The organism is Granulicatella sp. HMSC30F09, from assembly GCF_001806915.1.
Lineage (GTDB): Bacteria > Bacillota > Bacilli > Lactobacillales > Aerococcaceae > Granulicatella > Granulicatella adiacens.
Genome location: NZ_KV786436.1, coordinates 1 through 113,149, shown reverse-complemented (window position 1 = coordinate 113,149; position 113,149 = coordinate 1). Strand labels below are relative to the sequence as shown.

General features: G+C 38.2%; 133 protein-coding genes, 4 pseudogenes and 1 other annotated feature (1 of these 138 cut by a window edge). Of the genes and pseudogenes, 124 read left to right on the top strand and 13 right to left on the bottom strand.

Annotation, left to right across the window (positions count from 1 at the left end):
* The 13 genes and pseudogenes from HMPREF3103_RS08900 to HMPREF3103_RS08845 form a co-directional block, all read left to right on the top strand.
* On the top strand, positions 1 to 1,203 hold the 3' portion of the coding sequence (locus HMPREF3103_RS08900) for a PTS ascorbate transporter subunit IIC (protein WP_070439392.1). Its footprint begins 141 nt before the window's first position; 1,203 of the gene's 1,344 nt are visible here — the last part of the coding sequence; its start codon lies off the left edge, out of view; its stop codon occupies positions 1,201 to 1,203.
* 2 nt (positions 1,204 to 1,205) lie between these two features.
* Positions 1,206 to 2,063 carry a transketolase gene (locus HMPREF3103_RS08895; RefSeq protein WP_070439389.1) on the top strand — a complete coding sequence of 286 codons (858 nt, stop codon included), beginning with the start codon at positions 1,206 to 1,208 and terminating at the stop codon, positions 2,061 to 2,063.
* Positions 2,060 to 2,989 carry a transketolase family protein gene (locus tag HMPREF3103_RS08890; protein WP_070439385.1) on the top strand — a complete coding sequence of 310 codons (930 nt, stop codon included), beginning with the start codon at positions 2,060 to 2,062 and terminating at the stop codon, positions 2,987 to 2,989. The genes HMPREF3103_RS08895 and HMPREF3103_RS08890 overlap by 4 nt, the downstream gene beginning before the upstream one ends.
* Before the next feature lie 174 nt (positions 2,990 to 3,163).
* Positions 3,164 to 3,436, top strand: a complete 273-nt coding sequence (locus tag HMPREF3103_RS08885) for a hypothetical protein (RefSeq protein WP_070439382.1) — start codon at positions 3,164 to 3,166, stop codon at positions 3,434 to 3,436.
* Complete coding sequence (locus HMPREF3103_RS08880) at positions 3,372 to 3,668, top strand: helix-turn-helix transcriptional regulator (RefSeq protein WP_083278788.1); 297 nt, start codon at positions 3,372 to 3,374, stop codon at positions 3,666 to 3,668. The genes HMPREF3103_RS08885 and HMPREF3103_RS08880 overlap by 65 nt, the downstream gene beginning before the upstream one ends.
* Before the next feature lie 95 nt (positions 3,669 to 3,763).
* Complete coding sequence (locus tag HMPREF3103_RS08875) at positions 3,764 to 4,783, top strand: YdcF family protein (protein WP_070439515.1); 1,020 nt, start codon at positions 3,764 to 3,766, stop codon at positions 4,781 to 4,783.
* 111 nt (positions 4,784 to 4,894) lie between these two features.
* Positions 4,895 to 6,262, top strand: a complete 1,368-nt coding sequence (gene rlmD, locus HMPREF3103_RS08870; RefSeq protein WP_070439371.1) for a 23S rRNA (uracil(1939)-C(5))-methyltransferase RlmD — start codon at positions 4,895 to 4,897, stop codon at positions 6,260 to 6,262.
* A 45-nt stretch (positions 6,263 to 6,307) separates the two neighbouring features.
* On the top strand, positions 6,308 to 6,688 hold the full coding sequence (locus HMPREF3103_RS08865; RefSeq protein WP_070439369.1) for a VOC family protein: 381 nt from the start codon (positions 6,308 to 6,310) through the stop codon (positions 6,686 to 6,688).
* Positions 6,689 to 6,822: 134 nt separating this feature from the next.
* On the top strand, positions 6,823 to 7,347 hold the full coding sequence (locus tag HMPREF3103_RS08860) for an RDD family protein (RefSeq protein WP_083278786.1): 525 nt from the start codon (positions 6,823 to 6,825) through the stop codon (positions 7,345 to 7,347).
* Between the two features lie 214 nt (positions 7,348 to 7,561).
* Positions 7,562 to 7,990: an aminoglycoside 6'-N-acetyltransferase gene (aac(6'), locus tag HMPREF3103_RS08855; protein ID WP_070439363.1), complete on the top strand. Its 429-nt coding sequence runs from the start codon at positions 7,562 to 7,564 to the stop codon at positions 7,988 to 7,990.
* Positions 7,991 to 8,058: 68 nt separating this feature from the next.
* Positions 8,059 to 8,163 (top strand): annotated as a pseudogene (locus tag HMPREF3103_RS09670) (peptidase S51); the annotation flags it as partial.
* A gap of 265 nt (positions 8,164 to 8,428) precedes the next feature.
* Complete coding sequence (locus HMPREF3103_RS08850) at positions 8,429 to 9,481, top strand: alpha/beta fold hydrolase (protein ID WP_070439507.1); 1,053 nt, start codon at positions 8,429 to 8,431, stop codon at positions 9,479 to 9,481.
* A gap of 7 nt (positions 9,482 to 9,488) precedes the next feature.
* Positions 9,489 to 9,929, top strand: coding sequence for a helix-turn-helix domain-containing protein (locus HMPREF3103_RS08845; protein ID WP_083278785.1), 441 nt, complete (start codon positions 9,489 to 9,491; stop codon positions 9,927 to 9,929).
* 51 nt (positions 9,930 to 9,980) lie between these two features.
* On the opposite strand, the gene HMPREF3103_RS08840 is transcribed toward HMPREF3103_RS08845, so the two are convergent.
* Positions 9,981 to 10,145, bottom strand: coding sequence for an integrase (locus HMPREF3103_RS08840; RefSeq protein WP_070439360.1), 165 nt, complete (start codon positions 10,143 to 10,145; stop codon positions 9,981 to 9,983).
* A gap of 42 nt (positions 10,146 to 10,187) precedes the next feature.
* Between HMPREF3103_RS08840 and HMPREF3103_RS08835 the strand changes: the two genes are divergently transcribed.
* Both HMPREF3103_RS08835 and HMPREF3103_RS08830 read left to right on the top strand, forming a co-directional pair.
* Positions 10,188 to 10,433 carry a dienelactone hydrolase family protein gene (locus HMPREF3103_RS08835; RefSeq protein ID WP_168132864.1) on the top strand — a complete coding sequence of 82 codons (246 nt, stop codon included), beginning with the start codon at positions 10,188 to 10,190 and terminating at the stop codon, positions 10,431 to 10,433.
* Between the two features lie 256 nt (positions 10,434 to 10,689).
* Positions 10,690 to 11,232, top strand: coding sequence for a GNAT family N-acetyltransferase (locus HMPREF3103_RS08830; protein WP_210387113.1), 543 nt, complete (start codon positions 10,690 to 10,692; stop codon positions 11,230 to 11,232).
* Between the two features lie 258 nt (positions 11,233 to 11,490).
* Here the strand turns inward: HMPREF3103_RS08830 and HMPREF3103_RS08825 are convergent, their stop codons facing one another.
* A complete protein-coding gene (locus tag HMPREF3103_RS08825; protein WP_070439354.1) occupies positions 11,491 to 12,009 on the bottom strand; it encodes a DUF4865 family protein in 519 nt (172 codons plus the stop codon).
* A gap of 108 nt (positions 12,010 to 12,117) precedes the next feature.
* Between HMPREF3103_RS08825 and HMPREF3103_RS08820 the strand changes: the two genes are divergently transcribed.
* The 14 genes from HMPREF3103_RS08820 to HMPREF3103_RS08755 all read left to right on the top strand — a co-directional run bounded on the left by HMPREF3103_RS08820 (position 12,118) and on the right by HMPREF3103_RS08755 (position 22,740).
* Positions 12,118 to 12,855: a LysR family transcriptional regulator gene (locus HMPREF3103_RS08820; protein WP_070439351.1), complete on the top strand. Its 738-nt coding sequence runs from the start codon at positions 12,118 to 12,120 to the stop codon at positions 12,853 to 12,855.
* A gap of 275 nt (positions 12,856 to 13,130) precedes the next feature.
* Positions 13,131 to 13,955 carry an ADP-ribosylglycohydrolase family protein gene (locus tag HMPREF3103_RS08815; RefSeq protein ID WP_070439349.1) on the top strand — a complete coding sequence of 275 codons (825 nt, stop codon included), beginning with the start codon at positions 13,131 to 13,133 and terminating at the stop codon, positions 13,953 to 13,955.
* 85 nt (positions 13,956 to 14,040) lie between these two features.
* Positions 14,041 to 14,658, top strand: coding sequence for an SAP domain-containing protein (locus HMPREF3103_RS08810; RefSeq protein WP_070439346.1), 618 nt, complete (start codon positions 14,041 to 14,043; stop codon positions 14,656 to 14,658).
* A 181-nt stretch (positions 14,659 to 14,839) separates the two neighbouring features.
* Positions 14,840 to 15,406, top strand: a complete 567-nt coding sequence (locus HMPREF3103_RS08805; RefSeq protein ID WP_070439343.1) for a hypothetical protein — start codon at positions 14,840 to 14,842, stop codon at positions 15,404 to 15,406.
* 58 nt (positions 15,407 to 15,464) lie between these two features.
* The gene (locus HMPREF3103_RS08800) at positions 15,465 to 15,989 is read left to right on the top strand and encodes a cysteine hydrolase family protein (protein WP_070439340.1); all 525 of its coding nucleotides are present in this window, start codon (positions 15,465 to 15,467) and stop codon (positions 15,987 to 15,989) included.
* A 173-nt stretch (positions 15,990 to 16,162) separates the two neighbouring features.
* Positions 16,163 to 16,366 (top strand): helix-turn-helix transcriptional regulator, encoded by a 204-nt coding sequence (locus HMPREF3103_RS08795; protein WP_070439337.1) that lies wholly within the window; start codon positions 16,163 to 16,165, stop codon positions 16,364 to 16,366.
* Positions 16,363 to 16,557 carry a hypothetical protein gene (locus HMPREF3103_RS09665; protein WP_246826972.1) on the top strand — a complete coding sequence of 65 codons (195 nt, stop codon included), beginning with the start codon at positions 16,363 to 16,365 and terminating at the stop codon, positions 16,555 to 16,557. The genes HMPREF3103_RS08795 and HMPREF3103_RS09665 overlap by 4 nt, the downstream gene beginning before the upstream one ends.
* Positions 16,558 to 16,897: 340 nt before the next feature.
* Positions 16,898 to 17,659: a hypothetical protein gene (locus HMPREF3103_RS08785; RefSeq protein ID WP_070439334.1), complete on the top strand. Its 762-nt coding sequence runs from the start codon at positions 16,898 to 16,900 to the stop codon at positions 17,657 to 17,659.
* Between the two features lie 66 nt (positions 17,660 to 17,725).
* Positions 17,726 to 18,289: a hypothetical protein gene (locus HMPREF3103_RS08780; RefSeq protein WP_070439331.1), complete on the top strand. Its 564-nt coding sequence runs from the start codon at positions 17,726 to 17,728 to the stop codon at positions 18,287 to 18,289.
* Positions 18,290 to 18,833: 544 nt separating this feature from the next.
* Positions 18,834 to 19,325, top strand: coding sequence for a helix-turn-helix transcriptional regulator (locus HMPREF3103_RS08775; RefSeq protein WP_070439328.1), 492 nt, complete (start codon positions 18,834 to 18,836; stop codon positions 19,323 to 19,325).
* Positions 19,326 to 19,421: 96 nt separating this feature from the next.
* Complete coding sequence (locus HMPREF3103_RS09660; RefSeq protein WP_083278783.1) at positions 19,422 to 20,600, top strand: hypothetical protein; 1,179 nt, start codon at positions 19,422 to 19,424, stop codon at positions 20,598 to 20,600.
* On the top strand, positions 20,600 to 22,054 hold the full coding sequence (locus HMPREF3103_RS09655) for a hypothetical protein (protein ID WP_070439324.1): 1,455 nt from the start codon (positions 20,600 to 20,602) through the stop codon (positions 22,052 to 22,054). The genes HMPREF3103_RS09660 and HMPREF3103_RS09655 overlap by 1 nt, the downstream gene beginning before the upstream one ends.
* Positions 22,055 to 22,074: 20 nt before the next feature.
* Positions 22,075 to 22,326 carry a hypothetical protein gene (locus HMPREF3103_RS08760; RefSeq protein ID WP_070439321.1) on the top strand — a complete coding sequence of 84 codons (252 nt, stop codon included), beginning with the start codon at positions 22,075 to 22,077 and terminating at the stop codon, positions 22,324 to 22,326.
* A 15-nt stretch (positions 22,327 to 22,341) separates the two neighbouring features.
* Positions 22,342 to 22,740: a hypothetical protein gene (locus HMPREF3103_RS08755; protein WP_070439318.1), complete on the top strand. Its 399-nt coding sequence runs from the start codon at positions 22,342 to 22,344 to the stop codon at positions 22,738 to 22,740.
* Positions 22,741 to 22,804: 64 nt separating this feature from the next.
* On the opposite strand, the gene HMPREF3103_RS08750 is transcribed toward HMPREF3103_RS08755, so the two are convergent.
* From HMPREF3103_RS08750 to HMPREF3103_RS08740, 3 genes are read right to left on the bottom strand one after another with little or no spacing between them, the layout of a single operon-like run.
* Entirely contained in the window at positions 22,805 to 23,197 is a 393-nt protein-coding gene (locus tag HMPREF3103_RS08750; RefSeq protein ID WP_070439315.1) for a hypothetical protein, read from the bottom strand.
* Complete coding sequence (locus HMPREF3103_RS08745; protein WP_070439312.1) at positions 23,178 to 24,140, bottom strand: phosphodiester glycosidase family protein; 963 nt, start codon at positions 24,138 to 24,140, stop codon at positions 23,178 to 23,180. The genes HMPREF3103_RS08750 and HMPREF3103_RS08745 overlap by 20 nt, the downstream gene beginning before the upstream one ends.
* Positions 24,130 to 25,170 (bottom strand): bifunctional glycosyltransferase family 2/GtrA family protein, encoded by a 1,041-nt coding sequence (locus tag HMPREF3103_RS08740; RefSeq protein ID WP_070439309.1) that lies wholly within the window; start codon positions 25,168 to 25,170, stop codon positions 24,130 to 24,132. The genes HMPREF3103_RS08745 and HMPREF3103_RS08740 overlap by 11 nt, the downstream gene beginning before the upstream one ends.
* Before the next feature lie 153 nt (positions 25,171 to 25,323).
* Here HMPREF3103_RS08740 and HMPREF3103_RS08735 point away from each other — a divergent pair, with 153 nt between their 5' ends.
* From HMPREF3103_RS08735 to HMPREF3103_RS08675, 13 genes and pseudogenes are all read left to right on the top strand, one after another.
* Positions 25,324 to 26,208, top strand: coding sequence for a hypothetical protein (locus HMPREF3103_RS08735; RefSeq protein WP_070439306.1), 885 nt, complete (start codon positions 25,324 to 25,326; stop codon positions 26,206 to 26,208).
* Positions 26,209 to 26,218: 10 nt separating this feature from the next.
* A complete protein-coding gene (locus tag HMPREF3103_RS08730; RefSeq protein ID WP_070439302.1) occupies positions 26,219 to 26,653 on the top strand; it encodes a GNAT family N-acetyltransferase in 435 nt (144 codons plus the stop codon).
* A gap of 48 nt (positions 26,654 to 26,701) precedes the next feature.
* Positions 26,702 to 27,490 (top strand): hypothetical protein, encoded by a 789-nt coding sequence (locus tag HMPREF3103_RS08725; RefSeq protein ID WP_070439299.1) that lies wholly within the window; start codon positions 26,702 to 26,704, stop codon positions 27,488 to 27,490.
* 184 nt (positions 27,491 to 27,674) lie between these two features.
* Positions 27,675 to 29,009 (top strand): Nramp family divalent metal transporter, encoded by a 1,335-nt coding sequence (locus HMPREF3103_RS08720; RefSeq protein ID WP_070439296.1) that lies wholly within the window; start codon positions 27,675 to 27,677, stop codon positions 29,007 to 29,009.
* A gap of 353 nt (positions 29,010 to 29,362) precedes the next feature.
* On the top strand, positions 29,363 to 30,178 hold the full coding sequence (locus tag HMPREF3103_RS08715) for a C39 family peptidase (protein ID WP_070439293.1): 816 nt from the start codon (positions 29,363 to 29,365) through the stop codon (positions 30,176 to 30,178).
* Between the two features lie 51 nt (positions 30,179 to 30,229).
* A complete protein-coding gene (locus tag HMPREF3103_RS08710) occupies positions 30,230 to 31,135 on the top strand; it encodes a DUF4300 family protein (RefSeq protein ID WP_070439290.1) in 906 nt (301 codons plus the stop codon).
* A gap of 59 nt (positions 31,136 to 31,194) precedes the next feature.
* Positions 31,195 to 31,514 (top strand): annotated as a pseudogene (locus HMPREF3103_RS08705) (TfoX/Sxy family protein).
* A 200-nt stretch (positions 31,515 to 31,714) separates the two neighbouring features.
* On the top strand, positions 31,715 to 32,254 hold the full coding sequence (locus tag HMPREF3103_RS08700; protein WP_070439287.1) for a putative immunity protein: 540 nt from the start codon (positions 31,715 to 31,717) through the stop codon (positions 32,252 to 32,254).
* A 2-nt stretch (positions 32,255 to 32,256) separates the two neighbouring features.
* On the top strand, positions 32,257 to 32,727 hold the full coding sequence (locus tag HMPREF3103_RS08695) for a GNAT family N-acetyltransferase (RefSeq protein ID WP_070439284.1): 471 nt from the start codon (positions 32,257 to 32,259) through the stop codon (positions 32,725 to 32,727).
* 43 nt (positions 32,728 to 32,770) lie between these two features.
* Complete coding sequence (locus tag HMPREF3103_RS08690) at positions 32,771 to 33,805, top strand: S66 family peptidase (RefSeq protein WP_070439281.1); 1,035 nt, start codon at positions 32,771 to 32,773, stop codon at positions 33,803 to 33,805.
* A 223-nt stretch (positions 33,806 to 34,028) separates the two neighbouring features.
* Positions 34,029 to 34,598 (top strand): DNA-3-methyladenine glycosylase I, encoded by a 570-nt coding sequence (locus HMPREF3103_RS08685; RefSeq protein ID WP_070439278.1) that lies wholly within the window; start codon positions 34,029 to 34,031, stop codon positions 34,596 to 34,598.
* Positions 34,599 to 34,633: 35 nt separating this feature from the next.
* Positions 34,634 to 34,918, top strand: a complete 285-nt coding sequence (locus tag HMPREF3103_RS08680) for a rhodanese-like domain-containing protein (protein WP_070439275.1) — start codon at positions 34,634 to 34,636, stop codon at positions 34,916 to 34,918.
* A complete protein-coding gene (locus HMPREF3103_RS08675; protein ID WP_070439272.1) occupies positions 34,906 to 35,463 on the top strand; it encodes a GNAT family N-acetyltransferase in 558 nt (185 codons plus the stop codon). The genes HMPREF3103_RS08680 and HMPREF3103_RS08675 overlap by 13 nt, the downstream gene beginning before the upstream one ends.
* Before the next feature lie 56 nt (positions 35,464 to 35,519).
* Here the strand turns inward: HMPREF3103_RS08675 and HMPREF3103_RS08670 are convergent, their stop codons facing one another.
* The 3 genes from HMPREF3103_RS08670 to HMPREF3103_RS08660 all read right to left on the bottom strand — a co-directional run bounded on the left by HMPREF3103_RS08670 (position 35,520) and on the right by HMPREF3103_RS08660 (position 37,648).
* On the bottom strand, positions 35,520 to 36,176 hold the full coding sequence (locus HMPREF3103_RS08670; RefSeq protein ID WP_049554942.1) for a hypothetical protein: 657 nt from the start codon (positions 36,174 to 36,176) through the stop codon (positions 35,520 to 35,522).
* A gap of 36 nt (positions 36,177 to 36,212) precedes the next feature.
* Positions 36,213 to 36,842, bottom strand: a complete 630-nt coding sequence (locus HMPREF3103_RS08665; RefSeq protein ID WP_049554941.1) for a hypothetical protein — start codon at positions 36,840 to 36,842, stop codon at positions 36,213 to 36,215.
* A gap of 152 nt (positions 36,843 to 36,994) precedes the next feature.
* Positions 36,995 to 37,648 carry a hypothetical protein gene (locus HMPREF3103_RS08660; RefSeq protein WP_049554940.1) on the bottom strand — a complete coding sequence of 218 codons (654 nt, stop codon included), beginning with the start codon at positions 37,646 to 37,648 and terminating at the stop codon, positions 36,995 to 36,997.
* Positions 37,649 to 37,854: 206 nt separating this feature from the next.
* Between HMPREF3103_RS08660 and HMPREF3103_RS08655 the strand changes: the two genes are divergently transcribed.
* From HMPREF3103_RS08655 to HMPREF3103_RS08630, 8 genes and pseudogenes are all read left to right on the top strand, one after another.
* Positions 37,855 to 40,080: an McrB family protein gene (locus tag HMPREF3103_RS08655; RefSeq protein ID WP_053091347.1), complete on the top strand. Its 2,226-nt coding sequence runs from the start codon at positions 37,855 to 37,857 to the stop codon at positions 40,078 to 40,080.
* A 12-nt stretch (positions 40,081 to 40,092) separates the two neighbouring features.
* The gene (locus HMPREF3103_RS08650) at positions 40,093 to 41,394 is read left to right on the top strand and encodes an McrC family protein (RefSeq protein WP_049554939.1); all 1,302 of its coding nucleotides are present in this window, start codon (positions 40,093 to 40,095) and stop codon (positions 41,392 to 41,394) included.
* A 91-nt stretch (positions 41,395 to 41,485) separates the two neighbouring features.
* Positions 41,486 to 41,641: a hypothetical protein gene (locus HMPREF3103_RS08645; RefSeq protein WP_246826971.1), complete on the top strand. Its 156-nt coding sequence runs from the start codon at positions 41,486 to 41,488 to the stop codon at positions 41,639 to 41,641.
* A 28-nt stretch (positions 41,642 to 41,669) separates the two neighbouring features.
* Positions 41,670 to 42,194, top strand: a complete 525-nt coding sequence (locus tag HMPREF3103_RS08640; RefSeq protein WP_049554982.1) for an NUDIX domain-containing protein — start codon at positions 41,670 to 41,672, stop codon at positions 42,192 to 42,194.
* 221 nt (positions 42,195 to 42,415) lie between these two features.
* Positions 42,416 to 42,523: pseudogene (locus tag HMPREF3103_RS09705) on the top strand (YSIRK-type signal peptide-containing protein); the annotation flags it as partial.
* Between the two features lie 261 nt (positions 42,524 to 42,784).
* Positions 42,785 to 46,909: pseudogene (locus tag HMPREF3103_RS08635) on the top strand (beta-N-acetylglucosaminidase domain-containing protein); the annotation flags it as partial.
* 57 nt (positions 46,910 to 46,966) lie between these two features.
* Positions 46,967 to 47,569, top strand: a complete 603-nt coding sequence (locus HMPREF3103_RS09645; protein ID WP_246826976.1) for an LPXTG cell wall anchor domain-containing protein — start codon at positions 46,967 to 46,969, stop codon at positions 47,567 to 47,569.
* A 204-nt stretch (positions 47,570 to 47,773) separates the two neighbouring features.
* Complete coding sequence (locus tag HMPREF3103_RS08630; RefSeq protein WP_070439266.1) at positions 47,774 to 48,787, top strand: DNA/RNA non-specific endonuclease; 1,014 nt, start codon at positions 47,774 to 47,776, stop codon at positions 48,785 to 48,787.
* A gap of 41 nt (positions 48,788 to 48,828) precedes the next feature.
* On the opposite strand, the gene HMPREF3103_RS08625 is transcribed toward HMPREF3103_RS08630, so the two are convergent.
* Both HMPREF3103_RS08625 and HMPREF3103_RS08620 read right to left on the bottom strand, forming a co-directional pair.
* Entirely contained in the window at positions 48,829 to 49,347 is a 519-nt protein-coding gene (locus tag HMPREF3103_RS08625) for a transcription repressor NadR (protein ID WP_049554935.1), read from the bottom strand.
* A 12-nt stretch (positions 49,348 to 49,359) separates the two neighbouring features.
* A complete protein-coding gene (locus tag HMPREF3103_RS08620; protein WP_005607549.1) occupies positions 49,360 to 49,881 on the bottom strand; it encodes a hypothetical protein in 522 nt (173 codons plus the stop codon).
* 274 nt (positions 49,882 to 50,155) lie between these two features.
* Here HMPREF3103_RS08620 and glmU point away from each other — a divergent pair, with 274 nt between their 5' ends.
* The 21 genes from glmU to HMPREF3103_RS08510 all read left to right on the top strand — a co-directional run bounded on the left by glmU (position 50,156) and on the right by HMPREF3103_RS08510 (position 68,430).
* Positions 50,156 to 51,535 (top strand): bifunctional UDP-N-acetylglucosamine diphosphorylase/glucosamine-1-phosphate N-acetyltransferase GlmU, encoded by a 1,380-nt coding sequence (gene glmU / locus HMPREF3103_RS08615; protein WP_070439263.1) that lies wholly within the window; start codon positions 50,156 to 50,158, stop codon positions 51,533 to 51,535.
* 89 nt (positions 51,536 to 51,624) lie between these two features.
* Positions 51,625 to 52,605 carry a ribose-phosphate diphosphokinase gene (locus HMPREF3103_RS08610; RefSeq protein WP_168132866.1) on the top strand — a complete coding sequence of 327 codons (981 nt, stop codon included), beginning with the start codon at positions 51,625 to 51,627 and terminating at the stop codon, positions 52,603 to 52,605.
* 78 nt (positions 52,606 to 52,683) lie between these two features.
* The gene (locus HMPREF3103_RS08605) at positions 52,684 to 53,154 is read left to right on the top strand and encodes a hypothetical protein (protein ID WP_070439257.1); all 471 of its coding nucleotides are present in this window, start codon (positions 52,684 to 52,686) and stop codon (positions 53,152 to 53,154) included.
* A 17-nt stretch (positions 53,155 to 53,171) separates the two neighbouring features.
* Positions 53,172 to 53,492, top strand: a complete 321-nt coding sequence (locus HMPREF3103_RS08600) for a hypothetical protein (protein WP_070439254.1) — start codon at positions 53,172 to 53,174, stop codon at positions 53,490 to 53,492.
* Positions 53,493 to 53,505: 13 nt separating this feature from the next.
* Entirely contained in the window at positions 53,506 to 53,796 is a 291-nt protein-coding gene (locus tag HMPREF3103_RS08595; RefSeq protein ID WP_005607532.1) for a hypothetical protein, read from the top strand.
* A 54-nt stretch (positions 53,797 to 53,850) separates the two neighbouring features.
* Complete coding sequence (locus HMPREF3103_RS08590) at positions 53,851 to 54,129, top strand: hypothetical protein (protein WP_070439251.1); 279 nt, start codon at positions 53,851 to 53,853, stop codon at positions 54,127 to 54,129.
* 16 nt (positions 54,130 to 54,145) lie between these two features.
* Entirely contained in the window at positions 54,146 to 54,457 is a 312-nt protein-coding gene (locus tag HMPREF3103_RS08585) for a hypothetical protein (RefSeq protein ID WP_070439248.1), read from the top strand.
* Between the two features lie 15 nt (positions 54,458 to 54,472).
* Positions 54,473 to 54,751: a hypothetical protein gene (locus HMPREF3103_RS08580; RefSeq protein ID WP_070439244.1), complete on the top strand. Its 279-nt coding sequence runs from the start codon at positions 54,473 to 54,475 to the stop codon at positions 54,749 to 54,751.
* A 69-nt stretch (positions 54,752 to 54,820) separates the two neighbouring features.
* On the top strand, positions 54,821 to 55,096 hold the full coding sequence (locus HMPREF3103_RS08575) for a hypothetical protein (RefSeq protein ID WP_070439241.1): 276 nt from the start codon (positions 54,821 to 54,823) through the stop codon (positions 55,094 to 55,096).
* Between the two features lie 230 nt (positions 55,097 to 55,326).
* A complete protein-coding gene (dusB, locus tag HMPREF3103_RS08565; protein ID WP_070439235.1) occupies positions 55,327 to 56,343 on the top strand; it encodes a tRNA dihydrouridine synthase DusB in 1,017 nt (338 codons plus the stop codon).
* A 94-nt stretch (positions 56,344 to 56,437) separates the two neighbouring features.
* Positions 56,438 to 57,943, top strand: a complete 1,506-nt coding sequence (gene lysS, locus HMPREF3103_RS08560) for a lysine--tRNA ligase (protein WP_070439232.1) — start codon at positions 56,438 to 56,440, stop codon at positions 57,941 to 57,943.
* Between the two features lie 325 nt (positions 57,944 to 58,268).
* Positions 58,269 to 58,640 (top strand): CidA/LrgA family protein, encoded by a 372-nt coding sequence (locus HMPREF3103_RS08555; RefSeq protein ID WP_049554924.1) that lies wholly within the window; start codon positions 58,269 to 58,271, stop codon positions 58,638 to 58,640.
* Positions 58,618 to 59,313, top strand: coding sequence for an LrgB family protein (locus tag HMPREF3103_RS08550; RefSeq protein WP_239652339.1), 696 nt, complete (start codon positions 58,618 to 58,620; stop codon positions 59,311 to 59,313). The genes HMPREF3103_RS08555 and HMPREF3103_RS08550 overlap by 23 nt, the downstream gene beginning before the upstream one ends.
* 189 nt (positions 59,314 to 59,502) lie before the next feature.
* The gene (locus tag HMPREF3103_RS08545) at positions 59,503 to 60,504 is read left to right on the top strand and encodes a LacI family DNA-binding transcriptional regulator (RefSeq protein ID WP_070439229.1); all 1,002 of its coding nucleotides are present in this window, start codon (positions 59,503 to 59,505) and stop codon (positions 60,502 to 60,504) included.
* A 123-nt stretch (positions 60,505 to 60,627) separates the two neighbouring features.
* Complete coding sequence (locus HMPREF3103_RS08540; RefSeq protein ID WP_049554922.1) at positions 60,628 to 62,304, top strand: extracellular solute-binding protein; 1,677 nt, start codon at positions 60,628 to 60,630, stop codon at positions 62,302 to 62,304.
* Between the two features lie 228 nt (positions 62,305 to 62,532).
* Positions 62,533 to 63,465, top strand: coding sequence for an ABC transporter permease (locus HMPREF3103_RS08535; protein ID WP_371327443.1), 933 nt, complete (start codon positions 62,533 to 62,535; stop codon positions 63,463 to 63,465).
* Positions 63,466 to 63,476: 11 nt separating this feature from the next.
* Positions 63,477 to 64,364, top strand: coding sequence for a carbohydrate ABC transporter permease (locus HMPREF3103_RS08530; RefSeq protein WP_049554920.1), 888 nt, complete (start codon positions 63,477 to 63,479; stop codon positions 64,362 to 64,364).
* 7 nt (positions 64,365 to 64,371) lie between these two features.
* On the top strand, positions 64,372 to 64,995 hold the full coding sequence (locus HMPREF3103_RS08525) for a DUF624 domain-containing protein (RefSeq protein ID WP_049554919.1): 624 nt from the start codon (positions 64,372 to 64,374) through the stop codon (positions 64,993 to 64,995).
* A gap of 147 nt (positions 64,996 to 65,142) precedes the next feature.
* Entirely contained in the window at positions 65,143 to 66,771 is a 1,629-nt protein-coding gene (locus HMPREF3103_RS08520) for a glycoside hydrolase family 13 protein (protein WP_070439226.1), read from the top strand.
* Between the two features lie 201 nt (positions 66,772 to 66,972).
* Positions 66,973 to 67,740, top strand: a complete 768-nt coding sequence (locus HMPREF3103_RS08515) for a hypothetical protein (protein ID WP_049554917.1) — start codon at positions 66,973 to 66,975, stop codon at positions 67,738 to 67,740.
* A gap of 123 nt (positions 67,741 to 67,863) precedes the next feature.
* Positions 67,864 to 68,430 carry a hypothetical protein gene (locus HMPREF3103_RS08510; protein WP_070439223.1) on the top strand — a complete coding sequence of 189 codons (567 nt, stop codon included), beginning with the start codon at positions 67,864 to 67,866 and terminating at the stop codon, positions 68,428 to 68,430.
* Positions 68,431 to 68,478: 48 nt separating this feature from the next.
* Here HMPREF3103_RS08510 and tehB read toward each other — a convergent pair whose 3' ends face one another.
* Positions 68,479 to 69,345, bottom strand: a complete 867-nt coding sequence (gene tehB, locus HMPREF3103_RS08505; protein WP_070439220.1) for an SAM-dependent methyltransferase TehB — start codon at positions 69,343 to 69,345, stop codon at positions 68,479 to 68,481.
* A gap of 156 nt (positions 69,346 to 69,501) precedes the next feature.
* Positions 69,502 to 69,745, top strand: a binding site (T-box leader).
* Positions 69,746 to 69,800: 55 nt separating this feature from the next.
* On the opposite strand from tehB, the gene HMPREF3103_RS08500 reads away from it, so the two are divergent.
* The 8 genes from HMPREF3103_RS08500 (at position 69,801) to dltC (ending at position 78,623) form a co-directional block, all read left to right on the top strand.
* Positions 69,801 to 70,847, top strand: a complete 1,047-nt coding sequence (locus tag HMPREF3103_RS08500; RefSeq protein WP_070439217.1) for a methionine ABC transporter ATP-binding protein — start codon at positions 69,801 to 69,803, stop codon at positions 70,845 to 70,847.
* Position 70,848: 1 nt separating this feature from the next.
* A complete protein-coding gene (locus tag HMPREF3103_RS08495; protein WP_049554583.1) occupies positions 70,849 to 71,544 on the top strand; it encodes a methionine ABC transporter permease in 696 nt (231 codons plus the stop codon).
* A gap of 306 nt (positions 71,545 to 71,850) precedes the next feature.
* Entirely contained in the window at positions 71,851 to 72,714 is an 864-nt protein-coding gene (locus tag HMPREF3103_RS08485; protein WP_070439211.1) for a MetQ/NlpA family ABC transporter substrate-binding protein, read from the top strand.
* A gap of 481 nt (positions 72,715 to 73,195) precedes the next feature.
* A complete protein-coding gene (locus HMPREF3103_RS08480) occupies positions 73,196 to 74,362 on the top strand; it encodes a M20 metallopeptidase family protein (protein ID WP_070439208.1) in 1,167 nt (388 codons plus the stop codon).
* A gap of 150 nt (positions 74,363 to 74,512) precedes the next feature.
* On the top strand, positions 74,513 to 75,478 hold the full coding sequence (locus HMPREF3103_RS08475) for an LPXTG cell wall anchor domain-containing protein (protein ID WP_070439205.1): 966 nt from the start codon (positions 74,513 to 74,515) through the stop codon (positions 75,476 to 75,478).
* 263 nt (positions 75,479 to 75,741) lie between these two features.
* Positions 75,742 to 77,220: a D-alanine--poly(phosphoribitol) ligase subunit DltA gene (dltA, locus tag HMPREF3103_RS08470; RefSeq protein ID WP_070439202.1), complete on the top strand. Its 1,479-nt coding sequence runs from the start codon at positions 75,742 to 75,744 to the stop codon at positions 77,218 to 77,220.
* A 3-nt stretch (positions 77,221 to 77,223) separates the two neighbouring features.
* A complete protein-coding gene (gene dltB / locus HMPREF3103_RS08465) occupies positions 77,224 to 78,375 on the top strand; it encodes a D-alanyl-lipoteichoic acid biosynthesis protein DltB (protein ID WP_070439199.1) in 1,152 nt (383 codons plus the stop codon).
* 17 nt (positions 78,376 to 78,392) lie between these two features.
* Positions 78,393 to 78,623, top strand: a complete 231-nt coding sequence (gene dltC, locus HMPREF3103_RS08460; RefSeq protein WP_005607505.1) for a D-alanine--poly(phosphoribitol) ligase subunit DltC — start codon at positions 78,393 to 78,395, stop codon at positions 78,621 to 78,623.
* Between the two features lie 53 nt (positions 78,624 to 78,676).
* On the opposite strand, the gene HMPREF3103_RS08455 is transcribed toward dltC, so the two are convergent.
* The gene (locus tag HMPREF3103_RS08455; RefSeq protein ID WP_070439196.1) at positions 78,677 to 79,924 is read right to left on the bottom strand and encodes a CapA family protein; all 1,248 of its coding nucleotides are present in this window, start codon (positions 79,922 to 79,924) and stop codon (positions 78,677 to 78,679) included.
* A gap of 201 nt (positions 79,925 to 80,125) precedes the next feature.
* Here HMPREF3103_RS08455 and HMPREF3103_RS08450 point away from each other — a divergent pair, with 201 nt between their 5' ends.
* From HMPREF3103_RS08450 to HMPREF3103_RS08255, 40 genes are all read left to right on the top strand, one after another.
* Positions 80,126 to 81,031 carry a hypothetical protein gene (locus tag HMPREF3103_RS08450; protein WP_070439193.1) on the top strand — a complete coding sequence of 302 codons (906 nt, stop codon included), beginning with the start codon at positions 80,126 to 80,128 and terminating at the stop codon, positions 81,029 to 81,031.
* Between the two features lie 101 nt (positions 81,032 to 81,132).
* The gene (gene fba, locus HMPREF3103_RS08445; protein WP_070439190.1) at positions 81,133 to 81,990 is read left to right on the top strand and encodes a class II fructose-1,6-bisphosphate aldolase; all 858 of its coding nucleotides are present in this window, start codon (positions 81,133 to 81,135) and stop codon (positions 81,988 to 81,990) included.
* A 303-nt stretch (positions 81,991 to 82,293) separates the two neighbouring features.
* Positions 82,294 to 82,710: a 30S ribosomal protein S12 gene (gene rpsL / locus HMPREF3103_RS08440; RefSeq protein WP_049555349.1), complete on the top strand. Its 417-nt coding sequence runs from the start codon at positions 82,294 to 82,296 to the stop codon at positions 82,708 to 82,710.
* A 36-nt stretch (positions 82,711 to 82,746) separates the two neighbouring features.
* Entirely contained in the window at positions 82,747 to 83,217 is a 471-nt protein-coding gene (rpsG, locus tag HMPREF3103_RS08435) for a 30S ribosomal protein S7 (RefSeq protein ID WP_005607491.1), read from the top strand.
* A gap of 71 nt (positions 83,218 to 83,288) precedes the next feature.
* Positions 83,289 to 85,376: an elongation factor G gene (fusA, locus tag HMPREF3103_RS08430; RefSeq protein WP_070439188.1), complete on the top strand. Its 2,088-nt coding sequence runs from the start codon at positions 83,289 to 83,291 to the stop codon at positions 85,374 to 85,376.
* A 155-nt stretch (positions 85,377 to 85,531) separates the two neighbouring features.
* Positions 85,532 to 86,719 carry an elongation factor Tu gene (gene tuf, locus HMPREF3103_RS08425; protein WP_005607487.1) on the top strand — a complete coding sequence of 396 codons (1,188 nt, stop codon included), beginning with the start codon at positions 85,532 to 85,534 and terminating at the stop codon, positions 86,717 to 86,719.
* 419 nt (positions 86,720 to 87,138) lie between these two features.
* Positions 87,139 to 87,447 (top strand): 30S ribosomal protein S10, encoded by a 309-nt coding sequence (gene rpsJ / locus HMPREF3103_RS08420; RefSeq protein WP_039849279.1) that lies wholly within the window; start codon positions 87,139 to 87,141, stop codon positions 87,445 to 87,447.
* A gap of 25 nt (positions 87,448 to 87,472) precedes the next feature.
* Entirely contained in the window at positions 87,473 to 88,105 is a 633-nt protein-coding gene (rplC, locus tag HMPREF3103_RS08415; RefSeq protein ID WP_005607483.1) for a 50S ribosomal protein L3, read from the top strand.
* 25 nt (positions 88,106 to 88,130) lie between these two features.
* Positions 88,131 to 88,754, top strand: a complete 624-nt coding sequence (rplD, locus tag HMPREF3103_RS08410) for a 50S ribosomal protein L4 (RefSeq protein ID WP_005607481.1) — start codon at positions 88,131 to 88,133, stop codon at positions 88,752 to 88,754.
* The gene (rplW, locus tag HMPREF3103_RS08405; RefSeq protein ID WP_005607479.1) at positions 88,754 to 89,044 is read left to right on the top strand and encodes a 50S ribosomal protein L23; all 291 of its coding nucleotides are present in this window, start codon (positions 88,754 to 88,756) and stop codon (positions 89,042 to 89,044) included. The genes rplD and rplW overlap by 1 nt, the downstream gene beginning before the upstream one ends.
* 43 nt (positions 89,045 to 89,087) lie before the next feature.
* Entirely contained in the window at positions 89,088 to 89,918 is an 831-nt protein-coding gene (gene rplB / locus HMPREF3103_RS08400) for a 50S ribosomal protein L2 (protein ID WP_039849227.1), read from the top strand.
* 57 nt (positions 89,919 to 89,975) lie between these two features.
* Entirely contained in the window at positions 89,976 to 90,257 is a 282-nt protein-coding gene (gene rpsS, locus HMPREF3103_RS08395) for a 30S ribosomal protein S19 (protein WP_005607475.1), read from the top strand.
* 19 nt (positions 90,258 to 90,276) lie between these two features.
* Positions 90,277 to 90,633 (top strand): 50S ribosomal protein L22, encoded by a 357-nt coding sequence (rplV, locus tag HMPREF3103_RS08390; RefSeq protein ID WP_005607473.1) that lies wholly within the window; start codon positions 90,277 to 90,279, stop codon positions 90,631 to 90,633.
* Between the two features lie 3 nt (positions 90,634 to 90,636).
* Positions 90,637 to 91,299, top strand: a complete 663-nt coding sequence (gene rpsC / locus HMPREF3103_RS08385) for a 30S ribosomal protein S3 (RefSeq protein ID WP_005607471.1) — start codon at positions 90,637 to 90,639, stop codon at positions 91,297 to 91,299.
* Between the two features lie 2 nt (positions 91,300 to 91,301).
* The gene (rplP, locus tag HMPREF3103_RS08380) at positions 91,302 to 91,736 is read left to right on the top strand and encodes a 50S ribosomal protein L16 (RefSeq protein ID WP_005607470.1); all 435 of its coding nucleotides are present in this window, start codon (positions 91,302 to 91,304) and stop codon (positions 91,734 to 91,736) included.
* Positions 91,726 to 91,932, top strand: coding sequence for a 50S ribosomal protein L29 (gene rpmC / locus HMPREF3103_RS08375; protein WP_005607469.1), 207 nt, complete (start codon positions 91,726 to 91,728; stop codon positions 91,930 to 91,932). The genes rplP and rpmC overlap by 11 nt, the downstream gene beginning before the upstream one ends.
* A gap of 24 nt (positions 91,933 to 91,956) precedes the next feature.
* Positions 91,957 to 92,223: a 30S ribosomal protein S17 gene (rpsQ, locus tag HMPREF3103_RS08370; RefSeq protein WP_039849226.1), complete on the top strand. Its 267-nt coding sequence runs from the start codon at positions 91,957 to 91,959 to the stop codon at positions 92,221 to 92,223.
* Between the two features lie 37 nt (positions 92,224 to 92,260).
* On the top strand, positions 92,261 to 92,629 hold the full coding sequence (gene rplN, locus HMPREF3103_RS08365) for a 50S ribosomal protein L14 (protein WP_005607465.1): 369 nt from the start codon (positions 92,261 to 92,263) through the stop codon (positions 92,627 to 92,629).
* 30 nt (positions 92,630 to 92,659) lie between these two features.
* The gene (rplX, locus tag HMPREF3103_RS08360; RefSeq protein ID WP_048710358.1) at positions 92,660 to 92,962 is read left to right on the top strand and encodes a 50S ribosomal protein L24; all 303 of its coding nucleotides are present in this window, start codon (positions 92,660 to 92,662) and stop codon (positions 92,960 to 92,962) included.
* A gap of 32 nt (positions 92,963 to 92,994) precedes the next feature.
* The gene (rplE, locus tag HMPREF3103_RS08355; RefSeq protein ID WP_048710355.1) at positions 92,995 to 93,534 is read left to right on the top strand and encodes a 50S ribosomal protein L5; all 540 of its coding nucleotides are present in this window, start codon (positions 92,995 to 92,997) and stop codon (positions 93,532 to 93,534) included.
* Positions 93,535 to 93,561: 27 nt separating this feature from the next.
* Positions 93,562 to 93,747, top strand: a complete 186-nt coding sequence (locus HMPREF3103_RS08350; RefSeq protein ID WP_005607459.1) for a type Z 30S ribosomal protein S14 — start codon at positions 93,562 to 93,564, stop codon at positions 93,745 to 93,747.
* 32 nt (positions 93,748 to 93,779) lie between these two features.
* Positions 93,780 to 94,178: a 30S ribosomal protein S8 gene (gene rpsH, locus HMPREF3103_RS08345; protein ID WP_005607457.1), complete on the top strand. Its 399-nt coding sequence runs from the start codon at positions 93,780 to 93,782 to the stop codon at positions 94,176 to 94,178.
* A gap of 26 nt (positions 94,179 to 94,204) precedes the next feature.
* Complete coding sequence (gene rplF, locus HMPREF3103_RS08340; protein WP_070439185.1) at positions 94,205 to 94,741, top strand: 50S ribosomal protein L6; 537 nt, start codon at positions 94,205 to 94,207, stop codon at positions 94,739 to 94,741.
* Between the two features lie 66 nt (positions 94,742 to 94,807).
* On the top strand, positions 94,808 to 95,164 hold the full coding sequence (rplR, locus tag HMPREF3103_RS08335) for a 50S ribosomal protein L18 (protein ID WP_039849225.1): 357 nt from the start codon (positions 94,808 to 94,810) through the stop codon (positions 95,162 to 95,164).
* Between the two features lie 21 nt (positions 95,165 to 95,185).
* Complete coding sequence (gene rpsE, locus HMPREF3103_RS08330) at positions 95,186 to 95,686, top strand: 30S ribosomal protein S5 (RefSeq protein ID WP_005607452.1); 501 nt, start codon at positions 95,186 to 95,188, stop codon at positions 95,684 to 95,686.
* Positions 95,687 to 95,699: 13 nt separating this feature from the next.
* Entirely contained in the window at positions 95,700 to 95,879 is a 180-nt protein-coding gene (gene rpmD, locus HMPREF3103_RS08325) for a 50S ribosomal protein L30 (RefSeq protein WP_005607451.1), read from the top strand.
* 31 nt (positions 95,880 to 95,910) lie between these two features.
* Entirely contained in the window at positions 95,911 to 96,351 is a 441-nt protein-coding gene (rplO, locus tag HMPREF3103_RS08320) for a 50S ribosomal protein L15 (protein ID WP_039849224.1), read from the top strand.
* Positions 96,351 to 97,649, top strand: coding sequence for a preprotein translocase subunit SecY (gene secY / locus HMPREF3103_RS08315; RefSeq protein WP_005607449.1), 1,299 nt, complete (start codon positions 96,351 to 96,353; stop codon positions 97,647 to 97,649). Before rplO ends, secY begins: the two co-directional genes overlap by 1 nt.
* A gap of 67 nt (positions 97,650 to 97,716) precedes the next feature.
* Positions 97,717 to 98,370, top strand: coding sequence for an adenylate kinase (locus HMPREF3103_RS08310; RefSeq protein WP_049555344.1), 654 nt, complete (start codon positions 97,717 to 97,719; stop codon positions 98,368 to 98,370).
* Positions 98,371 to 98,487: 117 nt separating this feature from the next.
* On the top strand, positions 98,488 to 98,706 hold the full coding sequence (gene infA / locus HMPREF3103_RS08305; RefSeq protein ID WP_005607446.1) for a translation initiation factor IF-1: 219 nt from the start codon (positions 98,488 to 98,490) through the stop codon (positions 98,704 to 98,706).
* Between the two features lie 35 nt (positions 98,707 to 98,741).
* Positions 98,742 to 98,855 carry a 50S ribosomal protein L36 gene (gene rpmJ, locus HMPREF3103_RS08300; protein ID WP_005607444.1) on the top strand — a complete coding sequence of 38 codons (114 nt, stop codon included), beginning with the start codon at positions 98,742 to 98,744 and terminating at the stop codon, positions 98,853 to 98,855.
* A 23-nt stretch (positions 98,856 to 98,878) separates the two neighbouring features.
* Complete coding sequence (gene rpsM, locus HMPREF3103_RS08295; RefSeq protein ID WP_049555343.1) at positions 98,879 to 99,244, top strand: 30S ribosomal protein S13; 366 nt, start codon at positions 98,879 to 98,881, stop codon at positions 99,242 to 99,244.
* 27 nt (positions 99,245 to 99,271) lie between these two features.
* Positions 99,272 to 99,658 carry a 30S ribosomal protein S11 gene (rpsK, locus tag HMPREF3103_RS08290; RefSeq protein WP_005607440.1) on the top strand — a complete coding sequence of 129 codons (387 nt, stop codon included), beginning with the start codon at positions 99,272 to 99,274 and terminating at the stop codon, positions 99,656 to 99,658.
* Positions 99,659 to 99,727: 69 nt separating this feature from the next.
* A complete protein-coding gene (locus HMPREF3103_RS08285) occupies positions 99,728 to 100,675 on the top strand; it encodes a DNA-directed RNA polymerase subunit alpha (protein ID WP_005607438.1) in 948 nt (315 codons plus the stop codon).
* Positions 100,676 to 100,707: 32 nt separating this feature from the next.
* Positions 100,708 to 101,088, top strand: coding sequence for a 50S ribosomal protein L17 (rplQ, locus tag HMPREF3103_RS08280; RefSeq protein ID WP_005607436.1), 381 nt, complete (start codon positions 100,708 to 100,710; stop codon positions 101,086 to 101,088).
* 241 nt (positions 101,089 to 101,329) lie between these two features.
* Entirely contained in the window at positions 101,330 to 102,181 is an 852-nt protein-coding gene (locus HMPREF3103_RS08275; RefSeq protein WP_083278779.1) for an energy-coupling factor ABC transporter ATP-binding protein, read from the top strand.
* A complete protein-coding gene (locus tag HMPREF3103_RS08270; protein ID WP_070439183.1) occupies positions 102,157 to 103,032 on the top strand; it encodes an energy-coupling factor ABC transporter ATP-binding protein in 876 nt (291 codons plus the stop codon). Before HMPREF3103_RS08275 ends, HMPREF3103_RS08270 begins: the two co-directional genes overlap by 25 nt.
* On the top strand, positions 103,022 to 103,819 hold the full coding sequence (locus HMPREF3103_RS08265; RefSeq protein WP_070439180.1) for an energy-coupling factor transporter transmembrane component T family protein: 798 nt from the start codon (positions 103,022 to 103,024) through the stop codon (positions 103,817 to 103,819). Before HMPREF3103_RS08270 ends, HMPREF3103_RS08265 begins: the two co-directional genes overlap by 11 nt.
* A gap of 51 nt (positions 103,820 to 103,870) precedes the next feature.
* Positions 103,871 to 104,620 carry a tRNA pseudouridine(38-40) synthase TruA gene (gene truA / locus HMPREF3103_RS08260; RefSeq protein ID WP_070439177.1) on the top strand — a complete coding sequence of 250 codons (750 nt, stop codon included), beginning with the start codon at positions 103,871 to 103,873 and terminating at the stop codon, positions 104,618 to 104,620.
* Positions 104,621 to 104,664: 44 nt separating this feature from the next.
* On the top strand, positions 104,665 to 105,909 hold the full coding sequence (locus HMPREF3103_RS08255) for an aminopeptidase (RefSeq protein WP_049555338.1): 1,245 nt from the start codon (positions 104,665 to 104,667) through the stop codon (positions 105,907 to 105,909).
* A gap of 166 nt (positions 105,910 to 106,075) precedes the next feature.
* Here HMPREF3103_RS08255 and HMPREF3103_RS08250 read toward each other — a convergent pair whose 3' ends face one another.
* Positions 106,076 to 106,960, bottom strand: coding sequence for a LysR family transcriptional regulator (locus HMPREF3103_RS08250; protein ID WP_049555337.1), 885 nt, complete (start codon positions 106,958 to 106,960; stop codon positions 106,076 to 106,078).
* A 97-nt stretch (positions 106,961 to 107,057) separates the two neighbouring features.
* Here HMPREF3103_RS08250 and HMPREF3103_RS08245 point away from each other — a divergent pair, with 97 nt between their 5' ends.
* The 5 genes from HMPREF3103_RS08245 (at position 107,058) to HMPREF3103_RS08225 (ending at position 113,037) form a co-directional block, all read left to right on the top strand.
* Positions 107,058 to 108,005 carry a 2-dehydropantoate 2-reductase gene (locus tag HMPREF3103_RS08245; protein ID WP_049555336.1) on the top strand — a complete coding sequence of 316 codons (948 nt, stop codon included), beginning with the start codon at positions 107,058 to 107,060 and terminating at the stop codon, positions 108,003 to 108,005.
* Positions 108,006 to 108,025: 20 nt separating this feature from the next.
* Positions 108,026 to 109,075 carry a PTS sugar transporter subunit IIC gene (locus HMPREF3103_RS08240; RefSeq protein ID WP_005607421.1) on the top strand — a complete coding sequence of 350 codons (1,050 nt, stop codon included), beginning with the start codon at positions 108,026 to 108,028 and terminating at the stop codon, positions 109,073 to 109,075.
* Between the two features lie 103 nt (positions 109,076 to 109,178).
* The gene (locus HMPREF3103_RS08235) at positions 109,179 to 110,111 is read left to right on the top strand and encodes a LysR family transcriptional regulator (RefSeq protein WP_049555335.1); all 933 of its coding nucleotides are present in this window, start codon (positions 109,179 to 109,181) and stop codon (positions 110,109 to 110,111) included.
* A gap of 87 nt (positions 110,112 to 110,198) precedes the next feature.
* Positions 110,199 to 111,911, top strand: a complete 1,713-nt coding sequence (locus tag HMPREF3103_RS08230; RefSeq protein ID WP_070439174.1) for a phospho-sugar mutase — start codon at positions 110,199 to 110,201, stop codon at positions 111,909 to 111,911.
* Between the two features lie 151 nt (positions 111,912 to 112,062).
* Positions 112,063 to 113,037: a hypothetical protein gene (locus HMPREF3103_RS08225; protein WP_070439171.1), complete on the top strand. Its 975-nt coding sequence runs from the start codon at positions 112,063 to 112,065 to the stop codon at positions 113,035 to 113,037.
* The last annotated feature ends 112 nt before the right edge of the window (positions 113,038 to 113,149 follow it).

Below are 113,149 nucleotides of genomic sequence, written 5' to 3'. Positions count from 1 at the left end.
TCCGGTGGGGCAGGCATTATTCAAAATTCATTAAATCCATTTGGAAAAATGTTTGAACATGCGTTTAATTTATCAGGGGTTGTTCCAAATAACGAAGCTATCGTTGCTGTGGCCTTAACGACATATGGTTCTTCTACAGCGATGATTATGTTTGCCGGAATGGTCTTCAATATTTTGATTGCTCGATTCACTCGATTTAAATACATTTTCTTAACAGGTCACCATACGCTCTATATGGCGTGTATGATTGCTGTTATCTTATCGGTTGCTGGATTTACCAATCTTCCATTAATTTTACTTGGAGGATTAGCATTAGGAATCATCATGAGTGTTTCACCAGCCTTTGTTCAAAAATATATGGTGCAATTAACAGGAAACGACAAAGTAGCGCTAGGACACTTTAGTGCACTAGGGTATTGGTTAAGTGGATTTTTAGGAAGTATCTTTGGAGATAAATCAAAATCAACAGAAGATATTCATTTCCCTAAGAGCTTAGCTTTCTTAAGAGATAGTACTGTAAGTATCACGATTTCAATGACGATTATTTATGTGATCGTAGCCGTTTTTGCAGGTTCTACGTATATTGAACAGGAATTAAGCAATGGAACAAGCAGCCTTGTATATGCCTTACAATTAGCAGGTCAATTTGCTGCAGGGGTCTTTGTCATCTTAGCAGGGGTTCGTCTCATTCTTGGTGAAATCGTTCCAGCGTTCAAAGGAATTTCTGAACGTCTGGTACCAGATTCAAAACCAGCCCTTGACTGCCCAATCGTTTATCCATATGCTCCAAACGCTGTATTAATTGGATTCATTTCAAGTTTTGCAGGTGGATTGGCAAGTATGGTCATCATGATTCTTACAGGAAGTGTGGTTATTCTTCCAGGGGTAGTTCCTCACTTCTTCTGTGGTGCGACTGCCGGAGTTATCGGAAATGCTTCTGGCGGGGTTCGTGGAGCAACTATCGGGGCCTTCTTCCAAGGCGTATTAATTAGTTTCTTACCAGTATTCCTAATGCCAGTATTAGGTGGGCTTGGATTTGAGGGCTCAACCTTCTCAGATGCCGACTTCGGACTTTCTGGTATCGTACTAGGAGTCTTAAACCAATTTGGGTCACAAGGAGGCATTATCATCGGTATTCTACTAATCTTAGTAGTCATGGTTGGTATTTCTTTTGTAAAGAAACCAGCGACTAAGGGGGAATAAAGATGGCCTTAAGCGAGAGTAGACGAAATGAACTGATTCGATTTGCCAAGGAAATTCGGATGAACACGCTAGAATGCCTGAATCATTTAGGATTTGGGCATTATGGAGGAAGCTTATCGGTTGTCGAAGTGTTAGCGGTCCTCTATAAAGAGGTGATGCCGATGACTCCTGAAGAGTTTGCGAAGAAAGATAGAGACTACTTTGTGCTCTCTAAAGGTCATGCAGGACCTGCTTTATATAGTACTTTGCATTTGAAAGGATTTTTCGATAAGGAATTTCTACTATCGTTAAACCAAAATGGGACGCACCTTCCTTCTCATCCCGACCGTAATTTAACTCCTGGAATCGATATGACGACAGGATCTCTTGGACAAGGGATTAGCGCTGCGACAGGGATTGCATATGGGCAGAAGATTAAAGAGGCCCCTTACTACACTTATACCATTGTCGGAGACGGTGAATTAAACGAAGGACAATGTTGGGAATCCATCCAATTTGCTTCTCACCATCAGTTGAATCATTTTATCGTCTTTGTAGATGATAATAAGAAACAGTTAGATGGCAGAACGGCGGATATTTGTAATCCTCTTGATTTCGTGGAAAAATTTAAAGCGTTCGGCTTTGAAACACTCAGAGTAGACGGTCAGGATGTTGAAGCGATTTTTGAAGCGATTGAACAATTAAAACAGTCCACTCTCCCATCTCCTAAGTGCATTGTACTCGATACAGTGAAAGGACAAGGTGTCAAAGGAGTGGAACAGATTGAAGCAAACCACCACCTTCGCCCAACCCCTGAACAAAAGGAAATGTTGAATCAAGCGGTGGAACAATTGAGAGAAGAATTGGAGGTTGGTTCATGATGAGAGAGACGAAAGAATTACGCTTAGTTTATCGTGACTTCCTTCTTGAAGCGAATCGAGAGCATCCAGAGCTCGTCGTTTTAGAGGCCGATTTATCAAGCTCCATGGCGACGAATAAGCTTGGAGAAATTCTTGGAAAGAGATATATCAATGTGGGAATCATGGAAGCTGAAATGATAGGGGTTGCCGCAGGACTATCGATTTTAGGGTTCAAGCCGTACTTGCATACCTTTGGACCGTTTGCCACTAGACGCGTTTTCGACCAATTGTTTTTATCGCTAGGATATGCACAACTGGATGCAACAGTGATTGGTTCAGATGCTGGAGTGACCGCGGAAATGAACGGTGGCACACATATGCCATTTGAAGAAATTGGACTAACAAGATTGATTCCTGGCGCGACGATATTCGAAGTGAGTGATGATATTCAACTCCATGCGGTATTGCGGCAGACCCTGAATCTGAAAGGACTGAAATATGTTCGAACCATTCGAAAAGCGCCCGAAGCCATCTATCAAGGCGGGGAGGACTTTTCTAAAGGCTTTGTCGAATTGAAATCTGGAGAAGATTTAGTCATTATCGCAACTGGTATAATGGTAGCGCCTTGTTTACGAATCGCTAATGAACTCTCCAAGCAAGGACTGGATATTGGAGTGGTTGATTTATTCAGAGTGAAGCCTTTACCAGAAGAGTTGCTGAATTTATATCGAGGGCTACCGATTCTCAGTGTTGAAAATCATAATCAAATCGGTGGAATCGGAAGTGTGCTCTGTGAACTCTTCTCAACAGATTTGAACACTCCAGTCTTTAGAATGGGAATTCAAGAACGATTTGGACAAGTCGGGAAGGTGGATTACCTTCTCAAAGAATACGGCCTAGACGAAGCGAGTATAAAAGATAAAATCCTATCGATTCTTCACTATTAATGACAAAGTTGCTTTTCTACAACTGTGGAAAAGCAACTTTTTTGTTGATGTTTAAGCATAAAAAACATGAGAATGATAGGCTTTTTTGGAGCAAAAAAGTATCCAAAAAAAGCAAGATGTAACATTTTTGTTACGTAACAAAAATGTTACACTCAAGAAAATGGAGGTGTATTTATGAGGTATAAACGTGAATTTACAAAGCAGAACTTTGAAGAGTTACTGGAGATGCCGTATGGGAGAATGGTAAAGGCGGCAGCGATTTTACAACTGATTGAAGAAGAAGGTGTTACTCCAGAGATGATTGAAAAATGGGGAGAGTATGACGAGAAAGATGGGGTCATGTATTTGGTCTTTGAAGTGGAAGATATTACGGAAGGGGTGAATGGCAGTGAGTTCTTTAAGAGAAGAGACATTCTCGATTATTGCATCGCGCTATCCGAACTTTAAAGAGGATTTGGCAAAGGAATTAGCAAGGCATCGAGCATCATTACGCATTATTAAACTTCGTATGGAAAACAATTTAACTAGAGAGGAATATGCAAAGAAAGTAGGGTTTAAACGGACAGCGCTGGCTAGGTTGGAACGTGGGGAAGGGACGCCTAATCTATCGACGTTGATTGAACTGGCTTACAAAAATGGGTATGAGGTAGATATTCAGTTGAAACCTCAAAATTTCTAAGACGCATCCTATTCCGCTTCATTTCTTGTCAGATTATCGTTTCTCTTGGGAGTTTGTTATAATACAAGAGTAGAATTGGAGGAATGAAAATGGCAATCTATCTTATTACTGGAGTGGTAGTGGTGGCTCTGATTGCTTCCATGTGGAGAGATAATCGCAGTTTATGGAACCCAGCACTCCTTATTATTGCTGTGTTTTTTGGATATTTATCAGTAGTTCAAGCGGTATATCAATCTGGAAGCGAGGCAGGCCATCTTCTCGTGTTAATGATTGGATTTTTAGGAGTGCCCTTTGTAATCTTCTTGAGTGGCTTTTTCTTTATTTATAATGGAATCGTTCTTCTGAAACGGGAAGGGAAATCAAAGTCGAATTTCTTATCGCTAGGGATGGGCTTCTTGATTTTACTATTCTTTGGCGTAATCATTATTCGTGCGCTCAATAATCAGTATTTTTATGAAAATCACTGGCTGAATATATTCTTGATCTTTTTTATCTACTCCTATGTTATTTTTGGGTTTGCCTTTTTTGGATTCCTATTTTACTCGATTTTGTATGTGTTTATTCCAAAGAGAAAACAATATGATTTCATCATTATTCACGGAGCTGGATTATTAGACGGAGAACGGGTAACACCGCTTTTAAAACGTCGGATTGATAAGGCGGTCGAGGCTTTTAAAAAATCAAAAAATCCAAATATTAAACTAATCGCAAGTGGCGGAAAAGGATCCGATGAGAAGGTTTCGGAAGCGCAGGCGATTTTGAATTACTTAATGGAAGAAACGGATGTTCCAAGAGAGTCCGTATTGCTCGAAGAAGAGTCGAGAACGACCTATGAGAATCTATTATTCTCAAAACGATTAGGGGAAACATTCCTCAAAGAACCACGATTCTTATTTGTAACGAATGACTATCATGTCTTTCGGACCAGTACCTACGCTAAGATGATTGGCATGCAAGGGGATGGGCTTGGCTGTACAACGGCGAGCTATTATATTCCTTCTGCGTTCATCCGGGAGTATGTGGCTCTTTGTGTGAAAATGAAATGGATGTTTATCGGGTTTTACCTGCTTCTGGCGATGGCGATTACACTTTCTTACAAAGGAATTCTATGGTAATAGTGAAGCTGCTCTGACATGGTTAGAGTGGCTTTTTTGTATGGGGGGATTGCCTTTTTATTTGTGCTAAAAGACGGTATAATAGACGTGATAAACTCTGGAGGAACAGAAATGAAGAAAAACGAATTTTATACAGTAACCATTGAAGATTTAACGCATGAAGGACTGGGGGTTGGGAAGGTCGATGGATTCCCGCTATTTATCGAAAATAGTATTCCTGGCGAAGTCGTGCGTGTGAAGACGATGAAGATTGGAAAAAGTTATGGCTATGCGCGTGTGGAGGAGTGGCTGGAAGTGAGTCCGAACCGTGTGGAGGTGAAAGACGCCCTTGGAACACGTGTGGGGACAATGCCGTTGCAACATATGACCTATGAGAGCCAGCTGGCATTCAAGCAGCATCAAGTGAAAAATGTGATGACGAAAATCGCGAAGATGCCAGAATTAGAAGTACGTCCAACTCTTGGGATGGAGAGTGCGCTGGGCTACCGTAACAAGGCGCAAATTCCAGTGCGTACGGTAGACGGTCAGTTGACGACAGGTTTCTTCAAGAAGAACTCACATGACTTAATTCCGATTGAAGACTTCCATATTCAAGACCCTGAAATCGACCGCTTGATTGTGGCCGTGCGGGATATTTTGAGAAAGTATCCAGTGGTGGCGTATGATGAGGGCAACCATACTGGTGACTTGAAGCATATTATTGTGCGCCGAGGTCTACGTACGAAACAAGTGATGATTATTTTCGTGACGAGAACAAAGGGGTTACCGCAAGCGGAGGCGATTGTAAGAGACATTACGGCGGCGCATCCGGAAGTCGTGTCTATCGTGCAAAACATCCAACCAAAGCCAACGAATGTCATCATGGGACGTGAGACGAAGGTGCTATTCGGGGAAGACGTGTACGAAGAGAAATTGTTCGAATTCACGTTCAAGATTAGCGCACGTTCGTTCTTCCAAGTGAATACCGTGCAAACCGAAGTGCTTTATCAACAAGCCATCGGCGCTGCGGATTTGAAGGGCGGCGAGACGGTCGTGGATGCGTATTGCGGTATCGGGACGATGAGCTTGGCCTTTGCTCGCGATGCGAAGAAAGTCTACGCCATGGAAATCGTGGATGATGCGATTGTGATGGCTAAGGAAAATGCGAAATTGAATGGCGTGACAAATGTGCACTTTGAAACGGGTGCGGCCGAGAAAATTATGCCGCGCTGGAAGGAAGAAGGCATCCAGCCAGATGTCATTGTGGTGGATCCACCGCGCAAAGGGCTCGACCTTGCCTTTATCGAAGCGGCGTGTGCAACGGGGCCTGAACGCATCGTATACGTGAGCTGTAATCCAGCAACACTTGCACGCGACCTTGTCCACTTCAAGGAACGTGGATACATTGCGCAGTACGTGCAACCCGTGGATATGTTCCCAATGACCGCGCATGTTGAATGTGTAGCGCTGCTTGTGCGAGCTGAGTCATCAGCGAAGTAAAAATTGAATATATTGATATTTCCAGCACCAGATGGAGGGGAAACGATGCATCATATTGAGATTTATGTAAGTAATTTAGATAAAACCAAGGATTTCTATTCTTGGATACTTAGCATTTTAGGTTTTGAGTTATTTCAAGAATGGGAATATGGATTTTCCTATAAAAAGGACGAGTTTTATATTGTTTTTGTACAGGCAAAAGAAAAGTATCTTAATAACGGATACAATAGATGCAATATAGGCTTAAATCACCTTGCTTTCCGTTGTCAAACCAAGGATAAAATTGATCAAATTAGGAAGTATCTTATTCAGAGAAATATAGTTTTACTTTATGATGATAGATATCCAAATGCTGGTGGAACTAAACATTATGCAGTCTATTTTGAAGATCCAGATAGGATTAAAGTAGAAATTTGCTTGGATTAACTTAAAAATTGTCAGTAATGATGATTGATGTTAAATTTCAGTTTATAGCTATGTTTCCACATATAGACAGGTTCACTTGTTTCATGTTGAGGATATGTCACTACTAGTACGTTCTTAGACAGGAGGATAAAATAATGGAGATTTTGGAAATTAATCCTATTTCGGTTAAAAAGAGAATAACTGAACTACTATTTGATTATCTTTTAATCATAACTTACTTGGGTATTCTGTTTCTTTGCGCTATAACTTATTACTACATTGTTTTTAATGGTGTGCCAATGCAAACAGAATTTCAGGCGCAGACTCTTACATTTTTTATCAGTGTTCTGCCAATCATGCTTTATTTCACATTTTCGGATTATGCAAAAAATGGAAGTTTTGGGAAATCAAAAGCAGGGCTTCGTCTGGTCTATCAGAAAAAAACAATTCAGGCCAGCTTTATTAGAAATCTCATCAAATTTTTACCTTGGCAATTAGGGCATATGGGAACTATTCATGGAGTCTATAGTGATTTTGATCTAATATCCATTATCCTTTCGTCTTTAGCAACCTTACTTGCACTGTTGTTACTGGCAATGGCAATTTTTAGAAAAGATAAAAGGCATCTAGGAGATTTGCTAGCTCATACACAGGTTCAGCTAGAGGGTGACAATAAGTGATTCAACTTAGAAGTTAAAAAACGCGGGTACGTAGCGCAATACGTGCAACCAGTGGATATGTTCCCGATGACTGCGCATGTTGAGTGTGTGGAGCTGCACTTCCAATCTGAGACAGTCGAAAAGTAGAAGGGGATGGTATTGGTATCAATCAATGAGTAACAAAGGAACAGCATGATTCGAAACATTTGCTTGTAATTTGCGGAGGAACATCAATATGGATGGAATAACAAAAGATTCTATAAAAATGGCTAAAAAAATGAAACAATTATGGCCCCAATTGACCGATAAAGAAGCTATTGATGAAGTAAAAAGATATACGAATGGCAAAAATACTGCAATCTTTACTGAAGTTGAAGATGACACAATTGTAGGTCTAGCACTATGTTCACTCAGATTTGATTATGTTGAAGGTTGTAAATATAGTCCTGTTGGATTCTTAGAAGGGATTATTGTCGACGAGGAATATCGTTTAAAGGGTATTGCTAAAAATCTCTGTACAAAATGTGAGGAATGGGCGAAAAATAAAGGATGTAAGGAATTTGCAAGTGACTGTACTTTAACGAATACGGATTCTATAAGATTTCATCTCAATATTGGATTTCAGGAGGCAAATAGAATTATTCATTTTAAGAAGAAATTATAATTTCAGAACGTGATCAAAATTTATGTATCTCTAGGAAGTGTGAAAGATCGGACGAACAAATTTTTTTGATGGGTGGAAATCCGCCGATAAAGAACCATACGATTGTTAATAAAATTGTGTCATCAAGGAAGAACGAAAGAATTGTCATTTTTACAGTTTATCGAGAAAATTGGGCATTGGGCAGATAAAACGCTCCTTGTAACTTATCCAAGGGCAATCCGGCACAAAAAGTGTGAGAGTTGAGTTGCCGAGTTAGATGCTGGATAGTTGTGGCTATGAGATAGATGTCAAGGCGGAAGTCAGGGTTTTTGTGGGCAAATATGCAACTAAACATAACAGAAATCGATAATTTCTGACATCTTTGATTGGTAGATAATCGTGCAACTTTTCATTACAATTTTCATAAGAATTAAACACGGAGGTTCTCATAAAAAAGTTATGAAAATTGTTGGAATCGTCTTATTGACTATAATTGCTGTTGCTGCTGTCGCTTTCGGACTTTATTGGCATCATAACACGCACTGGTTTGATAAATATGAAAAAGCACTGAAAACGGCGGGGGCTGAAGAAAAACAGGTCACTCTTCCGAACGGTAATGTAATTAACTATGGTGAAGTGAGCAATGAAAAACCCGCACTTCTGCTAATTCACGGGCAGATGGGCATTTGGGAAGACTATGCTCTTGTGTTGCCGGAGCTTAGTAAAAATTGGCATATCTACGTGGTCGATGTTTACGGCCATGGAGAATCAACACATGATGAAAGTCTGTATTATCTTGATGTAAACGGGGATGATCTCATTTGGTTTGTCGATCATGTTATTGGCGCACCTACAGTTGTAGCAGGTCATTCGAACGGAGCTATTACAGCCGCTTATATTGCGGCATACGGCGGTCAAAACATTGCTGGAGCAGTGCTGGAAGATCCTCCGGTATTCTCAACTGAAGGAGAAGGCTGGGAAGATAGCTTTGCATATCTTGATGCCTTCAAGCCGTTGCATGATTGGAATCAGTCGGAGAAAACGGAGTGTTGGGAAAGCTACTATTTGCGTCATTGTTACTGGGGACAGTTATACATGGCTGATGCAATGCCGAAAATCGCAGACTATGTACAAAAGCGGTATCAGAAAAAACCTAACGAGGCTCTTCAGATAGGTTTTCTACCTGCTTCCATCTGGTATGTTTTTAAATACGCCAAGGAATATGATTTTGCATACGGTGAACGATTCTATGACTTGAGTTGGAATCACGGTCTGACACATGAGGAAATACTATCTGCAATAGAAGTCCCCTGTGTTTATATTCATGCGAAGGAGAATATTCACGAGAACGGAACATATCTGTGTGCGGCATCCCGCGAACAGGCTGAGAGAGCAGTAGCCTATATAGGTGACAATTGCCGGTTGGTCGAGACTGAAAACAGTGACCATGTGATCCATACTGCTCATAGTGCGTTCTATATTGAAGCGATAAACTCGCTGCTATCGAAATGAGGATATTATGTTAAAAGAAAATCTTATTATGCTTCGTAACACACATGGTTTTTCTCAGGAAGAAATTGCCGAAAAAATAGATATCTCTCGTCAGGCTTATGCAAAATGGGAGAGCGGTGCAACTGTTCCGGATATTGAAAAATGCAAGCGTCTTGCAGATATCTATGGGATTACGATTGATAGTCTGATAAAAACAGAAACAATAGATGGAAAAGAGAGTATTCTACCTGCGCCAAAAGGAAGAAATATATGGGGGTCAGTGACAATAAACGAGCGCGGACAACTCGTAATTCCTAAAGCCGCTCGCGAAAAATTTGGCCTTACCGGAGGACAAAGATTAATTGTGCTCAGTGACGATAAGGAAGGCATAGCTCTCGTCCCGGCAGAGATATTTGAAGAAAGAATGAAAAAAGCAATGGAGTGGGCTTCTTCCAAATCGGAGGAATAACAGACCAAGGCTCCTCGCTACCGATAATTGCGTCGGCGGCGAGGAGCCTTTTTATGCTTCGATGTCAATTGTAATCCCGGACTTGAATTCCACGGTGAAGCGGTCGGCTAAGACGGTGATCTTATCGATGAGCTTTTTGACAAGAGCCTCATCAAACTTTGTGATGTCGGTTTCCTGCCCGACGATGAAGTCTTTCAACTCCTTGATCTGGTTCATGTCTTCTTCCCGGTGATGGCTGACGAACTCGGACTGTTCTTTTTGGTCGCGAAGCTGGAAAATCAGATTTCTCAAAATGCTAAGGTGTTTATTGAAGAGATGAAAGCAAATAAAAAAGAAATCACAGTAATCGAATATCCAAACGCAGTTCATAGTTTTATTGAATCAAATAATCCTGAAGGGCTTGTAGGGGTAACAACGGATATGTCAGAAGTTGTTAATGAAGAGCAGCAAAATTTAGCGCGTCAAGCGGAAAATGAAATTTATAACTGGCTATTATCACATTGAGAAAAAACAAGCCCTAATATGAGAGTATATAGTAAATTTGAATGAAGTAATCTTTGTATTGGTGGAGATACTTATCGTACAATAGATAGTGTATACTTTCGTTCTAAAGTGTTATTTACATGTTGATTCTATCACTTTCGTTCTATAATATAGATGTTGAAGAGTGCCACATGTCGAGTGTGTGGCGTTTCTGGTAAAAGCGAAAAACCTTCATCTTAAGCAATTTTACAAACCGTTGGAATTTAAGGAGAGAAAGGTGATCCTAGAAACGGAAAGATTGATTCTTCGCCCATGGGAAGAAAGAGATGCCACTGATTTATTTCAATATGCTAGTGTTCCAGAGGTTGGTCCAATTGCAGGTTGGCCTGTGCATACTAGTGTTGAAAATAGCAGGGAGATTATAAAAAGTGTTTTTTCCGCACCCGAAACATACGCCATCGTTTTAAAAGAAATGATGCAGCCAGTGGGTAGCATAGGATTGATGATTGGCTCTGCAAGTGATAAAGGGATTCCTGATACGGAGGCGGAGATTTGTTACTGGATAGGAGTTCCGTATTGGGGTCAGGGTCTTATCCCAGCAGCAGTTCGGGAGATAATGAGACATGCATTTGATGACTTGAATCTGGAGAAATTGTGGTGCGGTTATTTTGACGACAATACAAAGTCACAAAGAGTTCAGGAAAAATGTGGGTTCCGTTATCATCGTACAAAAGAAAACATTCCATGTGCTTTGGAAGGTGTTCTTCGCACAGAACATATAACCTGTTTATCAAAGTCAGAATGGATTTCATTTAAGTAAATCACTGCTTGTACGAGCTGAGGCATCAGTGAAGTAGAAGTAGATGTTTCACTAATGTGACAAGGTACAACAGAATGTTAAAAAGTGATTTGAGGGAAACCTTTGTAATAAAACTTAAAGTAAAATCTTGCTTTTAAGTATGAAACTTATTTCAAAAAATTAGGTGGTAAGGAAGATAACAGTTATATTATCGCTATAGAAAAAGAGCAATGAAAAAATTTTCATCGCTCTTTTTCTTCATCGCTACTTATATTTTGATTATTTTGAAATATGTAGAATTTCAAAAGTCGGTAGGTATTTATCAGGTTTATTGGTATAAAATGTAAAGATACATTTTTTCCATTTATCGGGATTAAAAACTACAATTTTACCACTTTCATCATTTTGTAATTGCTCATAAATAGTAAATGTCTTTAAAGTTTCAGAAACTTTTATATCAACGACTTCTAATGTGACATACTTGGCCGAATCAAAATGATCCGACAATTCGACTGATGTGGTTACTCCAATTTCAATATTTTGCCAACCAAAAGAAGTTAAAATATTATCAAAATAACCATCAAATATAAATTTGGTCATTCCATTAGTTTCTTTCCAAATATATAATGGACAATAACTATTAAATAGTTGACCTTCAGATTTTTCAGAGATTAAATAGACTTTTAAAAATAAATCTTCAAAGCCATCCATCAAATGCCCTGTCTTTTGGACACGTTGTCTAATGATATTCATATCATAATCAGCTGGTAATTTTATAGTGTATTGCATTGCTTGCATGGAAGTACCTCTTTTCTAATTTATTAATTATAGTAAATATGATTTCTGTAATTTTGAATAATACTTAATTATGATATAATTATCATAAAAAATGATAAGGTGTTTTAGATGAATTTTAATGATATGAAAATCTTTGTGACAATCTATGAAACAAAATCCATAAATAAAAGTTCAAAGATTTTACAATATGCACAATCAAATTTAAGCGCTAGATTAAAAGTGATTGAAACTGAACTGGGGTGCAAGCTATTTCTTAGAAATTATAATGGATTGGTTCCAACTGAAAAAGGAGACTTGTTTTATCAATTTTGCAAGGAAACTTCTAATAATTTGGAGAATTTAAAAAAGAGGATTTCAAAGGCAAAAGTAACCGTCTTAATTTCAGAATTATTATTAAATCATGATATTAATAATTTGCATACAATTGATTTAGGTATAAGTGATATCACTATCAAAAAAACTTCAGAAATACCAAGTGTCGCTCAGCAAGAAGATTTTGATAAGATTTTTTGTTTTCAAAAGATTAAAAATCTTAAAAATTATGATGAAATTCTAGGAAACATTGAAACAATGTATTTTTGCTCAAGCAATCAATTGGTTGACAAGGAGACACCTTTTTTAATTAATAAAGATGAAAATTGTCCTTTAAGAAAAAGAACCGTAAGAGAGTTCGCTCATTTAAAAGAGTTTGTAGAAATTGATTCATTTGAAAATATTATTACCTTAGTTGAAAAAGGACAAGGATTTGCCTTGTTACCCACATGGTTGAAAAATAGATCGAACATAAAACCTTATACTCAAGATTTTGTTAACATTCCTTTTTATCAGTATGAAAAGAAAGTTTAAAATAACTATTTTATATAGATAAGGCAAAGGTATCCAATAACCAAACTAGGGATTTTTCATGAGTTTATTTGAATAAAAAGGTTTATGATATATATTCTTATGTTAAATTAAGAAATAATCGGTAACTCTGTATTTTTTGGGGCTGTTCTAGTTAAGGGATATAGTTCCGAGGGTTCATAGATATAGAGTATAAGAAGGAGGAATGTCATAGGAGCTTGAAATGTCTATATACATTTTTTGACAAAAATAGTTAATTTTGTAAAAGGAGGATATTTATGTTAGGAGCAATTGTTGGAGATGTTGTTGGGTCTGTTTATGAATGGAACAATATTAAAACGAAGGATTTTCCCTTGTTTAGGGACGATTGTTTTTTCACAGATGATACGGTCATGACCTGTGCTGTGGCGGAAGCAATCATGAATGGTGGACAGAAGGATGACTTCATTGATGCCATGAAGAAGTACGGCAGAATGTATCCAAACGCGGATTACGGTGCTAGGTTTAACCGGTGGCTTATGACTGACAACCGTGAGCCTTACAATAGTTTTGGGAATGGTTCTGCGATGCGCGTTTCTCCGTGCGCTTGGGTGATGGAGGCTGCAACAAGCGAGTTGCCGTCCGAGGGAAAACGTCTGGCGCAACTTTCTTCAGAGGTGACGCATAACCATCCAGAAGGAATCAAAGGCTCAATGGCAACAGCGGATGCGATTTTTATGTGCCGTTATTTCTTTGGTGGTGACGGTAGTGATACCCCTGCGGAGATTAAAAGATGTGTTAAGGAACATATCGAGAAAGAGTATGGATATGACCTTTCTAAAACGCTAGATGAAATTCGTCCTACGTACCGTTTTAATGAAACGTGTCAGGATACCGTTCCTCAGGCGATTATTGCGTTCCTTGAAAGTACAGATTTTGAAGATGCGATTCGAAATGCGATTTCTCTTGGTGGGGACAGTGACACTCTTGCTGCCATCACAGGAAGTATCGCAGAGGCAGCTTATGGAATTCCTGATTGGATCACGGACAAGGTTTATACCTATTTAGATGAGCCTTTAAAAGATGTGCTCAGACGATGGGAAGAATTTGTTGTAATCAAATAACCGTATATATAGGTGTATGTCCACACGTTGACGGGGCATGCGGATTGACGTTACTGTCGTAGATTTGAAGGATGGAGGGGATAGTTTGGCGGAAAATAGACCTAGTTTTAAAGAGATAAAATCATTTGAAGAATTTAACCAATACTATTGGTATCGAGAGGAACTTTCCCAAATTTGTAAGTCTCTTGGTTTAGACTACAGGGGTACGAAGAAAGAATTGACTTTTATTATTGAACAATATTTTCAAGGAAATAAAGTAGAGAAATCTGTGAGGAAAGGTCTCAAAACTCAATCCGAAGTAATCACTTTAGAAACCCCGCTCCTGAACTGTGGGTTTTCTTTTAACCAGAAGTTTAGAGATTATTTTTCAGCCGTGACAGGGGTTAGTCCGTTTAAATTCAATGCGGATATGGCAACTGCTTGGCGAAAAGTAAAAAGGGATAATGATTTAAAATTTACGATTCAAGATATGATTAAAATTTATTATGGAGAGTCCGATTACGCCAAGTATGATCATTCGGCTTGTCAGTGGAATCAATTTTTAAAAGACTTTTGTGCTGATGAAAGTAGCCATCAGTATGCGAACAAGTTAACCGTTGCAGCGATCCTTTGGAGGGAAGTTCGAGACTCAAAGAATGAAAAAGTTTATTCCAAACAGCTTCTGAAAGAACATAGCCACAAAATAGAGGAGTATCGTAAATAAGCAACTACTCTTTCTTCTATCTGATCCGTTGTTGCGAAAGCCTCTACGTACCTTTTAAAGGATTATAGATAGGGTTCCTCATGAAGGCAGATCTACTGGATGTACATCGTGAGCGCTTGTTTCATGATAATTGACGGCAGCATAATAATGTTTAGAACGAAAAAGCTTAGGAGGGTTATCGATGGTTATATTGGAATTGTATCAAGGTGAGTATAAAAAAGATTTAGTCGCATTTGATTCTTTAGAAGAGGGGAGAGCCTTTGTAGCGCAAATCTCAGGATACACTCTAGAAAAAGTAGATGAGTTTGAAATGGAATCTTTTAATCCTGCAAGTTTACCGGATTATATGGAGATTGTCTTTAACGGAAACATTGTACCCTTGTCTAAATGGATGTTCGACCCTAATGAAATTGTGATTATTGTTTGGAAAGAAATTTCAAATCTATCCGAACCAAACGATAAAATGATCGAAGGCTACTCACTAATCGACGCGTATGTCATTAACAACGAGGAAGTGAAAGCCTATGTCGAAGCCAGAGAAGCAAACTTCCGCAAGGCAAAAGCATTCTTAGAAAGCAACGGACATGAAGTCGACAGAAGCTTTTTTGGAAGTGAAGACGGCGAAGCGATTCTCTACAGAAAACGAGGCACTGAAGATTGGCACTTCTTGTGTCACTTAGACCCGCTGTTTGTAGAGGTTGAAGATGTCGAAGGGTATGTGAAAGAAGAGCTTCAATCGTTAAACTAAAGGCCGTTGCGAAGGCATGGCGTGTTTGTTGGAGTTTGAAATTAAAGGAGCACGATTAGTGAAAGCATTAATTGTTTTAGATTGCCAAAAAGGGATATTAGCTAGAGGGGATTTTGACCTGCTTAGAGAGAATATTTTGAAGTTACAAGAGATGTTTAAAGCCAGCGGGAACCTCATTATTCATACACGTCATATTGATGAGAATGAGGAGAGTATTATTTACAATGGCGACGAGCGAGGAGCGCTTGATGAAGAGCTTTCTGCGGATGCGGATTTTATCGTGGAGAAAGACTCACCAAATATTTTCCAGAGTGAAGAGTTGAAGGCAATTCTTGCGAATCATCCGGTAGGCGAAGTGGTGATTACGGGATTGAACGCGGAATATTGCTGCTTATTTTCTGCCATTATTGCGTCAGACAGAGGCTATAAGGTGACTTACATTGAAGATGCAACGGGAAGCGTCAATGACGGCGACACTTATGAAATGCCAGGGCTAGACCTTGTTGACTTCGTTGGCTGTGTCTTGGATTGGTCTGGACAAGTCGAGGTCCTATACTTCGATGAGTTCAAAGAGAGAGGGTAACAGTCGATTTGTGGTCGGTAAGGGAACTATAAAATAAATTGAAATCAGAAGCAGGCGAAGTAACATTTGCCTGCTACTTTTTTATTTGACGATGTAAAGTAAACTTGACATTTTACTAGAAAATAATTATATTGTATGTAAAGTAAACTTTCCATTTAAGGAGGGGATTTAATGTGAAGAATAGATTAGAAGAAATTCGAAAAGCAAAGGGAATCACGCAAGAAGAGCTCGCGAATGCCCTTGAAGTTTCAAGGCAAACAGTGGGGTCTTTAGAAAACGGAAGATACAATCCGTCCATCATCTTGGCATTTAAAATAGCGAGATTCTTCAACGTATCGATTGAAGAGGTTTTTATTTTCGAGGAGGATCAAAAATGAAGAAAAATAACATTTGGTATTTAGGATATGTAATCGGACTTTGTAGTTTGATTCTATCGTGGACTTTTAATTTGAATGGAGCTATCAAAGTGCTGTTGACTTTTGTTTTGCCATCAGCGTATCTGTTTCATATGTGCAACTCACTCACCTTAGACTATTGGCAAAGGACCGTGATTACAAAATTAGTATGAATGATGAACGAAATGAAAAAATCAGAGATAAAGTAAATGCAACGATGGCATCTGTACTTATGCTCCTAATAGGAATTATTGCAGTTATCTGTATTGAAGTAGAGGCGTACTTACCTGCAACGTTGTTAACTATTTCGCTAGCATGCTCTCCTGTTCTTATGTTTTTTATCAGTAAGTATTATGAGAATAAATATTAAAACTTGTTATCAAATATTCTTCCATAAGCCATTGAAGCAACAACGGGAACATGAGATAATGAGCTAAGACAGTCATTTTGATTAAAGATATAAACAATTTTGTAACCGCAACTAAAGATAAGTTGCGACTTTGGAGGGACGATATGGATTACCAAGCATTACGAAAAAAATACACACTATATACTAGAGGCGCGGGAATTGTAGCCATGATTTTGATTCTTTGCGTGGCAGTGGTGATAAGCGATACGCTTCTTCAAACAGTGGGAGTCCTAGTAATCTTCGCAGGATTATTATTGGGGATTCAACTAATCAATAAATGGTATCTAGGTATTGTAGCGAAATTACTGTACGTGGATTTGGATTTAGCATCGTGGAAACAATATATCGAATTCAATAAAACGGCCAAAAGAGCAGCCCTTCAGATAGATGCAAAAACGACAGAAGTCTCTTACGAATACATGACGGGGGACTTTGAAACAGCGGTTCAGAAAGCCAAAGAAACCTTGGAATTGGAGGGACTTAAACCACAATTTAAGGATATTTTGGAAAGCTATTTAATTCGTTCAGTCGTTTTGAGTCAACCAGAGTTAAGCCGAGAAGAACTGGATGTACTGCTTAACGAGCTGACAATTACAGAACCGACATTAGCCAAGAAAACCGAACAAGTAAGTGTGGCTCTCTATGACTTAACCATAGCGCATGAGAGTAACGACTACTTCGAAACTTTGACGAATGAATTCAAGTATCCACAGTTAGAAATCATCTACTACCAAGCCTTGAATGCCACCATTAAAGGCGATACGGCTCGCGCAAACGAATTACTAAGCAAGCTCGTTCATGAAGATGAAGAGTTGTATGTGGTGATAATGGCAAAGGTTCTATTGAATGGGACACTTGAAAGATAAAAGAAGTATCATTACAAATTATTTTGTAATAAGATAAATAAGTTTTTGAATTAATGGAGATAGAGAATGAAAATTAAAAAATTAGATAGAATAATGGGATTATTTTTTGCGATTTCAACAATAGTATTGATTTATATATTTTTTACAAATCGAGATTTTTTTACATGGGCTTTTTCAAGACACCAAAATATTCTCAGTTGGTATATCAGACCGTTGTTTATAATTCCAATTGTTATTGGTGCTTATAAACAATCTTTTTCGATTTTGTTTATGTCGATTTTTGGCTTATTCACGAGTATGTTTTGGTTTCCAAAACCAGAAGTGGTGGACGAACAGGTTCATTTATTCTTAGAGTTTGAAAAGAACTATTTAACGAGTGGTTGGACAACTGAGAAAATAGTCGTTTGTACATTGATTCTATTATTCTTTATTTTTATGATTTATACTACTTGGAATCGAAAATGGGGAAAATTATTATGGGTTGTAATTGCTGGAGCTGTATTAAAGGTCGTCCATAGTATCTTATCTAGTGGAGAAAACGGAATGGCGCTCGTTAAACCAGCAGCTACTGGGCTAGTGATTTGTATAGTGATCATCGTCTTTATTAAGAATAAAAAAGAGAATAAATAGTAAAGTATCGGCAATAGTATTTTTTTAAAATAATTGGGACAGAATTCCCTTTTGAAGAGAAGAATTTTAATCTTTGGCTAGGGCATAATTTGTCTAAAAAGTTAGAACGTAGGAAATGATAAAAGATGACATTGAATATAACAGAACTATTGATTACAGAGATGTAGAGATTACATACTTATTTATTAGGTTTTATAAATATAAAATAAAATAGTTATTTTAGTATATTTCTAGGCAGGAGGTGTGATACATGAAATGGTTTAGATTAATACGAGGTGGTCTTCGATGGATTTTAGGAATGAATAGACATCTAAAAAAGAAATAGGTAATTTAGGACTAAATTATTCTTAGATGAAAATTTGATCTTTTTTCATAAATACAATAATGAAAGATATTTATACATTATCGTATATTGAAAAGTTATTAAATGGAGAATATAGAGTTTTTAACATATAATCTCTTAAATTTACAGAACAAAGACAAAATAATAAACCTTGACAATATATTTGTCAAGGTTTATTATTTTGTTAAAGGAGGGTACCAAATGGAAGAAATTCAAAGAATGCAAGATAATTTATTGCTAATAAGACGAACAGTGGGATGGACCGCAGAAGAATTCGGAGAGCAAATTGGGGTCACTCGTCAGACGATAAATAATATTGAGAGCGGAAGAAACAAACTGACAAAAACTCAGTATATCGCAATGAGAAGTGTTCTAGATGTTGAGATTGCTAAACATCCAGAAGAAACTGAAATGTTAAAAACTCTTTTAGATATGTTAGTAGATCATCCTGAAAACTATCCCAAAAAGGATTACGATTATTTGTTAGAAAAAGCAAATATGATGTCACCTTCTATATTAGCAGGAACGTCAACTCGAGCAAATGTTTCAACTGCTTGGATGAAGGATGCTGGGAAAATTGGTGTCATTGTTGCAGGGATTGCAGCTTTACCATTGGCAGGAGTTCCTGTTGTAGGTGCAGTGATTGGTAGTTGGTTAGCTAAAGCAGTAAACAGTACAAGTAAGAAGAAATAAAACAAATTATTTAACATAAAAATATATCTAATAAGGATGTAGAAGTAGTTTAAGTTTATTATCTGAGAATAAATATTAGCGTAGGGAGAATTAAGAATGAAGATATTTATATTAACAGTATTTAGTGTATTGATTTTAGTTGTCATTGTGAATTACAAAACAAAATCCTATTGGAAAAATCAAGCAAATATTAAGTGGAAAGAAATCCAACCGGATATTAAAGAGCTTCAAATGTTGCATAAAGATTATTTTCAAGATTTAAAAGGGATGGGAGTTTTAGATAATCTGCTTTTTAAAACTACTAAAACTAAATTTAATAAGATTAAAGCTAATTATTATGACTATGTAGATTTTTGCAAGAGTAAGAATGTTCCAGTTAATTCAAAGCATGATAATATTGCTAGTATGATTGAAGAGACAGAATGGGCAATTATGAATCCAAAAGAATTAATCAATAACTTATTAAAACGTGCTCAGAAAAATTATGATAAAGAGTATGAGAGTATGATGCTTTCAGGAGAAGGTCTCCTAGAAGAAAGACAAAATTCAATTGCCCTTATTTCGGAAATTGAAGAATTAATAAACACTATTGCTAAAAGACCAAAGTCGTTTGATGTGGCATTAGAAGAGATAAAAGTAGAAAAAACTGAATTTCAAAGTAGAATAGATTATGCTAATTTAGAGAGAGAGAATCTAAAGAAGGGCGCAAAAGGTATGGGTATTGGTGTAGCAGTCGGTAGTGCAGTAGCCGGGGTGGCACCAACTACAGCTTTATGGGTTGCTACAACATTTGGAACAGCATCTACAGGAACAGCGATTTCTGCACTAAGTGGTGCTGCAGCAACAAACGCAGCTTTAGCTTGGTTAGGTGGAGGAACACTTGCGAGTGGAGGTGGAGGTATGCTTGCAGGGCAAGCATTATTAGCTTTAGCAGGACCAATAGGTTGGGGTGTTACTGCAGGTGGAATATTAGTAGGTATTTTTCTTTTCATTAAAAAGAAATTTAAAATACAAGAGGAGAAGAAAGAAGAAATTAAGCGAATTAAGCAGTTTACGGAGAGTTTGCAGGAAGTTAGATTAAAAATAGAACAGATAAAAGTACAAACTGTTTCGATTCATAACCTTCTTCTTAAACAATTGGAGGATTGTTTAGAATTTGCTAATGTAGATTATTCTACAATAACAAGTCGAGATAAAAAAAGATTAGGCACGTTAGTGAATAATACTACGTCGTTATCTTTGCTACTTGGAAAAACATTAGAGGAGTCTAAATAATGATTTTCAAAAGAATATTTAAAAGTTCCGAGAATCAGGCGGTAGCTGCTTGGATTAATTATTTAAATCAGGTGAGATTAGATCGTTTGTTCCAAGGGTTACAAAAACAAAATCTAAATTTAGGAGAAGCTTTAAATACTTTAAATTCAACTCTAGCTCAGGTAAATGATGTTATTATTGAACGAAATCGTGGTGGCGTAAAAGGGATGCACGGATTCATCGCAGAGGTCGCAGAATGTGGTATTGAAAATGCGCGAAATCTAGTTCAGGGAAAAGCAGGAACGTGTACCTGGATAAATGATAATGGGCCAACGGATTTGGTTCGCAATGGTATAGAGATTCAACAAAAATTTGTTAATGCTGGCGGAAACTTATCTTTACAGGCAATTAAACAACATCTTGAGAAATATCCGGATTATTTGAATGGGAATAGAAAATACCAAATACCATCTGATCATTATGAAAAAATCAAATATCTACTCTCTATCTCAGAAGAGCAAGCAAATAAAATGCCAACTAAAAATGGAGAGTTTTCTTTAAAACAATGGAAAACCGTGCATAGTTTTTTTGAAGAAGGTAACGTGAAGTTAGAGGATATCGAACCTTCAAAACTAGGTTATAATGATGTTCAAAAAAATCAAATTAATAAAACGATAGAAACTGAAAAAAATGCAGTTAAAAATACAGATAAAACAATTAGAGAAAAGCTTTATAGTGAAAGTAAACCTACTTTAAAGGAAGGCGCAAAGGTTGCTGCTGGTGCTGCTTTTATAGAAGGTGGATATACTTTTGTAAATGCAATCTATAAAAAGAAAAAAACTGGGAAGGCTATAAAAGAATTTACCAAAGATGATTGGATGGAAATTGCTAAAGAAAGTGGAATAGGGACTCTGAAAGGTGGGGCTCGAGGTGTCACTATCTATGCTCTTACAAATTATACGGCTACGCCTGCTGCAGTTGCTAATGCTTTATTTACTGCGTCTTTTGGAATTGCAAACGAAGCTAATAAGTATAGAAATGGAGAGATTAGCCAAGAAGAATTTCTTTGGAACGCAGAGGTGTTATGTGTTGAAGTAAGTGTTAGCGCGTTGTCTTCTGCAATCGGGCAAGCTGTAATACCAATCCCTGTACTTGGAGCGGTAATAGGGAATGTTGCAGGAACCTTCCTTTATCAAATGGCAAAGGATAATCTGAATAAAAAAGAACAAAGACTAATCAAACAATACTTAAAGGAATTGCAAGAGTATAATGCATTTCTTGATAAGAAACTACAAAATTATATTAGAGAATTAGATGTACAGATGAAAGAATACTATAAACTTTTAGAGATGGCATTTTCTCCAGATTATGAGATGGCATTTCAAGGCGCTATTAATCTAGCTAGATACTTAGGAGTTCCTGAAGAAGAGATTTTAAAAAATGAGAAAGATATTGATATTTATTTTCAGGAATAGAAAAAAGGAGATGCTAAGGAATGAAACGTAAAACATATAATATATTAACGAAAATTCCAATTTACGGTACATTTTTAAAACACTCTTTGAAAAGAGGAAAAGTGATATTGTGTAGTCCGCTGCTTGAGGAAATAGGGAAAGATGGTCTTAATTCGTATGAAATATTTCAATATCTAGAAGAAAAATACCCAGGAGAAGTTGTAACCAATGCACGATTTGCAGAAGGTTGGGGAGCGTTAGCGAAAGACCGAAAAGATGAGTCCAAGAAATAGTTAAAGGAGAAACCTATGAATGAGTTTAAAATAGTGTTAGATGAAAATTTCGGGACATATGTAACGATTCCAGAAGTGAGTAGAAAAGTATGGTTAGAGGTATCAGATGATTTAGAAATATCTGAATTCTCAACGAATCTTCCAAACAGTTATCAAACAAAAATAGATCAACTGTTAGAAAAATCGGGAGTGTGGTTTTATAAAGCAGAAGAGAAAGTTTTTAACGAATTTGGCGAAAAAATACCTTTAGAATTACTTGGAATACATTTGTTATCAGAAGATGACGAACCAGATTTTATTTTTGGACTAGTGTTTGGTTCGCCTAGAGAATCGGAGCATGGAATTGGATTGAAAATGTCATTGAATACAATGGATATTATTGATTATGGAGATGCAGAGGTTGCTTATTTTTAGTTTTGCATAGTCATTATCTATTAACAACAACAAACCGGAGCCCCTTACAGGGCTCCGGCCTTTTTTATTTAACAACTGTCTTCTTGTAGTACATCTCTAACCCAAGTGCTGCAACTAATAGCACCGCGCCGACTGGTAAGTAGAGGGTTGGGTAGACTGAGCTTGTTCCGTAGATGTCGAAGACTCCTTTGAGGAAACTGCCGAAGATGAAGGTGAGGACACCCATCTTGTATGCTGCTTGTGCGTCTTCTGACTCCAGGAAGGTTTTCCTGGTCATTTTCGCTACGAGATTTGGCACCACTCCAAGCACGAGCGGAATCATAAAGAGCAAGTACATGAATGGGGAGTAGACTTGGTGGCTGAAGAATTCATACACCGTTCCGGCGACGAGTGTCACCACTGTTGCGACTGTGTAGAATGTCAGTCCTGTTTTCTTTTTATAAGTAGACAATGTCACTCACCTCTCTTTCTTCGATGTTTCGACCGTTTGTTGTCGGTTTGTTAATGATTTGTCCGTTAAAGTACATGGTTGATGACCCGCCACCGTCTAAGTTATAGGCGGTAGTGACGTTCAATTCTTTCATAAATTCAGCTAATTGTTTTAACGATAATCCTTGGCTTTTGCTCGTACGTCCGTCTGACACCACGAATACATAAGTGCTGTCGTCGACGATTCCGATAGCAGTACGTGGGTTGCTCGCCATGGCTTTCCCAACTTCGTCTGAACTGTCGACGGCCACTTGTCCGTTTTCAATCAACGCTGGGCCAAATGACAAGACTTGCATTGCTCCGTTGTCGACTAACTGTTGGGCCGTGATGTCGCCTTCTTTGATGATGCCGAAGCTTCCGTCCTTGTAGATAACTAAGTCTTCTTGGTTCGCATTCTGACTTTGGCTTCGCAACAGTTGTCCGTTACGAACGACGTATCCAGCATCTCTAGCGCCGTAGTAGTCTCCGTTAATCTCAAGGACCGCGTTCACGCTTTTAGCGGTCATCGAAGTCTTCGCGGTTACGTTTCGACCGTATGTTTCGTTGGCCAAGGCGGTTTTAATTGATGCGTTTCCTTTAATTTTTACCGTTGCGACGTGGATTTGTGTATTGTTTCGCTCGTACGTCTCAATCGAGATGGATTTCGTATCGTCCTCGTAGGCCGTCGCCGTACTCACGGTTGGCGTTGTAGAAGTGCTAGAGTTGCTTGAGTTCCCCGTTGTTCCCGTGCCGCTTGCGCTCGTTCCTGTGGCTGTATTCGTTGCCGCTGCCGTTTCGTTACTGAACTTTGCCAGGCTCTTTGAGATGAAGAGAGTATCGGCGATGACCATCCCTGAAGCCCCAATGAGGACTGCCGTATAAGCGGTCGTTAAGATTTTTCTAAGTGATTTTCCTTTTTTGTTATTTGACATAATGCACACCTTTCTCTTGTCCAAAAATGACTTTCTTCTGTACAAACCAGTTAAAGAAGAACATCCCGATTTCGGTCATGATTTTACCAACGAGTGGTCCGATACCCAGTCCATAGCTGATGCCCATGAGGATAAGCGTGTTCAGCGTTAATGAGAAGCTGGCCAGTAGAATATAGCCGCCGAGTTCTTTGAAAACGGGTTTGTCACTAGCAAAGACGAACTTCTTATTCACAAAGAAGTTGAATCCTGCGCTAATAATACGCGCTGTGATATTGGCAGTCACTAGAGGAATGCCTAGAAAAATCTGGAAGGCATATAGCGTATAGTCTAGAAAAAAAAATACGATGGAAGAAAGAGCGAATTTTAAAATCTCTTTGTAGATTCTGAATGAATCGTGAAGAGGATTAAAGTGTGATCCCTCATTTTTGTTCTCGTAAATCGTTTGAATGTCTAGCTCGCAGAATGGGCGTTTTTCTTTTGCCCAAACCATGAGCACATTCATTTCGTATTCGAAACGTGATCCTGAGATTTCAAGCATTTTCTCTAAATGCGTGCTTGAGAATCCGCGGAGTCCGGTTTGTGTATCGCTCAGTTTAGTTCCGCTGGTCAGTTCGAAAATCTTTAAGGTGATTTTGTTGCCGATACGACTTCTTAGTGGGACGTTGGAGCCGTCGAAGTTTCGAACGCCGAGTACGAGGCTGTCTTGTTCAAGGGCAGCTCGGTTGGCGATGCGCACGATGTCTTCGGGGCTATGTTGTCCGTCAGAGTCTGCCGTCACGATCGCTACTTCCTCATTTGCGTATGTTTCTTTAATGTAGCGATAAGCTGTTTTTAGGCCTTCGCCTTTACCTTTGTTTTCCGGATGCGTTAAAACGGTTGCCCCAGTTAGTTGGTTGAAGATAGGAAGATAGGTCTCCCCGCTACCATCATCCACTACGATGACCTCTAAGTTTTTAGCGATGAGTTGCTGTGCTAAAGGAATTAGTTTTTCCTCTGGTTCATATGCTGGAATAATGACGATTGTTTTCATGGTTGTCACCGCTCGCCTGGTTGGGGAGCTTCTCCTTTCCGTTAGGTTAACTATAATTTGCACGACGAACCTAAAACGTACTTAAAAGAGGTGGAAAAAAATAAAAAAGCTCGGTAAGATAGAGATTGAAAGAACAATGAGTAGAAGGAAACAATGGTGAATAAATGGATTGGAGGGGAGTTTAAAATGGAAACGAAAGGAAGTAGCAAAGAGGTTTTTGAGAAAATCTTTTCAACAGCCTCAGTGGATTGTGGGGAAGATAATAGTGGATTAAAAATGCTATTGCGTTATTATAGAGAGGATATTCCTAACACACCTCGATTTTTATATGATTCGGATGCGGTATACTTTTATCATTTTGATGAAAAAATTTCTTCCCTTGAGAATAGTTGGGAGAAAAAGGATTTTGCTGAACGCGGAGATATTATGACTTCGATTTGGACTCCGCTCACTTATTATTTAGATCTGAATAAAGATGGCAAGATAATAGCGAAAAATAATGCCAGTATCGATAAAATCCTTCCAAATGATGAAACTAGGAATAATGAGACGCTTACTATTTTTAATTATTTGGCAGAACATTATGCATCGAGAGGAAATTTGTTGTTATTACCGAATATGACAAATAAAGCAGGAAAAAGAAATTTGAATCCTGATAAATTTATGATGTCAGAAGATAAACTGGATCAGTTTTTGTATTATTGTTTTGAGGACAATCTAATCGAGTATTTCAACAGCGATAAGAAAAATTTAGTGGAATGGATTTATTCAGAAAGTTTAGAATGTATGTTTCTTCAAGACTTTTTCCAACACTCGTTAGATGAAATTGAGAATGGAAAAGTTACCATAAATCAAAAGAATTTGGAGATAACAGTAGAAAACTTGCAACCGTTGTTAGATAATGCTGAAATTTCAGAATATAAATATCGAGACTTTTTACCAGATGATTGGAAAACATATTTTGATAGGTTGAACAAAGTAATTGCGTATCGGAATGCGAGCGATATCGACTCTCATTTGCCTTTGCAATGGAAGTGAGGAGACAGAGATGATCCATCTAAAAGAAATGACACCGGAAAACTGGAGAATTCCTTTACGAGTTTCTCCGCAACAAGAAAAATACGTTGCCAATTCAACGACGCTGCTCGCACGCGCCTATGCTTATCGACTTCTGGGAAGTGTTGCGTACGTGATTTATGAGGATGAGCTTCCTGTCGGAATGGCCCTCTATTACGATTGCCCGCCGTTAAACGCTTATGATTTTAGCCAACTATTTATCGATGAACGTTATCAGGGGAAAGGCTACGGGAAAAAAGCTGCGCAACTAATAATAGACCGCATGAAGCAAGAGGGACGATTCGAGAAGATTGTTCTTTGTTATGTCGAAGGGAATGAAAGTGCAAGAGTCCTATTCGAAAGTCTAGGGTTCAAACATACTGGTGATGTAGATGGGGATGAAATCACGATGGATCTAATTTTATAATTAATGTTTGTTATATTTTTTTACTATTTGAAAGGAAAAATAGACTAGATGATTGAAATTTTATCCCACAAAAATGAACCTAGATTAGAGTATTACCCGCTTCCTCCTTCTACTATAATCACTAATTTTGTAGAAGGAGAATCACAATGTAATTACGAAATTTATCTATTAGAATTGATTAATGAGTCGAAATATTTTAAAGATAAAGCAAAAGGAGCTTATAAAAGACCAAATACTGAAAATCACGGAGAATGTGATGCTATATCTGAAAATTATGAACTTGATTTTAAGTTATTAGCTTCTTCAACCTATCTTCAAAGTAGAAGTATATTGTTTCCCAGTATTACAATAGATAAAAAAGGAGGAATTACATATGGACAATGTAAAAATCCTGGGGGATATGTTAAGGGTACAAACATTAATGTTGCCTTTCGTTATAGAAGTCTAGAGGATTTAAAGAAATTAGAATGTTCTCATTTGAAGCACGATAAAATTGATGAGGATTTATGTAAAGTTTTAAATATGTTAAAAGTGAAGAAGAACATTATGCTATTCTTTCCATTCAATTTTAAGATAGATAATGAAGTTGATATTAAAAAAGTTGACAAAATTGTAACGAGTGCATTAAATAGTGATTTTCAGTCTCTTTTCCTGTATAGAGAAGAGAGCACAAAACACTATGACACATATTTTGTAACTTTAGTTTTTGAGATGTTTTATATTTACCAAGTCCAAAATAATTTGTTAACTCTAATCGAAAAAATAGATGTTAAAAATATTCCTACATTTTTAAAGCTAAGGTCTTACGGAGTATATGGCTTTCCCGAATGGGAGTAATAATGCAAATCTCCATAAGAGAGAAAGTTAAAATTGAAAGCAGTGCCTACTGTAACATCTCACTTGCGCGATGGTCGCCTGAGTGTTATAATAGGCACTTTTTTTATATACTTATTTATATGAAATGGACTTTTTTTAGAAAAGTTTCATGAAATGAAATAATTTACATATAAAGGAGGAAATTATGTCTACACATAAAAAAGTATCACTTTCAGAAGTGAATCAATCGATAGAAACTCCTAATAATAATCATTTTTTGCAAAACTTATTAGCCTTCTTAGGACCAGGTGCTCTTGTAGCGGTAGGGTATATGGATCCAGGAAACTGGATAACGAGTGTGGTCGGAGGAGCTTCTTATAAATACACATTGCTCTTTGTTATTCTTGTTTCGTCATTAATTGCGATGCAGTTGCAACAAATGTCCGGGAAACTAGGAATTGTGACACGAATGGACTTAGCGCAAGCGACGGCTCATCATGCACCTAAATGGTTGCGTCATATTTTATGGGTGATTGTCGAGTTAGCGCTGATGGCCACTGACTTAGCGGAAGTGCTAGGGTCGGCCATTGCACTGAACCTCTTGTTTGGAATTCCAATTATGGGAGCCATCTTTATTACCGTTCTAGACGTATTTTTATTGTTAGGAATTATGAAGATGGGATTCAAGAAAATCGAAGCGATTGTATCGACCTTGATTTTTACGATTCTTCTGATTTTCGTGTATCTTGTAGCGTTAGCAGATCCAAGTATCTCTGGAATTTTCCAAGGATTCTTACCGACAGCGCAGTTGTTTGATAAGACAGCTCCAGGGCACGAGAGTATATTAACATTAGCACTCGGGATTGTCGGAGCAACCGTGATGCCACATAACTTATACTTGCATTCGTCACTGTCTCAAACAAGAAAAGTCGATTACAATGATCCAAACGATATTCGTAAAGCGGTTCGGTTTATGACATGGGATTCGAACATTCAGTTAAGTTTAGCATTCATTGTGAACTCGCTGTTATTAATTTTAGGAGCCGCATTGTTCTTCGGACATGCTTCTGAAATCTCTGCTTTCTCGCAAATGTACAATGCGTTGCAAGATTCAAAAATTGCCGGGGCAGTCGCAAGTTCCACTCTTTCGACACTGTTTGCGGTCGCTCTATTAGCTAGTGGTCAAAATTCAACCATTACGGGAACATTGACCGGGCAAATCGTGATGGAAGGCTTCTTGCATATGAAATTACCACAATGGATTATCCGACTCGTAACACGATTGTTTGCGTTGTTACCTGTGATTGTAGTGGCAATCCTCTTTGGGGCAAAGGAGAAAACATTGGACCAACTCTTGGTCTATTCACAAGTATTCTTATCAGTGGCATTACCATTTTCCATCTTTCCATTGATTTACTTTACTTCAAAGAAATCACTCATGGGAGAATTTACCAACGCCAAATGGAATACTTTCCTTGGATATGCGGTAGCAATTATCCTAACCATCTTAAACTTTAAGTTAATTATTGATTTATTCTAAAACCAAACGGGCATCTTCGGGTGCTCGTTTTTTCTTTGGTCCTCTGTCAATATAGAGCTTCCTCAAGTACATAGATGTAGGTAAAAATTTTCATGCGAAAACTCCTAATCTTCACAGAAGTTTTGTTGTTTTTTTCAAGAGAATAGGATAGATTATAAGTGAGAAGAATGGAACCGCATTCAAAAGACAGTGCGGTTTCTATACGGTAAAGAAGCATGGAGAAATCCTCCCCAAGAACAATGGCATGTATAAAATCGTTGAACCTTAAGACATAAGATGTAGAGGAGAGAATGTTGACCCAAAGCAAAGGGATATAGTTGTCATCCTTAAGAAGAGAGAATGGAGGAATTAGGATGAAAAAGGGTCTTATTTTGCTGCTATGTATGAATGTGTTGCTATTATCGTCTTGCAAGTCTCCTAACGAACAAAACAAGATAACGACTACGGATACTTCTATAGAAACCTCAACTACAAAGCAAGTGACAGAGCAATCGCAAACGAGCAAAACAACAACTGCTACGCCGGTGACTGCGCAAGAAACAACAACGAGCGTCACTACTCAAGAAACACAAAACGAAACCACCACCGAGGCAGTGGCCCCAACGCCTCAACGACGTAAGAAGATTTTAGCCGTTACTCCGCAAATTCAAGAAGAATGGTATTTCTGCGCTCCAGCAACGGTGAGTATGATTCTTTCCACTCAGGGAAAATTCGTTTCTCAGCGACAACTGGCACAGGAGATGGGAACTTATGTACCTTTTGGAACGCATAATAAAGACGCCATTCGTGTGTTGAATCAGCATTTATTTGGCTATTCAGTGCCTAAGGATGGGCAGGCCGGATATCGCCTAGCTTCTGTCACGAATGCAAGTCCTAATTCTGAAGAGATGAGAGTCTTTAAGGAGCGCGTTCGCAAAAATATTGATGATGGCTATCCAATGTATTACACTTTTACCATTTCCAAAATTTATCCTGGAAAAAATGGGGAGCATAATGTGATTGGAATTGGGTATGAATTGACTCCAGATGGAAAAGATATTTCCGCCATTTATTATTTAGACTCCATGACACATGAACAAGATCCTGTCTATGGTGGTTTAAAAAAGGTGACGCCAGAAGAGCTGCTCGAAGCAATGGTGGCTTGCGAGGAACCTAATTATGCTTGGTAAGAGAATGATGAAATAAAAATAGGATTAGAAGGAAAGTGAGAGGAAATATCAATGAAAAATTTTTCTAGAACAATAAAAATAGGTTTATGTGCGGCAACGCTAGTGACATTAGCTGGATGTGCACAGACATTAGTAAGATCCGAGTCGAAGAATGTGACGGAAACAACTGCTCCATCGACAACTGTCTCAAGCACAAAGCAAGAAACGCCGCAATGGGTGGCATCCTATACAAATATGTCGAACCAGAGTAGCATTGATGAAGTGAAGGCGTTACTGTCTGCTTATATTGATCAAGAGAGTGTAGAATCATTCTTAAAATTGGTGAAGGAGTACAATGAAATTGTCGGAGAGACAGGGCTGCAAGGAGATTTTGTGTCTTTCACCAAAACAGATTATGACGTAGAGAAAATCAGTAATCTCTGGAATCCGAAGATGGGTGATTTTGTCGGAACGAACTGCCGCATTAATACGTATGCATTATTGAAAAATAGTATTGAGATTCCTCCGATTGAAAAAGATGATACGCTCCTTTTCGTTGATAATGACGCCATTGACAAAGGAAAGTTATTTAGCTCAGAGGATAAAGAATCGTTAAATCGATTATTCTCGAGAGTAAAAACAGAAGCCACAACCGATGTGAAAGTGCATGCTTCAAAAATGGAGCAATTCCTCTCTCAGTTCAAATTTAATGAGAATGCACGAATGCTTTCCGTAGTGATTCATGATAATCTGGATGGCGAGTCTCTCTTTATTGGCCATGTCGGTGTATTAGTGCCAACGAGTGACGGCTTCCTTTTCGTTGAGAAGTTAACGTTTGAGGAGCCATATCAGGCGATTAAATTTTCTTCCAAAGAAGATGTTTACAAGTATCTTTCAACGAAATACCAAGACTATACCGGAGAAGGTTTAGCAAAACCGTTTATTATGGATAACAATAAATGGGTAGAGATGAAGTAAAAAGGATGTATTCATCTTGGTAAGCAATTAGGAAGTAACGGGGGGGGGATGGTGAAAGGATGGCTTCTAGCAAGGAATATTTAGCGTATATTTTAGAACAATTATCAGGATTAGAGGATATCCGCTATCGAGCAATGATGGGGGAATATATTTTGTATTACCGGGAAAGGTTGTCGGTGGCGTTTATGATGATCGATTCCTAATCAAAAATGTGACAGCTGCCAGAGAACGCATGCCGGACGCTTCATTGGAACGTCCATATGAAGGGGCAAAAGAAATGCTTTTGGTGGAAAATATAGAAGATAGGGAGTTCTTAACGGATTTGTTTAATTCTATCTATGATGAACTGCCCACTCCAAAACCAAAGAAAAAGAAATAATGCTTGGAGGAGAACGTCACTATTTTGGACGATTAGCAGGCAGTCCTCTGAATCCATAAAGTAACGATAGCACTTATAGCAGTTTCAAAGTGCTGTAGGTGTTTTGGACATGTTGGAAAAAATAGTAGAATGGGAATAGAACCTTCCTCTGTTATTTGGTATAATAACGATACAGTTTAAAGAGATTTGAGGCGAAATCAATGAAGCCAGAAGAGTATTCTTGGAATGAGTGGGAGCGAAATCGCTATATCAATGGGGACGTGAAGGTCCCGTCTGATTATAAAATTAAAGTCACCGATATCCCGGAGAAGAGGCTGGAGTTAGAAATAATCCTTGAACAATTACCGCATAAAGAGGTTACGCGTTGGGCTGTTGAAAATGCCCGTAATTTTATAGAGGATATTGAAAGCTTTGCTGATAAGGAATCTATTCTAGAGGAAACATTGAATGTATTTCAACAGCGACTCGAAGGCAAGATAAGCTCCTATCAGCTTCGTCAAGCTGGATTTTTAGCAAACACTTTATCAAAGCGGTCGAAGGCGGATATCAGTAAGTTTGCTGCCAGAGTATACGCGCAAGCTATAGCATCTGCTCATATGAGAGGGCATGCGATGGTTTCTTCTGATTATGCAATTAAAGTCATCCAACTGAAGAATCCTATAGACTTAGACCGCATTAGAGCTGAAAGAGAGCGACAAATTTCATTAGCGCGAGTTTTTTTAAAGAAAGTAGGACACTAAAGATGAACATGATTATTAGAGAAATTATAGATAAAAAGGAAAAAGAATCGATTTCAAAAGAAGTTTTATATGATCTTCCAGAATGGTTTGGAATGCCAGAAAGCACGCAGGAATATGTCGATGATGCGAAAGAGAAGCCGTTTCTTGCTTGTTTTGTAGAGGATAAGCTCGCAGGATATGTTGTGTTGAATGCTACGAGTGAGGATTGTGCAGATATTTTTGTGATGGGAGTCAAAAAGGAATTTCACCGCAAAGGAATCGGCCAAAAATTGAATGAGGCGTATGAGCAACTAGCACGGAGTTTAGGGTACACTTATTCTCAAGTGAAGACTGTGAAAATGGGGCATTACGAACAGTATGATTGCACGAATCTTTTTTATAAGGCGATGGGGTATAAGGAGTTAGAATGCTTCCCGACATTGTGGGATGAATGGAATCCGTGTCAAATCTATATTAAATATTTAGGGGAATGAAGCGGGAAATTACAACAGAAAATAGGAAACAGAGAAGAATTCGATGAAAGTAAAGAAGATTGGTATCGTCAGTTTGTCTAGCGGAATTTTAGGGGAGAATTTCATTCAACATGAACTCAATCTTGGAAAGAAACGATTAGAAGAATATGGGATAGAAGTTGTGTTTTTGCCTCATGCATTAAAAGGGCTAGAATTTATAAAGCAACATCCCGAATGTAGAGCGCAAGACTTACTAACCGCTTTTCAGGATGATTCGATAGAGTTGATTTTATGTGCCATTGGTGGAGATGATACGTACAGATTGCTACCTTATTTATTTGAACAGGACGCGCTTAAAAAGGTTGTCAAGCAAAAGATTTTTCTAGGTTTTTCAGATACGACTATCAATCATTTGATGTTGCATAAGGTGGGCATTCGCAGTTTCTATGGGCAAGCGTTTTTGCCAGATGTGTGTGAACTTTCGAAGGAAATGCTTTCGTATACAAAATCGTATTTTGAGGAATTACTGACATCGGGAAGAATTAAAGAAATTCGCCCAAGTGACATTTGGTATCAGGAGAGAGAAGATTTTAGTGAAAAGGGATTAGGGGTTTCGATGCCAAGTTTTCCAAATCACGGGTTTGAGTTGCTTTCAGGGGCTGCTCAGCTTACAGGACAAATCCTAGGAGGGTGTTTGGAATCCATGTCGGAATGTCTCGAAAATTCAAGATATGAGGATACGGTTCGCCTTGTTCAGCAGTATCACCTATTTCCAACTTTAGAAGAATGGGCAGGGAAAATTCTTCTACTGGAGACGAGTGAAGAACAACCGACTCCTGAACACTTCCAAAAGATGATTCAAACGCTAGAACGCTATGGACTTTTTGATGTGGTGTCTGGAGTGCTTGTTGGAAAACCACAAAATGAAACTTACTATGATGAGTATAAAGAGATTCTTCTGGAAGAATTAGGGGAGAAGCAGCTATCCATTGTCTACAATATTAATGTGGGGCATGCGACACCTCGTTGTATTATTCCTTTTGGGATTGAAGCTCAAGTGGATGTGGACGACCAAGTGATTCGTTTTATCTATGAATAATAAAATTACAGAAGTGAGAGTAATGAAGCAGACTCAAATGCGGAAGAGGAGTCTGCTTTCATTTTTCTACAACGGTGATAATTTCCAAGATGTATTTACTGACAAAAGGAAATAGAAATGCCATAATGAGATGAATTCTAATAAATTTGGGTATTGGATGAAATCGCTACTGTATAGGGAATCCGAACCTGAGGACTAAAACTCTTATGGAAAAGGAGTAAATATGGGAATAAAAAGATGTGATTGGGCTAACCACAGTCTACTTGAACAAAAATACCATGATGAAAAGTGGGGAGTCCCTATCTTTGATGATAAGGAATTATTTAAGATGCTTTGTTTAGAAGGGATGCAAGCAGGCCTCAGTTGGTCTACGATTCTTCAAAAAATGGAAGGTCTTTGTAAAGCTTTTGATAACTTTGATCCAGACATTGTGGTGAACTATGATGAAGAGAAGGAAGCTGAGCTCCTTCAAAATAAAGAAATCATCCGAAATCGATTGAAAGTAAAATCTGTTGCGAATAACGCCAAAGCTTACTTTAAGATATGTGAAGAGTTTGGGTCATTTAGCGACTATTTATGGGGATTCGTTAATCATACCCCAATCATCAATTCTTGGGAATCCATCACAGAAGTCCCTGCAAAAACGGAGCTTTCGGACAAGATTAGTAAAGATTTGAAGAAAAGAGGATTTAAATTTATTGGCTCTACTATTATTTATGCATTTATGCAATCGGTAGGGATGGTAAATGACCACCTTCTGGACTGTGAATTTAGAAGGGTAGAGAAGGATTAAAGTAATTTTTAATGTTAGAAAGGTGAAGGAAAAACATGAAAAAAATCGCAGCAAAAGAGTTTAAAGAATTATACCAAACAAGTGAAATCGCGGTGTTAGATGTACGAGAAAAGGGAGAATTTCAAGACGGACATATTCCAACAGCAAAGAACTATCCTCTAAGTACGTTGGAAAAAGAGTATGAAACATTAAATCCGGAGCAAAAATACTACGTCATCTGCCAAGGTGGGATGCGTTCAGCAAGGGCTTGTCAATTTTTGGAAGAAAAAGGCTTTGACGTGACGAATGTTGAAGGTGGCATGAATCAGTGGCAAGCTTAAAGAAAACGACCGAAGTTCAACTAGAGCCATTTAACAAAAACTTTCTGCAAGAGATTTGGAAGATTGGTTTTTCTACGGATCAACCAGAGTGGACGAAGTTGAACGCACCGTATTTTAATGATTATCGCAAGTTTGACGATGCGAAAAGTTTTGAAGAAAGCTCGATTGCAGATTTTTTAATGAGCGACGATTGCAGATGTGTTGTCGCTAACGGTCAGCCTGTAGGGATGGTTTCAAAATCATGGGTGGATGAAGCTACTCGCTGGCTAGAAATTGGGATTGTGATTTATGACAATCAGTTGTGGGGCGAGGGAATTGCAACAAACGCGCTGACGAAGTGGGTGGATGCTATTTTCCAAGAAATCGATGCGCTCGAACATATTGGAATGACGACTTGGAGTGGGAACAGTGCGATGATGGTCGTTGCTGAGAAATTAGGGTTCCTAAAAGAAGGTCAAATCCGTAAAGTCCGTTACTATCAAGGACAGTATTATGACAGCGTAAAATATGGAATTTTACGCGAAGAGTGGACTACAAGAGCATAACAATAAAGAAAGAGACTGATTACGCGAATCAGTCTCTTTTAGTATGCAAGTCGTGATTATTTTCCAGGAGTTTTTGGATCTAAGCCAAATGATTGTTCTAAAATTGGTCTTAAATTATTTATCGTATCCGCTGTACCTTCTATTGCGATAGCGTACACTTTATCACCTTTTTGAACGACCCATTCGTACATGTATTTACCATCAGAGAATGCAATTTTCATTAAGTAGGCATCCTCTCCAGCAAATTTAGCTCTTGAGCCTTGTAGACTAGTCTGTTGTTTGTCATTTTGCCAGTGGTCATACAAACGATTCGCAATTAACTCTGCGCCAAAGGTTTCTCCGTTAGCAAGTTTGACAGAGTCTTTAGTGTACGAGTTCATTGATAATACATTGTATTTATCTGGTGAAGAAAACTGGAATTGAGAACCAGTATTTTTATCTTGGTATGCGACCCAATCTTTAGGAACATTGACATAACCAGATGCTTCACGGCCAACGCGTTGAGTATCCGAAAGTGAAACTTCTTTAGTAGTAGAAGAAGCGCCAGCAGTTGTTGTTGGAGTAGTTGTAGTTTGTGTAGCCGTAGTTTCTTTAGCGACTTCAGTAGTTGGTGTTGCAACAGTATCTATTGCTTTCTTTTCGCCGTTCCCGCAAGCCGCTACCATTAATGCGGATAGAAGCGTAACAGAACCTAATAAAATTTTGTTTTTCATAATAATTAATCTCCTTCATTTAGTTCAGATTTTTGATTATTGTCCGGGAGTTTTTGCCTCTAAGCTCCATGTCTGTTCGATAACAGGTCTTAAAGCATTAAGCATATCCTCAGAACCTTCGACTTCGATGGCGTATATTATCTCACCTTTTTGGAAAAACCAACAGAGGTAGTATTTACCGTCTGTAAATAGGACTTTAAGTAAGAAAGCCTCCTCGCCAGCGAATTTGGCTTTTACACCTTTTATTTGGTCGACCTCTTTTGAGTTTTTTAACTTAGCGTATGTACGATTAGCCATTAACTCTGCACCAAATGTTTCACCGCTTCCAAGTTCTACTTTATCTTTAGTAAAATTGTATAGCACCACAGCATTATACTGATCTGGTGAAACATATTGTACTTTAGTTTCGCTATTCTTGATCCAGTCTTTAGGGATATTGAGATAACCAGTATCAGCATTCCCGATTCGTTGAGTGTCTGCAAGTGAGATTTCTTTTACGTCAGATGAAGCCCCAGCAGTTGTTGTAGTCGTTACAGTTGCAGTTGTGTTTGCTTGGGTTGTTGGTGCTGCTGTTGTCTCCGTTGCTTTCTTTTCGCCGTTCCCGCAAGCCGCTACCATTAACGCAGATAGAAGCGTTACGGAACCTAATAAAATTTTATTTTTCAAGATAATTGTTCTCCTCAACAGATTTATTATATTTGTATTATATCACTTAGCAGATTGAATTTAAATAAAAAACATTTTCAAAGGATGAGGAAAGATAGGGTATCACAAAAGAGACTAATCGCGTGGATTAGTCTCTTTTAGGTTGTTAGTGATTATTTTCCGGGATTCTTAGGATCTAGACCCCAAGTTTGTTCGATAAGTGAAATCATCGTTACAATCGTCTTTTTGTCTCCTTCAAAAGAAGCGGTATAGACTTTATCCCCTTTTTCGAAAATCCAAGTAAAGTAGTATTTTCCGTCTTTCATTAAGAGTTGTAAGAGGTAAGCATCCATTCCGGATACTTTTGTTTTAGTACCTTGGATTTTATCAACATTTTGTTGACCACTCCAGTTAGCCGCTAGACGATTGGCAATCATCTCTGCTCCCCAAGTTTCTCCTTCACCAGGTTTTGCTTGATCTTGAGTGAATCCATTTAATGTAATAATGTTGTACCCATCGAGTGCTGAGTACTGGAATTGTGGTCCACCATTCACATCTTTAAAGTTGACCCAATCTTTAGGAACATTGACGTATCCAGCATCGTCTCGTCCAACACGTTGAGTGTCATTGAGTGAGATTTCTTTTTCTTCCGAAGAAGCTCCTGTTGTTGTCGTCGCTTGAGTGGTTGCTTGCGTAGTTGTTTCTTTAACAGCTTCCGTTGTTTGTACGGTCGTCGTTTCTTTTGTTTCTTTAGTAGAGTTACCGCATGCTGCAAACACAAGTGCAGAAAGAACAGTAACAGAGCCTAATAAAATTTTGTTTTTCATTATGATTGTTCTCCTTAATGTTGTTGTCACACGGTTATTTTACCATTTTCCTTTTGAGTTTAAAAGTGCATTTAATATTACAAGAAAAACTAATACATACTCTTGTTGTTTTATGACTAATTCCTATTCCCTTAAGCGATATGATGAATTATAATTAAAAAAATCGTTATCATTTGATTATAGATATAAGTGGGAGGAAATTAAGAGTGAATAAGGCTTATTTATTAACTTGGAATCCAGATAATTGGAACTGGCCTGATTATAAGGAAAAGGTGCAAGCTGTAAAAGAAGGTAAGACAGTCATTGAACCGTGGACGAGTAGTAGTAAACAACCAAATGTAGGGGACCAAGTATTCTTATTAAAAACCAAAGTGGGAATCATTGGCCACGGACATGTTGAAAAAGCTTCATATGAAGCGCCTCATTATGATTCTAAGAAGGCTGAAGAAGGACAGAAAACGAATCATATTGACGTTAAATTTGATTGGTTAATGGATGAAATTGATAATAATTATATTTCGCTTGAATTACTAGAAAGCGTGTTTCCGAAGCAAACATGGAGACCACAATCTTCAGGTATCGAAATCAAAGAAGAATATATAAATAATTTAGAGAAAGTTTTTCAACAAGTAAAATCAATTCCAACCACTCGCATTGATTTTGAAGCTTTATATACTTTTTTGAAAAATGATTGCAGAAGAATTTACAGCGATCCTGAAAAAGCAGGTGACAAAAAATCAGAAATGGAAGAAATAAAAAAAGTTGGGCAAACAGCTTATCAAGCATTTAACAAATATGGGAAATTTATTGAGAAGTTAATCCCTGGTTATACGATGGGAAAATCAACTGGTTGGCAAAATTCTGGAAGGCTGATGAAGTACTTTTGGATAGAATTTAAGAAAGTCGGCTACGATGACTTAGCGCATAGTATTTCTATTTCAATGAATGCATATCCAGAATATAACAAGCGAAAGGGAGTAACTCTATCTGTCAGAGTTGAAGCAAAAGATTCTCAGTGTAAAAAGGATTCTATTTTTTCTGAAAAAGAAGTTTATAAAATTCACAATAGTATTCTAGATATTCCTATCAAAAAAACTGACAACTTGTATTATCAAGCAAGTGTGAAATCTAGATATACGGATACATTCAAAAAATTTGGTATTGATGCAGAGGAAGTACGTAAGGAACTTGATCAATTAGAAAAAGTTCAAATCGTTAAGGAAATAACAGGACCATATAAAGAACAGAACACCTCAGACATTTTAATGCAAACTGTTCAAGCAATTGCTGAACTAATGCCTTACTATGAACATATTTTAGAAGTTAGAGAAAACAGAATTAAAGAAAAAGAGGGCAGTTTGATGATAAATGAAGAATCAGAAACGATATATAATTCAAATCAATCAGGAAATGATATCGCAAAAAACACCATATTATATGGTCCTCCAGGAACGGGGAAAACGTACTATACTGCCTACTATTCAGTTGCAATCTGTGATGATGTTCCCATTGAAGAATTGGAAGAAAAACCTTACGGAGAAGTGTTAGAAAGATTCAATACATTAAAAGCTGAGGGAAGAATTGCCTTTACAACCTTTCATCAATCGTATGGGTATGAGGAGTTTATTGAAGGAATTAGACCCGTAATGGCAGGAGAGGAAGAGAAGAAATCAATAGAATATGAAATAGTCCCTGGAGTATTTAAGGAATTCTGTGAAGAATCTGTTCACGTTGATAAACCTTGTGTCTTTATTATTGATGAAATCAATCGAGGAAATATTTCTAAAATATTTGGCGAGTTAATCACTTTAATTGAGGAAACAAAGAGAAAAGGTGAAACAGAGGGGTTGAGTGCTTTCTTACCATATTCTCAGGAAGAGTTCGGAGTTCCAAAAAATGTTTATATTCTAGGAACAATGAATACGGCAGATAGATCCATTGCATTGATGGATACAGCATTGCGTAGAAGATTCAACTTCATAGAAATGATGCCAGATTGCAGAACCATTAAAGATGTTGTAATTCGTCAAAATGAGAAAGAAGTTAATATTGGTAATGTCTTAGATATTATCAATCGAAGAATTGAATTTCTATTTGATAGAGAACATACAATTGGACATGCCTTTTTCACCTCTCTGAAAAATGATAATTCAAACTCAATTGAGCGATTAGCTGCTATCTTTAAAAATTCAATCATTCCTCTATTACAAGAGTATTTCTACGATGATTATGAAAAAATTCGCCTTGTGCTGGGTGATAATCATAAAAAAGATGAGCAATTCCAATTTATTAAAAAAATAAACATTGCACCAAAAGAATTGTTTGGGGAGTCTATTAGATTAGAAAGTACAGCTGTGTACTCATTGAACGAGGATGCTTTAGGTAAAATTGAAAGTTATCAAGGGATTCTTTTGCCTCAACAAGAGAACTAGTCGGGTGATTGTATGAATGATAAATTATTATCCATTAAAGAGTTTGAGTTTATCACATCGAATAACAGCTATGCCGAAACAGGAGATAACATCCATTATCTCTCAGAAAGATATTTTAAAGAACTAGACGATTTTATTCGAAATCAAGAGAGTACAGATGATGAAGGGAATCCTCTAGATTTTCTAAGAGCTAGAACTGTCAAAGGAATAGGAAATGTCATTCAAGCAAAGAATTTTGTAGGTCTCATACAGCTAGAAAGCGGATGTCAGATTCAGATTCTTCCAAAAGTAGATTTTGGTACGAACGATACAGGGAAAACTACAGAAGAAGTATTTATAGATATGTTAAAGACTATGAAAGATTTCCCAGGGAAAGTGTTTAGTTCTGCAAATTTAAGAACAGAGAGTGTTAATCTATATGAGATTTTTATTAATATGTATCTGTATCAATTATCTTTACTTACCCGTAAAGGATTGAAATCTGCATATATTTCTCAAGAAGATACGTTGAACGTCTTTAAAGGGAAATTATTGGTTAATCGACACCTTAAAGAAAATATCGGACATGCAGAAAGATTCAGCCTGGCTTACGATGAATTTAATTTAAATCGACCTGAGAATCGATTGATAAAATCGACGTTATTAAAATTACAGAAAATCAGTACGAGTTCTAATAACTTAAAATCCATTCGACAACAATTAATCTATTTTGATTTGGTGGCTCCCTCTTGGAATTATGCAAGTGATTTTGACGAGGTTCAGATTGACCGAACTACAAAGGATTATGAAGAAATTCTGGCTTGGAGCAAAGTATTCTTGATGAATAAGAGTTTCTCGATCTTTTCTGGAGATAATAAGGCACGTGCTTTATTATTCCCGATGGAAAAAGTATACGAATCATTTGTATCGATGCATATCGTAGATATTTTCGAAAGAGAACACTATTCAGTATCTACTCAAGATACGGGTAGATATTTACTGAAAGAAGAAAATCGTAATATATTTTCGTTAAGACCGGATATCGTTGTTAAGGATAAAGAAGAAAATACCATTATTATGGATACCAAGTGGAAACGATTATATGATTCTCCACAAGAAAACTATGGTATATCTCAGACGGATATGTATCAAATGTATGCATATTCGAAAAAATATAATGCGAATAAGGTTTGGGTGTTATATCCAAGAGTGAACGAGTTAGAAAATAGAATCATTGAATTTAGAGATGAGGATACAAAAATCCATATCTTCTTTGTTGATGTTTCAGAGATTAAAAAGAGTATCAAAGAACTATTGAGAGAAATTAAAGCTTAAGTATATTAGTTTTGAGATGATAAACATACTATTTCTAAAATTAATCTTATTCTCACTAGGAATCACGTTTTCAACGTTCGGATATCTCATCGTGTTCAAAAGGCAGTATGGGCTCATCAATGATTTCAAAGCACGGAAGAAGGCGGGGAGCCAAAAGGATGCAGATGCGATTCGAGTTGGGCAAGTTGAGTTAATCCTAGGGATTGGATTGCTTGTACTATTTGTGTTATTAATGATATTTACGTAGAGGAATACTATAGAAAGTGAGTTTGGCAGTGAAGGAATTAGCATTAACATTAGAAGATACGCAGTGGGAGAAGACAACGATTACGCATGATCGAAAAATCGTGCGAGCAATCGTGATAGACAAAGAGGGATATTTTTACTTCGTGCGGGTACACCGCGATGATATCTTCGGGACTGGCGTTTTTATTGAAACAGCTGGAGGGGGCGTGGAAGAAGGGGAGTCAACAGAAGAAGCCATCCACCGGGAACTAAAGGAAGAACTGGGTGTTAAGGTAGAGGTCCTTTGTAAAATTGGTCTAGTCAGCGACTACTATAATCAGATTCACCGTCATAATTTAAATCATTACTATCTTTGCCAGATCAAGTCTTTCGGAGAAACCGAGATGACTCCGGAAGAACAAGAGGAATTTCAATTGTCGACATTAAAGATGACTTATGAAGAGGCTGTTTCTGAGTATCAAAAGTGTGCTTCTAAACCATGGGGAGCGCTTCTTGCAAACCGTGAATTACCGGTTCTTGAATGGGCGAAAGAGTGGTTAATTAGCGTAAAATAAAATGAAAAGAAGAAAAAGTAATCATAGTAGGGGAAGCCTATTCATGGTTACTTTTTTTATCGAATATTTTCTTAATAAAATCACAAATTCAACTTGTAACTACCAGTTGGTTTTGCTATATTAAAGGTGCATATAAATCGGTAAACAATAAGGTTAGGGATTGTTTTAGGTTTTGTTGCAAACGCTTACTAAAAATAAAACGAAAGGAAGTCGAAAATCTTATGGGTAAGAGATTTTTTGATAAAAAATGTAAGTACAGTATTCGCAAATTTTCAGTAGGAGTCGCTTCAGTAATGATTGGGGCTACTTTTTTTGCATCTCCGGTTGCTTTAGCAGCAGAGGTAGAAGGGGAACCAAGCACCGAAAATGGGGCTATTAGTGAGGCGCCTTCCTTAAAGCAATTGCCGGATGAAGTATTAAAGGCGATTGAAAAAGCAGAAAAAGAAGGGCAAGCAAACAAAGCTGAAGAGGAAGCTTCCGCTACTCCAAAAGAAGGAGCAGCCGCATCTGAGACTGGGGAAAATCAACCTTCAAAAGAAGAAACAGCTAAGCCAACTGAAGCAGAAGTGACAACCGTTGCAACGCAGGCAAAACCAACTGAAGAGACAACTGCTACAGAAGCTCCAACAACAACGACACCGAATACAGCAACAGAAGCAACAACGAAGCCACGTGAAGTAAATGGAACGGTGGAGAAAGCCGACCAATTTACAGCAGATAAGCCAGCAACGAGAGAAGAAATTGACGCTGCGAAAAAAGAAGTGACGAAAAAGGAATATACCGTTTTCCCAACACCACAAAAGGTCACCTATGGAGAAGGGGTAACTGCACTAGAAGGGAAAGTAAATCTGGTATTTAGCGATAGTTTAGATATCTATACACGTAATCGTGCGAAAGAGATTTTACAAGCGAATCAAGTTTCTTATACAACAAGTGCAAAAGAAGCAGAAGGCGCTACGAATATCTTCCTAGGGGTTCATGGGGAATCTTCACTAGCTGAAAAAGAAGTTCAAGATGTTTCGAAAGATTTATACAATAAAATTGACGCCTATGTTTTACAAGTCAAAAACAATAAAATATCCATTGTCGGAAAAGACACAGACGCGGTGTTCTTTGGCCTTACAACCTTGAAACATATGCTCAAAGATTCACCAACTCCTGTTCTTCATGATGTGACGGTAGAAGACTATGCCGAAGTGAAGAATCGTGGGTTTATAGAAGGATATTATGGCAATCCTTGGACGAAGGAAAACCGCGAAGATTTAATGAAATATGGTGGCGAATTAAAATTAACGCAATACTACTTTGCGCCAAAAGACGATCCATATCACAACAAAAAGTGGCGTGACTTATACCCAGAGGAAAAACTCGCAGAAATTCGTGACTTAGCTCGTGTCGGAAATGAAACGAAGACACGCTATGTATGGACGATCCATCCATTCATGCATAACAAAATGCGCTTTGAAAACGACGAGAAATACAAAGAAGATCTTTCTGTCATCAAAAATAAATTTACACAATTACTCGATGCAGGCGTTCGTGAATTTGGGGTGCTTGCCGATGATGCTGCTTGGCCAGTCGGTGGATACAATAGCTATATCCGTTTAATGCGTGATTTGACAGATTGGTTAACGGAAAAACAAAAAACATATAGCGGTCTTCGTAAAGATATGATTTTTGTACCTGCTTGGTATATGGGACAAGGGACAGAAGATGAACTTCGCACACTTAACGAACATCTTCCAGAAACAGTCCATTTAACGTTGACAGGGGGGAAAGTATGGGGAGCTGTGGACCAAACCTTCTTAACAAACTTGAAACGAAATTTGACAGAAGGTGGAAAGAAATATCGTCCAATTCACTTCTGGATTAACTGGCCATGTAATGACAATACAAAACAACACTTAATTCTTGGTGGCGGAGAAAAATTCTTGCATCCAAATGTTGATTTGTCGCTTTCGAATGGAATTATGCTGAATCCAATGCAACAATCAGAAGCTTCCAAAGTAGCGCTTTTTGACATGGCTCAATATGGCTGGAAGCAATGGAGAAGTGCACAAGAAGCAGAACAAATTAATGACACCGCCTTTAACTATGTGGTCAATGGTAATTTTAAAGACAGTGAAGTTTCTAAAGCCTTCCGAGAACTTGGAAAACATATGCGAAACCAAAACAGACCTCCTCATGTTACAAAATTAGAAGAGTCAGTAGAGCTTGCACCTAAATTGACCGCCTTTTATAACAAATTGAAGTCAGATCAAAACTTAGATGCAGAAAGAAAAGAATTAAAAGAAATTTTTGCCCAATTGAAAGCTGACGCGATTCTTCTAAAAGAAAAAGGGGATAAGAAACTCATTCACCAAATTCACTATTGGTTGGACAATACAGTAGACCAAATGAATGCGCTCGAAGCCCTCTTAACGGCAACAGAAGGACTGGCAGAAAAGAATGATGCGAAAGTGTGGGATAACTACTACGCAGGATTGAAGCATTATGACCAATCCATTAGTTATGCATTCTTCTATGTAGATCACTATGAACGTGCTGAATTTGGAGTTCAACATATTCGTCCGTTTATTAATAATCTAAAAGAATATTTAGCAACGCATATTCAGACGATGCTTCGCCCAGATAAACTGGTAACTACATTTATTACAAACCGTGCAGGTGCTGAAGGTGGACTAGCTGAAGTCACAGACGGGGACTACGATACACATGTAATCGTGAAGACGACAACCGTAATTGAACGAGATGACTATGTGGGATTACGTTTCAACAAAGCGATTAAGATTCATACGCTCGGATTTGCCACAGGAACCAAGACGGCCGATAACTACACATTCGGTAATGCCGTTGTTGAATATCAAAATGAGCAAGGGGATTGGGTAGCGCTCACGACTCCCGCCTATACAGGTAGAGAGCGTACCCTTGAATTCAATAATCTGGATATTACTGCACAAGCCGTTCGAATGCGTGCAACTGCTAAAAAGGATAATGCTTGGCTTGCCATGCGCGAAATTGCTGTCAATAGACCATTAGAAACGGGCAGCAAGAAGGTAAAAGCAAACATCACCTTAAGTGCTAATCTAGTGTATAAATATGGAACTAGTGTCGTTCAAATGCAAGATGGAAATGCGACAACAGAATCTATGATGGCACATGCAAACCAAACCAATGTCACCCCAGAAAATGCTTGGGTACAAATGGATTTAGGGGCAGCAAAAGCTATTAAACGAGTACACCTTGTTCAAGGAGAACGCGACAAAATAGCAGTGGGTGTCATCGAATATTCGACAGACGGAACTAATTGGACGACGCTTCAAACATTAGCTGGAGAAAGAACGAGTGATATTATCAAAGAATTTACAGCACAATTTGTGCGTGTTCGCAATACACAAACCTTGAATAAATGGTGGAGAATCGCAGATTTCACGGTAGATGTTTTTACTCCAAATACAGACTTGACAGTTACAAGTGTGGATAGCTTGAAGGAAACGCCAGTCGCTGATAGCCGTGGACGTTATGAAATGACATTACCTCAAGGAACCAATATTCCAACAAATGGATATCTTGGAATGAAATTAGACCGCCTACATGAAGCTTCTTCGATTACTCTGGAAGATGCAGGAGAAACAGGATTAACACTAGAGTACTCTGCCAATGAAGTCGAATGGTATCGTGCAGACGAATTGCCAGAACATACCTTCGTTCGTTATGTTCGTCTCGTGAATAAGACGGATAAAGACCAAGCGCTTCCTGCTGGTAAGTTAATTGTGAAGACAAAAGAAGTGGAACCAACAGAACTTCAATCAACCACAATGGGCATCCACCAATATTATGGAGCAAATGATGTTCGTCGCATTCACAATATAGGTCAATTATTTGATGGAGATTACAACAATTTCGTTGAGTTTTCCGATTATCAACGTAAAAATGGTGAAATCGTGATGAAACTCGGTACCACTCGTCAAGTGAAGAAGATTCGTGCATACATCCAAGATGCGGAACGGAATTATTTACGAGATGGTAAGATTCAAGTCAGTGAAGACGGTAAGAACTGGACCGATGTGGTTACAGTGGGTGACGGGGTCGAAAATGAAATTCGTGATAACTCTCTAACGGATGGTTGGACACATGATGCGGCTAAACCTGGAAACCGTTATATTGAAGGGGTTCTAGATAAACCAGTTACTGCTAAGTTTATGCGTGTGCTCTTTACAGCGGATTATAATGCACGTTTCTTAGGCTTTAGCGAAATCGAAATCAATGATGGTGAGTTTATCAATCCTGAAAATAATCCTACAGTGACAGGAAGTGGAACAGAAGACAAAGATAACTTGAAGAAACATTTAACGGATGGAAATGTATTAACTAGTTATGCGACAACAGAGAATAAGGGAGAATTGGTTTACCACTTATCAGAAGAAACGGCTGTAAATCATGTTCGTTTAATTGCAGATGTCCCAGAAGGAACCACTGTAAAAGTCAAAGTGCGTACATTGAATGAAGCCGGAGAGTCTGTATGGAAAGAACTGGGTAAAGTAAAATCTAGCTTCCAAACATTTGCACTTCCAGGAGAAAATCCACGAATTCTTGATGTAAAAGTTTCTTGGGAAGGTGGACCTGCAGAGTTCTACGAATTATCAACCTTTACTAAAGAAGTCACTCCAGATGAAATTCAACAGCCTGAACCAGACAAACCAGTAACGCCACTAACGCCAATTGATTCAACTGTCGCTAAACGAGAGTTGAAAGACGAGGCTACAGGTGTGATGATTTCGGGGTCAACTACCGCCTTAGAACCAGTGAAAGACTTAGCAGTTCAAAAAGTTCTTGATCAAACATTGGATGGCAAAAAATATGATGCGTATGATATTCGTTTAGGAGGAAAGGCAGGTGGCTTTGTTCAGCCAAATGGAACAGTTGCTGTGACGGTTCCAGTGAAAGCTGATGCTGAAGTAGAAACGATTTACTACATTACTCCTGAAAAACGATTGGAAGCTCTAGCATTTACTCAAAAAGATGGAAAAGTAACCTTTAATACGACTCACTTCAGTGTTTACGCAGTTGTGTATAAAGGAGCCGTGGCTGTAGCGAATCCAACAACGCCTACAACACCGACGAGTCCAACATCGCCAGTAACGCCGGGGACTCCTACAACTCCTTCTACACCTCCAGCTGTAGCTTTCGGAGAACCAGGTAGAACGACTCCAGCAGGTGAAAAGCCAGTTGCTAAACCTGAAACCGTCAATGGAGCTGTGGCAAATCAGCTTCCAGCTACTGGAACAAGTGATGCAAACACTTCTCTCTTTGTCGCAAGTTTAGCGCTTGCCCTTGGAACATTGTTCTATAAAAAAGGAAAAGAAGAAGCGTAATCTTAAAAAGTAAGACAGTAAGAGAAAGACCTAGCTGAAAAAGCTAGGTCTTTTCATATAGATTCAGAAAACATCTTCGCAAGGTATATTTTGTAATGGGATAACTCAAAAATAAGTCAAAACCACTATTGTATTCGAGTTGAGGGAGGTCTATACTGAAACTAATTAGGGTTTTTTTAATAAAGTATATTAGGGGGAATTAGGGTGAAAATTCGTTCGAATTGGAAATTGGGGTTATTGATTCTGGCTGGTGTTTCTTTAGCAGCATGTGGGGGGCATAAAGAAGATGCGAAGTCAACGACAGAGACGGTAGTGAAAGTGACAACAGTTGAAACTACGACAGTGGCACCTGCTAAATTACCAGATTCTTTGCTTCCTTTTAAGAAAGAGAAACAATTGGTATTGGGAGAACTGGATAAACTGGAGCGTTCTACGTCAGCGCATATTCAACTGAATATTAAAGATAAGCCAAAAGCTAAGAGAGAACCAAAAATTAGTGTGGATCCAGTTGGTTGGCATAATTATAAGATGCTGATTGATGATTCAGGAAGTGGGAAAGAAGCGTGGCTCATGAACCGTGGTCACTTAGTAGGGTATCAATTTAGCGGTCTTGATAACGAGTTACGTAATTTAACACCAATGACAGCCTTATTAAATACGGGAAGCCTGTCGGACACGGATTCCGCAAATCAAACTGCAATGTTATTCTATGAGAATAGTCTTGCGGATTGGATTAATGCGCATCCGAATGATTGGTTAGATTATAAAGTGACGCCAATCTATCAAGGGGATGAATTGATTCCACGTCAAGTTGAATTGCAGTATGCGGGAATAAAAAGTGATGGAACTTTGATGAAGATTTCTTTTGGGACAAAACAAGAGAAAACAGATGAAGATGGTGTAACTCATGTAATTCTAGAGAATACATCACCAAATGCCAAAATTGACTATGCGACGGGGAATGCGGAACCATTATTTGCTAAGAAGAAAGTTGAAACTACTGTTGCTCAGACTGAAGTGGTGACTGAAACGACGGTAAATCAAGAAGAGTATATTACAGTCTATGTAGCTAAAAAAGGGAAGTCAGATGTTTATTGGTACTATAAGGAAAACATGCCAGCAAACACAAACAAAAGGAATGTTGTAGAAATGACAGAGGCAGAAGCAAAACGCCAGGGGAAAGTTCATACGTCTAAAGAAAAGAGATACAGACCATAAGTATAATGAGCGCCACACAAATTGAGTGGCGCTCATTTCATTTAATCTTCCTTCACTAAATACCCTAATTTATCGAGGGCATCTTCGATATAGTCGAGGTCTTGTTGGTTTTCAGCCTCAACTAGATGATAATGTACGCCGTCTGTTAAGGATGACAGAGGGCGGAAGTCTTCTTGATGGATTTGTTCCAAGAAGTGTTGGACGTCGCGGCGACAGGTCAGTTTCACAAGAGTCTGAATTTCACCATAGACTGGATGGTCGATTTGAATATTTTGGACACGACCTCCATTATCGACGATCGCTAGAAGTTCACTTTCGATAGCCTCGGTATCGTGTTTGACCTTGAAGAGGCGATGAACGTACGGCGAGCTCTCTTGTTCCTTGTAGACATATCCGCGGTTCGTCGATAGAATCGTGACCCCATCAGCGCGGAGAAGCGCGATGTCTTGAACGATAATTTGTCGGGTAACGTGGAAATGTTCCGCTAAGCTTTGCCCATTGAGTGGTTTTGGAGCTTCTTTCAAGAGCTTTAATAACTCAGATTTTCTTTCTTTTGGCATAGTAGACCTCTTTTAGCGTCTTTTTTGTAAAACTTTATACACCACTAGTGCTAATTCATAGTCTACCATACTGTGAATCACTGTACCAAATCCGACTAAGACGAAGAGGACGTAAAACATGCTTTGAAGATCTGTCCCTGAAACCGAGTAGAAGAGCACACAAGCTAATACTTCACCGACTGCGTGAATAAGCGCAAGGACGAAGTTGAAAATCCATGATGCTTTACGGTTTTCAAGCGTCTTTGGATGCTTTTGTAAGAAAAAGGCCCCAAGTGTCGCAAAGAGAATATGTGACAATGCACGGAAGACAATCACAAGCGGATAAGCGCCAGAGATAAAGAACCCGTATGAGGATCCAAGAACGACAAAGATGGCCATCCAAGGATTTATAAACATTGCAATAAAAATCGCAACGTGACTTCCGAGGGTATATGAAGCTGGTGGAATCACCAATTTCAGTGGCATCGCGATAGGAATAAAAATAGCAATCGCGGTTAATAGTGCGGTAAGTGTCATAAAACGAACATTTTTCATCAGAATAAAACTCCTTTTTATTTACTGTATATACAGTAGTATAGTTCTGTGTATACAATAAATCAATAGGGAAAGTGATTTTTTCGCTTATATTTTGCCCATAATCCGCTGAATTCTATAAAAAGTATCTGCATACAAAGAAAATTATATTCAATAGTACCGCTTTATGTTTGGACACAATTCTATAAAAGACCATCTTCCAGTGATTTCTTGAAAAAAACAGCGTGGTACTATACTATTATAAGGTAGAAATTCAAAGAGCAAGGAGCTTATTATGAAACAAAAATTCGGAATTATTTTAGCTGCGGGTAAAGGAACTCGTATGAAATCTTCCCTTTACAAAGTAATGCATCCCGTTTGCGGAAAACCCATGGTAGAGCACGTTGTAGACCAAGTTGAAAAAACTGGAGCTACTGAAATCGTAGCGATTGTTGGACATGGTGCTGAAATGGTGCAAAACCACCTTGGAGACCGCGTTTCTTATGCCGTCCAAGCAGAACAATTAGGAACTGGGCATGCGGTGTTACAAGCAGAATCTCTCTTACAAGGAAAAGAAGGAACAACCATCGTTATCTGTGGAGACACTCCATTATTAACAAGCGAAACTCTTTCAGCGTTAATGCAGGAGCATGAACGTACAGGCGCGAAAGCAACAATCCTTACAGCCATTGCCCAAGATCCAACTGGATACGGGCGTGTCATTCGTGACGCTGACGGTTCTGTTCTAAAAAACGTAGAACAAAAAGACGCAACTCCTGAAGAACAACAAGTCAAAGAAATCAATACAGGGACTTACTGCTTTGATAATGTAGCTCTTTTCAGTGCTTTACACGAAGTTGGGAACGACAACGCTCAAGGCGAGTACTACTTACCAGATGTATTAGAAATCTTGAAGAAACGTGGAGAAGTCGTTTCTGCGTACCCAATGAAAGATTTCGACGAAGGAATGGGCGTCAACGACCGTGTAGCTCTTTCAAAAGCGGAGAAATATATGCGCAACCGTATTAACGAAGAACATATGCGTAATGGGGTTACTTTAATTGACCCAGAAGCAACGTATATCGAATCAACCGTTCAAATCGGTGCGGACACTGTGATTGAACCAGGCGTTGTCTTAAAAGGCAAAACAGTCATTGGTTCAAACTGCTTCATCGGAGCACATAGTGTAGTTCGTGATAGCATTCTTGAAGACGGCGTTCGTCTGGTGGCAGCGAACATCGAAGAATCTCATATGAAAGTTGATAGCAATGCTGGTCCATTTGCACACTTACGTCCAAATTCTGTATTAGGCGAACGTGTTCATGTGGGGAACTTTGTGGAAGTGAAGAACTCAACGCTTGGTGCAGATACGAAAGTAGGGCACTTAACGTATGTCGGAGATGCAGATCTTGGAAAAGACATCAATGTCGGTTGTGGAACAGTGTTTGTAAATTACGACGGAAAAAATAAACATCGTGCAAAAATTGGAGACCACGTATTCATTGGATGTAATGCGAATATTGTAGCTCCTGTAACGGTTGGAGATGATGTGTTCATTGCTGCGGGTTCAACCATTACCCAAGATGTCCCAAGTGGAGCATTAGCCATTGCTCGTAGTCGTCAAGTGAACAAAGAGGATTACGCTTCAAAATTACCATCAGGAAAAAAAGATTAAAATTTTTTTTGAAAAAGTTTATCAAAATTATTCAAAAATTAGGCAAAAAACTGTATTATAGAACTATAAAATAAACTTCGGGGGTTATCATTGTGGAACATTATTCCGATCCTAATTTAAAAATATTCGCTTTAAGCTCAAATCGTCCTTTAGCAGAAAAAATCGCTGAAGAAGTAGGTTTAGAACTTGGTAAAGTGTCTGTGACACAATTCAGTGATGGAGAAATTAAAATCAACATCGATGAAAGTGTTCGTGGATGCCATGTTTACATCGTTCAATCAACTTCTTATCCAGTAAATGATAACTTAATGGAATTATTAATTATGGTAGATGCTTTGCGTCGTGCAAGTGCAAAAACAATTAATATTGTAATTCCTTACTATGGATATGCTCGTCAAGACCGTAAAGCACAATCTCGTGAACCAATTACCGCAAAATTAGTTGCAAACATGATTACTCAAGCCGGTGCAGACCGTGTGTTAACACTTGATTTACACGCTGCTCAAATTCAAGGGTTCTTCGATATTCCAGTGGATCACTTATTAGGAGCTCCACTACTTGCGAACCATTTCTTAGAAAATAACTTTAAAGACAAAGATATCGTTGTTGTTTCTCCTGACCACGGTGGGGTAACTCGTGCTCGTAAAATGGCTGAGTTCTTACACGCACCTATCGCGATTGTGGATAAACGTCGTCCAAAAGCAAACGTGGCAGAAGTGATGAATATCATCGGGGAAGTCAAAGGGAAAGTTGCCGTATTAATCGACGATATGATTGATACAGCTGGAACCATTACTCTTGCAGCACAAGCCATCAAAGATGCAGGTGCGGAAGAAGTATACGCTTGCTGTACACACGCCGTATTATCTGGGCCAGCGCTAGATCGTATTAACGACTCAGTGATTAAAGAAGTAGTCGTAACAGACTCAATCGAAGTTCCTGAAGAAAAAACAGGTGGCAAGATTGTTCAAATCAGTGTGGACCAATTAATGGCGGAAGCGATTCGTCGTATTCACGAAAACCGTTCAGTGAGTCCGTTGTTTATTGAGAAATTTACTATTTTAGATTAATAAAGAATTTTTAAAATAAATGAGCCGAGGCTTTGGTCTCGGCTCGTTTTTCTATATACTGAACCAAAGGAGGCTATAATGGAGAAAGAAAAAAGAAACCGTTCAGGATGGATATTTTTAATTTCTTTTATAGGGTTGATTCTGACGATGGTATTTTTACATGAAAAGAATCCAAATATTCCTTACTTTGAAGGGAAGAGTCTTATTGAAAATGCTATTCTATTCTTTTTTGCATTAGGGACTCTTGGAGGAGGTTTTTTGATGGGTATAGATTATTGGAAATCAACTCTAAACAATGTAGCCATTCTCAAAGACTTCAAAAAAACGCCTGAAGTGCTCGAAGAATATTATCAAGTAAAAGCAAAAGCCGTTTTTAAAGTAGGGATTTCGATAGGAATCGCATCTCTAATGGTAGGAATCTTATCACATTTTATTCCTGAGTTATTCGGTATTGCGGAAGCGACTTTATTATTTGGGTTAGTTATCTGTTTGTTATCTCTAGTCCCTAAATCGCTAGCAAAACAAATTTTAAAACAAAGTCACAAGTAGTGTTGAGGTGATATTGAATGGATAGGAAGAGAAGAAATGCTTGGAGACTGTTTCTGATAGGAATGGCACCTCAAGTGCTTACTTATATTATGGTTTTATTACCTCATTATGAGTATGGTGGAGGATATGGGACAGCGATTATTGTGTTCATCCTATTCCCTATCGGATTGATGTTAGTAGGCATTAGTTTCTTACAGTTTTTAAGGAGTTCAATTGCTGAAAAATCATTAAAACACACAGGTTGGATAATGTTATTTATTCTTCTCTGGATTACTTTTGTTATTTTAAATGTATGCGGCATTATTCAGTTACCGTCAAATACAATACCAATGAAGTAAGGAAAAGCAAATTATGGAAATTGAAAAATTAAAGAAGACAGCAAATAACTTGATGTGGTTTGGGTTATTAACACAATGGATTCTGTTATTTTCCCCTATTACGAGGAGAGTTGGCATGGGAATTGGAATGGGGCTCATTTTATTAGTCTTACCATTTTTAATTCTAAGCGTTATTCTCAGTCTTTTATTGTTCTTGTACATTTCGTATGAAGAAAAATCGTTTAAAAATACGTGGGGACAACTACTCATTATGAGCTTGTGGTTAGGGTATGAAGCATTACTTTACACACAAGCCATCGGGTAAAAACAGGAAAAATCTTTTATAATCCAACAATAGAATCATGAGAAGATGATAGGGGTGTTACGTAAGTGGGCTAATGGATTTATGTGGACAGCGTGGGGGTTCGTATTTATTACAATGTTGCTTATGGTTTCATTTGTGATAACTTCTAACAATGAATTAAGTGTGATGACGCTGGGGTTAATCATTGCGGGGATCTTCTTTTTGATTAGCTTTCTTTTGTTTTCGTGGATTACGATTCAGAAAAAATCATTTGAGGAAACAGGATGGCAATTAGCTTTGACTGGAGGATTTCTCCTCGCCTATGTACTCGTTCTAATAAAAATCATTCTTTAAGAGGAAACAAATAGCGATGACTATCGGCGGAATCTTCTGGATGGGGATGAATTATTGGAGAAAAACGCATCAGGAACTTGTGAAGTTGCAATATACATCGGTTATACCTGAAACGATTGAAGATTATTACAGAGCAATTGCAAAGGCTGTTCGTAAGGTCGGTGTTTCTGTCGTTATTTTTGCATTCATGCTCGGTGTGTTTTCGCAGTTCAATAGCGTTTTTGAAGTGATTGGGTTGGTGGTGTTCTTATTTGGAATTGCCATTTGTTTCTTGTCGCTAGCTCCAAAATCGCTTGCCAAACAAATTCAGAAACAAACTATTCGATAATGTTGGAGGTTTTGAATGAAACTAGAGAAAACAAAGAATATCGCAGAAGTCTTGATGTGGATCGGGTTAGTGCCACAATGGATTTTCATGACCAGTCGTGGCGTTCCAGGAGGGCTATTGATTGCCATCTTCATTATGCCGATTTTCATGATCATGACGTTTGTGAGTTTCTTGATGTATGTTTTAATTGCGGTAGAAGAAAAATCGGTTAAAGACACTTGGTGGCAGCTACTGCTCACAGGCGCTTGGAGTACCTTTTTGGTATTGTTATTCACGGGAGTAATTAGATTTTGATAAAAAAGGTTTAGGAGAAAGAGATTTAAGGAAGCACGACTTTTCGAAAAACAACCAGGGTTAGTAAAAATGCATAAAGTCGCTACTGTCTTGATGTGGATTTCATGGGTCCTAGTTTTCTTTGCGATGTTAGCGATGGGAAACTATTTTTTACCAGATGGTCGAATGCTCCTTTTTATACTGTATATTCTAGCAGTGGCGGCAGTGGGGTTCCTTCTCAGTTTCTCATTGTTTAGTTGGATTTCGTTTAAACTAAAAACACTGAACGAAACGGGATGGCAGTTACTCTTAACGGGTGAATTCCTCATTACGTACTTGCTGCTTTCGATGAGACTCTTTTTTTAAGAGGAAACAAATGCAAGATGGCGCGGGTTATGGTACAATAATCCGGCAAGAAATAAGTGAACATAGCGCACGAGTCGCACTCACTATGGGTGATGCAGCTCGTGTTTTTAGATGGATAGTGGTAATCGTAAGGGATGTTCTTGTTAATCAGTGGCTTTTTTACGATTATCACTATAAATACGTAACGAAGATTTGTTAAGATGCAAGTCTGATTGAAAAAGGAGAAAAAAATGAGTTTTAAAATTGGAGATATTCAAATTGACAATAGTGTAGTTGTGGCCCCGATGGCTGGGATTTCGAACTCTGCTTTCCGTGTCACTGTAAAAGAATTCGGTGCTGGTTTAGTGGTATGTGAAATGATCAGCGACAAAGGGATTCAATTTCGTAATGAGAAAACATTAAGCATGCTTCATATCGAACCAAACGAGTATCCACTCAGCGTTCAAATCATGGGCGGAAATAAAGATACTTTAGTTGAAGCGGCGAAATACGTGGCTGAAAACACAGAAGCGGCGATTATCGATATCAATATGGGATGTCCAGTAAACAAAGTCATTAAAGCCGAAGCCGGAGCGAAATGGCTGTTAGATCCAAATAAGGTATACGAAATGGTAGCAGCGGTTGTAGACGCAGTGGACAAACCTGTGACTGTGAAGATGCGTACAGGATGGGACCACGAGCATTTATATGCGGTGGAGAATGCGCTGGCTGCAGAACGTGCCGGTGCAAGTGCGGTTGCGATGCACGGTCGTACTCGTGTTCAAATGTATGATGGGAAAGCCGACTGGGAAATCCTAGGAGAAGTGAAGAAGAACTTAACGCGCATTCCTTTAATCGGGAATGGAGATGTTCGTAGCCCGGAAGATGCCAAACGCATGATTGATATCTCAGGCGTAGATGGCGTCATGATTGGACGTGCTGCCTTAGCGAACCCTTGGATGATTCGCCAAACCGTTCATTATTTAGAAACAGGCGAATTGCTTCCAGAAAATACCGTTCCAGAGAAAATTGAAATTGCGAAATTACACTTACAAAGACTTGCGAACCTTAAAGGCGAAGCGGTCGCAACGAAAGAATTCCGCAAGCTTGCAGGCTACTATTTAAAAGGAGTGCCACGTGCCTCCAAAACAAAAGTAGCCATCAACGAAGCTGAGAATTTACAAACGGTAGAAGCCTTATTAGACCAATTCGTGGTAGAACATTTAGAACGTGAAGAACGTCAAAAACAACGCTTGGCAGAAATTTAAGCAAAAAGCCTTGAAATACTTTCAATAAAGCCTCTTCTTTTGGTACAATAAGAAGAGTTATGAAGAACAAGCACCGTTCAAAGGAGGAACAAACGTGTCTTTCGAAGTAGAAACACAAGAAACATTAAATGACCAATTACAAGTTCGTCGTGAAAAAATGAGTCAGTTACGCGAAAAAGGAATCGATCCTTTCGGTACTGGATTCAAACAAAAAAATACAACTGAAGAAATCCACAAACAATTTGAAGGAGCTACAAAAGAATCTCTTAGTGAGCAAGAGCCTGTAACAGTTCAAATTGCTGGACGTATGATGACAAAACGTGGAAAAGGGAAAGCCGGTTTTGCTCACATTCAAGACGGCAAAGGCCAAATCCAAATTTACGTACGTAAAGATGCTGTTGGAGATGATGCATACGAAGTCTTCACAAAAGCAGACTTAGGAGACATCGTTGGTGTTGTTGGGACTGTTATGGTCACAAACACTGGTGAGTTATCTGTTAAAGCAGAACAATTCGTTCATTTAACAAAAGCACTTCGCCCACTTCCTGATAAATATCATGGATTAACAAACGTAGAACAACAATACCGTCAACGTTACTTGGACTTAATTAGTAACCGCGACAGCTTCGACCGTTTCGTTACACGTAGTAAAATCATCCGTGAAATCCGTCGTTATTTAGACGACCGCGATTACTTAGAAGTTGAAACTCCAGTACTACACACATTAGCGGGTGGGGCAAATGCTCGTCCATTTATCACACACCACAATGCGTTAGACATGGAATTATACATGCGTATTGCTACAGAGTTACACTTAAAACGTTTAGTCGTTGGTGGTATGGAACGCGTATACGAAATCGGACGTGTGTTCCGTAACGAAGGAATCGACACCACTCACAACCCTGAATTTACTTCAATAGAAATCTATACAGCTTACACAGACTATAAAGATGTCATGGATTTAACAGAAGGAATCATCTCAGATGTTGCCAAGAAAGTATTAGGAACAACATTAGTTCCTTATGGCGAACATGAAGTGGAATTAAAAGCCCCATGGAAGAGAATTCATATGGTAGATGCGATTAAAGAAGTTACAGGTGTTGACTTCTGGCCACAGATGACGGACGAAGAAGCACGCGCCATCGCGAAAGAAAAAGGCGTGAAAGTTGAAGATTCAATGACATTCGGACATGTTGTGAACGAATTCTTCGAAACATTCGTTGAAGAAACATTAATCCAACCAACCTTCATCTACGGACATCCAGTGGAAGTATCTCCATTAGCGCGTAAGAACGATGAAGATCCACGCTTCACAGATCGTTTCGAATGCTTCATCTGTACAAAAGAGTACGGAAATGGCTTCACAGAGTTAACAGACCCAATCGATCAACGTGAACGTTTCATGAAACAAGTAGAAGAAAAATCTGCTGGGAACGACGAAGCACATCCGCACGATGAAGACTTCATCCAAGCGTTGGAATATGGTTTATCTCCAACGGGTGGGGTAGGTATCGGAATTGACCGTTTAGTCATGTTACTAACAAACAGCCAATCAATCCGTAACGTCCTATTATTCCCAACTATGAAAAACTTAGACTAATATCCAAATTAGTGCCCCGTTTAAGGCTTGCCTTAGACGGGGTGTTTTTTGTTTAACCGCCATTACCAAATATGGTAATTATCATATATGATAATTATCTTTTATGATAATTTCGAAAATGAATCCAAGAAGAATGCGACTGAATTGAGAACACTAAAAGTAACAAATGTTCACAGGGTCGTAGTTGACTTTCTAAACATTTGATTATACTATGAAAAAAAGTTGGAAGAGAGAGCTTTTCCATACTGAATGTTATAGACGAAAGAGACCTGCACGCGATTCGAGCACGGCTTGAATGGGGTGTTTTTTTACTAAAGGAGATCTAATGAAATATTTTAAACAGTTTGGATGGATCATGATTGTGACCTGTATTGGTGAAATCATGAAATATTACATCCCGCTTCCGATTCCGGCAAGCATCTATGGCCTCGTCTTAATGATGGCTGTATTAATGACCGGTGTTGTTAAAATTGAAAAAGTATATCAAGCAGGAACGTTTTTAATCGAGATTATGTCGTTAATGTTTATTCCAGCTGCTGTTGGAATTATCGAATCGTGGGATCAATTGCATCGTATTATCGTGCCAGTATCCATCATCACGATTATTACGACTTTTGCCGTGATGATTGTTTCGGGAAAAGTAACGCAATACGTCCTCGAGAAAGGAGTCCAAGATGGTGAATCAACTCGTTCTTAATACAGCAACAATTGGGCTCGTGATTAGTATTATCGGCTTTGAAGTAGGCGTGTTTTTACGTGATCGATACAAATGGCCAATCTTCAATCCGCTACTTGTAGCGATTATTTTTGTAATTATCGTATTAAATGTCTTTAACATCGACTATGATAGCTATTATGCGAGTGCGGATAACTTAAGCTATTTATTGACGCCCGCAACGGTTTGCTTAGCGATTCCGTTATATCAACAAATCGAGCAATTGAAAAAGCATAAAGGTGCCATCTTTGCAGGGATTACTGCAGGGGTGTTGACGAGCTTATGCACCGTTTGGCTATTATCTTCGCTTTTCCAATTAACGCACGAAGAGTACGTAACTTTATTGCCAAAATCAATTACCACAGCCATCGGTATGGGCTTATCTCAAGAGTCGGGTGGATATGTGACGATTACCGTAGCGGTGATTATTCTTACAGGGGTTCTAGGAAATATGTTCTGTGAAATCATCTGTAAAGTAACAGGTATCACGCATCCTGTCGCAAAAGGAATCGCAATTGGAACGTCTTCTCATGCGATTGGGACAGCACGTGCCATGCAATTAGGGGAAGTCGAAGGTGCGATGAGTGGGTTATCCATCGTGATCTCAGGGATTATTACCTTAGTAGGGGCTCAGATTTTTGCAGGATTTATTTAAATGAAAGGTTGACGGTGGTTGGCCTTTTTATTTTGGCCGGTATGACGGACAATAGATATAAATAGCATATAAATTTCACAAAAAAGAAGATATTTTGACCGAAATGGTCATTGACGAGTTATAAATGTGGGTGTACACTATGGATGTAAACGTTTAACTAAAATAAATATCAAGAAAGGAGGAAGTCTAATGGTAAGTACCATAAAAGATATTGCAAAAGCAACAGGTGTTTCTATTGCGACCGTTTCGCGTGTGATAAACGATTTGGGTGGTTACAGCCCTGAAGTTGAGAGAAAAGTTCAACAAGCAATTAAGGAACTTGGATATAGACGTAACGTGAATGCTCGGAGTCTCGTAAGTAACACATCTAAGATAATTGGAATCATTATGCCTGATGTTGCAACATCTTATTATGGCGATATTGTCAGTGGGATTGAAGACGAGGCAAGTGTTCACGGATATAATGTTATTTTGACCCATGCAGGTGTTGAAGGAAACAGGCTACACGAAAGCTTAGAAATGATGTCTGAGCGTCGTGTGGACGGATTAATCATTTTTTCTTTGTCACTAGAAGAACATGATATTGATGTGATTGTCGATTTAAATATACCGGTATTACTGATTGCCACAGAAGTTGCAGGCAGCCAGATTCCATATATTAAGGTTGATGATTATGCAGCATCTTATGCGGCCGTTGAATATTTAATCCAGCATGGACATTCAAAAATTGCTCTAGCTGGGGTTAACAAAACTGACCCGATTGCTGGAGTTCCAAGGATTCAAGGATATAAAGATGCATTATTATCACATGGAATAACACTAGATAACCAAAGAATTCAGTATGGAGACTTTAGTTTTGATGCGGGTAAAAAAGCAATGGATGCATTCAGTCAGTTAGAAAATCCCATAACAGCAGTTTTCTGTGTTAGTGATGAAACGGCATTAGGAATTATTTCTAGATGTTACGAAATTGGGAAATCTGTACCTGATGACATCTCTGTAATTGGATATGATAATTCAAAGATTTCTTACATGTCATCACCACCAATCAGCACTATTGCTCAACCATTTTATAAGATGGGAAAATTGGGCTGTAGTCGTCTAATATTGTCGATTGGTACTAAAGAAAAAATCAGTTCAGAAATAATACCGTTCGAATTAGTTGAAAGAGCTTCTGTAAAAACGTTATAGGAGTTATTGTGAACATTACGTAAACGTTTAAGTAAAAATCCTAAACGACATGTATTGCCCATTAGAAAGCTATAGAGAACTTTTTTGTTAAGAAAATGATGAAAACAAGAGAGGATGATAATCATGAAAAATGATTGGAGCAAGAAAGTAAGAGCCGCACTCGCGTTAATAGCACCGATGGTTTTAGTGGCTTGTGGGAATAACACGACTAGCGATAAGAATAATGATGCAAAAGAAAATGAACCTATCACAATGAAGATTGGACAACAAACACAACCAAACTCGAAGTTACCAGAAGGAGATTCATATGCAAATAATGCCTATCGTCGCTTAATCAAAGATAAACTTAACATCACAATTGAAAGCGCTTTTGAAGCGAACGGGGATGATTATGATCGCCAAGTAGCGCTTGCGATTGCCTCCGGAGATTTACCAGATATTATGACGGTAGATAGAGACGAGTTAGAAGAATTAGCGAATAATGGCCTTATCGAAGATTTAACTGATGTTTTTAATAAATATGCTAGCGACAATATTAAAGCAGTTTACAAATCCTTTGATGATTTTCAATTAAAGGCAGCAACTATTGATGGACAATTAATGGCAGTTCCAGGGGTCGGAAATGATTTCGGACCAAATCTTGTATGGATTCGTCAAGATTGGTTAGATAAATTAGGAATTAAGCTCGATCCAGATGGCAACCATGCAATTACATTGGATGAACTTGAATCGACTGCCAAAGCTTTTATTGATAAAGATGCTGGTGGAAAAGGGAATACAAAAGGACTTGCTTTCACACCTTGGCTTTCTGCTGATAACCACGGTGGAACAGCGTATACAGCTAATCCAATTATGAATGCTTTTGGTGCTTATCCTAAAGTTTATTTACCAACGGATAGTGGAAAAATTGAATATGGTTCAAATACTAAAGAAATGAAAGAAGCTCTTGGATATTTGAACAAGCTTTATAAAGAAGGAATTCTAGATAATCAAGTTGGTACACGTACTTATGATGATATCAATGCGATGAATATCAATGGTGAAATTGGTATTGTTACTGGTCCATGGCATTTCCCAGATTGGACTCTTGTACAAACTCGAACAGCAAATCGTGATGCTCTATATACTCCATATGCTATTGAAGGTAAAGATGGAAAAGTTAGTGGTGTTCAAAAACCAGGTGCTGGTGGCTTTGTTGTAGTAAGAAAAGGATTTGAACATCCAGAAGCTTTAATTAAGATGTTGAATCTAATCTTTGACGAAGTGCCAAATGATAATAATATGGAACAAGATTTCCCTGAAATTTATCAATATGCTCAAAAAGCAGTTGATGGTTCAGTACGTCCTATGAATATTGAAATGTTCAAAAATCTAAGTGAAATTGATGATGCAGTGACTGCTTCTAATGCTGCTGAAGGAAAATCTAGTATTGATGATATTCATAACTTCACAGTGAAGAATAATGCTAAGCATATTAAAGCTTATTTAGATAATCCGAAAGCTTCTGACCCTACAGAATTTGCAGTATACTCTTCACGCTTATTAGCAGTTCGTGATGTAATGGGTGGGGTTCGTAATGAAGGAATTTATAAAGAAATCAAACCTGTTTCAATTGTTCAAAAAGTAAAAGCAACTGAACGTAATGGTGCTCAAATCGGCAAATTAGAAGAAGAAAACTTTATTAAATTTGTGACTGGCGAACAATCACTTGATGATTTTGATAAATACGTAAGTACATGGAATGAACAAGGTGGTTCAGCAATCATTAATGAAATGCAAGAAATTGTTAATAAACAATAAAAATAATGAGTGGAAAACACTATAACCAATATTTATTTGAAATAAGTAGGTATTGAACAAAAAGCCGAAGCAGACGGTCTCATACAGCAATAAGGATACGCAGACGAGCGCTTAGGGGAAGTCATTTTTCCTTAAGTGAATCTCCTTAAAATAGGGCTGATGCAGAGCGAATGTTTCAGGCTTTTTGTTTAGATTAAATTATGAGAAAGCGAGGGGTTGAATATGGAAATGACAACTACAAAACCTGACAATAAGAAAAAGAAACGTAAATCGTGGCTTTCTAAGGACCAATGGCTTTTCTTGGGGATGATTGTCCCTGGAATGATCTTCATTTTCATTTTCTCTTATATTCCAATGTTTGGGGTTGTAATGGCCTTCCAAGATTTTAAACCAGCAAAAGGTTTTCTTAATTCAACTTTTGTCGGATTAGATAACTTTAAATACATTTTCAATTTACCAGATATTTGGCAAGTAACTTTTAATACAATGTTTATAGCGATTGGGAAAATTATTTGGAATACTATCATCCCTATAGCATTTGCTATTTTATTAAATGAAATTCGATTAAAATGGATGAAACGTACGATGCAAACCATAGTATATCTTCCATATTTCTTATCATGGGTAATTTTGGCAAGCGTTATAGTGAACCTTTTTAGTTTAGATGGAACAGTAAATCAATTACTGCAGAGTATCGGATTGCAACCAATTAATTTTCTAGGGAAAAATAGTGTCTTTCCACATTTGCTTATTTGGACAGATGTTTGGAAAGGGTTCGGATATAATTCAATCATCTTTTTAGCTGCGATTACTTCTATCGATCCAGGATTATATGAAGCAGCTACGATGGATGGAGCTTCATGGTGGCAAAAGGTTCGACATGTAACGATTCCAGGGATGATGCCATTTATCATTTTGATTACTATTCTTGCGTTGCCAGGAATTCTTAGTGCAGGGTTTGATCAAGTATATAACTTGTATTCTCCACCAGTTTACGCCAGCGGGGATGTTCTCGATACGTATATATACCGTATTGGTTTACTTAGTCGAGATTATAGTTTGGGTGCGGCTGTCGGATTAGTGCGTTCGATTGTAGGATTAGTTTTAATCTTTGGTTCGAATAAGCTTTCCGAAAGAGTTACGAACCGCGTTATGTTTTAGGAGGGATAACCATGAAAGAAAAATTTGGAATAAGACAATTTATCATTTATGTTGTCGTTATCTTACTGACTTTATCATGCTTAATCCCATTAATGAATGTTATTTCGCTATCCTTTAGTAGTTCACAAGCGGTAGCGTCTAATAAAGTTGGGTTATGGCCAGAGGAATTTACGTTTGCTGCGTATGAAAAAATCATTAATGATGCGCAATTTTGGCGTTCGTTTGGAATTAGTGTGTTTAGGGTTGCAATGGCGCTAATCATTAATTTATTTATGATAGTGACATTGGCATATCCATTATCAAAATCTGTGAAGGTATTTCGCTCAAGGAAAGTCTTTATGAATATTATGGTGTTTGCGATGCTCTTTAGTGGTGGTATGATTCCAAGTTATTTAGTTGTTCGTTATTTAGGACTTATCAATAGTGTATGGGCACTTATTTTACCAGGCGCTGTTCCAATTGGTAGTGTTATTCTTGTAATGAACTTCTTCAGAAGTGTACCAAAATCATTAGAAGAGTCTGCACTACTGGATGGGGCTAATCCTTGGCAAATTTTAACACGAATTTATATTCCGATTTCATTGCCATCTTTAGCGACCGTATCATTATTCAGTATTGTCGGTAGTTGGAATGACTTCTTTGGAGGTTTAATTTATATCACAAAAGTCGAAAATTATCCTTTAATGACATATATTCAATCATTATCCGTAAATATTGCTGAAACGTTGCAAAAAGCGGGTGGTATGTCAACACAACAGTTACAAGCTTTACTATCCGTTTCAAACAGAAACTTGAATGCTGCCAAGATTGTGGTTGCTATCGTACCGTTATTAGTTATTTATCCATTCTTACAAAAATACTTTGTTCAAGGTATTGTTGTAGGCGCTGTGAAGGAGTAAGAGAGAAATGAATGAATTTTTTAAACTAGATAATGTTTTCTTTCGAGTGATGAATAAATGCTGGAATTATTTGGTGCTTAATTTTATGATTTTGCTAACTAGTTTACCTGTTGTAACAATTGGTGCTTCACAAATAGCTGCACATACAGTATCTATTCAATTAATTGAGTATACTGATACGAACGTGACGAGAGTGTTTTTCCGTGCTTTTAAAAGCAATTTTAAGAAAGGGACTATAGTTTGGATAATTCAATTAATGGTAGCTGTGCTTTTGTGCATCAATGGATATTATTTGATGCACATAGATGGGAATTTATTTGTTTTGATGGGGACAATCTTTTTAACCCTCATTTGGATTCAAATTTTTCAGTGGGGGTACTATTGGATTGCTCGTTATGAAGGGGATTTGAAACAACAGTTAATAGCATCTTTTAAGACAGGAATTGCTTTTCCTTTGGAGAACACGGTTGCTTTATTCTGGTTACTAATCCCAGTTTTAATAGCTGGATTATCAACTACCTTTTTCATTTTTATATTATATATGAGCCTATTTCTTGTTCTCAGCATTTGCCAAATTCAACGGACAAAGCAATTGTTAAAAGTTAGTCGAACATTAGAACAGAATACATAGCGCTAGAGTAATTAAAATTACTTAATGAATAGTATTCTGTCAAAAGAGAAAGTTTAGTATAATTAAAATGAGAATGTATTCAATCGATTGCACTGAAACTAATAATTTTAAAGTTATTAGTTAAAAAATAAGAAAAGAGAGATTATTATGGAAAAACATTGGTGGCAAGAAGTCGTCGTTTATCAAATTTATCCACGTAGTTTTAAGGATTCAAACGGAGATGGGATTGGTGATTTAAGAGGGGTTATTGAGAAGCTCGATTATTTACACTCACTTGGAATTGGAGCGATTTGGCTCTCTCCAGTTTACAAGTCTCCAAATGACGATAATGGTTATGATATTTCTGACTATGAAGACATCATGGACGAGTTTGGAACGATGGCGGATATGGAAGAATTAATCGTCGAAGCCGATAAACGTGGCATTAAAATTGTGATGGACCTTGTTGTGAATCATACGTCTGATGAACATCACTGGTTTATTGAATCAAGAAAAGGAAAAGACAATCCGTATCGTGATTACTATGTGTGGGCGGACCCTGCAGAAGATGGGGGAGCGCCAACCGATTTGCAGTCTACGTTCTTAGGAAGTGCATGGAAATACGATGAAGCAAGTGGTCAATATTTCTTGCATTTATTTAGTCAAAGACAACCAGATTTAAATTGGGAAAATGAAAAAGTTCGCTGTGAAGTCTATGACATGATGAATTTCTGGATTGATAAAGGCGTTGGTGGATTCCGTATGGACGTGATTGATTTAATCGGGAAAATTCCTTTAGAAGGGATTACTTCAAATGGTCCAAAACTTCATGAATACCTACAAGAAATGAATAAAGCGACCTTTGGAGATAAAGATTTATTGACCGTTGGGGAAACATGGGGAGCGACACCAGAAATCGCGAAACTCTATTCAAACCCAGAACGTCATGAATTATCGATGGTCTTTCAGTTTGAACATTCGCTCTTAGATAATGAACCTGGTAAAGAAAAATGGGACCTTAAACCGCTCGATGTAAGTGAATTAAAGGCGGTTCTTTCAAAATGGCAAACAGAACTTGGAGATGAAGGGTGGAACTCTCTGTTCTGGGATAACCATGATTTACCAAGAATCGTGTCCCGCTGGGGGAACGATAAGGAATATCGTGTTCGCAGTGCCAAAGCTTTTGCCATTTTATTACATATGATGAAAGGGACGCCTTATATTTACCAAGGGGAAGAATTGGGATTGACGAATACGCCAGTTTCTAGCATTGAAGAGTTGGATGATATCGAGTCGATTAATATGTACCATGATCGTATCGAAAGAGGGTTTAGCGTTGAATCCATTATGGAGTCTCTAAATGCAAAAGGCAGAGACAATGCGCGTAGACCAATTCCGTGGACTGCCGAAGCAAATGGTGGATTTACGACGGGGACACCTTGGCTAGCGCTCAATCCAAATTACAAAGAGATTAACGTAGAGGCGGAACTCCAAAATCCAGACTCTGTATTCCATACGTATCAAAAATTGATTCAGCTTAGAAAAGACCATCCAATCGTTGTTGGGGGCGATTATGAGCTACTTGAGACTCATTCTAATGTGTTTGCATATTATCGCACGCTCGGGGAAGAAAGATGGTTGACGGTCGTGAATTTATCGGATTCTGAGGAAGAAATCACTGTGAATGCCCGATTTGATAAGGTTTTAGTCGCAAATACAGAGGATGAGATTACAGATTTACACGCTTATAAGCTTTCTCCGTGGCAAGCCTTTGTGGTGGAATTGTCTGGCAATTGAAACAACTTTCATATATAATGTAAGTGCATAAAAGTATATGGAAAAATGTGAATTTTTTCAAAAGTTAAATTTTGAAAATTTAGCCCTAAGAGTATTGGAATTATCGTGATTTTTGTGATATCATACTTTTTTCATTCTACAAATATGATAAAATATGGTATAATAGTTTGAATAAAAATAAAAGGAGAAAGGGGATGGACGATGAAAGCATTTTTAGCAAAATTACAAGAAGGTTTTAAATCATTAGGCTTTGCGAGTCAATTGGGAATAGCGCTAGGCCTATCTTTAGCGATGCTTGCTGGAGTATATGCGCTATCTCAAGATTTGAGTCCCTTGCCAAAAGTAACTCAAGTTGTAGAAATGCAAACGACAGATGCCACATCGTCACATTCTCCAAATCATTCCGAGAAAGCAGAAAAAAAAGAAGTAGCTCAAAAGAGGTCTGAAGAGTCTTCGACCACATTAACGGTAGAAGCTCCAACGACAGAAGCTGTAACCACTGAGGAAAAGAAAGTCGCGCCTGAAATACCAAATCAAGAAACAAAGGCGGTTGTCGCAGCAAGTCAGGAGATGCCAACCACTGAAAAATCCTTTCCTCAAACAAAGGAATCCGCCGCGGTCACTTCAACTGAGCCAACGACTGTTCAAAGAGATGTTGTAACGTCTACTTCTACAGTTGCTACTACGGAAACGACGGAAGTGACGACTGCAGCTTATCGCTTAATTCCGTTAGGTAATAGTAATAAAGATTTTGAAACTTACCAAGAGGCTATCCAGTATATGAGAGATAAACTAGATGAGTCTTCAAAAGCCTTTGAAGAAGGTAAGCAAGATTGGGTTTACTCAGGTAGAGTTTATGGTGTTCCTTGGAGCGATAGCCGTACTACATTTACGGTAGATTTGATTCCAAAGGTGATGACACCGCAAACGCCAGATACAAGTGGTATTTCTACAGAACCCACTCAGTAAACGATTCATGATGACACTTTGCAAGTTGTATTTTGCAAAGTGTTTTTTTTGAATGAATATATTTACTTAAAAGAGTTAGGTATGTTATACTTATATTATATTTTTACTAGGAGTGAAAGATACATGGAATCAAAAGGAAGAAAATGGTTAGGAATTATCATTTCGATTATCGTGATTGTAGGTTTTGCGTACAGTCGTTATAGAAGATATGAAGCAAAACAAGAAAGAAATAGAGCACAACAACAGCAAATTGAAAATGCAAAAGCTGTACAAGAGGCAACCAAAAAAATAGATGAAGATGCGAAAAATAAACTTAGTGAACAGTTAAAAGATGCTGCGAAAAAGGCTGGAAACATTGCTAAAGGCATTGAAAAATTAAAAAATGCTGAAATGAATAAAGAAATTGAAGATGGATATAACATTGTTAAATTAGATGGCAAATTTTTAATTGTGAAAGATAGCGATGTGGATCAAGCGGTTGAATTAACAGGTGTAACAGATGCTCATGTAATTCCAACGAATGACCAAGATCGTAACCAAAACTACAATGTTTTAGTCGTGAAAAAAGATGGCGAATGGCGTGTAGTTGATGAAACTAAAAAAGGGGAAGATGTTCTCGTATTAACGGGTGAAACAATCACTGCAGATACAAAATTCCGCTTAAAAGATAAAACACTTTATATTGAATAATACGAAAAATAGGCTGGTTTTCCAGCCTATTTTGTTTGGATTAGAATATTATTTTGGCTTTTGAGCGAGCATCGTTACAAAACGCATCCGAATCCGATTTCCATGTTCATCCAACTTATGTAATTGTCCAAAGTCTTCATTATGTTTATGGAAAGTCCAATCTTTGTAATACTCTTTGAGTTCACCCGCCGCAAAGGTCTTTGGAAAATTCACGGGACAAGGGGCATCTTCGGTAGACATTGCTGCGACAATGAGATTATATCCGCCAGGGGCCGTATGAGATTGCATATTTTCAATGACATCTGGAATGCTATCGGGATTTAGAAACATCAAAACCACGGTGGAAATGATGGCGTTGTAGAGACCACCAGGAATATCTGCACTTTCAATATTATAAGGCTCCACGTGAATCGCTAGCCCTTCTTCCTCGGCAATTTGTTGGAGATGAGCTAAACTCATGGTTTGGATATCTAATGCGGTAACCTCAAAGCCTTTTTTAGCTAAATAGAGACTGTTTCTTCCTTGGCCGCTACCAAGGTCAAGGATCGGTCCTTTTTCAAATTTCGGAGCAGCTTCAATGACTTCCGAATGAGTTCTTGTTAAGTCGTATTTTTTAGAAAAATAATCTTCTGGAGTACAATAGAAAGTTAAATAACATCTTAAGTCCTCGCTAGTAGGAGAGACCCGATGCCAAGCTTGTGGTTCAACAAAAGGAATGTCGGACTCTTTTGTAAACAGATGCTCAGAAAGAACATTTCCTTCTTCATCGAGTTCATAAAAAGTAAGGGCTCCTTCTAGAATGGTTAAGCGCGCCCAAGTTCCAACTTTTGTATTATGCATTTTTTGAAATGGTGCTGGTAAAGTACTAGCCGTCCAAATAGGCATTGTTTTATAAGGGATTAAATCGAGGTTCATAAATAGTCTCCTTTCAGTGTTGTTAGGATTATTGTACTAAAAAAAGAAGAGTTGAAAAACTAAAGAGATTGTTGTTATAGCTAATAGTTATAACCAGTGATAGAAAAGCGATAATTGACTAGAATACGAATTGTTGCTATCCTAGTTTCATGTTTATAACACACGGTGATAAGGAGAGTAGAAGTGAATCCTTTGTAGAGAGTCTCGGTTTGGTGAAAAGAGATATTGGTTGAAACTTTGAAGATGGCCTTTGAGTGTTAATTGTCGAATCATTAGACGATTACGGGAAAGCCCGATACAGCTTCTCGTTAAACAGGTGTCCTGTTTAACAGATGGAGATAGGATTTGTGAGAATGCTATGAACAAAGGTGGTAACACGGGAATTTGACTCGTCCTTTTGCTAACTCATGTTAGTAGGAGGACGATTTTTGTTTGCTTAAAAGAAAGGAGAACACATGATTAAATTTGAGAACATTGACGTGACTTTTAAACAAGGTGTAAAAGTAGTCAATGCAGTAAAAAATGTATCTTTGCATGTGGAACCAGGAGATATTTATGGGATTATCGGATATAGTGGTGCTGGTAAAAGTACTCTAGTGCGAACGATTAATCTTCTCCAACGACCTACCAAAGGGAATGTGGTGGTAAACGGTGTTAATTTACTAAAGTTGAAACCAAAAGGACTACGTGCAGCTCGTAAGAAAATTGGGATGATTTTCCAACATTTCAATTTGATGAATACTTTATCGGTATTTGACAATGTGGCTTTTCCATTAAAAAAATCAGGAAAAACCAAATCAGAAATTGAACAAAAAGTACTATCCCTATTAGAATTAGTAGGGTTAGAAGATAAGGTCAACAGTTATCCTCGTCAGCTATCTGGGGGGCAAAAACAACGTGTCGCGATTGCCAGAGCGTTAGCCAATGACCCAGATGTATTGCTCTGTGATGAAGCAACGAGTGCGCTAGATCCTAAAACGACGTATTCGATTTTGGAATTATTGCAGAAAGTAAATGTTCAATTAGGCATTACAATTGTTATCATCACGCATGAGATGCAAGTTGTAAAAGAAATTTGTAATAAAGTAGCGGTCATGGAAGAGGGCGAAGTGATTGAAAAAGGAAGTGTTCTTGAAATCTTTACAAACCCAGAACGCGACTTAACAAAAGACTTTATCGATACAGCAACTCATATTAACCAAGGAATTGAAACGGTGCTTTCGCATGAACAGTTATTGAATCTACAAGAAGGCGACTACTTAGTGAAAATTTCATTTGTAGGAGCTTCAACTGGAGAGCCATTAATTACAAAACTATCGACTCAATTCCAAGTGGCAGCTAATATCTTGTTTGCCAATGTTGAGATTATTCAAGATACACCAGTAGGAACGCTATTAGTGGGACTATCTGGAGAAAAATCTGGGATTGAAAATGCACTTTCTTACATCAAAGAACAAGGTGTTTCAGTTGATGTCTTAGAAGAGTCAAAGGGAGGTGCTTAGAATGAATGTATTAGAATTGATAGATTTTAAATCTTGGTTTCCAAATATTGATGCCAGAGTTTGGGAAGAAATTATAAAAGCAACGATTGATACGTTAATAATGGTAGGAATTTCTGGTTTAATTGCTGGGGTTTTAGGGATTGCCTTAGGTGTGACATTAGTAGTGACACGTGAGGGGAATATCCTTGGAAACAAATTTGTCTATTTAATACTAGATAAAATCGTGAATATTTTCCGTTCGATACCATTTATTATTTTAGCGATGTTATTAATTCCATTTACTCGCTTTATTATCGGAACAACCATCGGTATTCCAGGGGCAATCGTCCCTCTAGTCGTCGCGACTGTACCATTCTTCTCTCGTCAGGTGCAACTAGCATTAACCGAAGTAGATAAAGGGGTTATTGAAGCGAGCGTTGCGATGGGATGTACTCCACTTGAAATTATTTTCAGAGTGTACTTAAAAGAAGGACTACCAAGTCTAATTCGTGCGGGATCATTAACAATCATCAGTTTAATCGGATTAACGACTATGGCTGGAGCATTCGGTGCAGGTGGGATTGGGAACGTAGCTATTTCCAGAGGATATAGTCGATTTCAAGGAGACGTTATCGTCGTATCGACACTTATCATGCTGATCGTAGTATTTATCACCCAAGCAATCGGTGACTATTTAGAGAAAAAAGCCACAAAATAACAGGATACGAGGGCGAACGCTCAGGGCCGAACCATTGGACTGATATGACGCAAGGGACTCGGAACGAGTCGTGCGGACATATCAGGAAATGGACGTCGGCTCTGTGAGCCCGAGTTCAACTACAACAGGATGTGAGGGCGAGTGGTCAGCTTTCGACCCTTTACCGAAATTAACGCAAGCGTCCGATAAGGACGTGCGGATAATTGTCGGAAAGGAACGCGAAAGCTACGAGCCTGAACTCAACTACACAGGATGCGATCAATCGCACCCAAAACAAAATAAACTAACTCAAAAGGGGAAAATAAAATGAACATTAAAAAATTATTTGTAGCTGCAGCGGCAGCATTAACTTTAGCAGCATGTGGAGCTGCTCAATCATCTAACTCAGGAAGCAATGCTTCAACAGAAGCAAAAAAAGAAGTGAAACAAGTAAAATTAGGAGTTAATGCTGGTAACCACGATGTTTGGGATGACGTTATCGCTCGCTTGAAAGAAAAAGAAGGTATTGAAGTAGAATTAGTAGAATTTACTGACTACGTACAACCTAACCAAGCGTTAGAAAATGGAAATGTTGACTTGAACGCTTTCCAAACAATCATTTACCTAGAACGTTTCAACAAAGAACAAGGAACACACATCAAACCAATCGGCTACACTGTAATTGCTCCAATGGGAATTTACTCTAAAAAAATTAAAGATGTAAGTGAATTAAAAGATGGGGATACAATCGCTATTCCTGAAGACACTTCAAACAACTCACGTGCATTACGTTTACTACACGCTGCTGGCGTTATTAAATTAAAAGATTCTAACAACACTTTAGCAACAAAAGATGACATCGTTGAAAATCCTAAAAACATTCAAATCAAAGAATTACCTGCTGGCCAAACAGCTCGTGCTTTAGATGATGTTGCTGCTTCATTAATCAATAATGGTTTCGCTGTAGAAGCTGGATTCCAACCAACAAAAGATTCTATCTTCATCGAACAAATTACTGATTCTTCACAACCTTACTACAACGTAATCGCTGTTAAAGAAGGTAACGAAAACAATGAAGTCTACAAAAAAATCGTAGAATACTACCAATCACCAGAAACTGCTAAGAAAATTGAAGAAGTTTCAAAAGGTGCGAACGTACCAGTTTGGGAAAAAGCTAAATTAAACAACTAGGATGTGAGACATCGCGCTCAGAAATGGAACGTTGGACTGGAACGCCGTAAGGGACTCGGAACGAGTCGTGCGGACATATCAGGAAATGGACGTCGGTCCTGTGAGCCCGAGCTCAACTACACAGGATGTGAGGGCGAACGCTCAGGCCTGAAACACTGGACCAGAATAACGCAAAGGGCTGCTTGCAGTCGTGCGGATATTCTGGGAAGTGGACGTCAGGGCTGTGAGCCCGAACTCGACTACTAGGATGTGAGAAAAAGCGTTAAGAAACGAATCGCTGGAGACAAATAACGCAAAGGACTGCTTGCAGTCGTGCGGATATTTGTCGAAGTGGACGTCGTTTCTGCCTTTTCGAGCTCAACTATTAAGTTGTGAGAAAAGCAAAATGTAACTTATATGTTACATTTCGAAAAATAAAATGAGGGAGAGGCGTGCTTAGCATGCCTCTTTATTCAATATTCAATGAAAGAAGGAAAATAAAATGAGTGCTATTCAAGAAAAAGCGTCTAAATTACAAGAGTATCTCGTAAAAACGAGAAGACATCTACATGAAAATCCTGAATCAAGCTTAAAAGAATTTGAGACCGCAGCTTTCATACAAAAGGAACTTACTTCATTTGGGGTACCGTTTGAAAAAGTTGGGGAGACAGGGACTTTAGCTATTATTAAAGGTGGTAAAGGAGAAGGAAGAACAGTGTTGCTTCGTGCCGATATCGATGCTTTAGAACTTCCTGATTGCACCGGAAAACCGTATGCTTCAAAACGACCAGGATTGAACCATGCTTGTGGACATGATGCACATACGGCAATAGGACTAGGAACAGCTAAATTATTGAACGACATCAAAGACACCTTTTCTGGAACGGTGAAAATCGCCTTTCAACCTGCTGAAGAAATTGGAGCAGGAGCAAAACAATTCGTGGCGTCAGGCCAAATCGATGATATTGATGAGTCTTTTGCGATTCATGTGAATTCGAGTTTACCAGTTGGTACGTTTGCCGTTCAAGGAGGCCCTGTAAATGCTTCATGTGATATTTTTAAAATTAAAATTACTGGTAAAAGTGCTCATGTAGGACGTCCGCATTTAGGTCATGATGCTTTGGTGACGGCTAGCGAGACAGTGGTAGCACTTCAAACAATCGTTGCAAGAGAAATAAATCCAGGAGATCGTGCTGTTGTTGGAATTGGAAAACTAAACGCAGGAACTCGTTATAATATCGTCGCGAATGATGCTGAACTGGAAGGGACGATTCGTGCATTTAGTCATGAAACAAGAGCTCATTTAAAAGAGGCCGTTACACGTATTGCTCGTGGTGTGGCCGAAATGAATCGTTGCGCATTTGAAATTGATTGGTATGATGCTGCTGCACCCGTGATTAATACTCCAGAATTAGCATTGGAATTTCAAAAAGCGGTCTCAGAACTAGAAGGAATTCATCAAGTTCTGAAAGAATACGATATGTCAATGGGAGCGGATGATTTTGCAGATTATCTAGTTGATAAACCAGGTGTCTATGGTCTTTTAGGGTCTAGTTCAAGTGAAGACACCTCATTTGGACATCATCATGAAAAATTTGATATCGATGAGAGTATCCTGTCTGTAGGTGTTTCTTGTGAGGTAAATTATATTTTACAACGGTTATCCTAAGAACGATTTACAAAAGGATTGGAATATCTTGCATAAAGTAGAAGTAGTTTTCATAGAAAAAACTAACTTTCTTAAGTTCTAAGCATTGTTTTTGAAAAGTTAGTGATGTATAATGCAAAAAGACTGAAAAATAAAAGGAGTGAAATATATATGGGTAAGAAAAAATTAATTTTGGCGGGAATTGTGTCAGCAGGAGTATTGGGAACAGCTGCGGTAACGAATTTGCCTAGCATTTTTGCTGAAGCAAGTGAAGAAACTACTCAAGCTGCAGAAACGACACAAAGTGATGCCGGTGCCCAAAAAGAAAATCCGACTGCTGAAGAAAAATTAGCCCAAAAACTTGAAGAGTTGAAAAAACAAAAAGAAGAAGTTGAAGAATTAGTGGCTGAAGTGAATGCTGCCGTTGATAAAGCAACTCAAACACTAGAACAAGCAAAAGAAGAGTTAGAACAAGCAAAAGCAGAAGGAAAACCTCAAAGTGAAATCACTGCATTAGAAGAAAAAGTGAAAGAAGCTCAAACAGACTACGATGACACAGTCGCTCAAGCAGAGTCAGATTTAGCTGGTTTCCAAAAAGAAATGGAAGACATTGATAAAGAAGTTGCGAAGGTTGAAGAAGAGTTGAAGAAATTAGATCCTCAAGCTAATACAACAACACAAGCACCAACGACAGAAGCTACAACAGCTGTGACAACACAAGCGCCAACGACAGAGGCTACAACGGTTGCGACAACACAAGCGCCAACGACAGAGGCTACAACAGCTGTGACAACACAAGCGCCAACGACAGAGGCTACAACGGTTGCGACAACACAAGCATCAACAACACAAGCTGTAACAACAGTAGCTACATCAGCTGTAACGACACAAACAAATGCAGGAAATGCACAAAGCTCTGATGCAAATGGTACGGCTAATGCACAAAATGGACAAGTAACTTCTGCCTCTGACGCTAAAGAAGCAAAAGTTCCAGGTGCTCAAGTAAAATCTGAACAAGCAGAAACACTACCAAATACAGGTACAACTTCAAATAATACTTTAGTGGCTGCAGTAGTTGCGATTGTAGCTGGATTTGGAACAATCTTTGGGTTCAAAAAAGCTAAAGAAGAAAAATAATTTTTCATTTACCTAAATATAATCACTCATGCAAGCTCTTAGATACCTTCGATTCAACGTGTCTAAGAGTTTGTTTTTTTGAGAAAAAATGAAACAGTTAAAATACAGTCGCGCAAGCTATTAAGAAAAAGTAAAAATCTATATTTTTTACCCAAATTTCATATGAAAGTATATACCAGTATGCTATAATCCTTTTTGTAATGAAAACAAGGGCAATTGTTTTTCAGAAAGAGAATTTGAAAAGGTGTTCAAGGGAGAAAAAGATGGCACGTTTATTAGAACAATTAGAAAAAAATACACAACTAGATAAAGTGATTTATAAGCACGATTTAATGCAGGAAGAAGAACTAACAGCTAAACAAGTATGGGAGTACTCTGATAAGTTGGCGTTTTATTTAAATGAAACTTATAAAGAGGATAAATCTCCGATTGTAGTTTATGGTCATAAGCATCCATTTATGCTCGTGTACTTCTTGGCTTGTGTTAAATCCGGAAGAGCATTCTGCCCTGTGGATGTCAACACTCCGATTGATCGGGTTAGAGATATTGTTGCAACAGTAAAGAGCCCAATCGTTTTGGTAAGTGAGGCAATTGAACTAGATACGCCAATAATGACAGTAGATGAGGCTAAAAAAATCATTACCCAAACTAAAGAACGTGTTTCTAAGGAACATTATGTGAAGGATGAAGATATTTTTTATATTATCTTTACCTCCGGAAGTACAGGAAAGCCTAAAGGTGTCTCTATTACATATGCAAACTTAAACCACTTCTTAGATTGGTATACAGCTTATTATGATGGAAAAGGACCTCAAGTCTTCTTAGGGCATCCACCATTTTCTTTTGATTTATCAGTGATGTCTTTATGGCCAGCGTTGTATATGCATATTCCGTTGATTCAAATCGATAAACAGCATTTACAAGATTTTAAAGTATTATTCAAAACTTTAGAAGAATCAAAAGCGACTGTTTGGATTTCGACGCCATCTTTTGCAGAAATGTGTCTTGCGGATCCAAGTTTTAATGAAGACTTGCTCCCTGAACTGGAACAATTTGTTTTCTGTGGAGAAAAATTATTCAGTTCTACAGTAGAAAAATTAATGGAACGATTCCCGAAAGCAGAAGTCGTAAATACTTATGGACCGACAGAATCTACTGTAATGGTCACATGGATGCCACTTACAAAAGAATTAGTGGAACGTTATCCTGATAACTTGCCAGTAGGAGTTGTTAAACCAGGAACGACAGTTTTGATTGATGGGGAAAATAGCGGAGAGATTATTATCTACGGCAATACAGTTGCGAAAGGATACTACGAAAATCCTGAAATGAATCAGAAGCATTTTTTTGAAGTGGATGGTGAGCGTGCATACCGTACAGGGGACGTGGGACACTTCGAAGGAGAGTTATTATTCTGCGAAGGACGGATTGATTTCCAAATCAAATTGCATGGACACAGGATTGAATTAGAAGATATTGATAATAATCTATTGAAAAATCCAAAAATTCGTCAAGCGGCTACCGTGCCTTCTTTTGCAGATGGTAAAGTGAAGTCTATTACGTCGTTTGTAGTCTATAACGAACCGATTGAAAAACGTTTTGAAACGGTTAAATTAGTCAAAAAAGAATTAGCACAACATGTGCCGGAATATATGATTCCTAAGAAAGTCGTTTTCTTAGATGAAATGCCGTTAAACAATAACGGGAAGATTGATAAAAAACAATTAAAGGAGCTTGTGTAGTCGATGGATTATTTTGAAGGCCTATCCTTCTTTATGACACTGGGATTCATTCTTATAATAGCGTTCATAATGAATGTCTTTCAAAAATCTACTTACTATCTATCGTTAGTATTTTCTACGTTGATGGTTTATTTCGTTTTCGCAGAAAATCCTATGCATCTTGGCTCTATCATAGGTTATGTTTTAGTAGGTTATATACTGATGCATCTGAGTGTGAAGTTCAAAGAGCATAAGAAAACAATGATTCTTATGATTTTTCTTGCAGGACTACCGCTTGTTTTAGTTAAAGTTCTCGCTGTATTTAAGATCTCGGGGCTTGGATTTTTAGGTATTTCCTACATGACTTTTAAATTAATCCAAATCATTATTGAAATTTATGATGGGTTAATCGAAAAACCAATGGGGCCGCTAGATTACGTGCACTTCCTATTGTTCTTCCCTGCGCTAAGTTCAGGACCGATTGATCGCAGTCGCAGATTCTTAGAAGATTGGAAAAAGCAACGAACAAAGGATGAGTATTTAGAATTAGCGGGAACAGGCATTTTTAGACTGGTTCTTGGACTATTTTATAAGCTTGTAATTTCTGGAATGGTGTTTCAACAAATGACATCCATTCGATATAAAGACTTTTCTTTCTTCGTTATTTATATGTATTTATACACCGCATATTTATTCTTTGATTTTGCAGGGTATAGTCTGATGGCAGTAGGAGCAAGTAATATTCTTGGAATTGAAACACCAATGAATTTTAACATTCCATTTATTAGTGTGGATATTAAAGATTTCTGGAATCGTTGGCACATTACGCTATCTACATGGTTGAGGGATTTTGTATTCTCTCGTATTGTTATGAGATTTATGCGAAAAAAAATCTTTAAAAAACGCTTGACGACAGCAATGGTTGCCTATATGATTAACATGACTTTTATGGGATTCTGGCATGGAATTACATTGAACTATATTGCTTATGGATTCTATCATGGAATCTTAATGGCAGCATTCGAGTGGTATCAGAAAAAATCGAAGTTTTATAAGAAAAATAAGAATAAGACCTGGTATAAAGTGATTAGCTGGATAATAACGATGCACTTAGTGATGTTTGGGTTCTTGATTTTTTCAGGGAAAATGTCTGAGTGGGCCCGTAAATTGATATAAGAAAGTAGGAGAAGAATATGGAAGAAAGAATTTTAGAAATTCTAGAAGAAATTTGTGAAGATGAAGTAGTATACGAAGATAAAGACATTAACTTAAAAGAAGAAGGGTTAATGGATTCATTAGCTTTCGTTGAACTGCTTGTTCGCTTAGAAGAGTTCGGTATCGAAGTGGCTCCAACAGAAGTCACTTACGAAGAAATCGATACTCCAAATAAAATTATTAAATACGTTTCAGAACGTGTAGCTTAATTTGAAATCGTAAAAGGCGCTTCCTATCGAGTAGGAGGCGCCTTTTTGCGTATTTAGAATTTAATATTTAATAGTTTGTGTACTTCGGTATAAGCAGATTGAATTCTCTCAAGCGTTTCTTTGTCTACGGTATGCTCCAGAGGTCCTCCTGGCATATAGTTTTCAGCGAGAAAGACTTGATAGTCGTAAGCAGGTCCTTCCATAAAGCTGCGGTTAATTTCAACCCGTGAAACCCATGTTGGATGAGCCTTAACGTTTGTGAGAGTTGTTTTTCCGTTTTCTTTTTCAATCGTGATATCCATAATCACGCCACGCTCGGTCCAGATATTTTCCAAGGTTTCAACGCGTTGGTTAGAAAGGAGATTCCCCATCGAGTAGATGATGAATTTCTTTTCACCGTCTTTAGTGATGGTTTCGGTTGGTTCAATGACGTGTGGATGTCCGCCAAAAATCACGTCCGCACCCCATTCAATCATTTGATGATACGTATCGATTTGCCCTTGTGTTGGATGAAGGTGATATTCTTCTCCCATTTGTGGCAACACAATCGTAAAGTCAGCAATTTCTTCAGCGCGTTGAATGAGCTGTTTCACCTTTTGCATATTTAAATCGTATAGGTGATTGTTGTATTCTTCGTCGGTGAGAGTAGCTTCGATACCGTTGAAACCATACGCAAATCCAAGAATAGCCACTTTAATACCATTGACTTCTTTTACAAGAATGCCTTCTGATGGGTCGACTTTTACCCCGAAAATATCAAGTCCTTTTTTGCGAAAAGCATTGGCTGTGTATTTCAATCCTTCGATGCCTGTATCGAGAATATGATTATGGGCTAAGTCGAGTACGTCGTATCCGGCGTCTTTAATGCTTTGAATCACTTCTTCAGGAGCGTTAAAAAGTGGATACCCAGCAAGTGGTTCGTTTGGATTGATGGTCCCTTCGAAATCCCCAATCGCAAGGTCTGCGCTAGATACGAGTGGCGTAATTTGTTCATAGTCATTTTTGAAATCATACGAATTCCCGTCAAACGCGCTGCCATAAACAATATCGTGATAGAGCATATCCCCACTTGCTGTAATACGTGCAACTTGCTTATTCGTTGTTGGAGACTGAGGGTTATTTGGTGTAGCGTTAGCCTCTTGATTTTGTTCAGAGGATGTTTTCGCGGTTTGAACAGTTTCTAACCTTTCTTGTGCGGAAGGGCGCGTAAGTAATCCTGCTGCAATCGTAAATACAGATAAGATACAAATTCCGTAAAATTCCATTCGCTTGATTTTGTCGTTCTGTGAATTACCTCTCATGGATTCCCCTCCAATACCTGTTGTAACTGTATTATACTCCGAATTAATTCTTAATTAAATGCTAATTTTAGAATATATGAAAATAAATAATTTAATCACAATACCCTCTAGAATTACTCAGCTGATAGCTATATAATTTGGTTGAAAGCAGTACTTGATAGTTTTTGTTGTAGGAAAACATTACAGGGAGGGAGTAGGATAATGCATAAGTTAAATAGATGTCTGCTAAGAATTTTTTGTTGTTTTACTGCTTTAATAATTTTAGTACTAGTGCAGTTTAGATTCGCTAGTGTGTATGGAGATGCGGTAACCTCGATTCATTCCAAAGATGAGATCATTCATCTAGAAGAAGAAATTCTTAACATGTCTCGTGATGGGGACGAACATATAGAAGGTGTTGATTTTGAACATGCTGTCGAGACATACTATGACGTACCGCTGTTTAAAGATGAAAAGAAGCTAGATAGTGAAGAAATTGAACGTACCATAACTGATAGTAACTATAAATGGGTAGTTCCAATTAAGAACCCTACATTGGAGAAAGAGGCACATCTTTATATAGGTGGTCCAACCAATTTGTCGGAAATAGAAAACAAAGTGAAGCAGGGATATTTGACAAAAGAAGAAGGAGAAAAACTGATTCACTCACAAGGAAAATGGACGGTTGCGTATGTGAGTACTTATGAGAAAAATAAGCATTCAATTGTGAAAGTGGCGCAAGAAGTGATTGCTAGGGAAAACTTGAATGTTGAAAAGATTTTGTTTGTTGTGCCCAAAGAACTACAAATTCCGGTAGTGCTTATAAAAGTTGATGGGGAATACCAAGTGATGTTTCATGAGTTTCCTTTAATAGAAGGAGGTATCTCAAATGTAAAAGGTGAGCTATCTCTTGATCAGTTCTATCCGTTCAACGAGGCTAAAGAAATAGTGCGCGAGTTTACTAGGGAACACCAGTTAGTTTCGACGAATGGCGATGCAAGACCGAATGGCGTTGTTGTTCCGTGGGAAGAGTATTCCATTGCTGTGGTAAGTATAGTGGTTGCTGGATTCTTCTTATATAAAATGTTTCGAAAAAAGATAGCGCAACCAAAAGTTCCTAAACCTTAAGAAACTGTAACAAAACAACAAAAGGTGGAAAAATAAAAGGAAATACGCTATAATAAAACCGTTAAAAATAAATGCTGTAAGCATCAAGGAGGAACTAAAACATGAGTCGTTTAGTAAGCATGACTGAAATGTTACAAAAAGCAAAAGAAGGCAAATACGCTGTTGGTCAATTCAACATCAACAACTTAGAATGGACACAAGCCGTTTTAACTGCAGCGCAAGAAGCTAACTCACCAATTATCTTAGGTGTATCTGAAGGTGCTGGAAAATACATGGGTGGACCTAAAGTTGTTACAGCTATGGTAAATGCATTATTAGATTCTATGGACATCACTGTTCCAGTAGCATTACACTTAGACCATGGTTCTTCAGTAGAAGTATGTAAACAATACATCGACGCTGGATTCAGCTCAGTAATGTTTGACCACTCTCACTTTCCAATCGATGAAAACATCGCATTAACTAAAGAAGTTGTAGAATATGCACATCCAAAAGGAGTTTCAGTTGAAGCTGAAGTAGGTACTGTAGGTGGTACTGAAGATGGCGTAACTGGAGGAATCAACTACGCTGACTTAAACGAATGTGTACGTATGGTTAAAGAAGCTAAAATTGATGCATTAGCAGCAGCTTTAGGTTCAGTTCACGGAACTTACTCAGGAGAACCAGTTTTAGGTTTCGATGAAATGTTAGCAATCTCAGAAGCTACAGGTGCTCCATTAGTATTACACGGTGGATCAGGTATTCCAGAATATCAAATCAAAAAAGCAATCGAACGTGGACATGCTAAAATCAACGTTAACACTGAATTACAACAACAATGGACAGCAGCAGTTCGTGCTAAATTAAATGCAGATGCTGGTGTTTATGACCCACGTAAAATCATCAAACCTGGTTTCGATGCAATCGTTAAGATTACAAAAGAAACAATGGACATCTTCGGTTCAACAGGAAAAGCTTAATCAACACTATTTTGAGGCAGGCGATTTCGCCTGTCTTTTTGTTGGAGTGAGTTTTTTCTATATACATTGCGCCAAATAAAAAGGCAGTATTTCTATTAAGAAAATTCTTGACGAGTTGAAGGAGAAATGATATTCTATTAGAGGTGCTTTTATACCTGATTCCTGATAAGTAATCAAATCAGTCGTGCTGACTGGTAAGAAGGCCATTTTATGAGACAGCGATGTCTTTTAATTTTTAACAAAAAATGGTCCGCCCGGAAGTGTGGACCAAGAAGAACCCATTAGGGAAGGAGGAAGAGCTTAATGCCAACTATTAACCAATTAGTCCGTAAACCTCGTAAATCAGCAGTTGAGAAATCAGCTTCTCCAGCGTTAGGTAAAGGCTATAACAGTTTCAAAAAATCACAAACGAATACAAACTCTCCACAAAAACGTGGTGTATGTACTCGTGTAGGTACTATGACACCTAAAAAACCTAACTCAGCGTTACGTAAATATGCCCGTGTACGTTTATCTAACTTAATCGAAGTAACTGCGTACATTCCAGGTATCGGTCACAACTTACAAGAACACAGCGTTGTATTAATCCGCGGTGGACGTGTAAAAGACTTACCAGGGGTACGTTACCATATCATTCGTGGTGCTTTAGACACTGCAGGAGTTAACAACCGTATGCAAGGTCGTTCTAAATACGGTACTAAACGTCCTAAAAACAAATAATAAATAAACACTCATTAAATGAAAGGAGGATTATAAATGCCTCGTAAAGGTCCTGTCGCAAAACGTGATGTATTACCTGATCCAATTTATAATTCAAAACTAGTTACTCGTTTAATCAACCGTTTAATGGTAGATGGAAAACGTGGTAAAGCTGCAACAATCTTATATAACGCATTTGATATCGTTAAAGAAAAAACTGGAAACGATCCAATGGAAGTTTTCGAACAAGCTATGAAAAACATTATGCCTGTTCTTGAAGTTAAAGCTCGTCGTGTAGGGGGTTCTAACTACCAAGTTCCTGTGGAAGTTCGTCCAGACCGTCGTACTACATTAGGTTTACGTTGGTTAGTAAACTACTCACGTCTACGTGGTGAAGACACAATGGAAGTTCGTTTAGCTAAAGAAATTATGGATGCTGCGAACAACACTGGTGCTTCTGTTAAGAAACGTGAAGATACACATAAAATGGCTGAAGCGAACAAAGCGTTTGCTCACTATCGTTGGTAAGATTAAAAAGGTTTTTCAACCTTTTTGGTCTCACTTATTGTTAGAAATATAGAAAGAGGTGTAGAACGAAGATGGCAAAAAGAGAATTCTCTCTTGAAAATACTCGTAATATCGGTATCATGGCCCACATCGATGCAGGTAAAACTACAACGACTGAGCGTGTACTTTATTACACTGGTAAAATCCACAAAATTGGTGAAACTCACGAAGGAGCTTCACAAATGGACTGGATGGAACAAGAACAAGAACGTGGTATCACTATTACATCTGCTGCTACAACAGCACAATGGAAAGGCCACCGTATCAACATCATCGACACTCCAGGGCACGTGGACTTCACAGTTGAAGTAGAACGTTCTCTACGTGTATTAGATGGTGCGGTAGCTGTACTTGATGCTCAATCTGGGGTAGAACCTCAAACAGAAACTGTATGGCGTCAAGCTACAACATACGGAGTTCCACGTATCGTATTTGCAAACAAAATGGATAAAATCGGTGCTGACTTCTTATACTCAGTACGTACAATCCACGAACGTTTACAAGCAAATGCACACCCAATTCAATTACCAATCGGAGCTGAAGACAACTTCACTGGTATCATTGACTTAATTAAAATGAAAGCTGAAATCTATACAAATGACTTAGGTACAGATATCCAAGAAACAGATATCCCTGAAGATTTACAAGATTTAGCTGAAGAATGGCGTGAAAAATTAGTGGAAGCAGTTGCTGAAACTGATGAAGAATTAATGGAACGCTATTTAGAAGGTGATGAAATTACAGAAGCTGAATTAAAAGCAGCTATCCGTAAAGCTACATGTGCGGTAGAATTCTACCCAGTATTATGTGGTTCTGCCTTCAAAAACAAAGGGGTACAATTAATGTTAGATGCAGTAGTTGACTACTTACCATCTCCATTAGATGTTCCTTCAATTAAAGGTATCGACCCTAACACAGACCAAGAAGTTGAACGTCATTCATCTGATGAAGAACCATTCTCAGCATTGGCCTTCAAAGTTATGACTGACCCATTCGTAGGTCGTTTAACATTCTTCCGTGTGTACTCTGGTACTTTACAATCAGGTTCATACGTTAAAAACTCAACGAAAGGTAAACGTGAACGTGTAGGACGTATCCTACAAATGCACGCGAACTCTCGTCAAGAAATTCCAGAAGTATTCTCAGGAGACATCGCTGCTGCAGTTGGTCTTAAAGATACAACTACAGGGGACACATTATGTGATGAAAAAGCTGAAGTTATCTTAGAATCAATGGAATTCCCTGATCCAGTTATCGAGGTTGCTATTGAACCTAAATCAAAAGCTGACCAAGATAAAATGGGTATTGCTTTACAAAAACTTGCAGAAGAAGATCCAACATTCCGTGCTTACACTAACCAAGAAACTGGTGAAACAGTTATCGCTGGTATGGGTGAGTTACACTTGGATATCATCGTAGACCGTATGCGTCGTGAGTTCAAAGTAGAAGCTAACGTAGGTGCTCCTCAAGTATCTTACCGTGAAACATTCCGTGCTTCTACACAAGCTGAAGGTAAATTCGTTCGTCAATCAGGTGGTAAAGGTCAATACGGTCACGTATGGATTGAATTTACTCCAAACGAAGAAGGTGCTGGATTCGAATTCGAAAACGCTATTGTCGGTGGGGTCGTTCCTCGTGAATACATCCCTGCAGTTGAAGCTGGATTGAAAGACGCTATGGAAAACGGGGTATTAGCTGGTTATCCATTAGTGGACATCAAAGCTAAACTTTATGATGGAAGCTACCATGATGTCGATTCATCTGAAACAGCCTTCAAAGTTGCCGCTTCTATGGCATTGAAAGCTGCTGCTAAGAAAGCTCAACCTGCTATCTTAGAACCTATGATGGCTGTTGAAATTACAGTTCCTGAAGAATACTTCGGAGATGTAATGGGACACGTTAACGCTCGTCGTGGACGTGTTGAAGGTTCTGAAGTTCGTGGTAACGCACAAATCGTTAAAGGTATGATTCCTTTATCAGAAATGTTCGGTTACGCAACTACATTACGTTCTGCAACACAAGGTCGTGGTACTTTCAGTATGACATTTGACCACTATGAAGATGTTCCTAAGAGCATTGCAGAAGAAATCATCAAGAAAAATGGTGGTAACGGAGAATAATCTCCACCCCATTTGATAACTACCAAATGAACGCTATCGACTGGTTATGTCAGTCATAACCAGTTGATTTTTAAGAGAGTTCTTTGGTATAATTACAATCGGTAGATACTGTTATAGAATCTAACAAAACTCAATTAATAGGAGGAATCATTTAAATGGCAAAAGAAAAATTTGACCGTTCAAAACCACACGTTAACATTGGTACAATCGGCCACGTTGACCACGGTAAAACAACATTAACTGCTGCTATCACAACTGTTTTAGCTAAGAAAGGTTTCGCGCAAGCTCAAGATTACGGTTCAATCGATAAAGCTCCAGAAGAACGCGAACGTGGTATCACAATCAACACTTCTCACGTTGAGTACGAAACTGACACTCGTCACTACGCTCACGTTGACTGCCCAGGACACGCGGACTACGTTAAAAACATGATTACTGGTGCTGCTCAAATGGATGGTGCTATCTTAGTAGTATCTGCAGCTGATGGTCCAATGCCACAAACACGTGAACACATCTTATTATCACGTCAAGTAGGTGTTCCTTACATCGTTGTATTCTTAAACAAAGTTGACATGGTTGACGATGAAGAATTATTAGAATTAGTAGAAATGGAAGTTCGTGACTTATTATCAGAATACGATTTCCCAGGCGATGACACTCCAGTTGTTGCAGGTTCTGCTTTACGCGCTTTAGAAGGCGACGCTTCATACGAAGAAAAAATCTTAGAATTAATGGCTGCTGTTGACGAATACATTCCAACTCCAGAACGTGACGTTGACAAACCATTCATGATGCCAGTTGAAGACGTGTTCTCAATCACAGGTCGTGGTACAGTTGCTACAGGTCGTGTTGAACGTGGACAAGTTCGTGTTGGTGACGAAGTTGAAATCGTTGGTATTTCAGAAGAAACTTCAAAAACAACTGTAACTGGTGTTGAAATGTTCCGTAAATTGTTAGACTACGCTGAAGCAGGGGATAACATTGGTACATTATTACGTGGTGTTACACGTGACAACATCGAACGTGGACAAGTTCTTGCTAAACCAGGAACAATCACTCCACATACTAAATTCAAAGCTGAAGTTTACGTATTAACTAAAGAAGAAGGTGGACGTCATACTCCATTCTTCTCTAACTACCGTCCTCAATTCTACTTCCGTACAACAGACATCACTGGTGTTTGTGTGTTACCAGAAGGCGTTGAAATGGTAATGCCTGGTGACAACGTAACTATGGAAGTTGAATTAATTCACCCAGTAGCGATCGAAGCTGGTACTAAGTTCTCTATCCGTGAAGGTGGACGTACTGTAGGTGCTGGTTCAGTAGCTGCTATCGAAAAATAATTTTTTAAATTAAATTTTCAAGACTATCCTTTTTGGATAGTCTTTTTTATTAAAATTTTTTAAAATAAAATGTCAGACAATTGGAAGCGGAAATCAAAAATAAGTCTAAACACTTAAAACGTTGATTTAACAACATTTGTAAAGGTTTTAAACCAGAATGAAACACACGGGCGCGTGTGCATAAATAAATGTTGTTAAATCAACGGTTTTCACTTGCAATCAAAAAGAGAATCTTGTATACTATTAAAAGTGCCGCAGAGGAATGTAAATTTTGAAGCAGCATACCCCCTCTTAAATTAGGAAGGGGAGCTATGAAACGAGAGGTTGCGACACGCCCGGACGCTTTGCCACGAAAGGGTTAAGTCGGAAATTCGCGTGGAGCTAGTCTTATGACAACATTAGACGAAGGAGGAAAGACAATGGCAAAACAAAAAATCCGTATCCGTTTGAAAGCTTACGAACATCGTGCGCTTGATCAATCAGCGGAAAAAATCGTAGAAACAGCAAAAAGAACTGGTGCTAGCGTAGCTGGTCCAATTCCATTGCCAACAGAAAGATCGCTTTACACAGTTATTCGTGCGACTCACAAATATAAAGATTCTCGCGAACAATTTGAAATGCGTACACACAAGCGTTTGATCGACATCGTTAATCCAACGCCAAAAACTGTTGATGCCTTAATGAAGCTTGATTTACCAAGCGGTGTTGACATCGAAATCAAATTATAATAAATAGAAAAATGGAGGTGTAACCATGACCAAAGGAATCTTAGGCAAAAAAGTAGGGATGACTCAATACTTTACAGAAGCAGGTGAACTTATTCCTGTAACAGTAGTTGAAGTAACTCCAAACGTTGTTCTTCAATTAAAAACAATCGAAAACGACGGTTACGAAGCTGTTCAATTAGGTTTCGACGACTTACGTGAAGTTTTATCAAATCGCCCTGCTAAAGGTCATGTAGCAAAAGCAAATGCTACTCCTAAGCGCTTCATTCGTGAATTCAACAATGTCGAGCTTAGCGAGTACGAAGTAGGACAAGAAATTACAGTTGATGTATTCAAAGCAGGAGACATCGTTGACGTAACAGGTACATCTAAAGGGAAAGGTTTCCAAGGTGCCATCAAACGTCATGGACAATCTCGCGGACCAATGGCTCACGGTTCTCGTTACCACCGTCGTCCTGGTTCAATGGGTGGAGCATCATTCCCATCACGCGTTTTCAAAGGTAAAGCATTACCTGGACAAATGGGTGGCGACCGTATCACTATTCAAAACTTAGAAGTAGTGAAAGTCGATGCAGAACGCAATGTAATCTTAATCAAAGGTAATGTACCTGGATCTAAGAAATCATTAGTAGAAATTAAAACAGCAATTAAATCTAAATAATAAATAGGGAAGGAGGAACGAGAGAATGACAAAAGTTACATTATTTAAACAAGATGGAACAACAAACGGAGAAATCGAATTAAACTCAGATATCTTCGGAATTGAACCAAATGAAAATGTAGTATTCGACGCAGTAATCATGCAACGCGCTTCATTACGTCAAGGAACACACGCTGTTAAAAACCGTAGTGCAGTAAGCGGAGGCGGCCGTAAACCATGGCGCCAAAAAGGAACTGGTCGTGCTCGTCAAGGATCAATCCGTTCACCACAATGGCGTGGCGGAGGTATTGTATTCGGACCAACACCTCGTTCATATAGTTACAAATTACCTAAAAAAGTACGTCGCTTAGCGATTAAATCAGTATTATCACAAAAAGTATTGGATAACAAGCTTGTTGTAGTGGAAGCATTACAATTTGACGCACCAAAAACAAAAGAGTTTGCACAAGTATTGTCTAACTTAAACGTAGATACAAAAGTGTTAGTAGTTGTAGAATCTTCAAACGATTTCGCATTATTATCAGCTCGTAACATTCCAAACGTAACAATCGTTGACGAAACAGATGTTACTGTATTAGACGTTGTAAACAACGACAAACTATTATTCACAAAAGCAGCTCTTTCTAAAGTAGAGGAGGGACTTCAATAATGGATGCACGTGACGTAATCAAACGCCCTATCATTACTGAAGCTTCAATGCTTGCTACTGACGAAAAGAAATACACTTTTGAAGTTGATGTACGTGCTAACAAAATTCAAGTACGTCAAGCCGTAGAAGAAATTTTTGGTGTTAAAGTTGAAAAAGTTAACATCTTAAACGTACGCGCTAAATTCAAACGTGTTGGCCGCTACGGTGGTTACACTAACAAACGTCGTAAAGCAATTGTGAAGCTTACAAAAGATTCAAAAGATATTCAATTATTCGCTGAAGAAGCTTAATCTTCAGAATGAAAAACTACTATTATAATAGGAGGAAATAGACGTGGCGATTAAAAAATATAATCCAACCTCAAACGGCCGTCGTAATATGACAGGTTATGACTTCAGCGAAATCACAAAGTCAACACCAGAAAAAACTTTGTTGGAATCATCAAAAAACAACGCTGGTCGTAACAGCCAAGGTAAAATCACTGTACGTCACCAAGGTGGCGGACACAAACGTGCTTACCGTGTGATCGACTTCAAACGTAACAAAGATAACGTTGAAGGTGTCGTTCACTCAATCGAGTACGATCCAAACCGTACAGCAAACATTGCATTAATTCACTATGTAGATGGTGTTAAAGCATATATCATTGCTCCAAAAGGTTTACAAGTAGGACAACGTATCGAATCAGGAGAACATGCTGATATTAAAGTAGGTAATGCTTTACCATTAGCAAACATTCCAGTTGGTACTGTGATCCACAACATTGAAACAAAACCAGGTAAAGGCGGACAATTAGTTCGTTCAGCTGGTACAAGTGCTCAAGTACTTGGTCAAGAAGGTAAATACACCTTAGTTCGTTTAAACTCAGGTGAAGTTCGTATGATTCTTTCAACTTGCCGCGCTACAGTTGGTACAGTTGGTAACGAACAACACGAATTAATTAACTTCGGTAAAGCAGGACGTTCTCGTTGGAAACGTAAACGCCCAACAGTTCGTGGTTCTGTAATGAACCCTAACGATCACCCACACGGTGGTGGTGAAGGTCGCGCTCCTATCGGACGTCCAACACCTGTATCTCCATGGGGTAAACCAGCTCTTGGATACAAAACTCGTAGCAAGAAAGCTCGTTCTAACAAGCTTATTGTTCGTGGTCGTAAAAAATAATTAATAACTAGATAACAAATCTGATTCTATTAAATTCTTGGAAGGAGGATTTCCGTAATGGGTCGTAGTTTGAAAAAAGGACCTTTCGTCGATGAACATTTGATGAAAAAGGTTGAAGCTGCTCAAGGTAGCGACAAAAAAGTTGTGATCAAAACTTGGTCTCGCCGTTCAACAATTTTCCCAAACTTTGTTGGACAAACAATTGCTGTATATGACGGCAGAAAACATGTTCCAGTTTATATTCAAGAAGACATGGTAGGACATAAATTAGGTGAATTTGCACCTACAAGAACATACCGTGGTCACGTGAATGACGATAAGAAATCTAAACGCAAATAACGAGGGGAGGACTTGAAAAATGTCAGAACAAATCACATCTGCTAAAGCAGTTGCTAAAACAGTTCGTATTGCACCTCGTAAAGCTCGCCTTGTTGTCGATCTAATTAGAGGTAAAAAAATCGGTGACGCAATTTCAATCTTGAAATTCACACCACGTTCTGCATCACCAATCGTAGAAAAAGTTTTAATGTCTGCAATTGCTAACGCTGAACACAATTTCGACTTAGATGTTGAAAACTTATATGTAAGTGAAGCTTACGTGAACGAAGGACCAACAATGAAACGTTTCCGTCCACGTGCTAAAGGTTCAGCTTCACAAATCTTAAAACGCACAAGCCACATCACTGTAGTGGTATCAGAGAAGAAGGAGGGATAATCAGTGGGTCAAAAAATTCATCCATTAGGAATGCGTGTCGGAATCATCCGTGACTGGGATTCAAAATGGTACGCAGAAAAAGATTTCGCAGAATTCTTGCATGAAGATTTAAAAATCCGTGATTATATCCGTAAACAATTAAACGAAGCTAGCGTTTCAACTATTGAAATTGAACGTGCTGCTAATCGTGTTAATGTTTCAATCCACACAGCTAAACCAGGTATGGTAATTGGTAAAGGTGGATCTGAAGTAGATAAATTACGTACAAACTTAAACAAACTAACAGGTAAACGAGTTCACATCAACATTGTTGAAATCAAAAAACCTGATTTAGATGCTAAATTAGTTGCTGAAGGAATCGCTCGCGACTTAGAACGTCGTATCGCTTTCCGTCGTGCACAAAAACAAGCAATCCAACGTACAATGCGCGCTGGTGCTAAAGGAATCAAAACTATGGTTTCAGGTCGTTTAAACGGTGCTGATATCGCTCGTTCTGAAAGCTATTCAGAAGGAACTGTTCCATTGCATACATTACGTGCGGACATTGACTACGCATGGGAAGAAGCAGATACAACATACGGAAAATTAGGTGTTAAAACTTGGATTTACCGTGATGAAGTATTACCAACAAGAAAGAACAAAAACTCTGAGAAAGGAGGGAAATAAACATGTTAGTACCAAAACGTGTAAAACACCGTCGTGAGTTCCGTGGAAAAATGCGCGGGGAAGCTAAAGGTGGTAAAGAAGTAGTATTCGGTACATACGGTTTACAAGCAACAGAATCTCATTGGATTACAAACCGTCAAATCGAAGCAGCACGTATCGCTATGACACGTTACATGAAACGTGGTGGGAAAGTATGGATCAAAATTTTCCCTCACAAATCATACACAGCTAAAGCTATCGGGGTTCGTATGGGTTCTGGTAAAGGGGCACCTGAAGGTTGGGTAGCACCAGTTAAACGCGGTAAAGTGATGTTCGAAATCGCTGGCGTATCAGAAGAAGTAGCACGCGAAGCTTTACGTTTGGCATCACACAAATTGCCAGTTAAAACAAAATTTGTGAAACGCGAAGAAAATGGTGGTGAATCGAATGAAGGTTAATGAACTTAAGAAAGAACTTAAAGGGTTATCCACTGCTGAACTTGTTGAAAAAGAAAATGAATTAAAACAAGAACTATTCAACTTACGATTCCAACTTGCTACTGGGCAATTAGAAGGTACAGCACGCATTCGTGAAGTACGTAAACAAATTGCGCGTATCAAGACTGCATTGCGTCAAGAAGAATTGCAAAAATAATCATCAGCAAAGGAGGCAATGAACATGACTGTAGAACGTAACCAACGTAAAGTATATCAAGGACGCGTTGTTTCAGATAAGATGGACAAAACGTTAGTAGTTGCAATCGAAACTTACAAACGTCACTCAACTTACGGTAAACGTGTTAAATATACGAAAAAATTTGTAGCTCATGATGAAAATAACTCAGCAAAAGTTGGGGACATTGTTAAGATTATGGAAACTCGTCCATTGTCAAAAACAAAACGTTTCCGCTTAGTTGAAATTGTTGAAGAAGCAGTAATTATTTAATTTCAATTGTGTATACATTTGAAAGGAGGAACCAATAGTGATTCAAACAGAAACTCGACTAAAAGTGGCTGACAACTCAGGCGCTCGTGAAGTGTTAACAATTAGAGTTCTAGGCGGATCTGGCCGCAAAACAGCTAATATCGGTGACGTAATCGTTGCATCCGTTAAACAAGCAACACCAGGTGGAGTTGTTAAAAAAGGGGATGTCGTTAAAGCTGTAATCGTTCGTACTAAATCAGGTGCACGTCGTAAAGACGGTTCATACATTAAGTTCGACGAAAATGCATGTGTAATCATTCGTGATGACAAGAGCCCTCGTGGAACACGTATCTTTGGACCAGTTGCACGTGAATTACGTGATAACAACTACATGAAGATCGTTTCATTAGCTCCAGAAGTATTATAATTCTCATCAAAATCGAAGGAGGTGTAACACATGCACGTTAAAACTGGTGATATCGTAAAAGTAATCTCAGGTAAAGACAAAGGTAAAGAAGGAAAAATTTTAAAAAGTTTTCCTAAGAAAGACCGTGTAATCGTTGAAGGTGTTAACATTGTTAAGAAACATCAAAAACCATCTCAAGCGAACCAAACAGGGGGAATCGTTGAAGTGGAAGCTCCAATTCATGTTTCAAACGTAATGTTCGTAGACCCAACTACAGGTAAAGCAACTCGTACAGGCTTTAAAGTAGAAAACGGTGAAAAGGTACGTGTACCTAAAGGTCGTAATAAAGCATAATTCAGTAATTTGAGGAAGGAGGACCATCCTGCATGAATCGCTTAAATGCAAAATACAAAAACGAAGTAGTACCTTCATTAATTGAAAAATTTAACTACAAATCAGTTATGGAAGTACCAAAAGTAGAAAAAATCGTTATTAATATGGGTGTTGGTGATGCAACATCTAACGCTAAAAACTTAGAAAAAGCAGTTGAAGAGTTAACATTAATCTCTGGTCAAAAACCAGTTGTAACAACTGCGAAGAAATCAATCGCTGGTTTCCGTTTACGTGAAGGTATGCCAATCGGAACTAAAGTTACTTTACGTGGTGAACGTATGTATGACTTCTTAGACAAGTTAGTAACAGTTTCATTACCTCGTGTACGTGACTTCCGTGGGATTTCTAAAAAATCTTTTGATGGACGCGGTAACTACACATTAGGTGTTAAAGAACAATTAATCTTCCCAGAAATTGACTACGATCGCGTAGACAAAGTTCGTGGTATGGATATTGTTATCGTAACAACAGCTAATACAGACGAAGAAGCAAAAGAATTATTAACTCAACTTGGAATGCCTTTCCAAAAATAAAAATTAAACTCACAGGAGGCGAGTAGTTTGGCTAAAAAATCAATGATCGCAAAGAACAAACGTCCAAAAAAATATTCAACTCAAGAATATACTCGTTGTGAACGTTGTGGTCGACCACATTCAGTTTATCGTAAATTCAAACTTTGCCGTATTTGTTTACGTGAGCTTGCCTATAAAGGGCAAATCCCAGGAATGAAGAAAGCAAGTTGGTAATCATTACTACTTGATAAAGGAGGTACTCATTAATGGTTATGACAGATCCAATCGCGGATTTCTTAACTCGTATTCGTAACGCGAACATGGTTCGTCACGAATCACTAGAAGTTCCGTCATCAAACATGAAAGTTGCTATTGCAAACATCTTAAAATCTGAAGGATTCATCAAAGATTTCTCAGTTGAAGAAGATGGCAAACAAGGCATCATGAAAGTGTTCTTGAAATATGGAAAAAATAACGAACGTGTAATCACAGGATTGAAACGTATTTCTAAACCTGGTTTACGTGTTTATGCTAAAACAGGTGAAGTTCCTAAAGTATTAAATGGTTTAGGAATTGCAATTGTGTCAACATCTGAAGGTGTTATCACAGATAAAGAAGCAAGAGCTAAAAACGTAGGTGGAGAAGTTCTAGCATACGTTTGGTAATCTAGAAAATAAGGAGGTGCAGCCAAGTGAGCCGTATCGGAAATAAACCAGTCGTTATTCCTGCAGGAGTAACAGTAGACTTAAAGGACAACACAGTTACTGTAAAAGGTCCTAAAGGTGAATTAACTTATACATTCAACCATAACATTTCTTTAGAACAACGCGAAGGTGAAGTAGTATTCACTCGTCCAGATGATTCAAAAGAAAACAAAACAATCCACGGAACAACTCGCGCAGTATTCAACAACATGGTAGTTGGGGTTACTGATGGATTCCAAAAAGAATTGGAATTAATCGGGGTTGGGTATCGTGCTCAATTACAAGGTAAAAAACTTGTATTAAACGTTGGATATTCTCATCCAGTGGAGTTTACTCCAGAAGAAGGTATCGAAATCGAAGTTCCTTCAAATACAAAAGTAATCGTTAAAGGTTATGACAAACAAAAAGTTGGCGAATTAGCTGCTAACATTCGTGGCGTACGTCCTCCAGAACCTTATAAAGGTAAAGGAATTCGTTACGTTGATGAATTTGTACGTCGTAAAGAAGGTAAAACAGGTAAATAATTTTAGTGATTATTTACCTTTTGTTGCGCTTGATGCAGCATGATTAATTAATAAGAGGTGAAAATTGTGATTACAAAACCAGACAAAAATAAAGTGCGTCAAACTCGTCACGCACGTGTTCGTCGCAAAATTTCTGGTACTGCTGAGTGCCCACGCTTGAACGTTTTTCGTTCTAACAAAAACATCTACGCTCAATTAATTGATGACGTAGCGGGTGTGACGCTAGCAAGTGCCTCTACTTTAGATACTAATGTAGAAAACGGAACAAAAACTGAGGAAGCTTCTGCTGTAGGTAAATTAATCGCAGAACGCGGACTTGAAAAAAATATTAAGAAAGTAGTCTTTGACCGTGGTGGATACTTATACCATGGACGTGTAAAAGCTTTAGCTGAAGCAGCACGTGAAAATGGACTAGTATTCTAGGAAAAGGAGGATCCACAATTCATGGTTAATGTTGATGCAAGAAACTTAGAATTAGAAGATCGTGTTGTTGCGATTAACCGCGTTACAAAAGTTGTAAAAGGTGGACGTCGTTTACGTTTTGCTGCTTTAGTAGTTGTCGGTGACCATAATGGACATGTTGGTTTCGGTACTGGTAAAGCTCAAGAAGTACCAGAAGCTATTCGTAAAGCTATTGAAGATGCTAAGAAAAACCTTATTGAAGTTCCAACTAGTGGTTCTACAATTCCTCACGAAGTTATCGGTCGTTTCTGCGGTGGTAACGTATTGTTAAAACCAGCTCAAGCCGGTTCAGGAATTGCTGCAGGTGGACCAGTTCGTGCCGTTGTTGAATTAGCAGGTATTTCAGACGTAACTTCAAAATCTTTAGGTTCTAACACACCAGTTAACATGGTTCGTGCTACAATCGAAGGATTAAAACAATTAAAACGTGTTGAAGATGTTGCTGCTTTACGTGGCAAATCAGTTGAAGAACTTTTAGGATAAGGAGGACATTATAATGGCAGAATTAAAGATTACTTTAAAGAAAAGCTTGATTGGACGTCCTCAAAACCAAATCGATACTTGTAAAGCATTAGGCTTAACAAAAATTCGTTCAACAGTTGTTAAACCAGCTAACGTAGCAATTAAAGGTATGGTTAACACAGTTTCACATTTAGTGGATGTTGAGGAAGTTTAATTTAAAACTTATAAGAGGAGGTGCCCAGAACATGAAACTTCATGAATTACAACCAGCTGAAGGTTCTCGTAAAGAACGTAACCGTGTTGGTAGAGGTCAAGGTTCAGGAAATGGTAAAACTGCTGGACGCGGAAGCAAAGGTCAAAAAGCTCGTTCAGGCGGTGGCGTTAGATTAGGATTCGAAGGTGGACAAACTCCATTGTTCCGTCGTATTCCAAAACGTGGTTTCCAAAATATTAATCGTAAAGAATATGCAGTTGTAAATCTTGAAACATTAAATCGTTTTGAAGATGGTCAAGAAGTAACTGCGGCTGTACTAGTTGAGGCTGGTATCGTTAAAAACGAAAAAGACGGTATCAAAGTGTTAGCTAATGGTAAACTTGAACGTAAGTTAACTGTAAAAGCAAATAAATTCTCGCAAGCAGCAAAAGAAGCTATTGAAGCTGCAGGTGGAACTGTAGAGGTGATCTAATGTTCACTCTACTAAAAAATGCTGTTCAAATGAAGGAAATTAGAAATCGTCTATTATTCACATTGATGATTCTAATTATCTTTCGTATTGGATCACAAGTAACGGTTCCTGGTGTAAATGCTGGAGCAATTCAAACATTTGCAACTACAGGAATCTTCGGGTTGTTAAATACATTTAGCGGTGGTGCGTTATCAAACTTCTCATTATTCTCAATGGGAGTTTCACCATATATCACTGCTTCGATTGTTGTTCAATTGTTACAAATGGATCTCTTACCGACATTCGTTGAATGGTCTAAACAAGGTGAAGTAGGTCGTCGTAAATTAAATACAGCAACGAGATATTTAACAATTGTTATTGGATTTTTCCAAGCTTATGCAATTTCATTCGGATTTAATGTTTGGTCAAATTACGGCTTAATTAATAATCCAGGAATTAAAACATTTTTAATGATTGCGCTTGTGTTAACAGCTGGTTCAATGTTCCTTACATGGTTAGGGGACATGATAACCGTTAAGGGGATTGGAAATGGTGTTTCTGTTCTAATCTTCGCAGGTATCGTAGCAAGAATGCCGCATGATATTTATGAATTCTATGTAAAACAAATTCAAGGTCGTGCAGACACTGAATTATATCGTGCAATAGGATTCACGGTTGCATTGATTGTAGCGATTGTTTTAGTCGTTATGTTAGTAGTTTATATTGAGCAAGCACAACGTCGCTTACCAATTTCCTACTCAAAACGTGCAACAGGATCAAGTGAAACATCTTGGTTACCATTAAAAATCAACTCTGCAGGGGTAATTCCTGTTATCTTTGCTAGTTCATTCATGACATTACCATCAACGATTTTAAGTCTTTATGCTAATGATCATAGTGAGTCTGGCTGGTACCAAATTGCAACTAACATTTTTGATTTTACTAAGCCTGCTGGTGCAACATTATACACAGTGTTAATTGTTGTATTTACATTCTTCTATGCTTTCGTTCAGGTAAACCCTGAGAAAGTAGCAGAAAACTTACAAAAATCTGGTGGTTACATCCTAAGTGTTCGTCCAGGTAAAGATACTGAATCATTTGTTTCAAGTACATTACTACGATTGAGTACAGTAGGTGCTCTTTACTTAGGAGGTATTTCAATTCTTCCTATGGTGGCTGCAGCATTGTGGAACTTACCAAGAGGATTGATGCTAGGTGGTACAAACCTTCTAATCGTTGTCGGGGTTGCTTTAGAAATCAGCCGTCAAATTGAAGGTCGTACGATTAAGCGTAAGTATAAAGGATTTATTGAGGAATAACGGATTGATTGACAAGATGCAGAAATGCGTTTTGTCAGTTCCTCAGTTATGATTCTAGGAGGCAACTATGAACATTATTTTAATGGGCTTACCTGGTGCAGGTAAAGGCACTCAAGCTGAAAAGATTGTTGCTACATACGGAATCCCACATATTTCAACAGGAGATATGTTCCGTGCTGCTATGCAACAACAAACTGAATTAGGTCTTAAAGCTAAATCATTCATGGATAAAGGCGAACTAGTACCTGATGAAGTAACAAACGGCATTGTAAAGGAACGTTTACAACAAGCCGATACAGAAAAAGGATTCTTATTGGACGGTTTCCCACGTACTCAAGCTCAAGCGGAAGCACTTGATAAAATCATGCAAGATTTAAATCGCTCAATTGATGCAGTGATTAATATTGAAGTGAACCCTGAGATCTTAATGCAACGTCTAACAGGAAGAATTATTTGTCGTAACTGTGGATCAACATATCACAAAACAAATAATCCACCTAAAGTAGAAGGAACATGTGATCGTTGTGGGTCTCACGATTTTTACCAACGTGAAGACGATAAGCCTGAAACAGTGGAAAATCGAATTCAAATTAATATCGAACAATCAAAACCAATCTTAAACTACTATAAAGCAAAAGGCATACTACGTAATGTAGATGGCGAAAGTGGAATTGACAATCTATTCCAAACGATTCAATCAATTATGGGAGAACCTCGCTAAACTCTGCCTGTTATCTTGCATTTATTGTAGCTGAAATGGTATACTTAGAAAGTTAGATAACGGTAGAAGTCCGTCAAATAATCCGTAAAAACTTATTACAAGTAAGGAGGATAAGACATGGCAAAGGAAGACGTAATTGAAATTGAAGGTATTGTTAATGAAACATTACCAAATGCGATGTTCAAGGTCGAACTTGAAAATGGTCATGAGGTTTTAGCGCATGTATCTGGAAAAATCCGGATGCACTACATTAAAATTTTACCAGGCGATAAAGTTACGGTTGAATTATCACCGTATGATTTAACGCGTGGAAGAATCACGTATCGCTTTAAATAATGGACTCCGTTAATGAAATAGAGGAGGGAACTTAAATGAAAGTTAGAGCATCAGTAAAACCAATTTGCGAAAAATGTAAAGTTATTAAACGCAATGGTAAAGTTATGGTGATTTGTCAAAATCCCAAACATAAACAACGTCAAGGATAATATATAAGGAGGTACTCATTAGTATGGCTCGTATTGCAGGTGTGGATATTCCACGTGAAAAACGTGTTGTTATTTCTTTAACCTATATTTACGGTATCGGTGTTACTACTTCAAAACAAATTTTAGCAGCTGCTAATGTAAATGAAGATACTCGTGTTCGCGATTTAACGAATGATGAGTTAGACCGTATCCGTGCTGAAGTGGATAAACTAAAAATTGAAGGGGACTTACGTCGTGAAGTGAACTTGAACATCAAACGTTTGATGGAAATCGGTTCATACCGTGGAGTTCGCCATCGTCGTGGTTTACCAGTTCGTGGACAAAATACAAAAAATAATGCTCGTACTCGTAAAGGCCCAGCTAAGGCTATTGCAGGTAAGAAAAAATAATTTAGAGAAGAAGGAGGTTAATTCTTCATGGCAAAGAAAGTTGTACGCAAACGCCGCGTGAAAAAGAATATTGAATCTGGTGTAGCACACATCCGTTCAACATTTAATAATACAATTGTTATGATTACAGACGTTCATGGTAATGCTGTTTCATGGTCTTCTGCAGGTGCTTTAGGATTTAAAGGTTCTAAAAAATCAACACCATTTGCTGCTCAAATGGCTGCTGAATCTGCTGCAAAAGGTTCAATGGAGCACGGAATGAAAACTGTAGAAGTTTCTGTTAAAGGTCCTGGTTCAGGTCGTGAAGCTGCTATTCGTTCATTACAAGCTACAGGTTTAGAAGTGACAGCAATTCGTGACGTAACACCAATCCCTCATAATGGATGTCGTCCTCCAAAACGCCGTCGTGTGTAATGGATTGTTATTGTTGAATTTTGTCGGACAATCGCACATTGAACGAACGTTTTGAAAGGGGTAAAAAACATGATCGAAATTGAAAAACCAAAAATTGAGACGATTGAAGTCAGCGAAGATGCAAAATTTGGTAAATTCGTTGTTGAGCCACTTGAACGCGGTTATGGTACTACCTTAGGGAATTCATTACGCCGAATCTTATTATCGTCACTCCCTGGTACTGCAGTAACAGATATCCAAATGGATGGCGTTTTACATGAATTTTCAACAATAGATGGCGTAGTTGAAGATGTAGCTGCAATCATTTTAAATATTAAAAAAATTGCACTTAAATCTTTCAGTGAAGATGAAAATAAAGTATTAGAAATTGATGTTAAGGGACCAGCAGTTGTAACTGCAGGTGATATCAAACACGATAGCGACATTCAAGTTCTAAACCCTGATTTATACATTTGTACAGTAGCAGAAGGTCATCACTTCCATGTTCGTATGAACGCTAAAAATGGTCGTGGGTATGTTCGCTCTGATTACAATAAATCTGAAAATATGCCAATTGGTGTTATTCCAATTGATTCTATTTATACTCCGATTAGTAAAGTGAACTACCAAGTAGAGAACACTCGTATTGGTCAAAAAAATGTTTATGATAAACTAACTCTTGATGTATGGACAGATGGTTCTATCGCACCTCAAGATGCTATTAGTTTAGCAGCTCGTATTTTAACAGAACACTTGAATATTTTTGTTAACTTAACAAATGAAGCACTTCCTATGGAAATCATGGTCGAAAAAGAAGAAACTCAAAAAGAACGTCTTCTTGAAATGACTATTGAAGAATTAGATTTATCAGTTCGTTCTTATAACTGCTTGAAACGTGCTGGAATTAATACAGTTCATGAATTAACAAGCAAATCAGAAGCTGAAATGATCAAAGTTCGTAACTTAGGTCGTAAATCTCTTGAAGAAGTAAAACAAAAACTAATCGATTTAAATTTAGACTTACGTCGTGAAGACTAATAGAAACTCTTAAGAAGGAGGAATATTATAAAATGGCTTATCGTAAATTAGGACGTACAAGTTCACAACGTAAAGCGTTACTACGTGACTTGACAACAGACTTAATTATTAACGAACGTATCGTTACTACTGAAGCTCGTGCTAAAGAAATTCGTTCTACTGTAGAAAAAATGATTACTTTAGGTAAACGTGGTGACTTACATGCTCGTCGTCAAGCAGCTGCATTTGTTCGTAACGAAGTTGCAGATGTTCGTGAAGAAGGCGAAAAAATCGTTGTTGAAACAGCGTTGCAAAAATTATTTAATGATTTAGCTTCTCGTTACAACGAACGTCAAGGTGGATACACTCGTATTCTTAAAACAGAACCTCGTCGTGGCGATGCTGCACCAATGGTTATCATTGAATTAGTTTAATATAACATTCAATCGAACACTTTTCGATGGTTGAAAAGAGCGTCATGATGGTAATAATCATCTTGCTTTGTAAGATGGGAAGTCTGGGGCTACTGAATGGTAGCCTTATTCTTTCCTTGATTATTTAGTCTAGCTCGTTGCCTTCCCGTCATTCACTTGGCGGGGAAGCACTTCATCGTATTAAAGTGTGTTTTTTTATTTTATACATATTTTTTTAATCATACATAGAATAAGGAAAGGGGTGTCGTTATTGGATCATACTATTATTGAGTTGGAAAATATTCATTATCGTTATCATGAAGACGATGCCAGAGAAGCCCTTGCCGGAGTTTCACTAGAAATTCGACGAGGTGAATGGTTAGCAATTATTGGTCATAATGGGTCCGGGAAATCTACTTTGGCCAAAGTTATGAATGGTTTGATTGAAGCAAATACAGGATCTGTTGTTGTAAATGGGAAGATGTTAACTGAAGAAACTGTGTTTGAAGCAAGAAGAACAGTTGGAATGGTGTTCCAAAATCCTGATAATCAATTCGTGGGAACTACTGTGGAAGATGATATTGCTTTTGGGTTGGAAAATATTGGACTTCCTCGAGAAGAAATGCTCGAACGCGTAACCAGAGTTCTTGATATGGTGAAAATGTCTGAATTTCGGACGAAAGAACCAGCTCGCTTATCAGGTGGGCAAAAACAAAGAGTAGCCATTGCGGGAGTAACGGCATTAGAACCTGAAGTAATTATTTTGGATGAAGCAACATCGATGTTAGATCCAAAAGGACGTTTAGAAGTGATTTCGACGATTCAAAAGCTTCATAAAGAAAAGAAGATTACCGTTATTTCTATTACGCATGATTTAGACGAAGCGGCTCAAGCAGACAGAGTTGTTTTGATGGAGCAAGGTCAAATTCAACAAATTGGGACTCCAAAGGAAATTTTTAAATTAGGATCCAAGCTAGTTGAAAAAGGATTAGATGTTCCTTTTGCTGAGAAACTGATAGAAGCTCTTCGGGAAAGAGGAATAAATGTCCCTGAGGAGTATTTAGATGAGGAAGGATTGGTGGAGTGGTTATGGACATCCGTTTTAACGAAGTAAATTTCGCATACCAAGCAAACACTCCTTTTGAAACACGCGCATTACATGACGTGAATTTTGCAATTCCTTCTGGAAAATATACTGCAATTATCGGTCATACTGGTTCAGGGAAGTCAACTATTCTTCAACATTTGAATGCTTTATTAAAGCCTACTACAGGGACAGTTGCATTAGGGGAACGTATTGTAGATGCTCAAACGAGTAATAAGGATTTGAAACCTTTACGAAAAAAAGTAGGAATTGTATTCCAATTTCCGGAAGCACAACTTTTTGAAGAAACCGTTCAGAAAGATATTGCTTTTGGCCCAAAGAATTTTGGAGTGAGTGAGGAAGACGCTAATCAAATTGCTAAGGAAACACTAAAGATTGTGGGTCTTCCTGAAGATGTCTTGCAAAAGTCACCGTTTGATTTATCTGGAGGACAAATGCGCCGTGTTGCTATTGCTGGGGTTTTAGCGATGCAGCCTGAGGTGTTAGTACTAGATGAACCAACTGCGGGACTAGATCCTAAAGGTCGTAAAGAAATGATGGAGATGTTTTCCTCCTTACAAAAAGAGCAAGGGATTACCATCGTTCTTGTAACACATCAAATGAATGATGTAAGTGACTATGCGGATTACGTGATTGTTTGTGAAAAAGGGACGGTTGTAAAAACTGGTACGCCTGAAGAAGTGTTCTCGGATGCACATTGGCTACAAGAAAAACAATTAGGCCTTCCTTCAACGATTCAATTTGTAGAGAGGCTAAAAGCAAAAGGGTTTTCAACCGAAGAACGCCCAATGACGTTAGATCAATTAGCGGATTTACTGGTTTCACATTCTAATTTAGGAGGTGAAGCAAGTGCTCGATAAATTAATATTAGGACGCTATTTACAAGGAGACTCATGGATCCATAAACTAGATCCAAGAACGAAATTAATTGGAACATTTGCGTTTGTATTAGTCATCTTCTTAGCCAATAACTGGGTAACATATGGCTTGTTGATTGCCTATACACTCGTGGCGTTACTATTGTCAAAGATTCCACTAGGATTCTTTTGGAAAGGAATTCGACCATTAATTTGGGTCATTCTATTCACAGTAGCACTTCAAATTCTATTCACAAGTGGAGGGGAAGTTTACTTTAAATGGGGATTCCTCCAAGTGACTTCCGAGGGGATTATTAACGCGGTATTCATTTTCTTACGCTTTGTATTAATTATCTCATTCTCGACGCTCTTAACGCTAACAACTGCACCCTTGCAGTTAACAGATGCGATTGAAGCAGTAATGAAGCCTCTTTCTGTTGTGAAGTTTCCAGTACATGAGGTTGCTTTGATGCTATCGATTGCGCTTCGTTTCGTTCCAACCTTAATGGATGAAGCACAGAAAATTATGAACGCGCAACGAGCTCGTGGGGTTGATTTTGGAGAAGGAAATCTCTTCGAACAAATGAAGGCGATTATTCCAATTCTTATTCCGCTTTTTGTGAGCTCATTGAATCGTGCTGAAGACTTAGCCACAGCTATGGAAGCTCGTGGATACCAGGGAGGAGACGGACGAAGTAAATACCGTGTTCTTCATTATGAAATGCGTGATGCCATTGCAGGAGTATCTCTTGTGGTCGTAACCATTTTATTATTTGTATTTAAAGCATAAAAAGTAAGGAGCTTGACTTGTCAAGCTCTTTTTTGAAAGAAGGGGAAAAGGATGCAGCGATATAAACTCATTATTCAATATGATGGTACGCCATATGTTGGATTTCAAGTGCAAGAGAACGGAAATAGCATTCAAGCAGAACTGAATAAGGCACTGAAGAAGATGACGAAGGGACAATATATTCCGGTTAGTGGATCTGGCCGGACAGACTCTGGTGTTCATGCCAATGGTCAAGTGGTTCATATCGACTACCCAAAACGCATAGAGGAAAACTCACTTGTCCGTGCGATGAATAGTTTATTACCAACTTCAATCCGGATTGTTTCTGCAGAAGCGGTCTCTGAAGAGTTTCACGCGCGCTATAGTGTAACCGGGAAACGATATATTTATAAAGTAGCGACTGCACCTGTGCAGAGTCCGTTTCTTCGTCAGTATGAGCTGCATCACCCATTCAAAACGGATGTAGATCGCATCAACAAGGCTTTTGAAGCAGTGATTGGAGAACATGATTTTACAAGTTTTTGTTCGACAAAAAGCGATAAAGACTCCAAAGTTCGCGTTGTGACGAAAGCAGAAGTGAAGAGAAACGGTGATGAATTAATTTTCACTTTTGAGGGTAAAGGTTTCCTTTACAATATGGTTCGCATTTTAGTTGGAACGGCGCTTCAAATTGGGGATGGTTTACGAGAAGTCGAAGAGATGAAACAGATTTTAGAAGCGATGGACCGAAATGTGGCTGGACCAACCGCGCCTGCTCACGGACTGTACTTAGATGAAGTGTTTTATAAGAATTTCGACTAGAAATATGATAGGATGAAGATAGTTATATTAAAAGGAGTGTCAATATGGTATTGAAAGATTTCGACAAAAATTTAGAAAAATACGCTAAATTATTAATCTCAACAGGGATTAACGTGCAACCAGGTCACACAGTGAATATTGTGATTGACGTAGACCAAGCACCATTAGCTCGTTTATTAGTAAAAGAAGCTTACGCACACGGAGCAAGCGAAGTTATTGTATCATGGGCAGACGATTTCGTAGGCCGTGAACGCTTATTACACGCAGCTGAAGACCGTATCACAAACGTTCCAGAATACCGTGTAGCAGAAATGAACTACTTATTAGAGAAGAAAGCAAGCCGCTTAAACGTTCGCTCAGCTGACCCAGACGCATTTGCTGGAGTATCAGCAGAACGTCTACAACAATCAACAAAAGCATTAAGTCTTGCATTAAAACCATTACGTACAGCAACACAAGCCAACAAAGTGAGCTGGACAGTAGCCGCTGCGGCTGGTAAAGAATGGGCGAAGAAAGTATTCCCTAATGCTGCAACGGACGAAGAAGCAGTAGATTTATTATGGGATCAAATCTTCAAAACTTGCCGTGTTTACGCTGATGATCCAGTAGCAGCATGGAAAGAACATGAAGAAAAATTAGACAAAAAAGCAGCTATCTTAAACAAAGAACAATTCGTGAAATTACACTACACTGCACCAGGGACAGACTTAACCCTAGGAATGCCTAAAAACCATGTTTGGGAGAGTGCTGGAAGCATCAATGCTCAAGGAGAACACTTCATCGCAAATATGCCAACAGAAGAAGTCTTCTCAGCTCCTGATTTCCGCGTAGCTGATGGATACGTATCAAGTACAAAACCATTAAGTTACAACGGAAACATTATCGAAGGCATCAAAGTGACTTTCAAAGACGGTCAAATCACAGAAGTATCTGCTGAAAAAGGCGACCAAGTAATGAAAGACTTAGTATTCGAAAACAATGGTGCTCGTGGATTAGGTGAAGTTGCACTCGTAAGTGACCCATCACCAATCTCTCAATCAGGCATTACATTCTTCAACACATTATTCGATGAAAATGCCTCAAACCACTTAGCAATTGGTTCTGCTTATGCAACAAGCGTTAAAGGTGGAGAAAAATTCGAAACTGAAGAAGAATTAAGAGAAGCTGGATTAAACCGTGCGGATGTTCACGTGGACTTCATGATTGGTGGACCAGAAATGAACGTTGATGGTATCCGTGAAGACGGTACTGTCGTTCCAATCTTCCGCAACGGAGACTGGGCAATTTAGTAAAAATATAGATTAAACCCAACAAAAAAGGGCATCAAGCTTAGGAGAACTCCTAAACTTGATGTCCTTTTTTAGTAAGAAGACTATAGAAAAATCTTATAGAGGTATAAAAAAACTCAATTGGTAAAAAAATCACAAACATTGTACAATAAATAGAGATAAAAACTTACAAATCTCGCAATAATTCTATTAATTCGATTGTATTTTGCGAATAAGTTTGATTTGGAAGATAAGCCACTCCAATAGGGAAGAAACTCTTCTTATCGTCTAGTGGGATCCAAGTAAGAGAAGCATCAGAATAAAATTCCTTATATTCATGGGCCATAATGCATATGGAATTAAAGGTTGCTAAACTAGCTAGCAAAACTTCCCAATTATCATCTGTATAAACAATATGAGGCTCAAATCCAAAGTCTCTAGAACGAGTATGCAGTAGTTTTCCTAACATAAAGTTTCTTGATAAAGTACTGAAACGTTCATTTTTGAGATGTTCAAAGGTGAGTGAGGATGCCTGTTCAAACGGATGCCCTTTCGGAACGACGATACTAGCATGGTATCCCAAAAATTCTTTTTGAAAAGGCTCAAGGTAAATATCGGTTTCAATCTTTGGAAACGAAAGAACTCCAAGATCAATTTCGCCATTGACGAGAGCTGTTTGTAGTTCTCTAGATCCACCTTGAATCATTGTTAGATGAACTGTTGGGTGGGACATCATAAATCTTGAGAATACTGGCATTAATTTAATGGCAAAAAGAGTTGGGAGACCTATTCGAATCGTTTCTTTTTGCGGGCGATTTAGCTTTTGAATCTTTTGAACAGTTTCTTCTAACTGTAAAATGATTTTTTTCGCTTCTTCGTAAAGAATTTGCCCAGCATCCGTTAAGCTGATTCCGTTTGTTTGCTGAATGAAAAGAGGAGTATGTAATTCTGATTCTAATTTTTTAATGGTTTGGGAAAGGGTAGGTTGTGTGATGAATAAACTGCGTGCAGCTGGGGAATATCCCCCATGGTCAACGATACTTACAAAGTATTGTAGATGTTTAATATCCATTTGAATGTCTCCTCGTCATTTAAGTGAAATCTTACACATTATTTTATCAAAGAAAAAAATGAGAAGCAATGTCTATTTAAATTAAGGAGGAATAAGTATGAAAATAACAATAGCTGGTGCTGGAGCGATGGGAAGTCGTTTCGGATTGATGTTGCATAACGCGGGGCACGAAGTAGTACTAGTAGATGGTTGGAAAGATCATGTAGAAGCCATTCAAAAAGAGGGATTAAAAGCAAACTTCAATGGAGAGGAAGTCGTTGTAAAATTACCAGCGCTACTCCAAAGTGAAGTAACAGAGTCTGCGACGAGTGATTTGATTATTCTATTTACAAAGGCAATGCAATTAGAAAAAATGCTCAATGATTTAAAACCTGTTATTCATGAAAAGACTAAGGTGCTATGCTTACTAAACGGTATTGGTCACGAAGAAGTCATTGAAAAATTTGTTCCTAAAGAAAATATCTTTATAGGAAATACTATGTGGACTGCAGGAATGGAAGGTCCAGGACGAGTGAAACTATTTGGTAGTGGAACAGTTGCGTTGAAGAACTTAGTGGATACTGACGATGCAAAAGAAGGAGCTCTTGAAATTGTTGAGGTATTGAATAGCGCAGGTTTAAACGCTAATTATTCAGAGAATATCCTATATGCCATCTACAAGAAGGCTTGTGTCAATGGTACAATGAATGGCTTATGTACCATTTTATTAAGTAATATGTATGAGTTTGGATCTACTACAGATGCTCATATGATTGTTGAAAATATTGTGAAAGAATTTGCAGATGTTGCAAAATTTGAAAATATCGAAATAAATGTTTCAGAAATTGTTGAATATATCGAGAGTAATTGTTATAATTGTAAGACAATTGGACTTCATTATCCATCTATGTATCAAGACTTGAATAAAAATAATCGTTTAACAGAAATTGATTATATTAATGGTGCGGTTGTTCGTAAAGGTAAGAAATATGGAATACCAACACCGTATTGTGCTTTTCTTACAGCTTTAGTTCATTGTAAAGAACAAATTTTAGGAGCTAAATAGCTCAAGAAAGAGGGGAAATTATGGAAGCTCAGGCTCAAACAAAAATGACTGGAAAAGTCTTTATCAATAAAATCTTATCAGGAACAGCACTAGGGGTTATTGTTGGTCTAATTCCAAACGCTGTTTTATCTGCAATCTTAAAATATTTTAGTCAATATCCAATTGCTGTAACAATTACACAAATTGCAGTAATTTTCCAATTAGCAACGCCCCTTATCATTGGTGGATTAATCGCTTTACAATTTGGATTTAAACCAATGGAAATGATGGTAACAGCAGGTGCCTGCTTTGTAGCCAGTGGGGTTGTAACTTACAATGCTGAATTGAAAGCTTATGTAGGTGCTGGAACAGGGGACTTAATCAATACCATGGTGACCGCTGCGATTGCAGTTGGAATGTTGATGCTCATTAAAGATAAATTTGGTTCAACAGCAGTGGTTGCAATGCCAATCGTCGTTGGGGTTGGATCTGCGTTTATCGGATTATTACTCTTACCATACGTTAAAATGATTACTGCAGCGATTGGTCAAGTGATCAACGAGTTCACAACATTACAACCAATTTTGATGTCTATCTTAATCTGCTGCTCATTCGCATTTTTAATCATCTCACCAATCTCTACAGTAGCGATTGGTTTAGCGATTCAGTTAAACGGTGTGTCTGCCGGGGCTGCTGCAATGGGGGTTGCTGCAACCGCTGTAGCATTAGTAGTTCATTCATGGAAAGTGAATAAATCAGGGGTAACATTAGCGATTGCTTTAGGAGCAATGAAATTAATGATGCCAAACTTATTCAAATATCCAGTTATCTTGATTCCATGTTTATCGACAGCAATTCTTTCAGCGATTCCTGTAGCGCTCTTCTCAGTAAGTGGTACTCCACAATCTGCTGGATTCGGTCTTGTAGGTTTAGTAGGACCATTAGCTTCTATTGATGCAGGATTGAATGTTGGATTAGCTGCTATTGTATGGTTAGCTGTTCCAATTGCTGCTGCGATTGCAAGCAAGCTTGTATTTGAAAAAGTATTAAAACTATACGATTCTTCAGTAGTCTTCAAATTCCAAGACTAATCAACAGAATTCCTATCGGCTCCTTCATGTAATTGCATGGAGGAGTTTATTTTTATTTTCCAAAGAAGATGGTACAATAAATCTAATAGAAGGGAGTGGTTGCATGAGAATTCAGCAACTCATTTATTTTGAAAAAATTGCTGAAAAAGGTTCGATGAATGAGGCGGCTAAAGAGTTATACGTCAGCCAACCAAGTTTGTCGAAGGCCATTCGTGAACTTGAAATCGAGATGGATATTACGCTTTTTCAACGTGGAAATACGGGAATTACTTTGACGGCAGAAGGACGAGAATTTCTTGTATATGCTCGTCAAGTCCTCGATCAAGTGAATTTGATGGAAGAAAAATACAAAAGACAAACCAAACGGAAACGAACATTCTCAGTATCCGCTCAGCACTATGCCTTTGTGGTCCATGCCTTTGTAGATTTTATTCAAAAGGAAGCTGGAGACGAATATCAATTCACGCTTCGCGAAACAGAAACACAAAACATTTTAGAAGACTTAACGAACTATAAGAGTGAGATTGGTGTCTTGTATTTGAATGATTTCAACCGTAAAGTCATGGAAAAATTATTCAAAGAAAAGGACTTAGTCTTCACGCCACTCTTCACGGCACAACCACACGTATTCTTAAGTACTCAAAATCCACTTGCCGAAAAAGAGAGCATTGCGCTAGAAGAATTAGAAGACTATCCTTATTTATCCTATGAACAGGGAGAAGAAAACTCATTCTACTTCTCAGAGGAAATCCTCAGCACGATGGAGCATAAGAAGAGCATTAAGGTAAGTGACCGTGCGACCATCTTTAATTTAATGGTCGGATTAAATGGATACACGATTAGTTCAGGGATTATTAGTAGCAAGCTGAACGATGATAAGATTGTTGCGGTTCCTCTGGACGTGGAAGATACGATGGAACTGGGGATCTTGCAACATGATCAGCGAAAATTATCGAAGGAAGCAGAGCGATTCTTGCATATGCTGAAAACACATATTCAGGAATACGGCTTTGAAGTTAAAAATCTTGATTTTTAATTCACAAAGAGGTTGAAACTATTCGGAAAATCGGGGATAATAAAAGAAGGTAAGACAGAATTACTCAATAGAAGGAGACGGATGCAAATGAGTTGGAAAGAAACAGCAAAACTATGGGAATCTTTTGATGCACTAGAAGAAGGATTAAAGGTGCAATTACAATCAATGGATGACGTTCAAAAAGAGGAAGCCTTCTATACACCATTAGAATTTGGTACTGCGGGAATGCGTGGAATTGTTGGACCTGGGATCAATCGCATGAACACTTACACTGTTCGTCAGGCAACAGAAGGATTATCACGCTTAATTGAAAGTTACGGGGAAGAAGCGAAAAAACGTGGCGTAGCGATTGCTTATGATTCACGTCATTTTTCACCAGAATTCGCAATGGAATCTGCACGTACATTAGCCACTCATGGCATTGCGTCATATGTATTTGAAAGCTTACGTCCAACGCCAGAATTATCATTCGCGGTACGTTACTTGCATACATTTGCCGGAATTATGATTACAGCTAGTCATAACCCAGCAGCTTACAATGGATATAAAGTATATGGTGAAGACGGCGGTCAAATGCCTCCAAAAGATGCAGATGCTTTAACTGCATACGTTCGCCAAGTGGCAAATCCACTTGAAATCGAAGTGCTAGATGATGATGCATTAGAAGCATCAGGCCTTGTAACGATTATCGGGAAAGACGTCGATGATGCGTACTTGAAAGAAATCAAAACGGTATCTGTGAATCCAAAACTTCTTAGCGATGTAGAAGGATTATCAGTCGTTTATACCCCATTACACGGAACTGGGTTAATGCTTGTAGAAAAAGCATTAGAACAAGCAGAATTCAAAGGATTGCATGTGGTTGAAGAACAAGCGGTGCCAGATGGAGACTTCTCAACAGTTAAATCTCCAAACCCTGAAGAAGCAGGCGCATTTGAATATGCGGTAGAATTAGGGAAAAAAGTAGGGGCTGATGTATTATTAGCGACTGACCCTGATGCGGACCGAATGGGGGCTGCCGTACGATTACCAGATGGAAGCTACCAAGTGATTACAGGGAACCAAATCGCTGCGATTTTAGTCGATTACTTACTATATGCTCACCAACAAGCAGGAACACTTCCAAGTAATGCGCTGGTCGTGAAATCAATTGTAAGTAGTGAACTTCCAACAGCTGTCGCTAAAAGCTATGGCGCTGAAATGATGAACGTATTAACAGGATTCAAATTCATCGCAGAACAAATCCAACACGACGAAGAAACGGGAGAACATACTTTCATGTTCGGTTTCGAAGAAAGTTATGGATACCTTGTGAAATCATTCGTCCGTGATAAAGATGCGGTTCAAGCAGTGTTATTACTAACAGAAGTAGCAGCACACTTCAAGAACGAAGGCAAGACTTTATATGACGGACTTCAAGCATTATATGCAAAACACGGGTACTTCTTAGAAAAAACAATTTCTGTAACAGTAGCTGGTTTAGAAGGTCCACAAAAAATTAAAGCCTTACTTGATGGCTTACGCGCTTCTGTTCCAACAAGCTTTGGAGGATTGAAAGTGGCATTCGCACAAGACTTCGCAGTGAACGAACAGAAAGATGCGAACGGTGTCGTTTCTGAAATCGGACTTCCAACTTCTAACGTATTGAAATACATTTTAGAAGATGGATCTTGGATTGCCGTTCGTCCAAGTGGTACTGAACCAAAAATTAAGTTCTACATCGGAGCGAAAGCAGATAACGAAGCTGCTGCTAAAGATAAAGTAGCTGCCTTACAAGCCGACTTAGAAAAATTACAATAATGAATGAAGTAGAGCACTCTTACATTTATAAGGGTGCTTTTTTTGTCTTTATAGAAAGAAAGTTTTGAGAATCAAAGGAGTATGCTATAATGAAATTCATATAAATAAGTTTTCAAAAAATCGCTATTTTAAAAGTTTTAAGGAGAACACAATGAAAAAAGAAATTAAATTATTGCTAGTAGGGAGCTCGTTATTCTGTTCATTCGTCATTGCAGGGTGCTCAGCTACTCCATCTACTGCAAGTGAAACCACTCAAGCCCAAACGAAAGATACCGTTTATCATAAAAATGATGTTACTGGACCAGCGGCTTCCTTTGATTGGGACGCTAAAATGCCTCCGTTAACGAATTACGAACAAACGTATGTAGAATCTAATAGTGGCAAAACTGTAAAAATGCCTTTATCTCGAGTGAAAAAAGCAGCTGAAGATCTTACAGAGAAGAAAAAGAGCATTACAGATAGTAAAGTCCAAGAAGCATTAAAATTAGTGGACGCTGTCTTTGTAAATCAAGAAAATTTTGATGCACTGTTACTTGCTACAACTACCTCTAATCAAGAAGAATTTTTTGATAAATTATGGAATGGGTATATGGTGAAGATGTTGACAGAATCCAGACCAACCTTCTCTAATGATGCAGAAATAGAGTTTCAAGGAGTTACTTATCCCATTAAAGTGTATGGACCTATGTATTTAAAAGTAAATACAAACTCACTAGGGAAAGCAGGAGCCTATACACTAGAAGATTACAAAGTCGATGGGGATACCGTGTATTTGAAATTCCAAGCTCCAAAAGTAGATCTCTATCAATATGAGGTACAAGCAAGTTATCAAAGAGACAATCAAGCTTTCTTTGAAGGGTTAATCCAGGAATCTCAAAAGATAGGACAATCTGATTTTTCTAAAGCCCTCTTGCTTAAGTTAATTTATCGATTAGCAGCCCTAGGGTTTAAATCGAATTTAGGGGTCAACTTAGAAGGAATGGATTATCTTCCAAGAAATACGCACTATTTAGCAATTAAAGTGGACAATACAGGAAAAGCGACGATTGATGACGAAAACTTAGCAAACCTTCTTCAAATTGATTTGAAAACAGCGAACGAAGCGAATAAAAGAAAATTTGAATAAAGTAGATAATTACCTGAAAAAGATTTTTTTGAGGGTCTGCTAGCTTATATTAATCAATAAAGTTATAATGAAAAGGAGCATTTTGAAGTGCACCCCAAAAGTTAGACACAAA

Excerpts from the sequence above, each read along its gene's own strand:
- HMPREF3103_RS08895 (WP_070439389.1), top strand. The coding sequence starts at position 1,206 with ATGGCCTTAAGCGAGAGTAGACGAAATGAACTGATTCGATTTGCCAAG.
- HMPREF3103_RS08890 (WP_070439385.1), top strand. The coding sequence starts at position 2,060 with ATGATGAGAGAGACGAAAGAATTACGCTTAGTTTATCGTGACTTCCTT.
- HMPREF3103_RS08885 (WP_070439382.1), top strand. The coding sequence starts at position 3,164 with ATGAGGTATAAACGTGAATTTACAAAGCAGAACTTTGAAGAGTTACTG.
- HMPREF3103_RS08880 (WP_083278788.1), top strand. The coding sequence starts at position 3,372 with ATGGCAGTGAGTTCTTTAAGAGAAGAGACATTCTCGATTATTGCATCG.
- rlmD (WP_070439371.1), top strand. The coding sequence starts at position 4,895 with ATGAAGAAAAACGAATTTTATACAGTAACCATTGAAGATTTAACGCAT.
- HMPREF3103_RS08865 (WP_070439369.1), top strand. The coding sequence starts at position 6,308 with ATGCATCATATTGAGATTTATGTAAGTAATTTAGATAAAACCAAGGAT.
- HMPREF3103_RS08860 (WP_083278786.1), top strand. The coding sequence starts at position 6,823 with ATGGAGATTTTGGAAATTAATCCTATTTCGGTTAAAAAGAGAATAACT.
- HMPREF3103_RS08850 (WP_070439507.1), top strand. The coding sequence starts at position 8,429 with ATGAAAATTGTTGGAATCGTCTTATTGACTATAATTGCTGTTGCTGCT.
- HMPREF3103_RS08845 (WP_083278785.1), top strand. The coding sequence starts at position 9,489 with ATGTTAAAAGAAAATCTTATTATGCTTCGTAACACACATGGTTTTTCT.
- HMPREF3103_RS08840 (WP_070439360.1), bottom strand. The coding sequence starts at position 10,145 with ATGAACCAGATCAAGGAGTTGAAAGACTTCATCGTCGGGCAGGAAACC.
- HMPREF3103_RS08825 (WP_070439354.1), bottom strand. The coding sequence starts at position 12,009 with ATGCAAGCAATGCAATACACTATAAAATTACCAGCTGATTATGATATG.
- HMPREF3103_RS08820 (WP_070439351.1), top strand. The coding sequence starts at position 12,118 with ATGAATTTTAATGATATGAAAATCTTTGTGACAATCTATGAAACAAAA.
- HMPREF3103_RS08815 (WP_070439349.1), top strand. The coding sequence starts at position 13,131 with ATGTTAGGAGCAATTGTTGGAGATGTTGTTGGGTCTGTTTATGAATGG.
- HMPREF3103_RS08805 (WP_070439343.1), top strand. The coding sequence starts at position 14,840 with ATGGTTATATTGGAATTGTATCAAGGTGAGTATAAAAAAGATTTAGTC.
- HMPREF3103_RS09665 (WP_246826972.1), top strand. The coding sequence starts at position 16,363 with ATGAAGAAAAATAACATTTGGTATTTAGGATATGTAATCGGACTTTGT.
- HMPREF3103_RS08785 (WP_070439334.1), top strand. The coding sequence starts at position 16,898 with ATGGATTACCAAGCATTACGAAAAAAATACACACTATATACTAGAGGC.
- HMPREF3103_RS08780 (WP_070439331.1), top strand. The coding sequence starts at position 17,726 with ATGAAAATTAAAAAATTAGATAGAATAATGGGATTATTTTTTGCGATT.
- HMPREF3103_RS08775 (WP_070439328.1), top strand. The coding sequence starts at position 18,834 with ATGGAAGAAATTCAAAGAATGCAAGATAATTTATTGCTAATAAGACGA.
- HMPREF3103_RS09660 (WP_083278783.1), top strand. The coding sequence starts at position 19,422 with ATGAAGATATTTATATTAACAGTATTTAGTGTATTGATTTTAGTTGTC.
- HMPREF3103_RS09655 (WP_070439324.1), top strand. The coding sequence starts at position 20,600 with ATGATTTTCAAAAGAATATTTAAAAGTTCCGAGAATCAGGCGGTAGCT.
- HMPREF3103_RS08760 (WP_070439321.1), top strand. The coding sequence starts at position 22,075 with ATGAAACGTAAAACATATAATATATTAACGAAAATTCCAATTTACGGT.
- HMPREF3103_RS08755 (WP_070439318.1), top strand. The coding sequence starts at position 22,342 with ATGAATGAGTTTAAAATAGTGTTAGATGAAAATTTCGGGACATATGTA.
- HMPREF3103_RS08745 (WP_070439312.1), bottom strand. The coding sequence starts at position 24,140 with ATGTCAAATAACAAAAAAGGAAAATCACTTAGAAAAATCTTAACGACC.
- HMPREF3103_RS08740 (WP_070439309.1), bottom strand. The coding sequence starts at position 25,170 with ATGAAAACAATCGTCATTATTCCAGCATATGAACCAGAGGAAAAACTA.
- HMPREF3103_RS08735 (WP_070439306.1), top strand. The coding sequence starts at position 25,324 with ATGGTGAATAAATGGATTGGAGGGGAGTTTAAAATGGAAACGAAAGGA.
- HMPREF3103_RS08730 (WP_070439302.1), top strand. The coding sequence starts at position 26,219 with ATGATCCATCTAAAAGAAATGACACCGGAAAACTGGAGAATTCCTTTA.
- HMPREF3103_RS08725 (WP_070439299.1), top strand. The coding sequence starts at position 26,702 with ATGATTGAAATTTTATCCCACAAAAATGAACCTAGATTAGAGTATTAC.
- HMPREF3103_RS08720 (WP_070439296.1), top strand. The coding sequence starts at position 27,675 with ATGTCTACACATAAAAAAGTATCACTTTCAGAAGTGAATCAATCGATA.
- HMPREF3103_RS08715 (WP_070439293.1), top strand. The coding sequence starts at position 29,363 with ATGAAAAAGGGTCTTATTTTGCTGCTATGTATGAATGTGTTGCTATTA.
- HMPREF3103_RS08710 (WP_070439290.1), top strand. The coding sequence starts at position 30,230 with ATGAAAAATTTTTCTAGAACAATAAAAATAGGTTTATGTGCGGCAACG.
- HMPREF3103_RS08700 (WP_070439287.1), top strand. The coding sequence starts at position 31,715 with ATGAAGCCAGAAGAGTATTCTTGGAATGAGTGGGAGCGAAATCGCTAT.
- HMPREF3103_RS08695 (WP_070439284.1), top strand. The coding sequence starts at position 32,257 with ATGAACATGATTATTAGAGAAATTATAGATAAAAAGGAAAAAGAATCG.
- HMPREF3103_RS08690 (WP_070439281.1), top strand. The coding sequence starts at position 32,771 with ATGAAAGTAAAGAAGATTGGTATCGTCAGTTTGTCTAGCGGAATTTTA.
- HMPREF3103_RS08685 (WP_070439278.1), top strand. The coding sequence starts at position 34,029 with ATGGGAATAAAAAGATGTGATTGGGCTAACCACAGTCTACTTGAACAA.
- HMPREF3103_RS08680 (WP_070439275.1), top strand. The coding sequence starts at position 34,634 with ATGAAAAAAATCGCAGCAAAAGAGTTTAAAGAATTATACCAAACAAGT.
- HMPREF3103_RS08670 (WP_049554942.1), bottom strand. The coding sequence starts at position 36,176 with ATGAAAAACAAAATTTTATTAGGTTCTGTTACGCTTCTATCCGCATTA.
- HMPREF3103_RS08660 (WP_049554940.1), bottom strand. The coding sequence starts at position 37,648 with ATGAAAAACAAAATTTTATTAGGCTCTGTTACTGTTCTTTCTGCACTT.
- HMPREF3103_RS08650 (WP_049554939.1), top strand. The coding sequence starts at position 40,093 with ATGAATGATAAATTATTATCCATTAAAGAGTTTGAGTTTATCACATCG.
- HMPREF3103_RS09645 (WP_246826976.1), top strand. The coding sequence starts at position 46,967 with ATGATTTCGGGGTCAACTACCGCCTTAGAACCAGTGAAAGACTTAGCA.
- HMPREF3103_RS08625 (WP_049554935.1), bottom strand. The coding sequence starts at position 49,347 with ATGCCAAAAGAAAGAAAATCTGAGTTATTAAAGCTCTTGAAAGAAGCT.
- HMPREF3103_RS08620 (WP_005607549.1), bottom strand. The coding sequence starts at position 49,881 with ATGAAAAATGTTCGTTTTATGACACTTACCGCACTATTAACCGCGATT.
- glmU (WP_070439263.1), top strand. The coding sequence starts at position 50,156 with ATGAAACAAAAATTCGGAATTATTTTAGCTGCGGGTAAAGGAACTCGT.
- HMPREF3103_RS08605 (WP_070439257.1), top strand. The coding sequence starts at position 52,684 with ATGGAGAAAGAAAAAAGAAACCGTTCAGGATGGATATTTTTAATTTCT.
- HMPREF3103_RS08600 (WP_070439254.1), top strand. The coding sequence starts at position 53,172 with ATGGATAGGAAGAGAAGAAATGCTTGGAGACTGTTTCTGATAGGAATG.
- HMPREF3103_RS08595 (WP_005607532.1), top strand. The coding sequence starts at position 53,506 with ATGGAAATTGAAAAATTAAAGAAGACAGCAAATAACTTGATGTGGTTT.
- HMPREF3103_RS08585 (WP_070439248.1), top strand. The coding sequence starts at position 54,146 with ATGACTATCGGCGGAATCTTCTGGATGGGGATGAATTATTGGAGAAAA.
- HMPREF3103_RS08580 (WP_070439244.1), top strand. The coding sequence starts at position 54,473 with ATGAAACTAGAGAAAACAAAGAATATCGCAGAAGTCTTGATGTGGATC.
- HMPREF3103_RS08575 (WP_070439241.1), top strand. The coding sequence starts at position 54,821 with ATGCATAAAGTCGCTACTGTCTTGATGTGGATTTCATGGGTCCTAGTT.
- dusB (WP_070439235.1), top strand. The coding sequence starts at position 55,327 with ATGAGTTTTAAAATTGGAGATATTCAAATTGACAATAGTGTAGTTGTG.
- HMPREF3103_RS08555 (WP_049554924.1), top strand. The coding sequence starts at position 58,269 with ATGAAATATTTTAAACAGTTTGGATGGATCATGATTGTGACCTGTATT.
- HMPREF3103_RS08550 (WP_239652339.1), top strand. The coding sequence starts at position 58,618 with ATGGTGAATCAACTCGTTCTTAATACAGCAACAATTGGGCTCGTGATT.
- HMPREF3103_RS08545 (WP_070439229.1), top strand. The coding sequence starts at position 59,503 with ATGGTAAGTACCATAAAAGATATTGCAAAAGCAACAGGTGTTTCTATT.
- HMPREF3103_RS08540 (WP_049554922.1), top strand. The coding sequence starts at position 60,628 with ATGAAAAATGATTGGAGCAAGAAAGTAAGAGCCGCACTCGCGTTAATA.
- HMPREF3103_RS08535 (WP_371327443.1), top strand. The coding sequence starts at position 62,533 with ATGACAACTACAAAACCTGACAATAAGAAAAAGAAACGTAAATCGTGG.
- HMPREF3103_RS08530 (WP_049554920.1), top strand. The coding sequence starts at position 63,477 with ATGAAAGAAAAATTTGGAATAAGACAATTTATCATTTATGTTGTCGTT.
- HMPREF3103_RS08525 (WP_049554919.1), top strand. The coding sequence starts at position 64,372 with ATGAATGAATTTTTTAAACTAGATAATGTTTTCTTTCGAGTGATGAAT.
- HMPREF3103_RS08520 (WP_070439226.1), top strand. The coding sequence starts at position 65,143 with ATGGAAAAACATTGGTGGCAAGAAGTCGTCGTTTATCAAATTTATCCA.
- HMPREF3103_RS08515 (WP_049554917.1), top strand. The coding sequence starts at position 66,973 with ATGAAAGCATTTTTAGCAAAATTACAAGAAGGTTTTAAATCATTAGGC.
- HMPREF3103_RS08510 (WP_070439223.1), top strand. The coding sequence starts at position 67,864 with ATGGAATCAAAAGGAAGAAAATGGTTAGGAATTATCATTTCGATTATC.
- tehB (WP_070439220.1), bottom strand. The coding sequence starts at position 69,345 with ATGAACCTCGATTTAATCCCTTATAAAACAATGCCTATTTGGACGGCT.
- HMPREF3103_RS08500 (WP_070439217.1), top strand. The coding sequence starts at position 69,801 with ATGATTAAATTTGAGAACATTGACGTGACTTTTAAACAAGGTGTAAAA.
- HMPREF3103_RS08495 (WP_049554583.1), top strand. The coding sequence starts at position 70,849 with ATGAATGTATTAGAATTGATAGATTTTAAATCTTGGTTTCCAAATATT.
- HMPREF3103_RS08485 (WP_070439211.1), top strand. The coding sequence starts at position 71,851 with ATGAACATTAAAAAATTATTTGTAGCTGCAGCGGCAGCATTAACTTTA.
- HMPREF3103_RS08480 (WP_070439208.1), top strand. The coding sequence starts at position 73,196 with ATGAGTGCTATTCAAGAAAAAGCGTCTAAATTACAAGAGTATCTCGTA.
- HMPREF3103_RS08475 (WP_070439205.1), top strand. The coding sequence starts at position 74,513 with ATGGGTAAGAAAAAATTAATTTTGGCGGGAATTGTGTCAGCAGGAGTA.
- dltA (WP_070439202.1), top strand. The coding sequence starts at position 75,742 with ATGGCACGTTTATTAGAACAATTAGAAAAAAATACACAACTAGATAAA.
- dltB (WP_070439199.1), top strand. The coding sequence starts at position 77,224 with ATGGATTATTTTGAAGGCCTATCCTTCTTTATGACACTGGGATTCATT.
- dltC (WP_005607505.1), top strand. The coding sequence starts at position 78,393 with ATGGAAGAAAGAATTTTAGAAATTCTAGAAGAAATTTGTGAAGATGAA.
- HMPREF3103_RS08455 (WP_070439196.1), bottom strand. The coding sequence starts at position 79,924 with ATGAGAGGTAATTCACAGAACGACAAAATCAAGCGAATGGAATTTTAC.
- HMPREF3103_RS08450 (WP_070439193.1), top strand. The coding sequence starts at position 80,126 with ATGCATAAGTTAAATAGATGTCTGCTAAGAATTTTTTGTTGTTTTACT.
- fba (WP_070439190.1), top strand. The coding sequence starts at position 81,133 with ATGAGTCGTTTAGTAAGCATGACTGAAATGTTACAAAAAGCAAAAGAA.
- rpsL (WP_049555349.1), top strand. The coding sequence starts at position 82,294 with ATGCCAACTATTAACCAATTAGTCCGTAAACCTCGTAAATCAGCAGTT.
- rpsG (WP_005607491.1), top strand. The coding sequence starts at position 82,747 with ATGCCTCGTAAAGGTCCTGTCGCAAAACGTGATGTATTACCTGATCCA.
- fusA (WP_070439188.1), top strand. The coding sequence starts at position 83,289 with ATGGCAAAAAGAGAATTCTCTCTTGAAAATACTCGTAATATCGGTATC.
- tuf (WP_005607487.1), top strand. The coding sequence starts at position 85,532 with ATGGCAAAAGAAAAATTTGACCGTTCAAAACCACACGTTAACATTGGT.
- rpsJ (WP_039849279.1), top strand. The coding sequence starts at position 87,139 with ATGGCAAAACAAAAAATCCGTATCCGTTTGAAAGCTTACGAACATCGT.
- rplC (WP_005607483.1), top strand. The coding sequence starts at position 87,473 with ATGACCAAAGGAATCTTAGGCAAAAAAGTAGGGATGACTCAATACTTT.
- rplD (WP_005607481.1), top strand. The coding sequence starts at position 88,131 with ATGACAAAAGTTACATTATTTAAACAAGATGGAACAACAAACGGAGAA.
- rplW (WP_005607479.1), top strand. The coding sequence starts at position 88,754 with ATGGATGCACGTGACGTAATCAAACGCCCTATCATTACTGAAGCTTCA.
- rpsS (WP_005607475.1), top strand. The coding sequence starts at position 89,976 with ATGGGTCGTAGTTTGAAAAAAGGACCTTTCGTCGATGAACATTTGATG.
- rplV (WP_005607473.1), top strand. The coding sequence starts at position 90,277 with ATGTCAGAACAAATCACATCTGCTAAAGCAGTTGCTAAAACAGTTCGT.
- rplP (WP_005607470.1), top strand. The coding sequence starts at position 91,302 with ATGTTAGTACCAAAACGTGTAAAACACCGTCGTGAGTTCCGTGGAAAA.
- rpmC (WP_005607469.1), top strand. The coding sequence starts at position 91,726 with ATGAAGGTTAATGAACTTAAGAAAGAACTTAAAGGGTTATCCACTGCT.
- rpsQ (WP_039849226.1), top strand. The coding sequence starts at position 91,957 with ATGACTGTAGAACGTAACCAACGTAAAGTATATCAAGGACGCGTTGTT.
- rplX (WP_048710358.1), top strand. The coding sequence starts at position 92,660 with ATGCACGTTAAAACTGGTGATATCGTAAAAGTAATCTCAGGTAAAGAC.
- rplE (WP_048710355.1), top strand. The coding sequence starts at position 92,995 with ATGAATCGCTTAAATGCAAAATACAAAAACGAAGTAGTACCTTCATTA.
- rpsH (WP_005607457.1), top strand. The coding sequence starts at position 93,780 with ATGGTTATGACAGATCCAATCGCGGATTTCTTAACTCGTATTCGTAAC.
- rpsE (WP_005607452.1), top strand. The coding sequence starts at position 95,186 with ATGGTTAATGTTGATGCAAGAAACTTAGAATTAGAAGATCGTGTTGTT.
- rpmD (WP_005607451.1), top strand. The coding sequence starts at position 95,700 with ATGGCAGAATTAAAGATTACTTTAAAGAAAAGCTTGATTGGACGTCCT.
- rplO (WP_039849224.1), top strand. The coding sequence starts at position 95,911 with ATGAAACTTCATGAATTACAACCAGCTGAAGGTTCTCGTAAAGAACGT.
- secY (WP_005607449.1), top strand. The coding sequence starts at position 96,351 with ATGTTCACTCTACTAAAAAATGCTGTTCAAATGAAGGAAATTAGAAAT.
- HMPREF3103_RS08310 (WP_049555344.1), top strand. The coding sequence starts at position 97,717 with ATGAACATTATTTTAATGGGCTTACCTGGTGCAGGTAAAGGCACTCAA.
- infA (WP_005607446.1), top strand. The coding sequence starts at position 98,488 with ATGGCAAAGGAAGACGTAATTGAAATTGAAGGTATTGTTAATGAAACA.
- rpmJ (WP_005607444.1), top strand. The coding sequence starts at position 98,742 with ATGAAAGTTAGAGCATCAGTAAAACCAATTTGCGAAAAATGTAAAGTT.
- rpsM (WP_049555343.1), top strand. The coding sequence starts at position 98,879 with ATGGCTCGTATTGCAGGTGTGGATATTCCACGTGAAAAACGTGTTGTT.
- rpsK (WP_005607440.1), top strand. The coding sequence starts at position 99,272 with ATGGCAAAGAAAGTTGTACGCAAACGCCGCGTGAAAAAGAATATTGAA.
- HMPREF3103_RS08285 (WP_005607438.1), top strand. The coding sequence starts at position 99,728 with ATGATCGAAATTGAAAAACCAAAAATTGAGACGATTGAAGTCAGCGAA.
- rplQ (WP_005607436.1), top strand. The coding sequence starts at position 100,708 with ATGGCTTATCGTAAATTAGGACGTACAAGTTCACAACGTAAAGCGTTA.
- HMPREF3103_RS08270 (WP_070439183.1), top strand. The coding sequence starts at position 102,157 with ATGGACATCCGTTTTAACGAAGTAAATTTCGCATACCAAGCAAACACT.
- truA (WP_070439177.1), top strand. The coding sequence starts at position 103,871 with ATGCAGCGATATAAACTCATTATTCAATATGATGGTACGCCATATGTT.
- HMPREF3103_RS08255 (WP_049555338.1), top strand. The coding sequence starts at position 104,665 with ATGGTATTGAAAGATTTCGACAAAAATTTAGAAAAATACGCTAAATTA.
- HMPREF3103_RS08250 (WP_049555337.1), bottom strand. The coding sequence starts at position 106,960 with ATGGATATTAAACATCTACAATACTTTGTAAGTATCGTTGACCATGGG.
- HMPREF3103_RS08245 (WP_049555336.1), top strand. The coding sequence starts at position 107,058 with ATGAAAATAACAATAGCTGGTGCTGGAGCGATGGGAAGTCGTTTCGGA.
- HMPREF3103_RS08240 (WP_005607421.1), top strand. The coding sequence starts at position 108,026 with ATGGAAGCTCAGGCTCAAACAAAAATGACTGGAAAAGTCTTTATCAAT.
- HMPREF3103_RS08235 (WP_049555335.1), top strand. The coding sequence starts at position 109,179 with ATGAGAATTCAGCAACTCATTTATTTTGAAAAAATTGCTGAAAAAGGT.
- HMPREF3103_RS08230 (WP_070439174.1), top strand. The coding sequence starts at position 110,199 with ATGAGTTGGAAAGAAACAGCAAAACTATGGGAATCTTTTGATGCACTA.
- HMPREF3103_RS08225 (WP_070439171.1), top strand. The coding sequence starts at position 112,063 with ATGAAAAAAGAAATTAAATTATTGCTAGTAGGGAGCTCGTTATTCTGT.